Source organism: Pseudarthrobacter sp. BRE9, from assembly GCF_031844305.1.
GTDB lineage: Bacteria > Actinomycetota > Actinomycetes > Actinomycetales > Micrococcaceae > Arthrobacter.
Genome location: NZ_JAUZUY010000002.1, coordinates 1 through 115,343 on the forward strand (window position 1 = coordinate 1; position 115,343 = coordinate 115,343).

The following is a 115,343-nucleotide window of genomic DNA, read 5'->3' on the forward strand; positions in this document are numbered from 1 at the left end:
CGGCACCCCGGCCTACTGCACCGAGCTCGGCCTGGAAGACCTCGCCAAGGCTATTGCCGCGGCCGAGAAAGACAAGGCGACGATCACGCGTGACCGTCTCATCGAGTACTTCGGCTCTTTCGAGAAGATGCCGCCTCTGGACGAAACTGTCGCGATCAACCGCGCAGCACATAATTAGCGTCTGCCAAAAACAGGGCCAACATCAGGGGACGTCTATACACGAAGGCCGTAATCATCACAGGAGCGGCCGGCGGACAAGGCAAGTTTGAGGCTAACCTCTTCGCCTTTAGGGCGCGAAGGTCGTCGCCACAGACCTCACGCGCTGTTAGAGAGACGGTCGCAGAGATCAAATGAAGCGGCTGGATCCAAGGCAGTCGTCGGGCTCAAGCACAACATCGTCACGGAGAGCGACTGCGTCGACTGCGTTCCAAAGGCCGCTGAGGCGTCCGGCAAGGTGGACACCCTGATCAACACCGGCCAAACACGGGATGTGTGGGACATCGACCCCGACGAGACGATCCGCATCCTCAACGTCAACATCCTCGGCACACCGCTCGGAGGCTGCGATGCCGAGATGAAGAAGAACGGCACGGGTTGGATCGTCAAGATCTTGTCTGCAGCCGGTCTCGTGGGAAATGTCAGCGGTGGCCCAGCGGCATTTTCGTCTACCAAGGATGCTCGTCCAGCGCGATCACGAAGAAGATCGCGCTGGACGTTGCCAAGGCCGACGTCCGCCTGAATACGGTCCGATCGCGCCTCATACGCACCCCCATTATAGAAGCCATGTCGAGGGAAACCGCCGACGCGGTCCTCTCGAAGATCCCGATCTTCGGCGCCGATCCGATCGTCATCACCTACCGCGTGCTCTTCCTCGCCGAGCCGCGGGTTCGTGACCGGAACCGACACCGACATCATCATCGACGGCGGCCACGCCGCCCAGTAAAGGAGACACCATGATCCGACACATCGTTTTATTCCGCGTCATCGAAGGCACACCGGCCGCGCGCGTGCAGGAGGCCATCGATCGACTTGAAGCACTTGTCGGTGTCATCCCCGGCCTGCGCTCTCTAAAGGCAGGCATCGACATAGGTATCGAAGGAAACTTCGACTTCGGCCTCGTCGCCGAGCTCGATGACCGCGCCGCCCTGGAAGTGTTCTCGGACGACCCCACCCACATGGAGGTGGCCATGTTCATCCTCGAGTTCCGCAAAAACACCGACATCGCCATCCTCGACCTCGAGATTTAACAACGCGGGGCCCCCGAACTAGCGGTTCGGGGCCCCGCTTGTGGCGATGGCAGACAAGGCGGGTTTCGGATCCCAGCAGAACTGTGACAGAACTTCGCCCGCAACTGCCGAAAACTCGATCGTCGTCGTCAGCGAGGCCAACGCGACGGTGAGTCCCCACAGCGTCACGGAAGCAGCCGAAGCTGCCGCAGAAGCAGCCGAAGTGCTCGCCTGAAGTGCCGCTGGACGTAATTCGCAGAGCTGCGCAGCGGTCGAGGGGGATCTTTGTGCTCAACCCCGCGCGGGCCCGAGCGCTCGACACGGAACTCCTGGTGCTGGTGCGATGTGATGTTCGTTAACGAAGGCGCGTTCGAGGTCATCTTCGGCCAGCGCGTCCCAGAGAACCCGGCTCTGCTTGGGGGGCCATGGCCGGACGAAAGGCGCCGACCTTCCTCGTCGTAACTCTCGGAGGTCGAAGCGCCCTGATCTGGCTCAGCGGAGAGTCGACCCAGATCCCGGCGCCATCGGTGAATGTGGTGGACACCACTGGCGCCGGCGACACTTTCGTGGGAGTCCTCGGTAACGCCCTGACCAAGGGCGAGTCCCTCCTCATGCCGCGAACAGGGCGGTCTGCCAGGCGTCCCTCTCGACGCAGTCCCTCGGTGCAACCTCTGGCATGCCCACGACCGTCGTCGTCCGCGAACTCCAGGGAGAACCCGCCCCTGTCTACGACCAGTGAGAACCAGCGCTCAGGCTGTTACGCCGTTTCCGGGAAGGTACACCTTGCCAGCTAGCATCTGGGCTGGGGCAACTCGTCGATATCGTGGTCCTTGCTGCCCTCTCGGTGGACCTTTCTCTTCCCCCCATTTAGATTCCGTCAAGCCATGGCGACATCCGGATATGGGATAACGACGACCCCGGCACGGAAACGCTCATTCCAACCTTGCTTGCCGGGTGTACGAGGAGACGGTCTCTCTGCTAATCGTGTATCACGAGCAAGGAGGGCTTTCGGTACACCGAAGCGACGGCCCGCTACGGGGTGAGAGTCTTTTTCGCCGCCTTGTTCGCTCTTGTTCGCCTCTCGGGGATCCGGCACGGCACCACCGTCCCCGGCCCGGCCGCGGCATGGATCCCGGACATCCTGGGCCGGGACTTCACTGCTTCGGCCCCGAACCAGCGCTACATCGGGGACATGACCTACCTGCTGATCAAGGGCTCCAAGCCGTGGTACCTAGCCACCGTCATCGACCTGTACGCCTGAACGCCTGAACGCCTGAACGCCTCCAGCGCGTCCCGCCGTACCGGCCCACGCTCGCGGACCCGTATCGGAAGCACCTGCCCAGCCGCCGGGCGACCGAGCCCAGGGCCGGTTCAACAGCTCCTCCGCGAGACCCCTGAGCTGGGCTACCAGGGCAGCGGGAACCAGCTGACCCCGTACCTGAACCAGGGCCGCACCAGGATGAGCGTCCCGGACCTCTTACCCCGCCTTGCCTCCCCGCCTCCCTCTGAGCAGACCGGACAGGCTCACCGTCGGACAGCAAGAGCGTCTCGACCAGCTCGCCGCCTCCTGCCCGGCGATCACCGCAGGGCTCAGCCTGGTCCAGGCGTTCGCCGCTCTTTTGGAGCCCAACGAGGCCAATCCCACCACCGCATCCTCCTCGCCTGAACGACGTTGGGCTCCACCACCGAAAGCGTGCCAGGGTAGCAAACTTTACTGACCCTCGCGGTTGGCCAATACGTTCTCCGGTCCACTGGGGACGATCGGGAGAATGATTCGCGAGGGACGTTTGCGGTCGTGGTAGAGCCGCTGCTGTGCGACGCGGATGGAAGTGCCCTCAGTCACGGGTTCCCCGGTGTTGAGGTTGCGGTCCCAGCGGGGGAAATTGCTGGAAGTCACCTGCACGCGCAGGCAGTGGCCCGCCTTTATAACGATGGAGGTCGACCACAGGTCGACATCGACCTCGTCGACACGCTCCGATTCGGTATGCACACGTGTTATCCCGTCGGTGATATTGCGCGATATGCCAGCCGCGTCGACCTCGCACAGCCGTACTACCCAGTCGGTGGAGGGACCGTCCGTGGAGGCGAAGATGGTTGCGCGCACGCGTCCGGTGATCTCGAGGTCAGCCTCAAGCGGATCGGTGGTGAAAACCAGAACGTCGTCACGGGCCTCCACGACGCGCTGGTCGAATGGGCCTGCGGGGAAGTCGGAGGCCATTTGGATGCTTCCACCTCGGGTGATGACGGGGTCAGCCGGGTCGTAGTTGAAGCCCGACCCGGCCTCGTCAAGCTCGGGCACTAACCATGTCAGAGTCTTGTCCTCGTTGAGATACAGCGCCGTGTCTTTGGCCCGTGCGAGCGGCCAGTCCTCTTCGGACCTCCACTGGTTCGTACCCATAACGAAGATCAGGACACCGGGTTCGTGTGCGTGGGTGGCGGGCATGTCCTTTAGCCAGTGGTCGTACCACTCTCGCTCGATATCAGTGACCGTCTGTCCGCCCGGGGTCTGGGCGGAAAGGCCGAAGTTGATTTCACCGACCTGGCCTCCATTCCAAGGCGATGAGAGGCTGCCATGGTGCCAGGGCCCGATTACCAGGCGAGCGGTACGGCCGCGTGCCCGCAGGCCGACGTAGTTGTCGATGTCTCCTTGCAGAAAGAGGTCGTACCAGCCCGCGAACCCCAAGGTAGGAACGTCTATATCGTCGTACTTGCTTGAGACGCGTGTGTCCTCCATGGTTGCGGGATCCGCCAAGGCTCGGGTGACCCCGAGGTCCGGCTGACCTGTCGCCGCCAGCGCCGCAGGGGCACCTGCCGGTAGCTGCCAATACGTGCGGGTGGCGAGAGCGTCAAGGTCGGTGAACGTCGTCCCCAACTGCCTCATCATTGCGTCGGCCTCGAGCCCGGCCTTCGGGATCTGGCCCAAGGCGGTAAACAGTCCCCAGAAAAGGTTGTTTCCGAACTCGATAGCCCCGCCTCGGAACAGTAAGCCGTTGTCCGGGTCGGCGAAAGTTGTGGCAGGGACGATGGTCACCAGATGTGGGGGACGGGCAATCGCGGCGCTCCACTGGGTGCTGCCGAGATAGCTGGGGCCAAACATGCCCACCCTGCCGTTGCTGCCCGGTAGAGAAGCCGCCCATTCAACGGTGTCGTAGCCATCCTCGCGTTCGTGTTGCAAGGGATGCCACTCGCCGTCGGAAGTGAAGCGACCCCTGGAGTCCTGCGTGACCACGATGTAGCCAGCTCGCACCAGCGTCCTGACGTCGAGCTGGCCGGTCTCCATCAAATTCTTGTCGTAAGGGTGGCGGGCAAGAAGAACAGGGAAAGGACCTTCCCCCTCAGGGCGGAAAACGTTTGCTCGCAAAATGGTGCCGTCGCGCATCGTGGCGGGAACGTCAAGTTGAAGGGTGATTTCATGCATGTGCTTGTCCTTCTGAAGTCGACCGCATCCACTACGATCCCGTTTCGGGGTCGTGGGCGGCTAGTTTATGAATGGGCGAAGCGATACCGCGACATCTTCGTTGGCAATGACGGCCCGCTGTAGTACTAGGAGTGGGTTTCCTCAGCGAGAGATGAATCCGCCGTCGATGACTAGTTCTGCTCCGGTGATGAACTTTGCCTCGTCCGAGGCAAGGTAGAGCATGCCGTACGCGATGTCGGAGGCCTCCCCGGCGTGGGGCGGCAAAGGAACAGTTCCGGGGTTGGCCAGCGTTTCCCTGGTGAACCCGTAACCACGGGTTAGGCCGGTGTCGATCGGACCGGGATGCACCGAGTTTACCCGGATGCTGTCCTTTGCGAACCACTGGGCAGCGTGCTTTGTCAGGGACCGGACCGCACCCTTCGAGGCGGAATATGCCGCGCCGCCGCCGTCCCCGGCGCCACCACCGATAATCCCGGCGATCGACGAGACGTTCACGATGGAACCGTGGCCGGCGGCCTGCATGGTGGGGATTACACTCTTCATCCCGAGCCAGGGTCCGGTGGCGTTGATGGCCATGACCTTGTTCCAGTCCTCCAGCCCGGCGTCGAGAATACCCTTTGGCAGGGCAATGCCAGCATTGTTGATCAGGATGTCGATCGTGCCCCACTCCGCCAGGACGTCATCAACCACACGATTCCAGTCCTCAACGGAAGAGACGTCGTGAGTGCGGGCGATTGCCTCGCCACCATCAGCCGAAACTTCATCGACCGCCTGCTGCAGTGCCTCCGCGGAGATGTCCGTAGCCAGTACCCGGGCCCCTTCGGCCACGAAGAGCTTGAGGGCGGAGAGCCCCAGTCCGCTGGCTGCACCCGTGATGATGGCTACCTTGCCGGCCAATCGTGACATATTCATCTTCCTTCTCTGATAGGGGATTCTTCAGCAAAGCTGCCGTTGTCGCGGCAGGTCAGGCTTCTCCTGAGCGTTTCCGTGACCGGGTGTAGGCGTCGAGGGATACGGCGGCGAGTACGATCACGCCGAGGGCGACCTCTTGTGTTGCTTGCGGGAATGCGAGGATGTCGAAGACGTTGTTGATGGTTCCGAAGATCAGGATGCCGACGAGGGTTCGCCACATGGCGCCTTCTCCTCCGAGCAGTGAAGTTCCGCCGATGATAACGATCGCGATGGAGTTGAGTGTGACTCCGACGGCTACGCCTGGCTGTCCGACGCCGATGACCGACCCCAGGACGATTCCCGCGAGTGCGGCGAGCATGGCGGTCAGCACGTAGGTACTTGCCCGGAGTGAGGTTACGGGAAGTCCGGCCAGCCGTGCGGCTTCGTTGTTGCCGCCGATTGCGTAGATTCCCCGGCCGTAGACGGTTTTGGAAAGTGTGAACCATCCTGCTGCGACGAGGACCGCTAGAAGCCAGACGGAGAGCGGGGCTCCGAGGAAGTCTTCATCGGAAAGGAAGTCGTAGCCGCCCGTTGCCATGGAAACCGGTTTGGAGTTTGTGTACAGCAAGGTCAGGCCGCTGAACAAAGAGGCGGTGGCGAGAGTTGCGATAAACGCATTCACTTTCGCTTTGGTGATGAGGAGGGCGTTGATCAGGCCGAGGAGGAATCCGATCGCCAGCGTGATGAGTATGGCCGGTCCCGCAGGCATCATGTGGGACAGCGTTGCGTAAGATACTCCGCCGATAGCCAGGACGGCGGCCACCGAAAGGTCAAAGCCTCCTGCGATGATGATGAACGTCATCCCTACCGCGATAATGCCGACGGGCGCGTTCTGGGTCAGGATGTTGACCAGGTTTCCCGGGTTGAGGAACCGGGGATTGAGGATGACCGCTGTGATGACGAGGATGATGAGCACCCAGACCATCCCGAGGCTTGCTGCTCTCTCTCGCAGGTTGAGGCTTTTGCCTGCTGTCACAGCAGGAATAACGGTTCCTTCCGGGGTGGTGTCCCGGTCGATGGTGGCGCTCATGCGTGCTCCTTCAATCCAAACGCTGCTTGCAGTACGTCTTCCATGGCGATCTGCTGATCGCCGGTCCGCTCAAGGAGCCCCATGCTGTGGCCCTTGGCAATTACGAGCACCCGGTCGGACACCGCCAGCACTTCTTCAAGCTCGGACGAGACCATGATCACGGCAACGCCTTCGGCCGCCATCAGGCGTAACGTTTCCAGGAGTTCGCCCTTGGCGCCGACGTCGATGCCGCGTGTTGGCTCGTCGGCGAGGAGTACGCGGGGTCGGTCGTACAACCACCGTGCCATCAGCAACTTCTGCTGATTGCCGCCGGAGAACCTGTCGCTGCGTTCACCTAATCGGGCTACGGGGAAGTTCAGCCTGGAGGCTGCGTCTGCGACCATGGCACGGAGTTTTCTTCGCCCGATCACGCCGCCGGTTGATGCGGAACCAAGGTTGGAGAGGGCGATGTTGTCCGCGGCGCTGCGGAGCAGGACGAGCCCTTCTCCTTTGCGGTCCTCGGGGATCAAACCGATTCCGAGTTTGCGCGCGGCCCGCACAGTCCGCGGCCAAGCGGACCCGGCGCCCGCCAAGCGGATGGTTCCCCGCGCGGTGGGTTCCGCGCCAGCGATCGCCCGCAGCAATGTAGAGCGGCCAGAACCCACCAGACCGGCGATGCCAAGTATTTCCCCGGGCTTCACTTCCAGGTCGATATTTTCAATGGCTCCCGGAACGGTGAGCCCGACCACCTCAAGAATCGGGGCAACGGCCGGTTCGACGGGTCTCGAGTGTATTTCCACGGGCTTGTCCAGGAGCACGCGGCTAAGCGTCTGGTCACCCCGCTGGTCACCGAGCATTGCGCGCACGAGTTCGGCCCGGGTTTTCTCCCCGCTCCTGCTCGTGGTGATGGCCCGGCCGTTCCTGAAGACCGTTATCCAGTCGGCGAGCCGTTCGATCTCGTCGAAGTTGTGGCTAACGATCACGATGGTGACACCGCGCTTGCGTAACCCTTCGATCGCCTTGTAGAGCGCCTCCCGTTCTTCGACGGCGAGCGAGGCGCTCGGCTCATCAAAGAGGATGACGCGCGGATCGATGACCAGGGACCGCATGATCTCGAGCAGCTGCTGCTCTGCGACCGAGAGGGTGCCTACGGGAACGCCCGCAGGTATGACCCTGACGTCCAGCTCAGTACACAGCTGGACGTAGCGGCGACGCATTTCGCGGCTGGAGAGAACTCCTAACCGGGACAGGACGGACCCAAGAAATACATTCGCTGCTGCATCCAGATGCGGGATGATCGTCAGTTCCTGATAGATGGCTGAGACGCCGCTCCGGCGTGCAGCGCGAAGATTTCCCGGTTCAAGCGGTTCACCGAAGACTTCGACAACACCCCCGTCAAAGTCGACGCGACCGGCGATCGCACCCAGGGCCGTGGACTTTCCCGCTCCGTTCTCGCCGATCAGTGCATGTACTGTTCCTTCGTGGATCTCAACGTCCACGTCGATCAATGCGCGGGTGGCACCGTAGGTCTTCGATACCGCTTTAAGCGCGACGGCGACAGCCGGGTCCGATTGCGAAGGCTCCATTGCCGGTTCTACTTTCTGTACTGGGCCGGGGCGGCGTTCGAGGGAACGTCGCCCCGGCCCAAGGCGGGGTGAACAGCGGCTAGCGCAGCTCGGCGGGCAGTTCTGAGATCGTTTCCTTTGTCACCACAAAAGGATTCTTTGCAGTGCCAATGACCGAGTCATCCACAAAACGGGGGCCGGCATCCCCTCGCTGCGCGGCCGCGATGGACTCGAGGTTTGCCTTCATCTGGTTGTAAGGAAAGAGCATCGTGGAGAGCTGGACGTTGCCGGCTTCTAATTGTTCGATCTGGAACTTGCCGAAACCGACGTCCGCAACATGGATCTTTTCGGAAAGACCGGCGTCCTTTCCAGCCTGGATGACGCCTTGGGTGAGGTCGGGCGCGGACGCAGACAGGATGAGGGTAGTGTCAGGATGGCCCTGCAGGTACGTTTGGGTCTTGTTGTACGCGTCAGTCGTCGTCCAGTCGGTGTAGATCGTGTCAATCGAATAGTCGGTGTTGTCCTGCGCAAGCTTTGCCATTGCGGCTTCTGTAACGCGCGTCTGAGTGTTGACCGCCGGGCCAAGAACGGCCACCACCTTCTGCTTACCCGGGTTAGCCTTTGCTGCGGCCGCCAACCAGCCGTCCACGTAGTCGCGGGTGGTGTTGCTGCCCACGAAGTTCAAGGTGCCCGGGACCCAGACCTCGTCAACTGACTTACCGCTCTTATCTGTGCCGTCGTCGCAGAGGGGCGATCCTGAAATCGACGTGAGGATATTAGCCTTTGCGAAATCCTCGGTGAGGAGCTTGCAGGACATCACGCCGTCGAGGGCCATAACTACCGCGGCGTCGAAGGTTCCGGACGTCATCGCTGTCTGCATTTGGTTGAGCTGCTTGTTCGGGTCATATCCTGCGTCAAATAGGGTCAGGTCCATACCAAGTTCCTTCGCAGTTTCCTTCGCCGCCCGCTCCTGCTCCAACCCGAACTCATTGGCGACTCCCGGGATAAAAACAGCGACCTTGAGGCCCTGGCCGGTCTTCAGGTTCACTTTCGTGTCGTTGCCGACATCAATTGCGACCGTGCCGGCTGGACCCTGATTGCCCGGGTCGCCGCTGCTGTTTCCCGCGCAACCGGCCAAGGCGAGCAGTACCGCTGTGGATCCCGCGGCCAGCATGGCCCGCGACTTTGGTGTACGCATAATTCTCCTAATTGCTTGTTCCGGCGCCGTAGGCGGCCGGGATATATGTGATGTGCCGCGGGCTTCTTTGCTTCGCGATCGTGGCCTGGTCCGCGACTCTGCTTAGGGGAGTGGCAGCTATCCGGGGCTAGCGCAGTTCGGGGGGAAGTTCGGAGATTGTGTCCTTCGTGATGGTGAAAGGACTCTTCGCCGTGCCAATGACCGAGTCATCCACAAAGCGAGGGCCGGCATCCCCGCGTTGAGCCGCCGCGATGGTCTCGAGAGATACCTTTATCCCGTTGTATGGGAAGAACAGGGTTGAGAACTGGATGTTCCCCGCCTCGATCTGTTCGATCGAAAACCCGCCGAAACCCTGGTCTACGATGTGGATCTTGCCGAGAAGGCCTGCGTCGTCTACGGCTTCGACGATGCCTCGAGAGATGTCCGGCGTGTACATGGACAGGATGAGGGTGGTGTCCGGATGGCCCTGGAGGTAAGTCTGGGTCTCGTTGAACGTGCCTGTCGTGGTGTAGTCGGTGTAGAGCTTGTCGACCGTATAGTCAGGGTTGTCCTTCGCGAATTTTGCGAGGGCAACTTCAATGACTCGCGTTTGGGCGGCGACAGCGGGACCAAGGACAGCAACAACCTTCTGCTTGCCGGGGTTCGCCTCGGCCGCGGCGGCAAACCAGCCATCGATGTAGGCGCGGGTGTTGTTGCTGCCGACGAAGTTCATGGTGCCGGGCGCCCATACCTCTTCAACCGATGCTCCCGTCTGATTAATGCCGTACTCGCACAACGGCGTGACGTTGTTCACCACCAGGATGTTGGCCTTGGGGTAATCCTCGGTGATGGTCTTGCACACGACCGTGCCGTCGAGCGCCTGCACCACGGCGGCGTCGTAGTCCCCGGATGCCAGCGCGGTCTGCATCTGGTTGAGCTGTTGGCTCGGGTCGTAACTCCCGTCGAACAAGGTCATTTCCATGCCAAGCTCCTTCGCTGTCTCCTTCGCGGCGAGCTCCTGCGCCTGTCCGTAGGCATTAGCCACGCCCGGGATGAATACGGCGACCTTGAGGTTGGGGCTGGTCTTCAGATTGACCTTCATATTGTTGCCGACATCGATAGCGACCGTGCCAGCGGAGGTTTGACTGCTCGCGCTTTCAGCGCAACCAGCCAGAGCCAGCAGCACCGCCGTGGATCCAGCAGCCAACATAATTCGCGACTTCGTTGTTCGCATTTTTGCTCCTCGCGTTTCTTTCGCATGCTGTGAAGCCTGCGTCCCCTGGCCTCCCATGTATTCGGCCGGCGCCGCTGACGACCGGAATATGGGGTGGCTCGCCGCCAGCTTCTTTGCTTGGCGATCTTGATGGGTGCTATGCCGACGGTACTTGTGTCTCAGCTCACTCGTCAAGAGAAAACTTACGCAATTTGTGAGTGGCTATCGTGATGCGAACAAGTAGATCGATTCAATCCGGAAAACTACAACCCGACGAGGCACTGTCGCCGCTGATGCTCCCTACGGTGCACTCACGCGCGTTGTGTGACGGGGGAACTCACCTCCGGACTCCGGTGGTCTCCCATTTATAGGTCATCCAGACCTCGAAACCGTCTGCTCTGCTGATCAGCCGACGCTGGTTCACGCCGTCGGCTGCAAGCCAAAGGATCCCGTCGTCGCCCGTGACAGCGTCAACAATCCCTGTGCGGACAAATTGGCCATATTGTCTTATTTGCACTGTTTCCCCGACGAGGGGAAGCCAGTCATCTTGCTTGTGGTAGGTCATTTGGGTGTCCGTTAAACGTGTCTTTCGGCCGCGGCTGCCCCCGCCCAAGAGATAAGCGGATGCAGGCCGAGCCCTGAATGTCGATGGCCCACGCGGCCGCGAGGCCGGTGAGCAACGCGCGTTTTTGAAATGCGCGAACTGCTCACCGGCCCCCGGGCAACAGAGCTCGCCTCCCGGAGGAACGCCCCAGGGTCAGCTTTAGGTCCTTCTAGTGGCTGGCAACATGTACCTTCGTGGGATCAGTCTCCGTGTCGACTGCATGCAGATCGGTAATGCGCTTCGGCGCCAGCACCGCCCAGACGATCACGAAGACAGCGATAATCACGGCCGATGCGATGTAGATACCGGCAAAGGTTGCCTCCGGAATGAATCCGTCGGCACCGGGGACCAGCACGTTCAAGATAATTGCGACGGCGATCATCGCTCCGACGAACTGGATGATGTTTTGCATGCCAACGGTCACCGCCATGTTGTCCTGGCGGCCAGCGGCTGCAACGAGGGTGTATCCCGTAGTCAGGCAGCTGAGGATCGTGAGCGCGTACAGGAACACCCACAACCAGGACAGCCAGACGTGGCCGTGGGCCAGGGCGAGTCCGAGGAAGACGAGGACCGCAGCAGATCCGGAAACAACCAGGACGGTCTTCGGTCCCAGGCGCCGAAGGCCCCATCGGGTCCACAGGTATCCCAATGCCGCCCCGGGAATCATCGCGAGGAGTACGTATGAGGAGTCCAGGGCAGAGAGGCCGTGGCCGTACCCGGACGAAGCCGGGGTCTGCAGCCATGCCGGCAGCACGATGAAGATGCCCTGGCCAACCAGGCTGATCAGGAGGATTCCGGAGTAGCCAATGAGAGTCTGCCGGATATCCATGTTGCGGAATGACACCAGGGGTTCCTGGGTGCGTCGCTGCTGAACGATCCAAGCAGCCAGTGTCACGGCACTGACGAGGAATGCTCCGAGCACCAGCGGTGAGGTCCAGCCCTGGCCGGGCCCTTCAGCAATGCCAACGAGGAGCGCCGTGACCCACACGCCGAGCCCAAGCGCGCCAAACCAGTCCAACTGGACCACAGCACGGGCGGCGGCAGGTGTCTCAGGTGACTTCAGAGCCAGGATCAGCATCACGCCGTACAAAGCAAAGGTCACCCAGAAGACGGTCTCCCACGGCAAACCCAGTCCAACGATGAGTCCGCCGGCAATAAGTGCGAGCGGCACAAGGACTGCCATCACTGTCGATAGCACCAGCGAGACCAGCCGGATTTGTCGGGCGGTAGCACGTGGACGCAGAAGTCCCCAGCTCAGTGGAATCGTGACCGCGAGCCCCATGAGGAACCGGCCCGCGACCAGAGGCCAGAAACCGTTGGCGGTTGCACCGAGGGCGCATCCCACCAGTGCCAAGACGATCAGCGCGATGAGAACCTTGCGATGCCCGAAAATATCACCCATCCGGGCGGTCAGGCTGACGGAAATCACGCTGCCCATCATCAGCGCGTTAAGGACCCACCCGATTTCCGAGCCCGTCAGGCCTGATTCAGTCGCGATCACCCCGATGAGCGGGGCGAGGATTCCGTACTGGATGTCAAGCGTTATGCCGCTCAGCAGGAGTAGGGCAATGATCGGTGTGCTTCGGCCGGTGCGGGGCTCGACCGCTATTGTTTGTGTCATCTTTGACCACCTTTTGTTTATATCCAGCAGCTGCTGGGATCGTTCCTGACGCGAAGAGCAGCGCATAAGACTGGATCATTGGTTCGATCTGCCGACGACGTCGACGCCATGCGTTGTGCTCTGCGGAAGAATCCGGCTTCTTTGCCGGGCCAGTGCAGGCTTCAACGTTAAGTTGGAGGGACCCCGGCCCGGCATGGCAATGAACGCCGTCCGCATGGGAAAGTACGCCAAGGTACGCTTGCGTTTGTCAGGACAATGCGGGCAGGCTTAGGCCCCGGATGTGACGTTGGTTTTGTAGTGGGAAGCTTCCCGGTAGGCCGTGGGCGGCATGCCCTTCCACCGTTTAAAGGCGATGGTGAAGCTCGCAGGCTCTGTATAGCCAAGCCTGCGGGATATGCGCGCTACCGAAAGGTCCGTATTCGAGAGCAAATCGGCGGCAAGGTCGCTCAGGGTCTTGTCCCGGAGCTGGGCGAAGTCGTCCCCGGTGAGTTCAAGCTTGCGCTGCAGGGTGCGAGGAGAAACCCGAAGTGTTGCGGCCACGTTTGCCAGTTTGCGGTTAAGCTCAGGGGCCGCCTTTATGGTCTTTGCGACAGTGTCGGCCCAGTCTCCGGTCGCCCTGAGAGTGTCGACGATCTGGGTATCCGCCTTAATCCACGCCGCGTGCTGAAAGGCGTTACCGAAAGGAAGCTCCTGTACTGACGTTGCTGGGTCCCACCATAGCCGCAGCGTTTCCGCGCCACAGTCGATCACGCAGGAAACGTTAGCCGCAAGTTCGGGGGAGGCTTCCGCGAGAGGGAATTCAATCTGGGTGAAAGGGAAAGGGCTGCCATAGAGCCAGGTGAAATTCCGGGCAATGAAACAAAGGTCGCGGTAAACGCTGAACGGGATCAGCTCTTCCGGGGCATCGGGGTAGGTGAACTCCATCCCGGTTACTGCGCCATCCGGTGTCCTCAGTGATGCCAGTTCGAACAGCGCAGGGCCATAGTCAGTGGTACTCGCAACGTCTACCCATGCCTCGATGGTCGGCGCAGTAGCAAGGGCCAATCCTCTCACCCCGAAGGCGCCCAGTGAGTAAGCGCGCGCTGCGCGCACCCAGAGATCCACGCGATCTTCTGTTAGACCAACGAACTGAAGCTGGAAGGCCAATTCCTTCCTCGCAGGAATAGTCCCTCCCGGACGGTTCACCGCATCGGGGTCAATTTCCGCACGCGCGAGCGCGCTCTGCCAATCCAGGTCCGCATCCTCAAGCAGTCCACGCAGTATGTGCACGCTGAAATTTGGTACCCGAAGGTTCTGGTATGTTCCCCCTTTCACCGTCGCCACCTTCTGCCCCAGGCATAACGGGGCGACTTAGCAAGTCCAGGACGGGATGGGGGAAGCATCTCTCTCCTCTTCTTTGTGGAGGGACGGGCTCCTGCTCGAAAGCGCATCGGCAAATCCGAGTATCAGAAGGCTCGTGAAGTCACGTCAGTAGCTTTGCACCTTCGGGGGCTTACAACACGCCAAAGAGCGCGTTTGGCGCGGTTTCCCATCTACTTGGCGTCGCTGGTCCTGCCGGTCCAACGCTGCGGGCTCCTAACGTTGAAGCTAAGCAAGGCCTCGCAAGGGAGCCGAAACAAAGCAACGAAGGAGAGGAAACGAGATGACGCGCGAAGAAGCCTTCACACTCTGCCCTTCAGACTCCTATGTGGAGCTCTACGGAAACCAGTGGCTCATCGTTCCGTTTGCACCGGTCGCACAGCCTCAGTTCTTTGTCTGTACACCAGGCCAACGCAATGCCCAAGCACGGTAAGTAACCCTGCGTTCCTGCCCGGAGCCGCAGGGCCTATGGGGATCTTTCATCTTGTGGTTGAGTGAAGCATGGCTGCCCAGATTGAGGATTATGCACTGCTTTCGGATCTCCACACCGGACCCCTTGTTTCCCGGCAGGGCAGTGTGGACTGGCTCTGCTTCCCGCGTTTCGACTCGCCCTCTGTCTTTGCCTCCCTGCTCGGGCACGAAGACCATGGCCGGTGGCTGCTAGCCCCGAGTCCGCCGGAGGCCGCTGTCGTGGACCGTCACTATATGGACTCGACCTTCGTACTCCAAACAACGTGGCAGACCAATTCCGGAAAAGTCTTGGTGACGGACTTCATGCCTGTGGGTGACGCCCAGCCATCACTCGTCCGGCGGGTAACCGGACTCAGCGGGACAGTTCAAATGCGCCAAGAGATAAGGATTCGGCCCCAGTACGCCACCGTACTGCCTTGGGTGAGCAGGATCCGCGACAGCGCGGACCCCGGCGCGGAAATACTTCTCGCCATGTCCGGTCCGGACGCTCTGTCATTGCGGGGCACCCCCCTTCCGCAAGCAGAAGACCACCGGCATGCGGGGGAGTTCACGGTCCAGCAGGGACTGAACGTGGACTTCCACCTAACATGGTTCCCTTCCTACCGCGACGTGCCGCCGGCCATCAATATTGACGCAGCCCTGGACGACGCCATCCACTACTGGACCACGTGGGCGGGCAATTGCCGCTACGACGGGCCCTATCAGAGTGTGGTCAAGCGTTCACTTCTGGTTTTACGGGCTCTAACCCACTACGAGACGGGCGGCATTGTCGCCGCTCCTACCACTTCCTTGCCTGAGGAGTTTGGCGGACCGCGCAACTGGGACTATCGCTACTGTTGGCTGCGCGATGCATCCTTGACACTCGAAGCCATGTTAACGCACGGCTACGAATCCGAAGCCCTGAAGTGGCGCAACTGGCTCCTGCGGGCGCTCGCGGGCGATCCGGAGGAACTGCAAATAATGTACGGCGTAGGGGGCGAACGCGACCTGACGGAAAAGGAACTCCCGCACCTACCTGGCTATCAGGACGCCAGACCCGTTCGAATCGGCAACGCAGCCGTCTTCCAGCATCAGGCCGATGTTGTGGGGGAGGTGATGGTGGTACTGGAGAGGCTTCGCCTTGCCGGAGGCCAGGAGGACCATTTCTCCTGGGCCCTGCAGCGCGCCCTGCTTGGATCAGTGGACAAACACTTCGAAGAGAAAGACTTGGGGCTGTGGGAGATGCGGGGCGCTCCGCAGTACTTCACGCACTCCCGCGTCATGATGTGGGCAGCCTATGACAGCGGAGTACGGGCTGTCCGGGACCATGGACTGCCTGGACCGCTGGGGCACTGGGAGCGGCATCGGGATCGACTGGCGGCAGAAATAGCGGACCTCGGATTCAACCGCAACCTTAATTCCTTTACCCAGACATACGGGGGCGAGGAGACGGACGCGGCCCTGCTGGTCTTGCCGCAGGTCGGATTCCTCGGCTACGACGATGAGCGGATGCTGGGAACAGTCGCCCAGTTGGAGAAGGACCTACTTACCGCAGGGGGCCTGTTGATGCGCTACCGCACCGAGACCGGCGTCGACGGATTGGCGCCGGGGGAACATCCATTCCTTGCCTGCTCCTTCTGGCTTGTGGAACAGTACGCACGCTCGGGCCGACGGGCGGACGCCAAGCACCTGATGGGCGCCCTCGTGGGACTTTCCAATGACCTCGGCCTGCTCAGTGAAGAATACGCCATGAACGAAAAACGGATGGCGGGAAACTTTCCACAAGCCTTCTCCCACCTAGCCCTGATACGAGCCGCAGACGCCATGCGCAGCGCGGGCGTCTAAGCCTTGGACCTTGCGCTGTTCTTGTATCGGGACGCTTCCCTGTAGGCCGTCGGCGGCATCCCATTCCACCGTTTGAAGGCGATGGTGAAGCTCGTTGGGTCCGTGTAACCCAGAGTGCGTGATATCCGTGCGACAGAATGATCCGTTTTTGAGAGCAGATCGCCGGCGAGGTCACGCAGGGCTTTGTCCCGGAGCTGGGCGAAGTCGTCTCCAGTGAGTTCGAGCTTGCGTTGCAGGGTACGGGGCGAGACCCGCAGTGTTGCGGCCACATTTGCCAGTTTGCGGTTGAGCTCTGGCGCAGCTTTTATGGTCTTCATAACAGTGTCGGGCCAGTCGCCGGTTGCCCTTAGATTGTCAAGAATCTGGTGATCCGCTTTGAGCCATGCTTCGTGTTGAAAGGCGTTACCGAAGGGGAGCTCCTGTACCGACGTTTCCGGAGCCCACCAGAGCCGCAGTGCCTCCGATCCGCAGTCGATGACGCACGGGACGAAGGGAAAAATCTCAGGGGAGGCTTCTGGCAGAGGGAAATCGATCCGGGTGAAGGGGAAAGGGCCGCCGTACATCCATGTGAAAGTTCGGGCAACAACGCAGAAATCGCGGTAGACGCTGAACGGGATGAGCTCTGTAGGGGTATCGGGATAGGTGTACTCCATACCGGTCACAGTGCCATCCAACGTCCGGAGAGGCGTAATTTCCATCAGGCCGGGGGCATAGTCTGTTGAGCTGCCGGCTTCTACCCAGGCGCCAATGGTCGGCGCGGTAGCGAGGGCCAATCCGCGTATGCCGAAGGATCCTAGTGTGTAAGCCTGTGCGGCCTTCACCCAGAGGTCGACACGATCTTTTGTGAGAGCCACGAACTGCAGTTGGAAGGCCAACTCCTTCTTCGCAGGAATGGTGCCACCCGGGCGGTCGATCGCGTCGGGGTCGATTTCCGCGTTTGTGAGCGCTGTTTGCCAGTCGAGGTCCGCGTCCTTCAACACCGCGCATAGTCCGTGAACGCTGAAGTTGGGTAGTCGCAGATTCTGATAAGAGCTTAGTTTCACTGCTGCCTCCTTTCACCGTTGAGGAAGAGCCGCTTCAGCATTTCAGGGCCTCCGTGCGACGAGATCAGCGGCCCAGCATGTGAAGCACGTCACCAGCTTTGCATCCCACGCCATGTATTCACAAGTTGCTCGGGCATGACGCAGTTTCCCATCTGTTTGGCATGTCTTGCCATGCCGCTTACCTCACTTGCGCACCTAACGTTGAAGCCCTGAGCAAGGGCCGGCAGTGAAGCCGGCGCACTGATATCAAAGGAGATCCGGTGAGCTTATCCATCACCCAAAGCCTTGAACCGGCAATAACTGCCGACGAATTCAAGGCGGCATTCCGCAACCATCCCGGCGGTGTCGCTGTCATCACAGCTGATGCGGGCAACGGACCGGTCGGCCTGACTGCAACGTCTGTGATTTCGGCCAGTGCCGAACCTGCGATTCTCGCATTCTCAGTGTCTGAATTTTCATCCAGCACTCCGACTATCCTCGGCGCAGATACCGTCATCGTCCATTTACTGGGCGCTGACCAAGTGGACATCGCCAAACTCTGCGCCACCAGCGGGATTGACCGCTTTGCTGACACCTCTCTCTGGTCGCGACTGGAGACCGGCGAGCCCTACTTTGTGCGGGCCCAGGCCTGGATCCGGGGCAGGATCATCAACTCGATGGCCGCCGGCGGGTCGTCCATCGTGGCCGTCGAGGCGCTCCAGGCTTCACCGGCGCTGTCAGCAGACGCGGCGCCTGCAGACCCGCTGGTCTACCACAACCGGCGCTGGCACGCCCTTGGGAATGCATCCCAGATCTGAACCGTGACCCTGCCGGTCATAACAAATCCAAACCGTTTCACATCCAATTTTCATCTTCCCGAAAGGACGGCGATTATGAGCATCGCATCCAACGAAACTTCCACCGTCTCTCCCGTTGATCGCGACTTCGTTGCGGACTACACAGTCGAGCGTGATAACGGCCCAATGGTCGGAGGCGACAACGCTTTCAAGGTGGCGATCTTCGGCGCGAACGTGTCCACGGGGCAGGGCGGCCTGAACTTCGCCGACAACAGCATCAAGCTTGGCAACTGGGGCGAAGTGCAGCATCTCGCACAGAAAGCGGACCGGTACGGCGTGGACGGGTTCATCCCCATCGCGCGGTGGCAGGGGCTCGCCGGTCCCGACCGGCCTTGGGGCCGTCAGTTCGAGACGTTCACCTGGGCCGCGGGACTGGCCGCGGTGACCCAGAACATCCAGATCATCGCCACCTGCAACGTGCAGTTCATCAACCCCGTGATGGGCGCGAAAATGGTGACCACCATTGACCACATCAGCGGCGGCCGCATGGGGCTCAACGTCACAGCGGGCTACTTCAAGCCTGAATACGACATCTTCGGCGTGGAGCTCCCCGAGCACGACGTTCGCTACGAGCTCGCCGACGAGTGGATTGAGATCGCCGAGCGTCTGTGGGCCAACGAGGAGCAGGAGTTCGACTTCGACGGCAAGTTCTTCAATCTGAAGGGCGCGCAGGCGCACCCAAAGCCCGTGCAATCCCCCCGCCCGATGGTGATGAGCGCCGGTTCGAGCCCCGCAGGTCAGGAGTTCGCGTTCAAGCACGCAAACGTCTTGTTCGCATCGGTGGCAAGCGTCGAGCACAGCGGCGAGCTCACGCCGAAAATCCGGCAGAAAGCCGACGCAGCCGGTCGCGAGGACCTCGGCCTGTGGGCGGGCGCGCACATCATCGTCAAGGACACCGAGAAGGAAGCACGCGCCTACGCCGACTACGTGACAGAGAGCACCGACTGGGAGAGCGCGCTTCGCTACCGCGAAATCATCCGCAGCGGCACCCAGAGCTTCAACTGGGATGAGTACAAGCAGTCCGAGGACTACAAGCGTGACGAGTCCGTGAGGGCCTTTGGCCGCGCGGCGCTCATGCCGATCACGGGCACCCCCGAGATGGTGGTCGAGGAGCTGCAGAAGTTGCAGGCCTCGGGCATCACCGGCATCTGCACCGGCCTCGTCGACTATGACGAGGGCCTTGACCGGCTGAACGAACAGGTCTTCCCGCTGATGCGCGAGGCGGGCCTGCGCGCCTGACGACCAAAGCGTCCATCCAGAAAGGAGTGAACACAAATGACTTTTCCTGATCCCAAGAAGTTCCAACTCGTCGTCGCGGGACCAAACGAATCCGGCGAAGCCGACTTCCTCGAGGTCGGCCCGGCCGCCGAATTCGACTTCCCCGGGGTGGCAGCAGGTGCCTTTTACTGGGCCGTGGACGGAGGCCACAGCAAAACGAACTTCGGTGCCCCGCCAAGCAAGGTCGCCCTTGCGGGACCCAACGGATCCACCTTCGGTATCAGCAGCTTCCCCGCGCACTCTTCGGGGGAGGTGGACGCGGCGACGCTGGACGAAAGCATGAGCGCCACCGACGACGACGGCGACGCCGGGATGCATGCGAGCGACACCATCGACTACGAGGTGGTCATCTCCGGCAAGGTGGACCTCGTACTCCCCGGCGGGAAGAAGCGCACCCTCGTTCCGGGCGACCTGCTGGTCATGGCCGGGGTTCCCCATGCCTGGAAGAACCCGTACGACGAGGACTGCGTCTACGCCGTGGTCACGGTCGGTTTCAACACCCCCGAGGCCGCGTCATGAGCCTGACCTCACCCGGCAAGGCGCTGCGTGCAGTCTTCGACAGTCCCGAAACGGCACTGGTGCCGTTCGGCGCCTTGCCGCTCCATGCACAGATGGCCCAGCACGCGGGCTTCGACGCCTTCCAGCTCTCCGGCGGCATGTCTGCCTGGTGGCAGGGAGTCTCCGACACGGGATGGCTCACCCTGACCGAGGTGGTTGAGCACGCAAAGCGCACTGCCCGCGCCGCTGACATTCCCATTTATTGCGACGCCGACACCGGCTTTGGTGCGCCGATCAACGTTCAGCGAACGGTGTCCGAGTTCATTGACGCGGGCGTCGCCGGAATCCACATTGAGGATCAGCGGGAGCCCAAGAAATCAGGCGGTGTCGCCGGGATCGAACTGGTGTCGGACGCCGAGGCTATCGGACGACTGAACGCAGCCGTCGATGCCCGCGACAAATTGGACAGCGATTTCGTCATCGTTGCCCGTACCGACGGCTACGGAGCCGCCGGCGGTGGCGTGGATGAGGCGATCCGCCGCGCCCAGCTCTACAAAGCCGAGACCGGCGCGGACGTCATCTTCTACGAGGGATTCCATACCTGGGAGCAGGCCGAACTCGCGCTGAAGGAGACACCCGGGCCAGCCTACGCCGTCGGGGTTCCGCTGATCGGACGCAAGACCGTCGCCGAGATGACACAGATCGGCCAGGCGATACAGCCCGTGGCCTTCGTGCTTCCCGGGATCAAAGAGGTTTGGCACTTGCTGATGAAGGTCAAGAAATCAGGCGAGGCCACGCCCATCGGCGAGTACATCGACCACTTGAACGATGGCCCCGACAGTATCGGCTGGGGCGCCATGTTCGGCCGTCCCTTGACCGACTACGTGCGCGAAACCGAGGACAGGTTCCTCCCCCAGGAATCGCGCCGCAACTATGACAACAACGTCCACGTTGGAGAGAGCTACTAATGAATGAGGAGAAACTGATGATGAAAGACAAAGCCGGACTCGTCACCGGCGCGGGGTCGGGCATTGGCCGGGCTAGTGCCCTGGCATTCGCAAAGAACGGCGCGCGCGTAGTGGTGTCCGATATTGATGAGGCAGCCGGGCGCGAAACGGTGGAAATCATCGCAGCATCTGGTGGGAAGGCTGTCTTCTTCCAGTGTGATGTCAGCGACGAGGAGCAGGTGAAGGGCCTTGTCGATGCGACGGTGTCGAACTTTGGGCAGCTGGACTTCGCTTTCAACAATGCCGGGATGAACGGGGTCTTCGCACCTATTGGGGAGACCGACAGCGCGACCTGGGACCGGGTCATGAAGGTGAACCTGTACAGCACCTTCTACTGCCTTAAGCACGAAGTCAACGCGATGCTGAAGACCGGTGGCGGTGCGATTGTCAACACTGCTTCTGCTGCGGGCCTCGTAGGAATCGCCAACAACGCCCCGTACACCGCCTCGAAGTTCGGCGTTGTCGGGATCACGAGGAACGCGGCCATGGACTACGGCCCCCTGGGCATTCGTATCAACGCCCTCACACCCGGATCGACGACGAGTCCCATGATGAAGAACGCTTTCGAGCAGAACCCGCCCGAATTCCGGGAAAGGATTCTGTCGGCGATCCCGATGCGCGACCTGGCCGAACCCGAGGATCAGGCAGATGCCGTTGTGTGGCTCTGTTCTGACCAGGCCCGCATGGTTACCGGAATCTCCCTAGCGGTCGACGGCGGCTGGCTGGCCGGCAAGTAAGTGGCACTGCCATCCGGTTCAAAAGAAATGGAGCAACTGAAAATGACTAATCTTGATTTCAACGGCCGGGTGGCAATCGTCACGGGCGCAGGACAGGGAATGGGCCGCGAGCACGCAAAGATGCTCGCCTCCCGCGGGGCGCGGGTCGTCGTCAATGACGTCAACGCGGCGAACGCAGCCGAAGCTGTGGCCGAAATAACCAACGCAGGCGGCACCGCAGTGGTGGACAGTCATAACGTCGTCACCGAGGCGCCTGAGATCGTCCAGACCGCACTCGACTCCTTTGGGCAGCTCGACATCGTCGTGAACAACGCCGGGATTAATGCGTTCGGCCGCTTCTGGGAGATGGAAGCCGACACGTGGTGGCGCATCTTCGACGTGGCCGTCAAGGGCGTCGTCGGAGTCTCACGTGCTGCCATGCCGCACCTCATCGCCTCAGGCACTGGGCGGCTTATCAACATCTCGTCAAACGGGGTCATGGGCGTGCCCACGGACTCGGCTTACAACGCCGCCAAGGCCGCCATCTGGGGTCTCGGCATCACCCTCGCGGCCGAGGCCCGCGAGGTGGGAGTTCAAGTCACCACGCTGATGCCGGTTGCCTTGACGCCGATGACGGAGGACGCCTTCCCTAACCCCGTCATTAAGGACGCGATGCGCACGACCGTTCCGGCAAGTTCGGTGTCTGCCTTCGTAACGTGGTTGGCACACCAGGACACGGCAGTTTTCGGCGAAACGTTTGAGATCGCCGGAGTTGCTGCCGGTCGCGTCGCGATTGCCGGCATGCCGCGAATGAAGGTCGAAGCGCCCACGCCGGAGAGCTGGGCCGACAGCGGAGAGGTGCTCATGAAGGACGGCGAGCTGCGGGCATTCCGCAACGCGAGCGAGTCATTCCGCGACCAGATGGTGTACTTGGCGCCGGAACTGGACGAGGTCCTCCCCGCCAACGCGGCAGACGTCTCGAGGTGACCGCGTCGCTGCATAACCGTCCCTTACCGGCAAGATCACGGCCAACACTGGCTCCCAACTCAAAACAAGGATTCTCATGAAGATCGGCATTCTAGGAGCAGGTTCGATAGGCGCGACACTCGCCCGCAAACTGAGTGGAGCCGGCCATGATGTTAAGGTTGCGAATTCCCGCGGCCCCGAAACCATCAGTTCCGACATTGTGGCATCGGGTGCACGACCAGTAGAGGCAAGCAGCGCTGTCACCGACGTCGATGTCCTCATCACGTCCCTGCCGCTCAGCCGGATGCCCGAGGTTAGAACCCTTATCACCGACCTCCCGGCCAACGCCGTCATCATCGATACGTCCAACTACTACCCCGTCCGTGATGGGCGGGTGGAAGCCTTGGAAGACGGGCAGGTCGAAAGCGTCTGGATTACCGAGCAGCTCGGGCGCCCGGTTGCGAAGGCCTGGAACGCCATCACGGCCGAGTCATTCGAGGCCTATGGAAGAAAAGATGGGGATCCCGAACGGATTGCCATCCCTGTGGCCGCGGATCGCGATCGCGACAAGGCGGTAGCGATGGCCCTCGTCGAGGAGACCGGGTTTGACGCCGTCGACGCCGGATCCCTGGCGGACTCCTGGCGCCAGCAGCCCGGAGCGCCCAGCTACTGCACCGACTTCACGCGCGAGACGCTACCGGAGGCCCTTGCTGCCGCTGAGAAGGCCCGGCTGCCGCAGCGACGGGACATCGCGCTTGCAGCCATCATGGAACGGTTCCCGGACTATTCGAAAGTTACTGCGGCCTACCTTGTCCGACTGCATCGGGCCATCTACAGCTGAACTCGTGACAATTACCGTCGGCCGCAGGCCAAGGAGCAGAAGTGAACCTCAAAGAAGATGTAGTCATCGTCGGGGCTGCCCGGACTCCCCAGGGCCGGATGATGGGCCAGTTCGCCTCGGTCTCCGCCGTCGAGCTGGGCGGGGTTGCAATCGCTGCCGCCTTGGACAGGGCAGGCATTAGTGCTGATGCTGTTGACGCCGTTGTCATGGGCCATGTGATTCAGGCAGGGGCCGGCCAGAACCCTGCCCGGCAGGCAGCGGTAGCCGGGGGGATACCGCTGAGTGCCCACGCCGTCACCGTGAATAAGGTGTGCCTGTCCGGGCTGAGCGCGATCATCGAAGCCAGCCGGCTGCTCCAGCTTGGGGAAGCGGAAGTGGTCATCGCAGGGGGACAGGAATCGATGAGCAATGCCCCGCACCTGCTTTCCGGTTCCCGGGCCGGGCATCTCTACGGGAACGCAGTGCTGACAGACGCCCTTGCCCGCGACGGACTCACCGATGCCTTCGACCAAGAGTCAATGGGCCTCAATACTGATCGTGCCAATGACTTACTCGGCATCGGGCGGGCCGAGCAGGACAAGGCCGCTGCAGACTCCCACCGGCGGGCAGCAGCGGCCCAAGGTTCAGGGTCCTTCGATACGGAAATTGTTCCGGTCAAAGTGCCGCGTCGCCGGGGAGGGCCTGAACTGGCAGGCAGCGATGAGGGTGTCCGGCCGGACAGCAATGAGGAGTCCCTCAGCAAACTCCGCCCGGCGTTTTCCCCCGCGGGTACCGTCACGGCCGGCAACGCCTCACCGCTCACGGATGGCGCTGCCGCCGTCGTCCTGACCACGCGCGGCTATGCGGAAGCCCACGGTTTAGAGGTCGTGGCGGTACTAGGGGCCCACGGTCAGATCGCCGGCCCGGACACATCACTGCCGGACAAACCAGCCCAGGCCATTGCGAAGGCGCTTGGAGCCGCAGGTTGGACTGCGGGGGAGCTGGACTTCGTGGAGATCAACGAAGCGTTCGCTTCCGTGGCGATCCACTCGGCGGCGCAGCTCGGAATTGGGATGGACAGGGTCAACGTGAACGGCGGTGCCATTGCTCTCGGACACCCCATCGGCGCCTCGGGGGCACGCGTCGTCGTCTCGGCCGTGTACGAACTCCAGCGCCGCGGAAGGGGCAAGGCCGCGGTGGCCCTCTGTGGTGGAGGCGGGCAGGGCGAGGCACTGCTCCTGTCCCTGAGCTGATAGATGACTGAAGTATTTGAGCTCATGAAGGAGGCTGCGTCGAAAAACGGCAACACGGCGGACTGGGCCGCCGAACTGCAGCAACTTCGGGTCCTTATTGCCAAGCAGGAGTTGAACGAGAACATGATCCGCTATTGCCGGGGCATGGACCGCAAGGACCTTGACCTGGTGAAGTCCACCTACTGGCCTGAAGCGACTGAAGATCATGGCATGTTCGTGGGCCTGTCCCATGATTTCTGCGACTGGGTGTATTCCATGCGGCGGGAGTCCGCCCACAAGGCCAGTCACTACGTAACCAACATACTCATTGAATTGAACGGCAACCAGGCCAGGCGTGAAACGGCGTTTATCTACCTGGCCATACCGGCCGACGGCGGTCCTACCGACCTTCTTTTGGGCCGTTACCGGGATCTGTGCGAGCGGCGCCAGGGGGAGTGGAAGGTGCTCGCGAGGACTTGCGTGTGGGACGGGGCGCAAAGACTCGCTCCGGAAGCGGACGTCGCCGAGCTGTTCGGCATTCCGCCCACGTCCAACTTCGGCGACCGCTATCCGCACGACCCGACCTATGCCACGGATTGGGGAAAAGCATCCCCGGTCCAGACTACGAATGCAAAGGAGCATCTTAATGACTAGCGATCAAATCCTCGCTGGAAAGCACGTCCTCATTACCGGCGCCGGCCGCGGACTCGGCGAGGCGTATGCACGCGCAGCCGCAGCGGAAGGCGCCCGGGTGGTTGTCTCCGACATTAATGCTGAAAGCGCAGAGGGAGTGGCGGAATCAATTAACCGCGAGGGCGGCGAAGCATTAGCCGTCGCGGCGGACGTCACCGATTGGGACAGTTGCCAGCGGCTGATCGCTGCTGCGGTGGAGCGCTTCGGGAAGCTGGACGGCCTGGTCAACAACGCCGGCTACCTGGAGACCGTGACTGCCGGGCAGGAGACGCACGAGCACATTCGCCGCCACGTCGACATCAACGTCTGCGGTACTTACTTCATGTCGGTCCACGGTCTCGCAGCCATGGAGGGCAAGGGGTCGATTGTCAACGTGACCTCGGGCGCGGTTGTGGGTCTTCGGATGATGAGTGCCTATGCCGCAGCCAAGGCGGCGATCGCCTCCTTGACCTTCGCTTGGGCCACCGAGTTCGGCGCCGAAGGTGGAGACATCCGGGTCAACGCCATGGCACCCCACGCCGACACACCGATGATGACGGCAGGAACCGAGGCCTACACAAAATTCTTTGGCGGAAACCCTGTTGCGCCGCCGCCTTCCACGAACGCTCCAGTGGTTCTCTATCTCTTGTCCGACCTCAGCAAGGGAGTAAACGGCCAGGTAGTCCGCTTTGCGAACGGGCATGACCTGATGCTGCTGTCGCACCCCGCCATCGTCGACTCCGCCCTCACCCGCGAGACATGGACGCCCCTTGACGTCAGCGCAGCGTTCGATGATGTGCTGCGCGCCAGAATGCAGCCGTGCGGCCAACTGACGTACATGGACTCCCGCATCACAGAGCCCGAGCTGACGGAGTTTGCAGGAGTCAGCCAGTGAACCAGCGGAACGAACCCGCCAAGCGCACCGTCGACGTCCTGATCGTCGGAGCCGGTCCGGTCGGGCTTTCGGCGGCAATCCTCCTGGGACGGTTCGGCGTCGACACACTCGTGGTCGAGCGACGGATCGAGCGGTCGCGCCACCCCAGGTCCCGGGCGGTCAGTTGCCGCACCATGGAGGTGTTTCGCGAACTCGGCCTCACCGAGGAAGTTCGGGCAGCCGCGCTTCCCGGCGGACCACGCCGCCTGCTCGGAAGCGATGCCGTATCGCCGTGGCGTTCAGTCGTCACCAGCAACGCGCATGCGGATGGACCCGCCGACACCAGCCTCGGTCCGGAGACCCTGGACGTAGTGCTGTGCTCCCAGGACGCGCTCGAGCCCATACTGGTTGACGCGGCGCAGGCCGAGGACAGCGTCACCCTCCAGTTCGGCAAGACGGTGTCGACGGTGAACGACACAGGGGCGGAGGTCCTCGTGTCCGTCACCAGTGACAAGGGCCCCGAACTCGTCGCCGCAAAGTATGTGATCGCAGCCGACGGCGCAGCCAGCCAGGTGCGCACCGCCTTGGGGATCGGGACCACCGGGGATCAGGACCTGCAGACGGCGGTGAGTGTGCTGTTCCGTTCGCCTGTCATCCAGCGGCGCACGGGCGACCCGTCCAGCTTCATCTATCTCGATAATCCGGACACGATCGGGGCTGTGGTGATCGCTCCCGTGGACGCAACCGACCGCGTGGCGATGCTGGGCCGCCCACTGGTCATGGACAGGATGCCCTTCGAAGACATCGACTGGACGACGCAAATACGCGACGCAATCGGGGATCCCGATGAGACGGTGGAGTTGATGGACGCTCGGACCTGGACCGTGGGCGCTTGGGTGGCCGACCGCTACCAGTCCGGCCGGATCCTGCTCGCCGGAGACGCAGTGCACGTCATGCCTCCTTACGGCGGGTTCAACCAGAACACCGGCATCCAGGACGTCCACAACATCGCATGGAAGTTGGCAGCCGTCCTCAAGGGCTGGGCGGATCCTGCCCTCCTGGAGACCTACGAAATGGAGCGGCGGCCAGTCGCAGTGTTCAACATGGCCGAAGCTGTGCGCAACTTCCGATCCATTGTGGGCAACTCCGATGAAGGCCCGCGCTCCTTCCGGCCGGAGAACTTCGTACACCCCGGCCTGGACATCGGATTCCGCTATGACCGGGGAGCGGTTGCCGGAGCCACATCACTCGATGCCGGCTGGCCCGTGGGCACCTTCACCCCGACCGCTGCCGTGGGTGAACGCGCACCGCATGTCTGGCTTAACGCCGAGGCCACTGTCTCCACGCTTGACTTGTTCGGACGTGATCTGACCATCCTCGCTCGTTCCGGTTCGGAGCCTGCACAGGAAGCAGGGCGGCGTGCAGAGATCCACGGCATTCCCCACCGCTCGGTAACGTTCGGGCTCTCCGGGGACTTCATCGCTGCCGAGGCCGCGTGGGCGGCCGCTTACCGTGTCAAAGGGGACGAAGCCATCCTTGTACGGCCCGACGGCCACGTACTTGCCCGCCTGGACGGCAACGACCCCGGAGCCGTGGACCGCGCACTGCTTGCCTACGCCGGCCGGACAACAACTCCATGATTCCGGCGGAACTTGACCTGCCGCCGCCGGAAGGTAGGTGACAGGGCTCGACACATCACTATTCCCGGCGCCATTTTTTCAACGTCTACTATTGAGAACTTGCGCCATTTGTATATAAGGTTCATATTACGAGAGTATGGCCAGCGGTCGGACAATTCGCGAGTAGCCGTAACTCATCACTCAATTACAGAAATAAGGAGATTCACGATGGCGTGGATAACGTTTGATGACTACAAGGACAAGTACCAGCACATCAAACTGGAGCGTGATGAAGACGGCATTCTGCTGGTCACGTTCCACACGGATGGCAGTGACGTGGTCTGGGGTGTAGGAGTCCATGACAACGTTTCATCGCTCTGGGATGACATCAGCAGGGACCGGGGGAACCGCGTTGTCATCATTACCGGGGCGGGCGACACCTTCATCGACAAGGAAGCCCCGATTGAAAACAAGAACTGGGTCACACCCGAGATCTGGCTCGGCCTCCATCACGACGCCAAGCGCCTTGTGCTGGGCCACCTCGACATCGAAGTCCCGATGATCGCCGCAGTAAACGGTCCTGCAAGGTACCACAATGAGCAGGCCCTGCTCTGCGACATCGTCATCGCTTCCGAGGATGCCGTATTCGCCGATCATGCGCACTTCTCCCAGGGGAACATTCCCGGCGACGGGATGCAGATTATCTGGCCGCTGGTGATTGGTTTGAACCGCGGCCGGTACTTCCACCTTACCGGCCAGGAGATCACTGCGCAGCAGGCCTACGAATGGGGTGCAGTGAACGAAGTGGTGCCCAAGGATCAGGTAGTCACCCGGGCATACGAGCTCGCACGGATGCTGGCTGCGAAGCCTACGCTGACGCTGCGATCCACCCGGATGCTCATGGTGAACGAGCTCAAGAAGACCATGAATGACGCGGTCAGCCACGGAATGATGACCGAAGGTCTTGTTGCCATGGGCGAAGGCTGGAATCCGACTCCGCTCACCGGACCGGAACTCGCTGCAGGCGTCAAGACGCCCGCCTGACACAAACGGAAGCGCCGACGACTTGAGATGTCGTCGGCGCTTTCTGCTCTTGTTTAACTGCGCTAACCAAGGGCGTTGGATGTTCGCCACGCGAATCGCTGTAAACGACGAAACCGTTCCTGGCAGGAACCAAAGCCCGGCCAGGAACGGTTGCGTCTGGAAGATCTGTCAGGAATAACCGAAGTGGCGGGCCCGCCGGGCCCACTCTGCCGCATCGATTGCTTCCATGATGGGCAGGTAAGCGCCGCCTTCTGCTTCACCCTCGAGCAACTCACCACGCGCCAGGAGGGACAGATTCTCGCGGAAGCCTGCCACGGCCCCGTTCACGGTGTTTATGACCAGCAGCATCTTCACGCCGGCGTCTTCGAGTTCCTGGCGCTCCTCCAGGGTGGGATTCTTCACGGTCACCATGACGTACTTGCCAGGGACGACTGCCGAGAGCTTGGGCAAGTCGAGAAGGGGATAGCCGCACGGATAGAGCATGTCTGCGCCGGCGGCAGAATAAGCAGCCATGCGCTCAGCGAGATTGTCGAAGCCAAAGCGGCTGGCATCCGAGCGGGCAACGATCACCGTGTCCGGGGACGTCCGGGCTTCCACGCAGGCACGGATGATGTTGCTCATCTCCTCGACGCTGCGAAGTTTGAGTTGCGGCTTCCAGCGCTCTCCGCCGTCTTTGGGTGTCCAAAAGTGCTTCGTTGCGGGCACCATGTCTTCGACGAGCAGGGCTGCGACGCCGGCTTGCTCGGCAAGCTGGACGCCGCGGAAGGCTTGGAGAGGTGATCCTCCTGCATCATCGAAGTCGAGAATGAGTGGCAGATCGGTGATTGCCGTGATGCGCCTGCCGGCCTCGATGAGTTCGCCCTGGGAAATAAAGCCGTTATCCGGCACCCCGTAGTGGAAGTTGGAGTAGGTGCCGCCGGCGATGAGCACGACGTCGAAGCCGGCTTGCTCAATCATCTTCGCCGAGAGTGCATCGTAGGCTCCCGGCGCGATGATCATTTTGGAGTCCGCAAGCAGTTCCCGGAGTCTTTGTGCGGGTTTCATGGGCTTTTCCCTTCTTTTCGTCGGAGTTTATGGCTACGACGGGAAAGAGTTTTCGCGGAACGTAGCAGTGTTACTATCGTATCACGCTAACTACATTCACTATTTGAAATGCGCCGACAAGGGAGTCAGCACCGTGTTGCTCTCTCCTCATCAAACGATCCAAAGGAAGACCATGCAACAGACCAAGCCCCAAGAGGCAGTAAGCAACAACACCAATGAACCGAGCGTTCACGTCAGCAACTCCGGAGGAGTTCGCGTCATAACGATCACCCGTCCGCACAAGCGCAACGCGATTGACCGGCCCACCGCCCTCGCGCTTGCGGCCGCGTTCGATGAATTTGATGCCGATGATTCTGCCAGCATCGCCATCCTCACCGGTGCAGGCGGATATTTCTCGGCCGGCGCCGACCTCGTATCGGTTGCAGCAGGGGATGTCCCGGTCATCGACGGACGCGGCTTCGCCGGCATCACCCGCCGGCCGCCGGTGAAACCTGTCATTGCCGCCGTCGAGGGCTACGCCTACGCGGGAGGATTTGAGCTTGCCCTTGCATGCGACTTGATCGTCGCCAGCTCAACGGCGTCGTTTGCCCTGCCCGAGGTAAAACGGGGACTCATCGCAGCCGGCGGCGGGCTGCTCCGCCTGCCGGACCGTATGCCCTATCACATCGCAATGGAACTGGCGCTGCTGGGGGAGCCCATCACTGCGGCACGCCTCGCCGAGCTCGGCCTCATCAACAGGCTGACGGACCCGGGCAAAGCGCTCGACACCGCGCTCGAACTCGCCGGGAAAATCCAGCTCAACGGCCCCGTGGCAATGAAGACCGCCAAGCGCATCATTACGGAGTCGCGGTATGCGGCGGCGGAGGCGCGCTTCGCTGCCCAGGAAGAAATCGTTGCTCCCTTGCGAAGCGGACCGGAAGCACGTGAGGGCGCCCTGGCTTTCGTGGAACGGCGTGACCCGGCATGGGTTGCCGCTGCACAGGCAACGCGGGCCACTGAAGCACCGTAATCAGGATTCTGGCATGGCTTCCTACGTCATTGGCGTCCTATGCCGTGTCGCTCAAGGTCCGCCGGCTCTTAGCGTTATCTCAGAACAAACGTCGGATGATCACTGACCTCATCGGACAACCGGTGGGCCTCCCGAACTTCTACGGGGCGCCCGTGGCTCCCGGAAGGCCCGACCGCATCGCCGCGGACGACGCCTCGATAGCCGCGGGACCACCGTTCAGCACAAAAAATGAAAGGCCATGGCAACGATGCCCGAAAACCACCAGAAATTGCACTTCGGACCGGCGCGTACAGAACTGCACGTAGGCGTTGATCTCGACCGGATGCGCCGTGAACGCGCTGACCGTATGCGGGCACTGATGCGTTCGAAGGGCATACCGGCGCTGCTGCTCACCGGCGCGGACAATGTGCGTTATCTGACGGGTTTTTGGTGGGGGGAATTCTCGCTCCAGGTCGGCTACGCACTGTTCTTCGCAGACGACGAACCAATCGTGTTCGCGCCGGCGGGATCACTCCAGCAAATGCCCGACCAGGCTCCCTGGATCAAGCACTGGCGCCCAGCCATCTCCTGGCTTGGCGGTGTGGCGCCCAGTTCTGCCATTGCCGAACTGTCAGCTGTTTTCGCGGCACAGATTCGCGATGAGCTCGCCGCACGTTCCCTCGCGGGCGAGCGTCTCGCAGTCAGCGAAATCGATGAGCCAGGCATGAATGCGCTGGCCGATGCCGGAATCGAGACCATCCCCGGGCTCCCGCTGTTGCTCGAATGCTCAACGATCAAGACAGCTGACGAAATTTCCTGTATCTCGATGGCAGCGAGCTTGAGCACTGCAGGCTTCGAGGCGACACGGGCCGCGTTGCGGCCCGGAACCAAGCAGGCCCAGATTGCCTTGATGGCCCGCCGCGCCATCGAAGATGCCGGCGCGGAAGTGGGAGCTGCCCGTCTGCTCTCCGGTCCACTGTCATTCCCCCGGGGGATCAGCGGCGGAGACCGCATCGTTGAGCATGGCGATCTCGCGTACCTGCTCACCTGCGGAACTTCCTACATGGGGTACACGGCGTGCCTCTACCGCCAGTACGTCGTCGGCCGCGCTCCCACCTCAGCCGAGCGCTCCTCCTACACAAAGCTGACGGACCGCCTGGATCTGGCGATGTCGCTCATGAAACCAGGCGCCAGCACGGCTGACGTGGCCGCCGTACTGGCACCCGCGGAAGACCTCGGCTTTCCGTCCGAGGCGGAATGCTTCAGCATCGAACTCGGACACGGAATCGGCCTCGTCAACGCAGGATCGCGGGCAATCCACTACAACCCGCCGACTATCACGCGCTCGTGGTCCCTTGCCCATCCTGAGGAGATCAAAGAAGGCATGGTCATTGCCATCGAAGGGATCGAAGGGGAGCACCGGGTGGGAGGTGTACGTCTCGAGAACCTCGTTGTCGTCACGGCCAATGGTGCGGAACTGCTTGACCACTACCCGCGCCTCGACATGGTCCAAACTGCCGGGTGAGCATCCCAGCCGGTGCGGAAGCAACACAGCGAAGGTTGCCATGAAGCTCATAGTTGAAAAGCACGTTCCTATCGCAATGCGCGACGGCGTTACTCTCTCCGCAGATGTGTATCGGCCAAGTGAAGGGGAACCCCGCTCCACAGTGCTGATACGGACGCCTTATTGCAAAGATGACCCAGCACATGCCAACACGTGGATTAATGTCCTGCGCGCCGTGGAATGCGGATGGGTGGTGGTGGTTCAGGACGTGCGGGGCCGTTTCCGAAGCGAGGGCCACTTCGTCCCTTTTGTGAATGAAGCCGATGATGGTGTTGACACTATTGAGTGGGTGCGCGAACAGCCCTGGTCGGACGGCAACGTGGGTATGGCTGGGGGCTCGTACGTAGGGATCAGCCAGTGGTTGGCGGCAGCGAGGAATCCTGAAGGCCTCATTGGTATTGTTCCGGCCGTGACCGCCGACGATGTCCATTCCGGCTGGCTTTATGAGGACGACAACGTGGTGCTGGGATTCCTTGCATACTGGGTATCGATTCTCCTCGCAAGCAGCGGAATGGATGAAAAAAGCCGACCCCGGATCGCAGCCCTGGAGCGGAACGTCGCAGAGGGGCGCATCCGCACCTTCCACCAGCTGGTTGAGGAAGCAGGGGAATTCGCGCCCTACCTGCAGGACTGGCGGGATCGAAGCCATACCCTGGTGGATCCCGAGCTGGCGGGGCGGGTTGACGTGCCAGCCTTTGTCATTGGAGGCTGGTTCGACATCTTCCTTCGCGGAACGGTAGACAGTTTTGTCCGCCGGGAGGCCGCCGGGACACAGAATCCCCACGATCGCCTGTTGGTTGGGCCGTGGGCGCATGGGCTCATGGGGGGCTGGTTTCCGGCCCGCTCGTTCGGTCCGGCATCTTCGTTCGACAGCCTTGACCCGACGTCGCTCCAACTTGGTTGGCTGGAGGAAGTGCGTGATGGCCGCAACCACTCTAAGCATCCTGTGACTGTTTTCTCCATGGGAGCTGATGAATGGCGATGCTTCTCAAGCTGGCCGCCTGAGGGCGCCGAGCGGGTGCAACTTCGACTGCGCCCCAGCAACACAGAGGATCCCACGGCCATCATGGCTGCCCTGACGGCGTCGTCAGTGGATTCCCCCGTCCCGACGATCGGAGGGCGGACATTTTTCCCCGGCTACAAAGTGGGGGCCAACTCAGGTCCGCGCTCGTTGGAGGCATTGCATGCCCATAAGGACGTGCACGCCTTCATTTCGGAGCCACTGGATGACGATATCGAAATCATGGGCACTGTTACGTGCCGGCTGAAGGTGACCGCTGCTGGCCCGACGCCGGTCGTCGTCAAGCTGGCAACGCTCGACAGTACAGGTGCCCCTGAGTTGCTGTGCGAGGGATCGTCGTACAGCAGGACGGGCGATGGAAACGCGGAGTCAATCAACGTGGATCTTGGTTCCACTTCGGTCCGGGTGGCGAAAGGCATGCGTTTGTGCGCCTACCTTGCCACATCGGATTTCCCCCGCTTGGAGGATGGGCCCCGGACACTCTTGAACGTTTGTGCGGACGAGAGGCCGGTACTGGAACTTGACGTACTAGGGCTGGGGTGAGTCGCCTTCTTCGTCGTCCAGGCGGCGGGCTTCCATCAGGGCATCGAGGCACTGCTGGAAGTGCTCCTCGTTGGTAAAGCGATGAAGCGGGACCGTAACAGACAATGCGGTGCGGGGGCGCTGCGATCCTTCGAAGATTGGAACTGCCATGCCACAGACGCCCAGGACGTATTCCTGGTGGTCCAGTGCGTAACCACGTGACCTGGTCAACTCAAGATCGGCCAAAAATTCAGGAAGGGTGGTGATCGTGTGTTCGGTTCGTCTGTTGAGTTCACCATCGACGGAGCGGACCCGTTCCAGTTGTGATTCCGGACCGAAGGCGAGGAGTGCCTTCCCGGAGGCGCGTGCATGAATGTCGCCGGAAACACCGACCCGCAGGTCCGCCACCCTGACGGCGTGGCTGCCTTCCTCCACGGCAACCACGGTGACGGTGCCTCCCTGCCATGCGGACAAGTAGGCGCTTTCGCCAGTAGCCTCAACCACCATTTTCAGGAGACGGAGTGCCAGCGGAGAGGGACGCCAGTCCTCTTCCACCCGCGAACTTAGATCCAGAATTTTCCCGGCAGCGAGCTTGTAGGTGCGCTCGTTACGTTCCAGGTAACCGGCATGTACAAGTGTCGCCAGCAAATGCGACGTCGTCGCAATGTGCAGGTTGACTGCGCTCGCGATCGACTGAGCCCGCATCGGCTCCTTCGACGCCGCAACGACATCAACGATGTTGAGCGCACGGGCAACCGATTGGACCAGGTCCTTCGGAGCTTCCGTGTCGGTGGACGGTTTAACGGCTGTCTTAGTTGTACTTGCCATGCGGAAATCATACGCACATGGCGAAAGAAGGGCCACAGGGACACGAGAAGCGGCCCTTCCTGCAGGGGGAGAACTTCATCCGTTGACAGCAGCCAGAAGGGTAGCGTAGTTATTACATTATGAAAGCAACTATCACAAAGAGCGAGTTTGGGGATGGTGGCAACGGTGCCACTCCCCGCACGGCGCAGGAACCTGCAGGCCTTCCGGAGGTTCATTCCGCAGGTCCTGTTCCGATCGGAGACGTGGGGCAGGTGGGGATCCTTGTGTCGGACCTCGACGAGGCCATCGACTTGTACGGACGCGCCTTCGGCATCGAAGAGTGGAATTGTTACCACTACGACCAGGAGTTCATGCCCTGGTCGCGCTTTGGCGCCGAGGAAGGTGCTTTCGCGATGCGCCTCGCCATGGGCGGTTCCAATCCGCAGATCGAACTCATCCAGCCCTTGGCAGGCCCAAGCATCTACCACGAGTTCACCGAGCAGGGCCGCACCGGCCTCCACCACCTGGGTGTATTCGTGGACAACCTGGATGCGGCGATCGCGCTTATGGAGGGAGCCGGCTACCGGGTTACCCAAACAGCGCGCGGTTATGGCCAGGGCGGCGACGGCGGATTCGCCTACTTTGACACCGACCGTGATCTCGGCGTGGTGGTCGAGGCAATAGAAATTCCGGCTACCCGACGGCCGGCGACCGTGCGACGGACTGGAGGAATGTAAATGTTGGAGAGCAAGGCTGTTTTGAGCCCCGTGCGCATCGATAACCCGTTGAAGGCAGAGAGTGTAGCTGTGGTTGGTCCCTCCCGGGACCCCTGGAAGACCTCAGGGCGGACACTCGATTACCTATCCCGCCTCGGATTCGAGGGGCGGTACTACGCGGTCAGCAGCGTGCACAAGGAAGTGCTCGGTGTACCCACGGTGGAGACGCTCTCCGACCTCCCCGAGGTGCCCGACGTCGCCGTCCTCGTGGGGCCCGCCGACAGGGTCATCGAGGATCTGCGCGAATGCGTCGCGCTTGGCGTCCCCTTCGCGGTCGCGTTCGCCGCCGGCTTCGGTGAAACCGGCCGGCATGACCGCGACGAGCTGCTCCGTGCGGATTTGGCTAAGGGCACCACCCGACTCATCGGCCCTAACTGCATCGGCTTCATGCACGTTGGCCGGTCACTGACCGCAACCTTCTCATCTGTCCTGCAACGTGGCGCAATTCCGGCCGGTCACGTGGCGATGTTCAGCCAGAGCGGCGGACTGGGAAACGCGCTCATGCAGTCCCTCGCCGCACGCGGCGCCAGCGGATTGAGCGCCTGGGCCAGCTCCGGGAACGAGATTTCGACGGGCTTTACCGACTGGGCGCAGTGGCTGGGCGCTGATCCGGACACGCATGTCCTCACCTGCATCGTCGAGAGCTTCAGCGCAAACGATGATCTCGAGGCCGCTGCAACCGCTGCGGGGGATCGCGGTATCCCGGTCATCATCCTGAAGCTGGGCCGGTCCACCCGCGGCGCGATGAGCGCCCAGTCGCATACCGGCAAACTCGCAGGCAGCGGCCGCGTCGCTCTAAGCGTCCTCCGCCACCGTTTCGGAATGGTGTGCACCTCGCCGGAGCAGCTCCTTGACCTGACCGAGACCTTCGACGTCTTCCACGGGCGGCTCTCCGGCCGCGACCAGGAGTTGACCGTCGTCACCACCTCCGGCGCCCAGGTAGGGCTTTGGAACGACCTGGCCGACGACCGCGGCCTGACGTTCCGCGATCTTGAACCGGAAGCGCTCCACTCAATAGGCGAGGCGGTGGGCAGCAACCACCTCGGCAATCCCATCGACGTCGGAGTACAGTCCACAACTGCTGACTACCTGCGCATCGTTGAGCGGGTTCTCGCCACGACGTCCGGCGGATGGGTCATCGTGACGGCGACCCGGCTTGCGCACGACTTCGATGAGCTGGCGGCCGGTCTCGCCGCTATGACCATCCCGGCGGGAGTACGTGTCATGGTGGTCCCCCTGTCCGAGGACGACCGGGTCACTGCTGCCCAGGCAGGAGTCCTGCGCAAGGCGGGAGTCCTGTCCCTCCCCACAGCCGGGCGGGCATTGGATGCCGTCGCGGCCGCATCCTCCTGGGCGCAGGTCCAACGCACCCGTGCCAATCGCGGCGAGCTGGTAGGGGCGGCGCTCAAGGCGGTAACAACGGGCGGGACGTGCAACCTGACCTGGCGCGAGGTGGCCGAATCCCTGGCCAAGTCCGGCGTTCCTGTGCCGGCAAGCCGCGCCGTCCGTGATGTCGACGGCGTCGTCCGGGCTGCCGAGGAAATCGGCTTCCCGGTAGCGATCAAAATCGATGATGCCGAGATCCTTCACAAGGCCGACGCCGGAGGCGTCTTCATCGGCGTCAACGACTCCGGCAGCGCTCGCGCGGCAGCCTCCCAGCTCACATCCATCCAGGGGGAGGCCGCGACGATCTCCGTCCAGGCGATGGCCCCAGGGAAGACCGAAGTCCTCGTGGGGCTCCGGCGCGATCCCGAGTTCGGTCCAGTCCTCGTCATCGGGGCGGGGGGAGGCATGACTGAGGCGATTGACGATATCAGTATCCTTCCGCTGCCAGTGTCCCGGCCGGAGGTCCGCCAAGCTATCTCTGACGCGCGCGTGGTGGCCACCAGCCTTCGCGGGGAAGCCGGCGGGAAGACCCTCGACGCGCTCACCACTACTGTGATGGACATTCTTGCCTGGGCGGAACAGCAAGGAAACATCCACGAGTTCGAGTTCAATCCGATCCTTGCGGACCCGGCAACAGCAACCGTCACAGTCGTCGACGCCGTTGTGTCGGTCCACACCACTTCGGGAGGCCCAACACAATGACCACCTCCACCACCGGCGTGCCTGCAAAGCAGATCACCGATGAAGACGTGGCCTACATGAAGAGCTTCATCGGTGAGCCAGCCGTCATTGTGCAATGGAACGAGGAGGCCAGCACCGACTCAATCCGCCACTACGCATGGGGGATCGGTGACGAGAACCCGCTGTGGCTGTCGGATTCGTACGCGCAGACAACGCGTCACGGTACCCGGATCGCACCCCCCACATTCCTCTACTCCGTGTGCGACGCCGAAGTCGCGATGGGGATGTCGGAGGGCATCCAGGCTATCCACCTTGATGCCGACCTCGACTTCCGCCGGCCGATACGCCTGGGCGAGCGGGTCCGCGCCCGCGCCTTCGTCGAAGACGTCCGGGAACGCGTGGGCCGCCGCTCTGGTCGCCTGGTGGAGCAGGTGGGGCGCACCGATTACTTCGTCGGTGAGGAACTTGTCGGGATCGTCCGGAATACGATCGTGTGCGTGGCTCGAAGTTCCGAGGGCCAGCGCATGCACGAACCGCGCGACCCCCATGTCTACACGGACGAGGAAAAGGAACAGATCCGGGCCGCGATCCTGGCTGAGGAGATCCGCGGCCGGCGCACGCGCTTCGCGGAGACGGTGTCCGTCGGCGATGTCCTACCGCAGGTCGTCAAGGGTCCACTCGACCTCATCACCATGACCGCGTACTATGCCGGAGCGATCGGTACCGCCGGCTACCGCGGGGTCGAGACCCGCGTGCGCCAACAAGAGCGGGTGCGGAACGGGGACCCAAACGCGCCGACGAACCTCGGTCCCGAGCACTTCCTCTCCGAGCCCTTCCCGAGTTTGGGGCACCAGGACGCTGCTATGGCGCACGCGATTGGCATGCCCGGCGCATACGACAACGGCAATCAGCGCGTCTCGTGGATGGCACACTGCGTGACCAACTGGATGGGGGACGACGCGGACCTCGTGTCGCTTTCGGTGCGCATTAAGCAGCCCGGTGTCTTCGGCGACACCCAGTGGATCGGAGGCGAGGTCACCCGCGTGTTCCGGGACGAGTCCCACGGAGCATGTGCTGAAGTCACCGTGAAGGCCATCAATCAGCTGGGCGTGGAGACCACGAGTGCCGTAGCGGTCGTCTCGCTGGCCGAGACCCGGAGCAGCTGACCCACATCCGGGCGAAGCGTTAATAGCTGACGCTTTTTCCCGCCTTATTGGCGTCCATTGCTATGCCGGTCATGACCTGGCGGCTCTTAGCGTTATTTGTGAACGAAGATCGGCGAAGTTGCCGATGCACTGACATCAAAGGAGATCCGGTGGGCTTTTCAAAAGTACGAAACCAGGATGGCTTGCTCCATCCAACGAGTGGTGACGCCAGTGACCAGTGAAGACGCGCGTCCAGGGAGCGAAGCCATGACAAACAACCACATCCAGAACCCCGCGGGTGAGACTGAGGAATATTCGGTCGTTGTAATCGGCGCGGGCATGGGGGGCATTTACGCGCTCCACCGGTTCGCAGACCTGGGACACGACGTACACGGCTTCGAAGGAGCAGACGGCGTCGGGGGCGTCTGGTATCACAACGCCTACCCCGGTGCCCGCGTGGACTTGGAGAGCCACAGCTACGCCTTTATGTTTGATCCCGAGCTTTACGCGGGATGGGACTGGAGCGAGCGGTACGCCGCACAACCCGAAATCCTGCGGTACTTGAACTACGTGGCGGACCGCCTCGATGTCCGCCGCAACCTGTCACTAAGCACCTGGGTGACGTCCGCCGATTGGCAGCCCCAGGAGAACAAGTACCTCATCAAGACCAATACCGGCCGGACGGTTTGGGCTCGCTATCTGGTGATGGCGACAGGACAGCTCTCCAAGCCGCGGAAGCCGGACTTCCCGGGACTCGATGATTTCGAGGGGGAGTGGTATCAAACCGCACATTGGCCTCAAACCCCCGTTGAAATTGCCGGCAAGCGCGTGGCCCTCATTGGAACGGGATCTTCGGGTGTGCAGGCTGCCACGGAGATGGCCAAGACAGCCGCGCAGCTCTACGTCCTGCAGCGGACCCCGAACTACTCGATCCCTGCCCACAATGGGCCGGCGGACAGGAGGAAGAAGGCCCGCCTCAATAAGAAAGTTCTGCAACTCCGTGACGAGTCATACAATTCCCCGGTCGGCTACGTCATGCAGGGCTTCGCCGGTAAGGCTTCGGACTTCTCCGAAGAACAGCAGCAGCAGATTCTCGAGTCCAGATGGGCTTTCGGGGGCCAGACGCTGCTCGGAACTTTCTCGGACCAGGGGACGAATATCGATGTCAACAACGTCGTCGCCGAGTTCGTGCGCGGCAAGATCCGAGACATGATCGATGATCCCGAGACCGCCGAGAAGCTGATGCCCACCTCGTACCCGATCGGCATCCGTCGGCTCTGCATTGATACCGGGTACTACCCGATCTTCAATCAAAGCAATGTTAGTCTCGTGGACTTGAGAAGTGATCCGATCGAGCGCATGACCAAGACGGGGATTAAGACCCGGGACAATGAGTACGAGGTTGACCTGATCGTCTTTGCACTCGGCTTCGAGGCCTTTACGGGTGCCCTCGACCAGGCCAACGTCCGCAATGAGCACGGCCAGCAGCCGAGCGACCGGTGGAAGCATAAGCCGCAGACCCACTTGGGCGTGATGACGCACGGATTCCCGAACCTGTTTATGCTCACCGGCGCGCAGAGTCCGAGTGTCCTCGCAAACTTCTTCGTGGGGAACAACCAACACGTTGATTTGGTGGCCGACATCATCGCGCAGGCCGAAAAGAAGGGTGCAGTCCGCATCGAGGCCAGCCTTGAGGCAGAGCGGGAGTGGGGCGATCACTGCAATGAGATCGCGGCGCCGCTCTTGCGCCGTGCCGTGGACAACTACATGGTCCATGTCAACAAGTACGACGGCTCGCGCTATTTCATTCCGTATGCGGGTGGTTTCGACAAGTACGTCAAGAAGGTTCAAGAAGTTGTCGCCGACGACTACCGCGGCTTTGTGTTCACAAAGGCTTTCGCACCTGGTAATTCAGGACAAAGCACGAACGAAAACCGAAGCCTTAACGCGGTCCTCACGGCAAAGTAGATAGACAGACAACGGGCTCCCCGGAAGCCGGACTGGTCATCCAGTTCAGGCTTGCGGGGAGCCTTCTTATTTCCGTCCTCTGGTTGCCGACATGCGGCGCAAGGGCTTTTGCCGACCCCCGCGAGGGGACACACTTTTGGCGCGGTTTCATTCCTTGTTGGCGCCGATGGCCATCCCGGTACAGCCCCACCCGCACTTAGCGTTGATTGTGGGCGAAGTCAGCAAGAAGGCTACGCACTGAGATCAAAGGAGATCCCGTGAGCTTCCCCGGACGTGAAGGAATAACAATGAGCAACGTACTCGAAGGCAAGACCGCAATAATCACCGGTGCCGGCTCAGGCATGGGTTTGGCAACTGCCCGCCTGTTTCATCAGCAGGGCGCGAACATCATCTTGGCGGATTTCTCGGGGGCCCAGGAGAAAACGGCTGTGGAGCTCGGAGACCGCACCGTGCCCATCCAGGCTGACATCTCCAACACCGCAGACGCGAAGGCAATGGTAAGCCTGGCCATCGGCGAATTCGGCGGACTGGACATTCTGTGCAACATCGCCGGGGCAAATGCTCCAATGGTCCAGCACCATGAGGCGCTGGAGTCCGACTTTGACAAGATGATCAACGTGAATCTCCGGGGTGCTTTCCTCACGATGAAGTTTGCCATTCCGGCCATGCTGGAGCGTGGCGGGGGATCGATAGTTAATGTGGCTTCAGCTGCAGCCTTGATGGGAACGCCCCTATACGGCAGTTACAGCGCCGCCAAGACAGGCCTCCTCGGGCTGACCCGCACCATCGCTCTTGAGTACGCGGAGCAGAATATCCGCGCGAATTCCATCTGCCCTGGCCCCATCAGGACTCCGATGATGGAGGAAGCCTTGGCAGAAAACCCTGCCGCTGCGGACTATCTCATCAATATGGTTCCGGCTCGTCGTGTTGGAACAGCCGAAGAAGTAGCCCATGCCGTCCTGTTCCTCGCCAGTGATCAGTCTTCGTACATCACCGGCGTCGCGTTGCCTATCGACGGCGGCCAGACCGCTGCGTAACTGTCCAGACTTGTTCGGCCCGTGTGGTCAAAGAGCGATCACTCCGACACGGGCACCGAGAGGAAGAAGACCCATGTCCCAAAAATTTATGACCCGGCCGAAGGTCAGCGCATTCGGCAACGACCCTTTGCTGGTGAGAAGCACGTTCGCACAGTTTCCGTCAGGAGTGGCGGTGCTCGCGGTCGAATCCGGCGACGAGAAGCATGCTCTCGTCGCGTCTTCGTTCATGGTTGGCGTGTCGCTCGAACCGTGCCTCGTCGCGGTAGCGGTGCAGAAGTCATCGGAGACATGGGAGCAGATCAAGAATGCAGCCTCACTCGGGGTTTCCATCTTTGGCAAGGGGCAGGGACATCTGACCCGCAAGCTTGCAGGCAAGGACCGTGCTGCACGTTTTGAGCAGGTGGCTATCGACGTCGGTGAGGACGGGGCAGTGTTCATAGAAGATGCGGCGTTGTGGCTCGAGTGCTCGGTCCACGAAGTTTCAGAGGCCGGCGATCACTGGATGGTGCTGCTTGAGGTGAAGAAGCTCGGAGTGGGCGAAAACGAGCCGCTCATTTGGCACGGCGCCAAGTTCCGCGAGCTCGTCAACGCCCAGTCGATCGACGTCGTGTAGCAGACAGAGCGGTTGCTGTGCGTTGGAAGGACAATATGAGCGTCGTTGATGCGGCGTCCGGCGGGAGGTTTCCCTCGCGCGCTGCGCATGACATCCCAGCGGACCGCACCGTTATAGCGGCCGTCATCCAGTGGCGGGACAAGATTGCCCTGTTCAGAAGAAGCGGAAATCTTGGCCACGACAGTGGCCTTTGGCACTGCATTACCGGATTTATGGAAGCCGGGGCCACGCCTGAACAGCAGACCCTTGAAGAGTTGTTTGAAGAAGCAGGTCTGCAAACCAAAGACCTCCTGGGACTCCTGCCGGGACCGGACTTGGTGGTGGCTGACGGCTTGGGCAATCCGTGGCTCATCCATACCTTCACTGCCTTGACGTCCCGACGGCGGCTGAAGATCAATTGGGAAAACGACGCCTACCGGTGGACCGCTCCCCACAAGGCCAAGCGTTTCGCTAACCGCGTGGACTGGCTGGACAACGTACTCGATGCAACCGGTCATGTCCCGCGTACCGTTCCGGCACCTGAACCCGAGGCATTCCCGGGATGGATGCGTGCCGCTCCAAGTCAGGAGGCCTGACGATCCCCGTGGTTGAAGTAGGCAGTCTCCTGGAGGATCAGTTTCAGCAGGCCGGGGAAGCGGACTTCCAGGTCATCGCTGCGCAGCCGGCTCATGCGGCGGACACCTACGTCATGCTGATGGATCACGCCAGCCTCACGCAACACTCGAAAGTGGCGGGTCCCGGCAGACTTTGTCACTGGCAGGGCAAATTCGGTGCACGGGATGTCCTCGTTGCTGCCAGCCAGTTTGATGACAATCCCCAGCCGCACTGGGTCAGTCACGGCCGCCATCAGGCGGAACAGGTTTAACGCCAGGCCCACCCGCCAGTGCGTGCCATTAGCGGGCCGTAGCTCTCAGGTTCCCGCCCCATCCACAACTCTCGACTGAGGAAACAAAAAATGCCCACCCTTGGAATCATTGGCACCGGCAACATCGGTGCTGCCATCGCTCGTCTCGCCGTAAGTGCCGGCATCCCCGTAGTGCTGTCCAATTCCCGCGGCCCTGAGACTCTTGCCAGCCTTGTCTCAGAGTTGGGTCCCCTGGCTTCCGCAGGCACCATCGAGCAGTCGGCGGCGGCCGGAGAGGTTGTTGTGCTGTCCGTGCCGCTCACGGCGCATACCGCCATTCCCGCATCCCTCCTGGAAGGGAAGGCCGTACTCGACACCACCAATTACTACCCATTCCGGGATGGAAGGGTGTCTGAACTCGACGAGGAAAGGCTGACTACGAGCGAGCTCGTGCTGCGGCACTTTCAAGGAGCCGGCCTGACGAAGGCCTTTAACAACATCCTCGCGCACCACATCCCCCAGCTGGCGCGCCCCGCCGGCGCACCTGATCGCTCCGCCCTGCCCGTGGCGGGCGATGACGCTTCCGCCAAGACCAAGGTCATGAGCCTTATCGAGCAACTGGGTTTCGATGCAGTGGACGCCGGTTCGTTGGCTGAAAGCTGGCGTTTCGAGCCGGAAGCCGGTGCCTACACCAGGCTTTACCTGGCGGACGCCGCCACCCCGGACGACAGCATGCTCGAAGCTCCCGCCGCACCTGTGTCCGCTGAGCGGCTGAGCGACGCACTGAAGCGTGCCGAACCGGTGCGGGTTGCCGCGCGTACCTTCTAACGCGCGTACCTTCTAAGAACGGTTCCAGGCAGCTGGCCTTAGGGGCAGGCCTTCGACGGCGGCACTAAGGCCAGCGGGGCATACAGGCGTTTGCGGGTGCCTGCCGAGGCGGCCCGGTACCCGGCACCTGGCGTTGCTTCTTAAGTGCATGGCGCCCAAGATGCTACCCGTCCAGCAACTCCGGCTTTTAGCGTTGTTTCTAACGAGGGCAGCAAGGACGCTGCCTGGCGTTTGGAGTAGAAAGTCTGGATACATGTCCCTTACAGATGCTCAGCTGACTGAGTTGTATGACAAGCAAGCCCTCCATGACAACCTGATGCTGTACGCGAGGGGCGCCGACCGGCACGACCGCGAGCTGATGAAATCCACGTACTGGCCTGATTCATTCGATGACCACGGCGGCTATGTCGGAAACGGCCAGGAGTGGGCGGATGCTGCCATGACCTGGCACGACAAGATCCATAGCTGCAGCCACCACATTTCCAATGTCCTTTCCGAGATTGATGGGAACCGGGCCAAGCGCGAGAGTACATTCATCTGCGTGGTCCCGTTCAAGGACCCCGAAGTAACCATGTTCCAGGCAGGCCGCTACCGCGACTTGTGCGAGAAGCGCGACGGCGTGTGGAAAATCCTTCATCGCACCTGCATCTGGGATTGGATCGACGTCCGGCCCATCAACTCGGACTGGGGCATCGTGGGTGTCCCTCGAGTCTCGCACTGGGGAGCCTGGCATCCTGAGGACCCGATCTACAAGGACTGGGTGGACAGCCCGCCGACGGAATTCTCCCGGTAGCCCTGCACCTGCAACGGCGAGCGTTTTTGAACCAATAGTGAAGCGCCGGTCGGCCCCATATACGAGGGCCGGCCGGCGCTTTGGTGTTATGCGGGGCTAGTTCGCGTAGGGGTCCGCGATGCCGATGTATTGGGTGGTGGTGTATTCGGCGATGCCTTCTGATCCGCCTTCGCGGCCAAGGCCTGACTGCTTGACCCCGCCGAAGGGTGCTGCGGCGTTGGAGATGACACCGGCGTTGAAACCGACCATGCCGAATTCGATCTGTTCGGCCACGCGAAGGAGCCGGTTGAAGTCGCGGCTGTAGAGGTAGGACGCGAGCCCGTATTCGCTGGCATTAGCCAGCCGGATGGCGTCTTCTTCGGTGGCGAAGGTGGTGACGGGGGCGACGGGTCCGAAGATTTCCTGTCCCAGAATCGCTGCATCGTTCGGAACGTTGCCGAGGACAGTGGGCTGGTAGAAGTAGCCGGGCCCGTCCACCGGGGCACCTCCTGTGACGGCGGTGGCTCCGGCGTCGACGGCGGCAGCCACTAGGGCGTGGACTTCATCGCGGGCGCCGGCGTCAATGAGCGGGCCCACCTGGGTGGCGGGCTCGGTACCGCGGCCCGTGGACAGGGCGCCTATGGCCGCGGCAAACTTCTGTGTGAACTCGGCGGCGACGGATTCCTGGACGAGGAAGCGGTTGGCGGCGGTGCAGGCTTCGCCCATGTTTCGCATTTTGGCGGCCATGGCACCTTCGACGGCTTTGTCCAGGTCCGCGTCTTCGAACACGATGAAGGGTGCGTTGCCGCCGAGCTCCATGGAGGTGCGCAGGACGTTCTGGGCGGCGTCGGCGATCAGGCGTTTCCCGACCGGGGTGGAGCCGGTGAAGGAGACCTTCCGCAGTCGTGAGTCTTTGAGCAGGGGCCCGGAGATCCCTGATGCGGAGGAGGAGGAGACGACGTTGAGGACTCCGGCGGGCAGGCCGGCGTCGAGCATGGTCTGCGCGAAGTACTGCGCCGTCAGGGGTGTGAGTTTGGCGGGTTTGAGGACCGTGGTGCAGCCGGCGGCGACGGCGGGTGCGACTTTGCGGGTGGCCATGGCCAGCGGGAAGTTCCATGGCGTGATGAGCAGGCAGGGTCCGACGGGTTTGTGCTGGACCAGGATCTTGTTCTTGCCCTCGGGGGTGGTGAGGTAGCGGCCGTAATCGCGGACGGTTTCCTCGGAGAACCAGCGCAGGAACTCGGCCCCGTAGGAGACTTCGCCGCGGGCTTCGGCCAGCGGTTTGCCCATTTCCAGAGTCATCAACAGGGCAAAGTCCTCGGCCCGTTCGGTAACCAGGTCAAAGGCGCGGCGCAGGATCTCGGCCCGCACCCGGGGCGCGGTCCGCGCCCAGGACGCCTGCGCGGCGTCGGCTGCATCGAGGGCGGCGATCGCGTCGTCGCTCGTGGCCGAGGCGAGGGTGGCGAGCACCTCTCCCGTGGCGGGGTCGTGCACGTCAAAAGTGCCGCCGTCGGACGCCTCCCGCCACTGCCCGCCAATCAAAAGTCCAGTAGGAACAGTGGCGAGCAAGGCAGCTTCACGTTCGGGTGAGATGGCAGGAGAAAGCTCGGAGACAGTCATAAAGGGAAGTCCTTAAGAGTTATAGGGATTTGGGCAGGCACAACCACCGGTGCAGGCTCGGGGCGGTGGGGAGGGCTAGTAGGCTTTGACCCGCTGTTCAACCACCACATGGATGAGCGCGAATACGCGGTCCTCGTCGATGGCTCTCAGCGCCGCTGTGATAGCGGCAGGAATCTCGGCATCGCGTTCCACCTTGATGCCGAAACCCCCAAAGGCCTGTGCCATGAGCGCGAACTCGGGGTTTTTCAGTTGGGTGCCGGAAACACGTTCGGGGTAATGCCGTTCTTGATGCGTGCGGATGGTCCCGTACTCCTGGTTGTCCATTACGACCACAAGGGGAGTGGCGCCGTATTGGGCGGCGGTGGCAAGTTCCTGTCCGTTCATGAGGAATTCGCCGTCTCCGGCGATCGTCACCACGCGCCTGCCGGGGTATTCCAGTGAAGCGGCGATAGCGGACGGTACGGAATAGCCCATGGAACCGTTGCGGGCACTGATCATCGAGGCGTAGCGCTGGGTGGGAAAGTAGCGGTGAGCCCAGTTCGTGTGCTCACCTGCGCCCAGTGTGATCATGGCGTCATGTGGGAGGGTGGGGACGAGGTTGGCCATCAGGGTATCCATCCGGGCTGGACCATCGGACGGCGTCGCCGGGGGGAGGGCGGCGAAGGCAACCTGCTCCGCACGCATCTTTGCCGTCCAGCTCTTCCACTCATCTTTGACGGGAAGCTCGATCTTCGTGAGGTCGCGGACGAAAACGTCTGGCTTGGCGACAATTTGGTAGGAGACGGGTCCCGAGCGGCCACGAAGCGATGGGTCGATAGTGACCAGGAAGTTCTTTTTTGACCAGTCCTGGCGGCAAAGAAATCCGTCGGTAATCACGTCACCAGGGACTGTGCCAACAAAAACCAGCAGGTCAGTTTCTTCGAGCAGATCATAGGTGGGCCGCGGGCGGCCATAGCCTATGGGGCCAACGTAAGAGGGGGAATCAAACGGGATGGTGCCCTCGGTGCGCCACTCGGCCGCTGCAGGAATGTGGTGCTTCTCCAGCCAGCGTGTGAGCTGATCAGCCCCTTCTTGCGTCCAGTCGTTGCCGCCGGTGACGAACAACGGCTTGCTCGCCGCACCGAGGGCATCGGCCAGAGCAGCCGCGTCCACAGTAGTCATGCCACCTGTAGCGACAGGGATGGGGGGATGAATATCGGCCGGGATTTGCTGGCGGATGACGTCCTCGGGCAGGCCAACGACGACGGGACCGGGCCGCCCGCTCATCGCCGCGAAAAGGGCTTCGGCGACGATTTCGGAGGCACGCGCGGCGTGGTCCAGGACCATCACCCGCTTGGCGCCGGTGTCGAACCAGGCCTTGATATCGAACTCCTGGAAGGCCTCGCGGTCCCGGTGGGCGAAGGGAATCAACCCCACGAACAGCACCATGGGGGTGGAGTCCTGCCACGCGGTGTGAAGTCCTACGTGGGCATTGGCGGCGCCGGGCCCGCGGGTAACCATCGCAATGCCGGGCAGCTGGTTCATCTTTCCGTCAGCCTCGGCCATGTACGTCGCCCCACCCTCGTGGCGGCACACGATGGTTTCGATGGACGAGCCGTGAAGTCCGTCAAGGACGTCAAGGAAGCTCTCGCCCGGCACCACATGGGCCCGCTTGATGCCGTGGGCGGCCAGCGTATCGACGATGACGTGCCCGGCAGACTTACGGGATATCGGCAGCAGAGCCCCTGGCAACTCGTCTTGGTCGGCTGTTACTTGAGTCATGGATAAAATCTTTTCGCTGGATGCCGCGTCTTTGCGCAACACGATTCAGTGGGGGGACGCGGTTACAGGAGAATGCTGAGCGGGTTCTCGATGCGCGCTTTGAAAGCGGCCAGCAACTGTGCTGCTACTGCGCCGTCGATTACCCGGTGGTCTGCGGAGAGGGTGCAGCTCATGACCGTGGCAACTTCCAGCTGGCCGTCGCGCACCACCGGGCGCTGCTCGGCCGCCCCGACGGCCAGGATCCCTGCCTGGGGCGGGTTGAGGATGGCGGAGAACTCCCGTGTCCCATACATTCCCAGGTTCGTGAGGCTGAAGGACCCGCCGTCGAGTTCCTGTTGCCGGATTCGGCCAGCGGCCGCACGTTCTTTGTAGTCACCCATGGTCCTGCCCAGGGAGCTGAGCGAGAGGCTTTCCAGGCCGCGGACCACCGGTGTCAGCAGGCCGTCCGTGGTGGCGATGGCCACGGAGACATCCACCGTGGAATAGCGGCGGATGGCGTCTCCTTGCCATGACGCGTTCGCGGCAGGCACGTCCACAAGTGCTCCTCCCAGTGCTTTCAGGACAAGATCGTTGACGGTTGCCTTCTGGTCCGAAGGGAGCGCGCCCTGGTTGATTTGCTTCCTCAGAGCCAGGAGGGCGTCCATTTCGACATCGATGGAGACATAGAAATGGGGAACGGTTGTCTTTGACTCGGTGAGCCGCCGTGCGATGGCCTTGCGCATGCCCGAGAGCGGTTCGTCCTGGAAGTTTTGCGCGCCGCCCGTCTGGGATGTAGCAATTGGGTCAGCGGGGAGGAGATCTTCGGCCTGGGAGACGCGTTCCGGACTTGCCGCATGCTGCATGCGGGCGGCTTCGACGTCCCGGCGAAGGATCCTGCTGTTGGGTCCCGAGCCCGTCAAAGATGAAAGGTCGAGGCCAAGTTCTTTAGCGAGCTTCCGGGCCAAGGGCGACCCGAATACCCGCGAGTCCCGTCCCTGAGCATGGCTGGACGGCTCCTGGCTCGCGTCCGGAGCCGCAGGCCGCGTGTCCCGCCTGGTTGTTGGTGCTTCAGTGTCCTCGGGCACGGGATGCTCTGCAAGGCTGTGCGAAGCACCGCCGGCGGAGGCGATCTGCTTGTCGATGGACGCCTCGTCCTCTCCTGCTTCGACGAGCACAGCAATGGGCTCGCCGACACCCACAGAAGTTCCGGGCCGTATCAACAGTCTTCCGACAGTACCCGGAAACTCAGCCTGCAGTTCAACTGTCGCCTTTTCAGTCTCAATTTCGGCGATGGGCTGACCTGCGGCGATGGTGTCGCCTATTTGCACGAGCCAGTCCTGGAGAGCTGCCTCGGTGGCGTCTGCGACGACGGCCGGCATTGTAATGATGGTTGCCATGATGAATGTCCTTCGATGGATCCGGTTCAGGAAAGGCCGAGATTGCGGGCTATTTCGTCGAAGCCGGCAAGGACGTCGTTGAGATCGGCGTTGGCTGCAGCTTCAAGCACTTTCGAGATACTCGGCGCGGCTTCCTTGCCCGTAACGCGTTGGATGGGCTGGTCGAGGTAATCGAAGAATCTGCGCTGGATCTCGTCCGAGAGCCAGCCGCCATAGGAAGTACCGCGGGCACCCTGTTCGACGATCAGCACGTTGTTGGTTTTCTGGATTGAGGCGCCTATGGTTTCCCAGTCCAGGGATGCCCGGTCGAGCCACCGCAGATCGATGACCTCGGGATCGAGATCAAGACGGCGCTCGGCGGCCTGAAGCGAGACATCCACCATGTTCAGGTAGCTCAGGACAGTGACGCCCTCGCCCGCCCGCCGCACGGCAGCTTTGCCCACCGGCAACTGGTAGTCGAGATTCTCGGCGGGGATGTCTCCTTTGGTCCCGTAGAGGTCTACGTGCTCAAGAACGAGCACCGGGTCCTGAAGTTCCAAGGCTGTATTCATCAGCCCGATATAGTCTTGCGGTGTTGACGGCGCCACGATGCGCCAGCCCGGGTTATTGGCAAAGATGCCTGCCGGATCCATGGAATGCTGCGAGCCATAACCGGCTCCCATTGCCACCTTGGAGCGAAGCACAACGGGCATGGAGGACTGACCGCCGAACATGTGCCGGGCCTTGCCGATCTGGTTGAAAATCTGGTCAGCGGCGACCCATAGGAAGTCCGAGTACATGAACTCCACCACTGGCTTGTATCGTCCTGTCATAGACAGGCCGCCGGCCAGGCCCGCAAAGGCGTTTTCGCTGATCGGAGTGCCCAGGACCCGGTCTGGATAAGCATCTTTCAGACCGCGCGTAGCCCCGTTGGTGCCGCCTTTGAGCCGGTGCACGTCTTCGCCGAGGACCAGTACGCCCGGGTCCATGTCCATCCGGCGCCCGAGTACATCCGCAATGGCATCCACGAAGCGGCGCTCCACAGTGCCGGATCCGCTGTGTTCGTCAGGTGCTGTGCCGGTCAACGCCGGTTCGCTCCTGATGTCCGTATCCACAGCAGCGGGATCCGGCCAAAGAATGGGGCGGATCCGGCGGGCGCCTTTGGCGCTCTCCGGGTCCTTCTCGGTGATTTCGTCCACAATCCGGGTGATTTGCTCGGTGATGTGCGCGGTGAGATCGTTCAGTTGTTCGTCGGTGAGGAGTCCGCGCCGGGTCATCTCTGCCGCCAGTTTGGCCAAGGGGTCGCGTTCACGCCATTGCTTCTCCTCCTCCTTGGTCCGGTAGCCGAAGGCGCTGCCGGGGAAGGGGCCGTTCTGGTGGAAGTAGCGGTAGGTTTCCGCCTCGATGAGGGTCGCCCCTTTGCCGGCGCGCATGTGATCCACGGCTGCCTTTTGGGCAATGTAGACCGCGAGGGGATCCATGCCGTCCACGCGCCAGGACCTGATGCCGAAGCCGGGGCCACGAGCCGCCAGCCGGGGTTCACCGGTTACGTCGGCAACGTGGGTCGAGACAGCGTAGAGATTGTTTTCGATGTAAAAGCACAGCGGCAGGCGCCAGGCCGCAGCCAGATTGAGCGTCTCCAGCGTCGACCCTATATTTGAGGCGCCGTCACCGAAATAGGTCACCGTGACCCCCATCCCGCCTGCCTGCCCGCCGTCGTCGTCGTGTACTTCTGCGTCATGGCGCTGGGCCCAGGCATTCCCCGCGGCAAGCGGCACTCCGCCACCCACGATCGCATTCGTGCCCAAAGCTCCGGCCTCAAGCCACTGCAGGTGCATCGAGCCGCCCCGGCCACCGCTGAAACCGGCCTTGAGACCCAAAATCTCGGACATCGTCCGTCGGATGAACTCCGTGACCTGGTCGTTCTTTATCCCGTCGATGATCGACATACCGTTGGGGGACAGATAGGCAAGACCCTTCGCCAGGAATTGGTGATGGCCGCGGTGGGTGCCGTTGACGCCGTCAGCTCCCCGCAGCGCCAGAACGGACCCCACGGCTGCTCCCTCCTGGCCAATGCTGGAGTGGGCGGGGCCGTGGACCAGGCCCTCTGCCGCCAGCTGCAGGACAATTTCCTCAAAAATGCGGATGGTGTGCATCTGAACCAGCATGGATTCGAGCAACTCGGGAGCTGCTGCGTCCCAGTCTTTGCGGGTCGTGCGTAACTCTGTGCACTCTGTCGAGTAAGTCAAGGGCGTAGCGGTTGACATCTTTGGCTCCCATGGGCGTACTTGCATCGCTTTTGCGTTCGTCCCACCATAAGTGGACGATTGGATCCAATGCAAGGAGTCAAACCTATATTTCTGCGCCATATACCCGTGAATGGATCCATTGCACCCCAGTCCGTATGCTGTAGGTATGTCCACCCAAGCTGTTCTGTTGAAGAAATCGGGCGCTGCAAGCCAGCGCATCGCAGACGAACTAAGTCAAAGGATCCTCGACGGGGACCTCGCGCCCGGCACGAGGATCCGACAGGAGCAGATCGCAGAAGAGTTCGGCGTTAGCAGGCTACCGATCCGTGAAGCCTTGCGAATCCTTGAATCGCACGGACTCGTCACACTGGTCGCCTCATCTGGAGCCTGGGTAAGTTCCATGAACCTCGCTGAGTGCCAGGAGACGTATCTGATCAGAGAACGGCTTGAGCCACTCGCGCTGGGCCAGGCAATCGACAGCGTCAGCATTCAAACCTTGGATCGGCTCACTCAGCTGGCCAGCGAGATGGAGAACTGCCAGGTGGTGGAGGACTTCGTCGAACTGGACCGTGAATTCCACCTGTTGAGCTTTCAAGATGCGGGCATGCCGACCTTGCTGGAGATGGTCGAGAGGCTTTGGAACACCACCCAGCATTACCGGCGCGCGTACGTGCAGCTGATCGGTCCCGAGGGACTCGACGACACGCATTTGGAGCACAGACTCCTTGTCGCGGCCATCCGCCGTCGTGACACCCGCTCTGCGGAGGAATTGCTGGCCATGCATGTCCGGAAAACCCGCATGGCCCTGCTTGATCACCCTGAAATATTCGATCGCTAAAAACAGTTGCTGGAGAACCACATGAACCAGGACGCCGAACAGCAAGACATTGCACTCAAGGAACGGCGCGGACTGCCGGGTATCCGTGGAACGGACCACATCGGCTTCACAGTGCCCGACATGGAGCAGGCCCACGAATTCTTCGTCAACGTCATAGGGTGCCAGCATGTCTACTCGCTGGGGCCGTACCCGCAGGACCCCGAGTTGATGCGGACAAAGCTTAACGTCCACCCGGAGGCGACACTGGCGGAGATACGCTTCTACCGCTGCTTCAACGGGGCGAATTTTGAGATCTTCAACTACTCCTCCCCGGATCAACGGCGGGAACAGCCCCGCAACAGTGACATTGGCGGTCATCACCTCGCCTTCTATGTCGAGGACCTCGACGTAGCTGTCGACTATCTCAAAAACCACGGGATCCAGGTGCTTGGGGAACCGACCTCAAGTTCAGGAGCCAGCAAGGGCCAGCGTTGGGTCTACTTCCTGGCGCCGTGGGGAATGCAATTCGAACTCGTGTCCTTTCCACAAGGAAAAGCATACGAATCGCAAACCCCGTTGCGGCTCTGGATGGCCTGAAGAGCCTCTACCGCAATCTCGGGTCCAGCCCGTACCGCAGATCAGCTGGTCCTAACCCAAAACGGAGTTTCTGCAAGCGGGTGGCGGCGTCGTCCAGGCGCTTGGACGTAACGCGTGATCGAATCGCGGTTCTGGATGAGGCGATCAATCTTCTGTGGCATGCGCTCCCGCTCATGGAGCAGCAGCTCCCGAAGTCTCGGGTCGGGTCCGCGACCACAATCTCCTGCGCCTGGTCCAAGCACGGCAGGATGCTACTGATAATCCTCATCGGAATGCAGACATCAATCAGGCCGCGGATTTTCCGCACCCGGTCCAGGAGGTGGTCGTCATAGACACGGTAAGCCGTTGTCGAGCCGACGCGGCACCACCAGCCCCTGTTCGTCGTCATACCTGAGCATACGTTCGGGCACACCTCAATTCTCCGATACGCATGGCGCTCCTCTGTCGCCTTCCCGGCCTGACGTCAACGCTAGCGACAACGCCAAGAATATGCCACGTCCCGCGATACTCGTATTATGAAAGGCTAGGTAGTAGCGTGAAAGTTTTCCTTGACGCACGCCCGGAAGCGCAAGTACTGTCGGCATACCGAGCCTGAACTGAATTCGGCCGGTCATCCCATGCATCCCAGCGGCATTCTGGCGCTGGCCTAACGCGCTCAGGAGAACAATGCGGACAACGAAGTCGCAGGCCGTAAAGGCTGTTGAACCGACGCCCGGGCAACACACGGCCACCACCGTTTTACCCCCTGCAACTCCCACGGAGTTTGGGCCGCAGCAGAGGAAGTTGTTGCGCCGGACCATCGCCGGCAGCGCTGTAGGCAACATCATGGAGCAATACGATTTCGCCTTGTACGCGTCGGCCGCTGCGCTAATCTTCGGAAAGTTGTTTTTTCCAAGCTTCGACCCGACTGTCGCCCTGCTTGCGGCGTTCACAACCCAGGCCGTTGGATTTATTGCGCGCCCGCTCGGCAGCCTGGTAGCCGGGCACGTTGGTGACCTCCATGGACGAAAGCGCGTCCTGGTGGCCATGCTGCTCATCGCAGGCATTTCGACCACGGCCATCGGGCTTCTTCCGACCTACGCTGCCATCGGAATTTGGGCACCGATTTTCCTCGTCATACTGCGCTTCGTGCAGGGCTTTTCCTTCGGCGGAGAGTACGGAGGCGCCATTTTGATGGTGAGTGAGACGGCCCCCCGGGAAAAGCGGGGCTTCTACACAGGGTTCATCCCGGCATCATCAGCACTCGGCGGCCTGCTTTCGACAGTCGTACTTTTCGCCGTGAGTCTTCTGCCGCCGGAAACTTTCGAGGCATGGGGTTGGAGAATCCCGTTCCTGCTCTCGATTATCCTCGTCGTGACTGGCCTCATCATCCGGCTTCGGCTCAAAGAGACGCCGGTATACAAAGACGCAGAGGTAAAGGGAAAAACCACCCGTAAACCCATCCTCGAAGTGATTAAGACCAATCCCAAGCAACTTCTCCTGGCCGCGGGAATCAGTTTCGGATTTGGCACCCTCAACTACGTCGTGCTGGGGTGGTTGTTGAGCTACACCGCTGTGGACCTCAAGGTTGGCGCGGGCCTGGGGTTGATTGCCCTGGTGGTTGGCTATGTTTTCTACGGTATCAGTGACTGGGTGAGCTCTGCGATTTCCGACCGGGTCGGCCGACGCCCCGTCATCCTCACTGGTGGACTTGCTTACGGGGTCTGGGCATTTCCGATGTTCGCCATGGTCGACACCAAGAGTCCCGTACTCATCGTGGTGGCGATGGCCGTCTCCCTTACCCTAAGCGGCATGATTTACGGCCCGCTGGCCTCGTTGATCAGTGAGCTCTTCGCCACCAAGTTCCGTTACAGCGGCGCATCGATGGGCTATCAGCTCGGGCAGACCCTGGGTGGCGGATTCTCGCCTCTGATTGCAACCGGCCTGTATGCAGCAACTTTGGCTTCCTGGCCGGTCGCCATTTACCTCGTCGTCGCCGGGCTCATTACAGCAGCGAGCGTATTCTTCCTGACGGAGACAGCGGGGCGAGACCTTACGCACTGATCGTCTGTCACCTGTCGCCGGCTCCTCTGCCCGCTCCCACTGGGAGCGGGCAGAGCCTCGACCAGGAGCGAATCGTTGGCCACATAGTGGCGCATTTTCGGGTGTTGTTGGCGTGGATGGCTATGAGCGGACCGGGCGGGTCGCTTTTAGCCTTGTATGAGAACAAAGGCTTAGCGGAACAACTATCGCACTGCCACCATGGCCGGGCTCTGTTGTGGGATCGACCATGAGCCAGTGCTCCACTTTCGCCCGTTCTGCCATAACCCGCCATGCTCGGTTTGAAGGGCAACATCACTTTTGGAAGGTATTTCGACGGCAATGGATTACAGTTCCGAATATTCCATTACATTGACAATCCAGCGACGCTCCGAATTGGAGCGTCGGCTCGATAATGCCGTTGGCAAACTGCTAAAAAATGCGAAACTGCGGAAGCAGGGCATGCTGGTGACGCGCAGCAGTCCAGAGACCTTTACCGTCAGCCTGAGTGAAAAAGTACCGTACGGCACAACCATGGAGAAAATGAGCTGGTAGTGACGACAGCGACTGCCGACGGAGTCGGATTTCGGTCCCGGCGGGGCCCCATTCTTATTGCCCTGATGGTCTCGTCAGGCCTGGTGGCGGTTGATTCGACGATTGTTGCGACGGCTGTACCCTCGATCGTGCATGACGTTGGCGGTTTCTCTTCCTTTCCCTGGCTTTTCTCGGCCTATCTATTGGCACAGGCTGTCTCCGTGCCCGTGTATGCGAAGCTCTCGGACGTCGTAGGGCGTAAGCCGATCATCCTTAGCGGTATAGGTCTTTTCCTCCTCGGTTCGATCCTCTGCGGAGTGGCGTGGAGCATGCCAGCCCTCATTGCGTTCCGCGTGCTGCAAGGCCTGGGCGCGGGAGCAGTCCTGCCGATGGCGATGACCATCGTCGGCGACATCTACACGGCGACTGAACGGGCTAAGGTGCAAGGCTACCTTGCCAGCGTGTGGGCACTTTCCTCAGTCACTGGCCCAACATTAGGCGGCTTGTTCGCGTCGCTCGGCGTCTGGCGTGGGATTTTCCTTCTGAACATCCCACTCTGCCTCTTGGCCGGGTGGATGCTGATCCGAGCGTTTCACGAACGTATCGACCGCACAAAGCACCGGGTGGACTATTTGGGGGCGCTACTGCTGACTGTTTCCCTTAGCCTGCTGATCCTCGGGGCTCTCGAGGGCGGGCTGGCATGGGCCTGGAACTCCGTCACCAGCATCTCCGTGTTTGGAGCGGGCGCACTCCTGTTCGCGGTGTTCATTCTCGTCGAGAGGAGGGCAGCGGAGCCGGTGCTGCCGTCGTGGGTAGTGTCCCGGCGTCTGCTGGCCACGACGTCAACGATCTCTTTCGGCATTGGTGCAATCATGTTCGGCCTAACTTCCTACGTGCCTACGTTCCTTCTGGGGTCCCTCTCGACCTCCCCGGTTCTGGCCGGGCTCGCCCTGGCATCATTGACGATCGGCTGGCCGATCAGTGCTTCACAGGCTGGCCGGTTTTATTTCCGGATTGGCTATCGGAGGACGGCACTGATTGGTGTCATGGTTGCTGTCATCGGTACTTCGGTCCTTACGCTCACGGCCTCTTCCCCCAGCGTTCCGGTTGTGGCGGCGTGTTGTTTCGTCGTCGGATTGGGACTGGGGCTGGTAGCGACCCCGATCCTCATTGCCGCCCAGTCAAGCGTCGAATGGAATGAGCGCGGCGTAGTCACAGGCACTAATCTCTTCGCCCGTTCGATTGGAAGCTCCATCGGCGTCGCCGTTTTCGGGGCAGTAGCTAACTCGATATATGCTGGCGTCCCAGGCGGCGATTCTGACCCCCAGACGATTGTGTATGCGACTACTGCTGTCTTCGTGGCCGTGCTGGTCAGTGCCATACTCACCGTTGTCGCCGTTATCGCGATGCCCGCGGTCGGCGGCGCCAAGAGCACCGGCCTCGAGGCACCTACCGAGGCCGGTGCGGCCTCCGCACATGGTTAGAATCCTTGGCTCTATAAATCTGTGAACTCCCCGAATTGGACCGTCGCCAATGTTCCGGCCTCCTTCTCAATTCCGACAAACCCTGCCTTATGGGAGGTTGGAGGGCAGTGTTTTGTAGGCGGTGTCTTTGTTCATGTTCCAGCCGGCTACGAGGCCTGAGCCGATCATTTGGTCGCTGAGTCGGGCGAGTCGGTAGGCGGGGTCGGTGTCGAGGGCGAGTTGGAGGAATTGGTGTGCTTTGCTGCCTCGGCCTTCCCACCAATTGATGTAGCCAATTGTTGTGAGGACCGGGGCTGCGTGTTCGGCGCTGGTGCGGGTGTAGGCGTGGAGAAGCAGTTGTTGTGCCCATTCGATGCGTGACCATTTCGGGGCGGCTTCGGTTTGGGCGAACAGGATATGTTCCATGGGTTCGTCGACTCCTGGGATGTCTGCGATGAGCCGGTCGCGGATCGCCGGGAACTGCAGGTTCGCGATCAGGGCATGGCAGTCATCCTCGCTCGGGAAGGTCTTGGCTTCAAGCATGTCCGCCCAGAGTTTCCGCCCTTGCTGGAGCGCGGTGTTGGTTGGTTGGGTGGCGATGGCTTGTATGTGGTGTTCGACGGCGGCCGCTTTGGCTGCTTCCCGGCCGGTGGTGGGGAGGGTGATTTGGTCGGTGGGTTCGATGTAGCTGCCGCGGTAGATGAATTCGGCGTTGATGGCGCTGGTCTGGGTTGAGTTGACGGGCAGGGCGAGGCTGGTGCCGGGTTCGCCGTCGTAGGGGGAGAAGGTTTCGTCGCCGACGAAGAGTCCGTCCCTTATGGTGATGCCCTGTTCGGCGAGGACTCCGGTGAGCGCGGCGATGGTGCCGGCATGTGGTCTGGCCTGTCCGTGCTGGGGGGTTTCGCTGGTATAGATGGCGAAGAGGATGGATGTGGCGGTGGTGTCGGCCGTGAGGTAGTGGGCGACGGTGCGTGCGTAGGGGAGTTCGTGGCCGGGTTGGCGTGGGAGGTCGATGCGCAGGGTCGCGCCGATGCTGTTCTCGTTGAGGGTGATGCAGACCAGGCTTTCGTGGGGCCAGAAGCCCAGGGTGTGGCCGATGAAGCTGAGGACATCTGATGGTGTTGTGATCGTGAGCTTTTCCATGATCCTTTGGTTCCCTTCACCCTTTGTGGTGCTGTTTTTTTGCGGTTGTTGGTTGTGGGTGTCGTTCTGGTAGGGGACCACCCGCTGGGTTGAGGGGCCGGAGTGCAACTTGGGGGACCGGCGCCGGGACGAAAACTTCATCTCGAGCCAATGCTCCGGTCTTTCAATGGTGAAGTTTCGGTTCCGGGGTCGGCGCGGTAGCGCCCTGGTTGCGCGGAGGGCCCGCCCAGCGATCATGGGGGCATATCAGAATGACAAGCAGCGATAGAACTTCCACTTCTCTATCGGAGTGAAGGAACGAAGCGGCATGACTTCGGCATCAGCAACGATTCCGTTTTGCAGGGCGCCTCTTTCGTTATTCCCGCCCATGCCAGGTCGCTCCCTGCCGGCCGCAGAGTTCGGACGTGTTTCAGCCCGAGGGCTGTTTCATCCCTATTGGCTGGGGGGTGGCGGTGCCCGCGGTGACTGGGGCCGTTCCTTGAGAATGATATTTCTGCTGCGACAGCGACAGAATTCAGTGTTTTGGTTTGCGCGGCGGTTTCGATTGCGGTGATGACCGTTCACGGCTCAGCGCCACGACGGCAGGGCCCCTGCGTCGGAAAGTGCGTTGGTGTCGACGCTTTTAGCCTTGGTTTGGCTCCTGCTGGTCTCGTATCGGCTCGGATGACGCTTTCGCGGATTCCCAGTGTTTGTGAGGAATCGAGTGCAGTTCCCTGCTTCCGCTGCGTTGATGGAGAGTGATCCGAAGCCGGCCGCTACCTCTGGTTTTGGCGCCATAGGAGCGAACTCCCCCTGAGAGGCACTCCGAAGAGGTAGCGTGTGCCGTAGCCGACGAAGGGGTCAGGATGAGCTACAAATATCGAAGTGTTCGGGTTCGCGGTACCGAGCTGGTTGGAACGATTGCGAGGAAGCACGGGGGTGCGGCTGAAATCTATGAAACGTCCAAAGACCTGAGCACATCGGTAGTTCCTGTGTTCTTCGAGGCAACGGGCGAGATCCGCTTTTTCGACAGGTCAATGCTGGAGGACGTTGTAGCACCAGCCACTTAACCCGACTAGGCATACCGGCTTGGCCTGTGGGACCCATTTCAGGGGCAAATGAGGGTGTGGACATTGTCCACAGTCTTGGCTTCGGATCGGGTACTACTGCCCTCGGACTGCTTCCAATTCCGCACGTTTCCGGGAGTTCCTAGCGCTGGCAAGGCCCGGAAGTCAGTTCGAGTCCCACCTTGGGCACAGCATATCCCCTCGTCAGAGGGGTTTTTGCTTTAACGTGTTGACATGGCTTGTGGTGGCGTCCCTCTGACGCTAGATGTGCGGGCTGTGGCTTGGCTGCCGCGGAGCCTATTCAGGTGTGTGGGGTGGCGGGTCCAAGTCCCTGGCTAGTGGGCCTTCCGCCTGCTGCGGGCTGTGATCATACGGTTCCTCGTTCCGGTTATGTCGGGTTGGTCGGGTGTGGCCAACAACTATTCATGGTCCGGGGTGGCGGGCACAACATGACGTTTCAGAAGCTGGTGAGAGATGCTTCGTGGAGGCCTCCTTTTACACGTCGCGGAAGACGTAACTGCCGTGTTTGTCCTGCCAAAGGGAGTGTTGACACTGTCCACACTTACATCTGCTTTATGCAAGTCCTTCTTGTGACCGGGGATGAAAGGGAATCGCGCAGCCCGAGGCGGATGCGCGACCTTGTAGCGCAGGAGAGCCGCCCAGCGACTATGAGGTTCAGAATGACAATAGCCAGCTGCGTGGGCATCTGGTCGTTCCAAATTGTTGGGGAGGGGGCACCATGGCTACCGGGGGGGACCTGATCCCTGGCACCTTGAATACGGCTGGACGGCAGATGCCCGCGGGGCAGCCACCTAGTAACCAGACCCACTTCGCCGTGTACTTTCGATGGCGATTTGGCCCCGCCAGAGGTGTAAGGCGCTGATGCGGTGATAGAGCGTGGCAGAAAAGGGGGGAGCACATGGAGCTGTGCGCTCTACCTTGGGTCGTGGGCAAGGTTGCTTGGAGCCCGTTGGTTCGAACCGGTTGTGGTCGAAGGAGAGGAAACGGCTGTTGCATGAGAATTGGTGGCCGCCGAAGCATGATCATTGAACTCACTCGAAATTCGGTCGACGCTGATCATGGCCGGAAAGCCCCAACCGGATCTTTTGTGCGATGCGCCGGGGCGGGGGCAGCCCCGACGTGGACAAGGTGATGTAGCTGGCCGACAGCTTCACGGTCGGGCCGATCACTGACTCGGTGCTCGCCATCCACCTCGTCGCGGACGGCGGGAAGCACTATTGGATCGAGAAGGTCGATGAGCGCTACTGGCCGCAGCTGACGGACGATGACCTGCTGCGGACGCTGTATGACCCGGTCGCGGGTCGCGAGAACTTCGAGATCATCCGCGAACCCGACAACGCGATGTTCAATGCCGCTGTCGTCTCGGTTGGACGGTTCGGCATCATCTACTCAGTCGTGCTGCACGTGGTGCCGCAGTATGCGCGGTACGAGCGCCGGCGGCTGCATGTCTGGCAGGACTTCAAGCATCAGATCCTTGACCGCCGGAGCCCGCTATACCGCGACACCGCGGTCGTGAAGGGCGGGTACATTCCCTCGACCGAAGTCGCGGCGAGCAGCGCTTCCTGCAGATCGCAGTCTCCCTTACGCCGCACGCCAATTTTAAACAAAACCTCGCCGCCGGCGTCACGAAGCAGTGGGCGATGAAGCTGCAGGATGCTCCGCCCGGGCGCGCGGAGCGTGTCGGTGACATCCTCACGCTCTTCGACTCTCGTATCCAGGGCCCGCGGTTCTCGAACGCCGGCCGCGCGCACAGCTATCGGCACGACCCCGACAACCCACTGAAAGCCGAGGGCGACACCGACCCGATCGCACTAGCTTGCTCGAACGGCAGCTTCCTCGCGGGGGTCATCGAGGCCGCCATCACCGAGATCGAGGAGATCGTAGAGTCCAACGGCGCGGTCGTCGGCGCCGGCATCGCGGGTGTGGTCGCGCTCGGCGGTGCGGGTCTGCTGGCGCTCATCCCGGCGCTCCTGGTGGTCTTGCTGATCTTGAAGGGCCTGCTCGAGGCGTTCGACGCCGACGACCGCTTCGGCGAGCACATGGAGAAGATCAAGAACGAGCTGCTCGATCCGAACGAGCCGGATCCGCTGAAGCGCGCAGCGGGCCTGTTCGCGTGGCAGCTGATCGTCCTGCTCGGCTTCCGCGGCCAGCAGGGCGATCGCGACTACGAGGCGATCAACTACGCCGTGCTCGATCAGAAGGACTACTGCAACATTAGCTGCGAGGTGAACGTCGACTCCGTCGGTCGGTCGTCGTCGGGTCGTGTCGAGGTGTTCTTTAACGCCGTCGACCACCGCCTGCTCACGTTCGTCGACGCGCTGATCGCCTACGAGATCATGCAGGAGTTCCAAGGCAAGGCCTGCGTCGGCTACGCCTCGCTGCGGTTCATGGGGTCGACCGAGGCGAAGATCGGGATGCAGCGGCACGACCTGACGTGCGCGGTCGAGGTGGCGTGCCTGAAGGATGTTTCCGGCGGGCAGGAGATGGTCGACTACGCGGTCCGTCTTGCGCTCAATCCGAATATCGGCGGCATCCTGCACTGGGGGCAGCGCAACGATGCCACGGCCGCCGACGTCCAGCGTCTTTTCGGTGATGCCTCCGATCCATTGAACGGCGACCTCGGGACTTGGCGTCAGGCATTGGATGTCGTCACTGCGTCGGGGAACCACAACCGCTTCAGCAGCGACTTCACTCGAGGCACCGGTCTGGAGTTGTGATGGCCGAGACGTTCTACGGACCGTGGCGCATCGTGCTGCTGAACGCGAACTCGCACTTCGCGCAGCAGATGGTAATCGAGGGCTCCGACAACGCCGACGGCGGGTACGACATCGCCTACGGCGAAGCTTTGGATGTCTCGGTCGCCGGCGCCCAGTGGCGGCTGCGGACCGAGTTCTTCCCGTTCGACGGGCCGGCGTGGCTCGAAGGTGACACGCGCGCGATCAGCCGATTCGAGCCGGGAGCCGGACTGCTCGTGCAGATCGACGGGGCGTCGCGGCCGCCAGGACGCGGCGGACCACTCACGAACCTGCGGCTGCTGTGCAGCTGCCTTGACCCCGAGACGAACCCGATCCCGGCACCCAACCCGTTCGACTTCACAATTCTCGACTACGGCTGACGCTCAGCCCACCTACACCCTCAAGTGCGATGAACCCACTTGGTGCCTTCGAAGTAGGGCGCTGCCAGCCCTGCTTCAAATGCCCGTCGGCAAGGCACCCAATTCTTGTCAGGGTAGAGGTCGGATCCTCATGTGGCGGAAGGCGACACGCCCCCCGTGCGACTGCAGGCCAATGAAGCTTGGAACCGCCGCGCTACTCGCGACACCTCTACCCGCGATGTTGCTCGTAACCTGCGTGCTCTGAACCCCGTTAAGTCGAACGGTGTACGTGTGGTTCATGACGTCAATTTCCAGATCATTCCACTGACCGGGCGGCTGGCAGGCTACTTGGTTGTAGTTTGAATTGGCTATGCCGTAGAGGGATCCAGTCCGGTGGTTGTCGGCTCCATCGGGTCTGGCCAAGTCATCAATCTGAATCTCGTATCCGAAGTGGACGGGCACCCAGGCTGGATTGTTGTAGCCCTTGCTGTCTAGGTTTGGGAATCGCACGAAAACACCTACATTGTCGTCATGTCGGGACAGACGAAATTGAAGACGAAGGCGGTAGTTTGCTGGGGTTGGCGTTGTGCACCAAGACAATCCGAGGTCGTCGCCGGGTTCGCTCACTAAAGCCCCGTCCACCAGTGGGAAAGCTCCACTCCCCGCGAAGCGCCACTTGCTGTTATCCAATCCATCAAACAATGTTTGGTAGCCGGCTTCTGCCACATAGGGTAGTGCTTCTCCCTGCTGATTGTCTGGCTGGGGACCAGGCTTCGGTGCCAGGTGTTCTGCCAGACGTCTGGAAAGTGCTACCCCCGTGAGCATTGGGTTGGGGCTGCCCAGCCGCGGAAAGACAGCCGGACCTAAGACGTAGGTGTTGGAGATAGCATGCAAGCGCCCATCGCTGTTCACTGCGGAAGTGTTTGGATCTGCTCCCATGCGCAAAGTGGAGGCTTCATGGTGAGTGGTGCCCAGCCCATCATGGCGGGACGCATGCGGCTGCACTGTCGAGGGAGCAGCATTGGCCGAGACGGTTTGCCAGCGGCCAGCCGCTAGCACCTCATAATCGTTGCCACCTGCAAAAGCTAGTGCTACGTCATCACTGCATTCGTCCATGGCCGTCCACAGTTTTTGATCCCGAGCGGAGGCCATTATACCGACAAGGGCTCTAGGGGTCCCATAGTCAGGATCTCCCATATCTTGCCCGACGAAGCTGGCGGCGTTGTCGGTGTCCATCTCTCCAATGCCTCTGATGGTAATGACGACGTGAGAGTCGCTGGCTGTTTTGAAGCGGTCTAGGGTGTCGATGTCCGGGATCTTCTGCCAGAGTTCAGCCTCACTAGAGTTGCCCTGCGGGCCCAGGCCAGCGGCTGTAATTTGCAGGTGGAAGTAACGGTCCGTCTGGTTGGTGTGAAGGCCTTTCAGGAACAACGCAGCTTCAGAGAGTTCGGCGACGGGTGGATTGGTGGGCAAGGACGTGCGCGGGATGCGGATCGTTAAGTTTGATCGCAGGTGCGCGGTCAGCCCGGTTCCTATCGCACCGGTCTGGGGTAGTCCTTGGAAGGAATTCCTGGCAAGCCTAGTGCTCTCAATGGTTCCTGCGGCAATAACAACAACGGCGCCCTGTTTCACAGGAACATTGCCTAGGTTCGTACGTACCTCCGTTACTTGTGATCCGTCATGAACCAGCTGCTGGACATGGCAGTTCGGAATAAGCATCAGACGGCGTCGCAGGTTATCTTCACGCTGCCACTCGCCCCAGGCTGTACGGGAAGCTTTGACAATTAGAGGCCCGGAGCTGAACTTATTACCGGGAAAGAAGCCAGCACGAGCCGTTGCCTGAACAGCAAGTGGAGCCTCTAGTTTCGCCTCATTTTGAAGCTGCTTAGCAGTGCGTCCGCCTGCGTTTTCCAGGCCGAGTACTCGAGCAATGTCATCAGCAGAAGGGGCCTGCCCGAGTGCGGCAACAGCAGGATGATCCGGCAACGTAGCAGGCGGAATGGCATGAGTGATGCCGCCGTTGGCGTCGGTGAGGACCCGCCGCAGGGCGTTCTGTAACGGACCATAGATGAAGTCGTTGGTGGAGTCACTGCCTAACTGCCGCGCCGCGGCATCAAATCCATCGGGTGATGAAAGGTTTGTTACGACGGCCTGCGGCCAGCCCGTTAGTTCCTCCGGCAGCGGCCGCGGGGACCACCCACCCCAATACAATGACCTGCCTCCAACGCAGTATGCCAATCCGGGGAAAGCAACGTTGGACCGCCAAGACAGACCCCACACTTCGAATCGAGGTTTGTCAGCCTTTCCGGCCGCCTGTAAAGCGTCGAGCGTGGTGGCCCCACCGGGTCCGGGATCCCCGAGGCCGATCATGGGCAGGTTCTGAACGTGTTCACCTATAAGCATCGGTCCCGCTTCCAGAACCAGGACACGGTGCCGACGACCAGTGTCTACTGTCAAAAGGTGCTGAGCGAAGGTGCCAGCAAAGCTGCCGCCTCCAACGACAATAACGTCAAATGGTCGAGCATCCGCGTTCAAAGCCTCATCTTGGGCTGCCTTCGCTTCGTCAAAGGTGTTGCAGACATATCGGCCGAGAACATCGCGGCTAAATAAGGTGTCGGGCGTAGGAATCGGCGATGTAGGCACAGCGGTTCTCCTCACACGAGTTATAGGACGTCGCTAGAACAGCATGAACAAGAGCGCGTTACTGGTGCGTTACCCCGTCAGACAAACCTGGTTGCGACCTGTCCGCCGTTGTCGGAACCGGGGCTCATCTCAAGAAGTCCAAGCAGTTGCCCCGTCTAGATCGAATATTCGATGGCTCCGTTCCGAAATTGGGTGGCGGTTGGAAGCGCTATCAAAGCTTCGGCCCACCTTTGATGCCAAATGGACCGGAGCCAGTTTGAGCCACATTGGCCATCGTGAATTACTCGGTTCCTTGCGGCCAATAGGTAGGTCGTCGGCAGGATTAGACCCCCGCTAGTGCACACCAGCGACTTTTCTCCTGCATGGGCGGGCTGAGTCGGGAAGGATTGACACCCTATACCTGGAAGGGATACCAGTCCCCGTGTCCACAATATGCATCCGGTCTGACCAAACGCAGGTCCAGATTTAGATCATGTAATTCCATCCAGAGTTGTTGTCCCAAGAAATACCGTCAGGACTTGCTGCAGCCAGGGCATAGTGCAGAGTGATCGGGGGCGTCGTGAAGTAGCTTATGCTGCCGGTCCAGACGTCAGAGTCATTTTGGATATCGCTCAGACTGCACACCGTGCGCTGAACTGATTGCCATCGATCCGGTGTCCACACGACTACGACTCGGTAGGCCCGAAGGTTCGGTAGGGTCTGTACTGTAACGTCGAATCCACGTTGAACGGCGCTCGAACCTGGAGTTCCAGTCGCTTGCTTCTTCACGGCGCTTAACAGGCGGACAACAATCATTTGAGATCCTTCAAATATGATGAGCAGCGGCTGATCGATTTCGTGTGTGGAAAGCGTGTGTCAGAGCCTCGTGCGGTGACTCTGAATTCGGCTCTTTCCCGCTCGGGAATTGGGACACTTCTTCCAGGGAAAAATTATGGGTCTCGAACCCGGTGGGAACCCTATTGTCTGGTCCTCTCCTTAGCTGCTCAGGGCCGAATACGTAGCGAGTTCGAGCGTAAGCCCGCGACGAATTCGGCGCGGTCTACCACGGCGACAACGTCGATTGCCCGGCCGTCCAGCTCGGGGTTGCGGTCGATTACCGCGCGCAGATCGAATTTTGTATCAAATGCCCCAGACGGCCCCGTCACGGTCTCGTCCACTACTACATCGCCCTCGGGTCCTCCCGTGATGACGATGAGCACGGGAGTTCCGGAGCCTCCGGGGCTGACGTCCCCGCCCACGGCAACTGAACCTTCACCGGATTCCGCCCAGATGCGCACGCTGCCGGTGAACTTGGCCTTGCATCGGGCGGTAAGCCCGCCTATGGGTGAGAGGAATTCGCCTGGCTCGATCCCATCTGCGGTCTCGGTGTAGCGTCGTTCGAGGAATCCGTCGATTTGCACATCAATCGCGGGCTGCTCGACGTACCGCCCGACGTCGTTGGGTGCCGCGACAATGACTTCGATGACTCGCTCGTCGTGTCCGTCGACCCAGACCCACTGGTGTGGGATCTGCGCCAGGTAACCCTTGGAACGCCCCGTGACCCGGGTGCGCAAGTGGATGCGCTGGCGATTGGCGGACGGGTTGCGAACCGCGACCGGAAAGGTAAGCGGATGCACCGGGCTCCCGGCCGACAGGTCGAACTCCGAGATGTTCTCCTGTGCTTGGTTATTGCCGCCAGTTATCTCTCCCAGCTGATGTGTTGCCGCGACTTTGAGGCAGGTGTGCTCACCGATCTGGGGCACCCACACCGTCGTTGCGTCAAAGAAGGAGCCGCTCGCGATGGAGTTCACGGTGGCTGTTTTGATTGGCGTCCAGCTGCCGTTGTCGCCCACACCTGGGGGTGTTACTGAGTAAAAAGTGACTAGGACGTTGGCTGCTGCATCTGTCCCGTCGTTGTGGATTCGGCAATAGAAGTCGTTCTTGGCCTTGACGAGCGGTTTGTCCCCGCTTCCCTGCGGTCGGCCCTCAGCGTCTAAGGGCTGGTCGTACACGCCGTCCTGTTTACGGTCGATCCAGACGTCCGGTGTCTGATAGCTGTCGTCCCACGGCTGGATGCGTAAGTCGAACTTGCCGTTGGGATCGTTCGGGATGTTTTGTGCCCACTCGATCTTCACCCTGCAGATCAGGGGCCATGCCTGGACGTTGTCGTTCACAACGGTGATCTTGAGGTCACGCAGCGGATCAACGCCGACGCCGCCGGTGCGCAATACGTTCGGGGCATGGGCAAGGGTGATGAAGCGGGTCTGCTGATTGTTATTGACCGAATCGAGCAGCACGCGTGTAACGATAACTCCGCCCTGGTTCGGGTTCGCCCCGCTGCCGAGAGGCAGATTCGGGTCGAAGACCAGACCGGTTGTGCCCGGGCGCTGCCGTACCTCGACGTAGTAGGCCAAGGAAGGTGTGACGATGATCTTCAGTACGTGATACCGACCCTGAACCGTGTTTTCGGTCGTGCCGTGTGCTTGCAACTCGACCTCCAGGACACGGGGATTACGGTCCCACTTGACCCGCCCGATGTTTGTCTGCCCTCCCAGGTTCTCGTCGTTGGGTTTTGCCGCGTGCGCGTCGGTGAACCAGCCCAGGTTCTCCATATTGGAGCCGCTGAACAGTGGGTGAAATGCGTCATGGGAGCCCATGATGTCGAAAGCCGCAGCGGTCGCCTCTGCCGGGTCGATAAGGTCGGACCCGTAGATGTCCTCGCCGAGGTGTGCTCCCGCCACGAACTTCGGGTCGATGATGTTGTGCCCGGTCTCGTGCGCGAGACGACCCCAGTCGGCGTCCTCGTTAATCGTCATATACGGGGTGTCCTTGCTGAGCGTCTCGTTGATGCTTAGCCCCGCCGCGGAGAAGGCGAATGTCTTGGCGCTCATGTTTCCCCACCCACGCGTGAACTTTCCGCCGGTGTAGCACGTCACGGCGATCATGTCAGGCTGCGCCGCGGCGATCTCGGTCTTATAGAGCTGGACTGCCTCAGCGACCAGCCGCGGGTTGTTCCAAAAATTGTTGTACATCTTGACGGTGCCGTCGGGGTTGGTTTGGGTCACAGGATTTCCAGAGGCGTCCGTCTCGAACTCTGCGTGGCCGTTCGTGTCGTAGATCGGGTTGCCGTTGGCATCGACCTTTTGCTTCAGCTCTGACGTCCAGTGGTAGTCCAGCAGATTGCCGCTGAGCGTCTTCCATCCCGCGGTCACCGCACCGCTGACCGCGCTCTTCGAGTAGCTCGCCTGCTCGTAGTACGTGGAGACCGAACCTCCGGGACCGTTCCAACGGTCGTCGATCGTTGTGCGCGTGCCCGTCGGCGGCGACGACAGATCGGCCGGGGTCACCAGCGCGACGAAGACCGCGCCGCCTGACTTCGGCAGACCCTGCTCGCCAAGCGCGGGGGCGGGGGCAATGTCTGCCAGCACGAGCGGCGGCCCGTCGTCGAAGTACCCCGGGCTCTCGTTCAAGGTGAACTTACCCGCATCGACCACATCGGGCCCGACCTCAACGATGACAGAGCCGTCCCGCGTATCGGGGTGCGTAAGCACACGCAGCCGGTGGTCCGAGTGCTCCAGGACCGTCGCTGGCGTACCCCCCACCGCAACGTTAACCGGCATCGCCCAGTCCCCGAACCCACTGCCCGAAAGTACCAACACGTCGCCACCGTGGCCGAGCAGAGGCGAGAAGTCTGTGACAACCGGTCCTGGCGGCACGGGGGAGAGATCGTAGACGATGACCTCCCGCAGGCCGCTGATTACCACCTGATCCCGCACCATTCCAATGCTTGCCGGCTGCACATCCCCTGCGTCGAACAGCACCGTCGTCACACCGGCCGAGTCGATCTGCTCCACTCTGCCACCTGTTCCGGGTTCCGCGTGCAGCAGCGTCATTTCGCTGTCGTCCGTCCAGGTGAGGCGGCCCGGGCTCTCGAACGAGCCTGTAAACGACGAGATCGATCCGCCCGAAACATCGACCGCGAGGATCTCGTTGGGACACGTGACGAAGGCAAGCGAGCCGTCAGCACGCGCGGCAAGGCCCACTCCGTTATGGAGCGCACCCGAAAGACGCGAGACATCGCCGGTCGCGGGTGCGATTTCGATGAGGCTTCCCTCCGGTCCCGTCTGCACTGCCCATACGGCAGTCCGCGCCTGAATCCAGGCGATCTGTGCGACCCCACCGAGATCTTTAGAGACGAGCTGGGGCGCCGAATTTGGCGATGACAGATTGAGCAGGTAAAGGCGGCCGTCCCGGATGGCGACGAACGCGGTGAGACCATCGCTGGTGATAGCAAGATCGACGGCGCCCCGCAGGTCGCGGGTCAGTGCCTGCACTGAGCGGTCCAAACCGAGGCTCGAGACTCGGCCCGAGATTTCCGCGACATAGAACCTGTCATCGATCGGGTTATAGCGGCATCCGCTAGTCGGGGTCAAACCGTCTGCAATCGTCAAACCCACAACCATTGCTGCCTCCTCATCCATCCGCGAATACTTCCAGGCCTGAACACATGTCCGGTCCGCCTAGCTCAAGGAGCGGGTCATTTGGCTCGCTCGTCCTGCAAGTGTCCAGCTGGTGTCGTTACTGTCGCGTTATTGAGTTTCAGCCGTCTGGTCGACGCTGTCCCTTGCGTTCTTGCAATGGACAAAGAGCCGTTCAGAATAGTGTGAACTTCCGTTTTGTTGACTTGGCTATTGATGTTCGCAGAAGATCCCACCCTGGCAGTCGGAGGGGAATGAAACTCGCGTGGGTAGCCCGAAAATAGTCCAAAGATCTGGACTATCCGCCCACAGGCCAAGTCCGCCCTCGTCACGTACCTCACGTCAGGTTGGGTGTGCTCTACCCTTACCCAGATGATCCTTGAATGAGGATTTCACGTGCTCTCATTAGTGGGCGGAGTTGCAGGGAATGTTAGGGATGCCGGTGGGCCGGTGTATTTGGGAGACCAACCAAAGTCGGTAAGGGCTGCTGAGCGGCGCCCGGCTCCGCATGCTCGATATCAGCTCGATCGAGCTTGCAGAAGCTTCCCTGCTGCGACCTCAGCAGGGATTTTCGGTACTCATGATAAGAAAATTCGCCCAAGGGAAATGCGCCATGCACCCCTGCAATAAGGATTAGTCGACACCCACAATCTTGAACGCCGAGCCGTTCAGGCGAACGGGCCTAGCCAGGATACTACCGTCCACGTCCAGCATTGTGACTGCCTGGCCGTCGGTTAGTAGGGGTGTCCCCCCTGTTGTGAAAACTGCAATCTCGTCAAAATAGACGATGCCAAAACGCGCCAGAGGATTTAGCGAAGGGTTGCCGCCGATATCGCGACTTATACCGACACTAACGCTCGTGGCGGGCGGAAATCCGGAATCGAAACGAAAATTTATTGTCTGCGTACTAGTCTCGTTCGCGAGAATGTAGCTGGCATCACCCGGCGGCTTTGGAGCTAGGCACATTACGGCGCTGATGACATCGCCGGGTTGAACTGGGAGCCCGACCGCCTCGACGCCGTTGGCACCGACCCTCGTTACATTTGCCGTGACGTTATGCGCCGTATCAATAGTCATTTCTACATGTACGTCGAGGAACCCAAGGCTAACGAAGGTGCGGAACCTGTTGGTCGCAAGCGGGGACGGTGTATACCGCAGGTTTGGTACGGTCCACGTGACTGCCAAGGACGTGCAATTTTCACCGGTGTCCAGTGAGTAGCCACAGGTTAATAGCGGCTGCAGGCGAAACACCTCGGGTTCCAATCTAGGTCTGTTGTGAGGAGTCGGGCTGAACTCCGCCTGCAGGTGCTGGAAGGTTCGATAGCGGCGTGCCCGCTGCTCCCAAAGCGCTGAAAGTCCCGCTTCCTTTTGGGGGTCGGGCCGCTGCGGGAGGCCGTACCGGAACAGGTCTTTGGGATGTGCGGCCAGCGGGTCGAAATCCTCGGGAGGTGGGGCGAGGTCGTGCTTCTTCTGGCTGGAGTTTTCCTCGCTGGTCACGCCGAGACCCTTTCCGGTAAGTGACTGTCCCGCCTCGGAGACGGAGTACCGGCGACGTCAGCGCGGCTCGTGCCCCTGAGTTTCGCGTAAGGGAAGGGGCTACGGCCGCTTCCAAATACCGGCGTAATGCCAGCTGTGCTTTTGTTCACGTTCGTCCTCCTCAACCTCTGTGCCCTTTCTACGAACTAGGACCTGGATGGGAAACCCTGCGGGATGCAGACGCCTCAAAAGTTAGGTCGATCGAAAGGGTTGTCCTCCGTGTGCAGCCCGCGCAGGGGTTGCCGCCGTTGCACGGGCACTGCATTTGCCTCCTATTAGAGCGGTTGTCCTTTCCTGAGAGTCATGGTCACAGTCGAGCCGACCTGTACACGTGTTCCAGGGAAAGGGTGTTGTCGAAACACAAAGTCTCCCGTCTCGTTGGTGAATTTAGGCACCAGGTCCTCCGCCCTTATACGCTCTGCCGCTCGGCCGGGAGGTAGATCCCGTACGAAGGGAACGACTCGAGTATTTGGGGTGACATAGTCAAGAGCCACATGGCACGCAGATCCCTGTTCCATCCGATCAATTTCTTGCAGCCATGTGCCGCCGGCGAAAAACTCTTGATCGGTAGTGAGATTTAAGGGGGTGGGAGGACGAAGACTGTCTGGGATGCTGCTAGGAAGGTCTGTAGCCAGTTCCGGGGGGAGGTATTTCCCTAGGAACATTGCCAATATAGCTAGGGCAGCAGCGGGGTATTCGGGACACGAGGATTTGGTTCCACAGTTCTGGGGGGAGCGGGGGAGGTAGTCCCAGTGATCGGCTTCCCTGAAATTTGCCTTGTGCTTAGGGGAAGGGATTGAGTTCCAGAAGGGCTCACTAATCATTGAAAAGACGTCATTGTCGCCCATGATGAAGAGCTTCGGTATAGTGAGCCCTCCAAGGAGCGGTGCTGCATTTCCTGCATCGTGCTGCCAGCCGGTGTGGAGCGAGGCGAGTGCTGCGACGCCGCCAAATGTGGTGGCGAACCGCGCGCCCAGCGCCCCTCCGTAAGAATGTCCGACGAATGCCGTGGACGGCGCCGGGAGGAGTACGTCCTTGTGCTCCCACGCGCTTCGAAGCCAAGTCACAAGCTGGTTCAACATGCCGGATGGCAGCAGGTCGGCGGTGGGAGCGGATGCTATGTCGAGAATTTGAGGAGCTGCAACAATATAGCCGCACCTTGCGAGGACCGCACCAAGCAACTCCCAGCTCTTATAGTGTTCGCTGCCGCCGCCTTGGCAGTGGCCGTGCAAGAAGACGACAAGGGGGTAGCGGCCGCACCCTTTTAGTAGTACCGGGCCATCCACAGCACCGTCAAGTGTCGGATAAAACAGCCGCAGAGGAGCAGGTGCCCCTTCGTTCGGACCGTACTCCTTGAATCCCCAAAATACGGGGCGCAAGGCGCAAGGCTGCCATCCAATAGGACATGTGAATCGTGGTTGTCGGGGGCCAGTGACCTCCGCGGCAGCTACTGGATCCTGATCAGGAAAAACTTCTTTCATTGTTCTTGTCACTCAAACTCGTAAGCATTCCGGCGCATAGCTAATACCCCTTAGCCCTCCACGACCTCATCGGCAAGCCGGGGGAGGGCGTTAATGTGCAACATATGTGCTGCTGCGTCACTGGCGCGTTACAGAAAAGGTGTCGCCGGACCCAGGGCCAGTTAAAGAGGCCTGTGGAATGGTTTCCGAGCCGCGCGGCGCGTACGCTGATGCCGCTAAACCGGAACTGTTCTACAAAAATTTGGTCAGCTTCGTGCAGGAACATCTCGCACCGTCCTACGGACGCAGCCTCAGCGGAACCGACCGAACCTGGTGCCCGTCGTGGTGGAAACACGAAGAAGCCATCAGTCGACTGGAAACATTATGGCGGTCCTGGGAATTCCTCCGCCTCGACGGCTCCACAGGCATGAGCATTTGGTGGCGCGACCACGCAGTCCACCACATGGGAGTCCTGCTATCCGCTGACGGCCCATTCAAAGGCTGCAAACCCGTCACCGGAGGCCACGCGACCAACAGCTCAAAGCTCTCCCGTGTGAGCGGCCCCCGAAGGACTCTTCTGAAGATCGCAGGCTTCCCGTACCAGACAGTGGGCCCTTAGCCGAGGTGATGGACCAGTAACGGAGCAGTAACGCTGAACGGAAACGATTGCTAGGAGGAGCCATGACGCTCGGAGCTATATCGGCCTTCAAGCCCATGGTGGGCGCGTCTCGTTTAGAAACGTGCAAATTAGGGAGGTCTAGGTGGTCACGGCCTACTTTAGCTCTGAAGCTTTCGCGTTATCGAGGTTTAGTGCTTGGGCGCAAATAGGTCAGACGCGGTGCTTCGAACTAAGGAGCAACAGTCGCAAGCTCTTGAAGAGGTGAGGCAGATGTCGCAGTCGAAAAGGAAGCTAGGCCTTTGGATGCCAGTGATAGCGGGGGCAATGGCGGTCAACCTGTTAGCCGCTTCATGCTCATCTCAAACAGACAACACTGGATCCTCTTCAGCGCCGACGCCGGAAACGTCAGGCAGCAATACTGGAGTCCAAACCCCTGCCCCATCGGGCACAGACACTCCGGACGCAGCGCTGAGGGTTCCAACAGAACTGATCAATAAGACCGTTGAGGATGCCAGCGCACAACTTTTGGCCGCCGGAATCCTCTTCACCACTCTCTTAGAGGAAGCTGAAGAATCTCAGGTCGGCAGGGTGGTCAGGGTGGATCCGGCTCCCGGAACAGTGCTCAGCGAAAATGACAGGATTCACCTGATAGTTGGAAAGACCAAAGACGAAACTCCCTCCACGCCAATCCGGCCTGGGGACCTTACTATTACAGGTGTCGAATTCATCAGGATACCGCCGAGTGCTAATTGCCAGATAATCGTCATTGTCTTCAACAATTTATTAAAGAGAGCAGATGGGATCAACGTCGTGGGTCATGTGCAGATGCGCGATCAAGATAGCTCCAGATTCACACTCGATTTCAGTCGCCATAATGGACTGCAGAATCTTGAACCGCAAACACAGCATCCAATCTACGGTGAAGTTACATTCGAACGTGGAGTCACTGCAAGTTATCAGTTCCAAGTTGTGCAAGGCGCCGAGGTAATTGACGAAGTGGCTGAACAACTGGCAACGTGTGAATGATTCAGATATGCCTACCCATTCGAGAAACTCAACCGTCGTACGTTAATGGGATCAGGGAGTGATGGCTTATGGAGCGGCGCCTTCCCGTCTCAGGGGGCGGACTGCCCAACCCCAGAGCGGGCTGGCAAGAAGACCCTTTAATGTTTTTTCTTGCATTCGCAGCGGCAACTACTTCAATTGCTGCCCTTCTACTCCATCTGGCTGGTTTCACTCGCATGCCTTACACCTTGTCCTTCGTCACACTCCCTGGGATGGTCATCTTGTTGGGCATTCGAATCCGGGCAGGCCATGCGGGACGTGACACAATAGTACAGCGGTTGAGTGCTGGATTCGTTGGTGGAATTCTTGGTCTTGGTGCCTACAACCTTGTCCGTTGGATTATTGGATTGATACTTGCAGCCGACTTGTCACCATTCTATTCCATTTATATTTTCGGATCTCTAATTACGGGACAAACGCCCGATTCAAGCCTTTCGATTCTTTTTGGCTGGGCGTATCACATAAGCAATGGAATAACTTTCGCGATCATCTATGCCCTATTTGCAGGAGCTGCGCGGTGGCACTACGGGCTTCTTTGGGGTCTGGCATTGGAGGTGGCAATGCTGGCAATTTATCCTTCCAGCACGCTCTTGCGGCCGCCTGCCCTGATGCCGTTTGTCACCATTAGTCTTGTTGCCCACGCGTCGTACGGCGTGGCTATTGGGCTTTATGTTCAGCGGCGATGCTCATTGCCAGCTAAAGCGGTACTGAGATGATTCAGAACCTGCGGCGCCTTTGGGGCTTCATTGCCTACGTCATACTTTTCGCATGGCTAGATTGGATGACCCATCGAAACGTGCCTTTTATTGTGTTCGTTGGAGGTGTGGTTATCCTTGGAGCACTATTTCGAGCACGAATCGGTCGTGCGATACAGGCGATTTCCCTAAGGGATACCTCAGGGTGGACAAATAGATTCGTGAACGGCTGGTTGGCGCTTCCTTGGAAGATACGAAGGACACTGGTGGCGCTGACGCCGCTTCTCTACTTTTTGCTCCGTGGCCAAGGCACTTCGGGAGCAGGAGGTGCCGTACTTTTAGGCGCCGCTGTTGTCGCCGTGCCAGTCATACTCATGGGTGAGCAGATAGACCGATCACTTCAGCACTACTACCTGCGACGAGACACCTTGGTCCCCCGGTGGCTTCGCTTGGTTCTAGCTCCGGCGGTGGCTATCGTTCTAGCCTTCACTATTGTGCACGGTTCAATTCTTGACTTACCTGCACTATTCGGTGGCGCTACATTGACGCCTCGGTCGCCAGTGGGGTTGGACGGACGCTTCTTCCTCGCCACTTTGATCGCTAGCGCGTGCTCGGTGCTGCTCATTCGCGAACGGGAGACCTCTTGATCAACACCTTCGGTGGCGCAACAGTCTCGCATCTCGTCAAGATGGCTGTCAGTGGTGTTCTGACTGCATTGTTCATCTTGTTAGTTGCGGATCCTGCTGCTGCCGACAACTGCGATATTTTCGTCTCCCCGCAGGATTGTCAAAACACTGGATGGACCATCGGCATCATCGCTACAGCAGGGGGCGCCGCGGCCGCGGCCATTGCCGCCGCCTCCAAGGGCAGCCCTAAGCCGAAGGTAAAAAAGAAAAAGTTTAAAAACTGCGGGGCGGCTAGTGACTGGCTCAATTCGGGCGTCGAGACTGGCAGTGCTGCGACGGGATTCACTCCCGTGCTTGGGAAGCCCCAGCTAGTAGGAAACAACGGTAACGGATACGAAGTGTCGGTAGACGTTACTTGGAAGTTGAACCCCAGTAAGACGGCCACGGTTATGGAAGTTCCTGAGTGGCCAAATATGTCCGAAGCAGACAAGGCAGCCGTACAGGACTACTCCGATGCGCTTCGAGCTCATGAAGAGGGCCACCATGAGCGAGCCATTGACTTCATGTCAAAAAACGGAAAAACGATCACAGGGGAGGGCAGCACCCGGAAGGAAGCCCAAGCGGACTTGCAGCGGAAAATTGATGAATACATGGCCGAGTCCAAAGACCAATTGGATGAAGTTTCAAAGTCTTACGATGAAACCACTGATCATGGCCGCAATCAATCTGCTGTAGGCGGTCATGACGTACGGCTGAACTGCCCCCCTGGCATTTCCTAGCAGTGCCATAAGAATTTGTGATGCAAATGGCCCTGCTTACCGCCCGCGCAACTACATGCTCATGAATTAGACGAACTCACCCAGCAGGTCCTAGGGCCGGCGAGAACGCACCCTCGACCCCCGTCTGGCCAAGCGGTTACTGCGACACACGCTTGGAAGTGTTCTGTTCGTCAGCGCCAAAATTTGAGCCCAACTCAAAGTCAGTTCCACCCCACCAGGCAGCTTCGAGTTTCCCCGCAGAACTTGAGCCGTCGTCCCGCCGCCCCGGTCGGGCGCACCCCTATGTTTGCGCTTCAAAGCTTGTCGGTTTTGAGGCTGGCTCACGCCCCCACGACTGCCTCTTTTGTGTGCCATCCACCGGTTAGACGACGGCATCAGTTGCTGCTGGATACGGGCTGCAACAACTCCGGTTCAACCCAATCTATGTTCCGGCTGGCACCAGCCACAAGCGTCAAACCCGGAGTTTCTCGCCTCCGCGGGTGTGTCGAAAAGAACAACTCGAAGTATTTCGTTGATTTGACAGTTGGCACTCCTTCGCGCCAGGTCATGAAATTCGTGAGTTGAATCATTTCCAATGATCCCGGCGCCACACCCTACCGCTGTAACGTTTCTTACCGGCGTTCCGAGGATCTGTCCGACCCTATCGAAAAGCCCTTCATCCCAAAGAGCTTCTGCATGATTGAACGGAAGCGTCTCGTGGGAGGCGCCAGCAAGTTGTGAGCTCCTCACGGTAACGCAAGAGTCACCCCTTCCCTCCACCTGTTCCTCAAAAAGTAGACCGTCCGGAACCGAGTCCAGTAACGGCGAAATGATCGGCAGCTCGCTGGCTTCCTCTGTCCAATCAAAGCGCACGTCTGGAAAGCCACCGGGAAGATAGCTCGAAAGGGTATACCTCCAGAAGAACAGGCCAGAGAACCTTACAGATGAACCGCCGAAAGTGTGGAAGTCAATCGAGGGTGTGTCCACGGGCATTGACAGACTGTTGAAAATCGGGTCGTTTGGCAGGAGTTGGCGGGCACCGGGCGTCACGTCGTACCAGTCAAAAATTCGATCAAGTGCATATCTGATCAGAAATTTTGGACTTAGAAAGTCGATCTCCGGAATGGGCAAGAAATTCCCCAGGAGAGCGTCTACCATGTCCCCAATTCTCCCTTTCGCCAAGGGGGCGTTGGTGGCGCCGTGCGGAGTTCCTACCGTAATCACCTTACTGATCCAGTCCGGTCCATCTTGTAAATGATCAGCGAGGTATCGACGAACGAGAATGCCCCCGCGACTGTGCGCCAGCACCACGACCCTCTTGTTCGCGAGAGGCCCCTGCAGGACCTGCTGCCTGATAAAGGGAATGATGTGAGACTCAAGCTGACGGAGCGGGACGTCGACGGTTTCCTGGTTACCGTCCTGGCTGTAGTTGATGACGGTATGACCCATGCCGCGGAGGACTCCGGCCCAACATCGGATATCCGAGCGCATGTCGGCTAGGGACGGAGGAAGGAGGAATCCGGTCGGAGGTGGAATGAAGTTGTCATTGTCGTGACGGTCTCGCGGCGTTCGATGCTGCCAATGGAGCCCTCGCCATTGCGGGTGTCTCCAATCATTGATACTTCCGCCAAGGCCGTGAAGCAGGAGCACTACTTCTCGATCACTGCGTCTAGCCTCAGGCGTAGAAGGATGTACTTGCAAATAACCGAATTCCCGCCCCAAGCTGGTCAATGGGGACCTCCTCCGGTTCGCAGGGACATAGCCTTCTTGAGGATAAGTGCGTGGCCGTTACTGGGCCGTTACTTGGCGACCAGTTCCTACCTTTCGACTGGTGGCTTCCCCCGGAGCTGTTAGGCCTCATGGTCCGGAACCTTGAAAAAAGCATCGGACGCGAATTGCAAATGGCACCCTGGAATCCGCAGTAACGCTGTAGTAACGCCACGTGAGATATGTGTCCTCCATAAGAATCCGCAACGGGGTTCTCAGCCGAGCCAGGAGGTTCGGGACTGCCCCCGGTTTTGTTGACTCCTTGACCTAGCGAGCTTGTGCTCGTGGAAGGATGTTGACCATGCCCACGGCTTATGGGGCGGAGTTCCGCCAGGATGTTATTGATGTGGCCCGCAAGGGCGAGGCGCCTTTGACGCAGATTGCGAAGGATTTCGGGCTGTCGGTCACGACGCTCAAGCGCTGGATTGCCATCGCCGAACGTAAGGAATCCGGGACCAGTCCGGCGACGGAGTCGGCCGAGATGCGCGAGCTGAAGAAGCGAAACCGCCTGTTGGAGCAGGAGAACGAGATTCTGCGCCGGGCAGCTGCCTATCTGGCCAGGGACATCAACCCAAAATGACCTACCCGCTGGTCGCGGATCTTGCCGCCGACGGTGTTCCCGTGGCGGTGACCTGCAGGGTGTTGGGATTCAGCAAGCAAGGCTACTACCGGTGGAAGGCGAACCCGGTGACGGAACGGGACTGGATCGATGCGCACCTGGTCAACGCCGCACTGGACATCCACGCCGACGATCCGGCGTTCGGGTACCGGTTCATCGCCGACGAGCTCCCGGAGAAGGGCATCACTGCGGGCGAGAACAGGGTCCAGCGCTTATGCAGGGACCACGGCATCTGGTCAGTGTTCTCGAAGAAACGGGGTCTGAACCGGAAACCGGGGCCACCGGTCCACGATGATCTGGTGGAGCGGGACTTCACCGCCGCGGCGCCGAACGAACTGTGGCTGACAGACATCACCGAGCACCCCACCGAAGAAGGGAAGCTCTACCTCTGCGCGGTGAAGGACGTCTACTCCGGCAGGATCGTCGGCTACTCGATGGACGCCCGGATGAAGTCCTCGCTGGCCGTCGCCGCACTGGAGAACGCAGCCCGGGCACGCCGCCCGGCAGGGACCGTGGTGCACTCCGACCGCGGGTCACAATTCCGGTCACGCCGGTTCGTCGAATCCCTCCGGCACCACGGGCTCACCGGCTCGATGGGCAGGGTCGGCGCGTGCGCCGACAACGCCGCCATGGAATCGTTCTTCTCACTGCTGCAGAAGAACGTCCTGGACCGTCAGCGGTGGCTCACCAGACAGGACCTCCGGCTGGCCATCACAACCTGGATCGAAAGAACCTACCACCGCCGGCGACGGCAAAGACGGCTGGGAAAACTCACGCCCATCGAATATGAAACAATCAACCGGACCGCGCTCACAGCGGCCTAAGACCCCGAGTCAACAAAAGCCGGGGCAGTCCCGTTTGCTTCTGCATAGGCCGAGTCACGATACTCGCTTGTCGACTTTCGTTCCACGGTAATCGCGCTCAGGGTTTCAAAACCCGCTGGCGCCTGGTGACTCCAGACGTCTGGCATTCTGAAGTCTCGTTGCGTACGGTGACGGCGGTTTCGACTTGGACGCCGGCGTTCTGGAACTTTTGTTCTGCTGGTCAAAGGCGTTTTTCTGTCGTCCAGCGCGACCGCCGCGGAGCCACGCACCATCGCTGCCGGTGTCGATCGACTCGGCGAAAACCCCCGAATGCCGCGCTACAAAAGCCCGTCAGACACGCGGCATAGAACCGCGGGGCGGGGCCGGATTGATTCATCTGATGCAATACGCAGAGTACTACTTGACATAAGGTCCAATATCAGCGCTTTAGGAGCCGTGTGACCCGAGAGCGCTTTCCTCCTTCCGCGACGGAGTTGGTGAACATTGCTTCACGTGTACGCTGACGTAAGCAGAGGGTCGTTGTCCACACCTCCGGCGTTGGATCGGGCTTTACAGGCCTTGGAGTGTTCAGGTTTCCGCATGTTTCCGGAGCTTGCAGTGTTTGCTAGGCCGGGAAAGCAGTTCGGGTCCCGCCTCGCGTAACTGTTCCTCTGCACAGGGGCGTGTTATCTTCTGGCGGTGCACAGAAGTTTATATGTGGGCCCTTTTTGCGCCTTTTTGGTGGTGACTTTTCAGGGTGCCGCGTTTCTCCTTCTGTTGAGTTGGTAGGGGTGGTGCCGCACTCTTCAGCTCCAACAAACGGTTCCGCTTCTTCAGGTCCCGCATTTCGACCGACTCTGCCGCCCCGATCCGAGCCGTGCGAACGGTTTCTAAGGAGGCCTGGCGTCTGCAGGCGTCTGAGAGAAGGCTCTCCCTAAAACAAGTAGGGGGATTGCTGCATTGACTTCCCTTTTGAATCTGAGGATCCTCGAACTTACATATTTGATGGAGTAAACCCTGCTGAGATCGGGTAGCCATGGGCATCGATGACTGTGGAATGTTTGAACTGGACCTCATGCGTGCCTGGCGGATTCGCCGGCAGGGAGAAGCAGTCCGTGTTGCTGCACGTCAGCAGCGTCTCATAGCAGCGCTGGCCGTCCGCGGCGCCAGTTTTAGAAATTACTTAGCGGGCGTACTGTGGCCGGAGTGCCCGGAAGCCAACGCGCTGGAAAGTCTGCGGATGGCGGTCCATTTGACGACAAGGCAATTACCGGGGCTGCTGGTCAAGGACGGAGCGCTTCTGTCCTTGGACAGGCGGGTTGATGTGGACCTGTATAGGGTGCGTGGGGCGCTGAAAAAAGCCCAAACAGGCAGTGGTGGCGCGTCAGACCTCCTGCAAGAGATCCGGGATGTGGACTTTCTCCCTGGGTGGTATGAGGACTGGGTGGTGTTTGAGCAGAGCCGGCTGCAACACGACCGACTTCGGGCGCTTATTGCGCTATCACAGCGGTTGGCTGCCTGTGAGAATTTCGAGGCTGCATCCGAAGCGGCGACCGCAGCTCTGGAAATCGAACCCTTGTACGAGGGCGCCGTCCGACTACTTGTTATGGCAGAGATGGCCCAAGGAAACGTTGCCTCTGCCTTTCTCGCTTACGAAAGGTATGAGGCACAACTGCACACGGACATTGGCGTCTCTCCATCTGAAGGTCTTCGACAGTTGATCCCTGATGGCGTTGGCCGCCATTCCCGCGTGCCAGCCAAGCAGCTAATTGCCCCCAGAGGCAGCAGTCTGAGCCAGGAGCCACTGCTTCACAACGCCTAGGACCTGGTCCGGATCAGCGGCATACACCGTCGTGTGCTCAGTGCCGGATGCAGACCCGTAAGTGATTCTGGCACGAAATCCAGACAGTTGAACAGGGTGTTCGTGCCACGTTCGTATCACGAGGGTGCCGCCGTCGGGAACGTCCGAATTCCCTTCTCGCCCGGCATCGGGTCCAGCTCCAACGTCGTCCATTCGCATGGTTCTCCAACTCTCCGCCAGCAAGCTACGTTTGCGGTGACGGCTAAATTCCAGCCAATCCGTCCTGTCAGCTGAGTCGTTTCCCTTGAATAGCAGTGAAACGAAGTGCCGAACGCCTCTCATCCTGCCGCACTGCAATCGGTAGCGGCCTGTCCTTTAGTAAAGATTCACGCAACCTTGAGCTTCGCTGCGCCCCGGGTTTCGGCAGGGCGACCGCTTGCATTCTGAAGGAGTAAGTCCCGTTTGCTTCGCGAGCAATTTCGAATTGTTCAGGTTGGTGCCGGTCGGCTCGCCGAGGACGGGCATTCCCTTGTCAAACCACATACTTCTGTGATCCTTCTTGGCCTCGGCGACGTACTTTCGTGGCAGCCGTCCTTATGGCGCGGAAGAGAAGGCGTTGACAGTGTCAACACCTTCGGCATTGGATCGGCTCGTACACCGGCCGGGACGGCCCGTATTCCGCATGTTTCCGCGGGTTCCAGTGTTTGCAGGGTCGGGAATGCAGTTCGAGTCCCACCTCGGGCACAGCATATCCCCTCGTCAGAGGCGCTTTTGCTTTGACGTGTTGACATAGCTTGTGGTCGCGTCGTCTGACGAGTTGGGCCGCGGGCTGTGGCCTGGCCGCCGCGATCGCCTATTCGGGTGTGTGTTGGGTGGCGGGTTCAGGACCCTGGCTGGTGAGTCCTCCGCCCGCTCTGGACTGGGGCTATGCGGTTCCTCGTTCCGGTTCTTTCGGGTAGGCCCGGGGTGGCCTACACCTATTCATGTGCCGGGGGAGCGGGGACGACATGACTTCGGAGATCCCGCTAAAGAGCGCCCCTGGCAGTCGGTCTTACGGCATGCCCCGCGAAGGTCGCGCCCCGAGGTTTGTCCTGCCAAAGAGGGTGTGGACAGTGTCCACACTTACGTCTGCTTTATTGGATGGCCGAGAGAACTCGAGACCGATGTCAGGCCGGGCCCCCAACATGTCGCCTTCGCATGCCCCTCCGCAGGTGCAAGAGGCAGTCAGGCCAACTCTCGCCTGCCGCCCGGTTGTCTCGAAATGCTAGGGAGGCGAGTTCAGATGGTGAGCGCAACACCCTGAATTCTGTGGGGTGTCGTCGATGGGCAGGCCGTGGTCGCCGTTGAGTGTTCGTTTAGCGTTCTGGGAAGGGCTGGATGCCGGGCTGGCGGTAGCCGTAGCGGCGCGGGCCGCCGGGGTGTCGCGTCCGACCGCGTACCGGTGGTTGAGCGACCATCAGAAGGTGTTGCCATCGCCGCTTCCGGATTTCAGTGTGCCCGTGCAGGGCTCTTGTCGTTGCGTGAGCGGGAAGAGATCGGCCTTCAGCTTGCCCAGGGCCATGGCGTACGGCGTATCGCCGCCTCCCTGGGCCGGGCTCCGTCGACAATTAGCCGGGAGATCGCGAGGAACCGCGTCAGTGACCGGTATTCGCCATCGCTCGCGCAGGAACAGACGTGGGCTCGTGCCCGCAGGCCGAAGCCACGGAAACTGGACGGGTTAGCGTTACGGGAACAGGTCACCACGATGCTCACCGACCGTTTCAGCCCGGAACAAGTTGCTGGCCGACTTAAGGTGGAGCATCCGGAGAATCCGGAGATGCAGGTGTCACACGAAACGATCTATCAGGCCCTCTACGTCCAGGGCCGCGGATCCTTGCGCCTGGAAGTTGCGACGGCGCTACGGTCCGGGCGGGTGCGCCGGCGCCCGCAAAGGCCTGCGGGTCCTCGCCCGCAACGATTCAAGGAGATGGTGATGATCTCTGACCGGCCGGCCGAGGTCGAGGACCGCGCCGTTCCCGGCCATTGGGAAGGGGACTTAATCGGCACTTCACGGTTCGTGGGGAAATGGATCCCTGAAATGAGTGTCATGCCGCCGTCCTGACGGCACTTCTCAAGAGAATAACCGATTTGTAATTGGCTGGGTTGCGGTACCCGCGGGCAGTTCGCTTGATGTTCTTGATCGCCGTGTTGTTGGCCTCGACCTTGCCGGTCGTCGCGCCGGTAATGATCAGCACCTCGATCTCTTTCCACCACCGGCAGACGGTGCGGTAGAGCCTGTTCGTCTCCGGCCTCGCGGCCGCGGTGACAAGTTCCTCAAGCCTGGCTTTCGCTATTTCGGCGTCCTTCAGGGAGCCCGTGCGCAGCAGGACCCTGAGTTGTTCCTTGACCTTCCAGACCGCTTGGAGGGTGCCGGTCGGATCGTCGACGGCGAACACTTCCTCGAGCCGGAGGGCGGCACGGCAGCTCAACGTGTCGCCGCCGCGCAGCAGGAGCATGCGGTGAGCCCAGGCCTTGTCGATGGCCCGGCCGCGGCGGCCCTTGACCTGCTGGGAGAGGTTCTGCCGGGTCTCGGTCATGGCCTGGTTCGCCAGCGAGATCAGGTGAAAGTGATCAACAGCGACTGCTGTGCGCGGAAGCCACATCCGCAACGCCTTCCGGAACGCGCCGACGGGTCGATCGCGACGACCTGCACCGCCAGCCGCCACTCCAGGGGCCGGGCGAACAGCCAGTCCCCGACACCCTTGTGATCTCGGCCGTCGACCACACCAAGGACCTGACCGGTGTCCAGGTCCACGATAGTTGTCATCCACGGCTCGAAGCGTGTCCACGCCTTTGTTGCCGGGTCCTGGAAGTAGCGCACTGACCGGAAACGGTGCTCATCCATGCCCAGCATCCGCGGGCTGAGCTTGTCCACGTCGGGCAGCCGGAGCAGGCAGGCCTCGGTCACCGCGGCCCGGACCATCCACCAGGACACCGCGAAGCCCGCGGCGGTCTCCGACACAGCCCTGCCCGAACGGATGACAGCGTCCACGAGCTGGTCCCGAAGCCTGCTCGTGGAACGGGCACGGCGTGGCACCTGCGGCGTTGATTCAAAAAACGACAACCGGTCGCACGCCCTCTCTTCGCAGTACCAGCGGTACTTGGACCAGAGCACCTCAACTGGCCCGGCAACAGGAATATCCCGGAGCCGCTGCACGCGGCGTTCCTTCCGGCGGGACGAGATGACTCCGCAGCTCGGGCAGCCCGGTGGCTGGTCGGTTTCGATGATGACCTGCCGGCGGCCGGCATTGATGGAGGTGGAGATGACACGGTAGTCGGGCAGGTTGAAGAGGATGGTGGCAGCGTCGGCTGCGACCCCGGTAGGCTCGTTCAAGGGCTCGTGGTCCTGTTCCAGGTTGAATGCTAGACACACTCATCCCAACAGGGCCACGGGCCCCCTTGTCTTCAACGACACGAACTCAATTCCCCACCAACCGCGAAGAGCCACTTAATCATCGGTTCAACAGCATCGAAATCCGCGATCGGAACCCTCGTCGAACGGACCAGCGGTTACGTGATGCTCCTGCATCTGCCCGAGGACCATACCGCCAGCACCGTCGCCGACGCCATGATCACCGCGATGAACAGCCTTCCCGAGCAGTTGCGCCGTTCGACGACCTGGGATCAAGGATCAGAGATGTCCCGGCATCAGAAGATCACAATGGCAACCGGGATGCCGATCTACTTTTGCGACCCACACTCGCCCTGGCAGCGCGGAAGCAACGAAAACACCAACGGGCTCCTCCGCGAGTACTTCCCGAAAAGCACCGACCTGTCCTTCCACGGGCCCGGGATCCTTCAAAACGTCGCCGCGGAACTCAACCGCCGGCCACGGAAACGACACGGCTACCGAACGCCGCTGAAGTCCTCGCCGAGCTAGTCTCGAACCCAGTCAACTAAGTCTGGTGTTGCAGGCACCACTGGAATTCGCCTGATATCGAAGCACCTAGTTGCGAGAAGTAATTGCAAGAATCGCCTGGGTCTAGGCTCGGACTCCGCTCAGGGGAGTGTATGCACATCGGCGAGACGTCTCGTATTCCAACTGTTGTAAGACGGCCCTTGGATAAGTGTTTACAGGGTCGCGAGAAGCAGCGGGATTTGCTCTGGCTGAAAGGCGCCCTGATTTAGTTCTCCCCGGCCGATGGAATCTCGAACCAGAGGGAGCATGGTTAGAGAGACTTTTCCTGTGTAAAGGAGCGGTAGGTCGTCCGGGTGTTCGTTCAAGTGGTCCGAAACGAGGTCCAGGCCTTCGAAATAGACCTTGTCTTTCACATGAGCGCCGGGTTGCGAGGTGTCGGCGATGCCCCGCTTTGAGCGAGCCGCCGTCTCGAATGCTTGATTGTGATCCGCATATTTCCTCAGCTCGCTATAGACGTCGAAGAACCCGTGGTCGAGGGCGCGAGACGCGGCCACATATCGCAGAGCAAATCTCCGGGAGTCGACCGCATCGTAGAGGCCACTGCCATCTTCCATGTAGGCAGCTAGCCCCTCCTCTGTGGACAAGTAGTCACCTAGCCCGAATCCGGCGAGTCGCATCGGCTGGCGCTGGCCCGACGCCGACCGAAATACATGACAGCCAACTTCATGCACGAGGAGACGGGCGGCCATGGTGCGGCTGAACGAGGACCCCGTTTTTATGCGGACCTCACGACGCTCGCTGCTTGCATCCAACATGGCGTTCATGCGGGGCTCGACGCAAATCGACCAGTCTGTCAGCGATACGGCCGATAGTGCTTGACGAAAGACCTCCGCGAGGCCTTCCGCGTCCAAGTTCGATTCCTCAGTTGACGGCTTGTACGGCGTTTCCAGTTGTCCGTTTGCCTCGACCAAGGTGGTCACCGACACGTCGCCGAACATCGCGAGGGTTCGCGTAGTGATTGCCGCGGGGTTGTGCGCGCGGCAGTCGACAAGTGTCTGGATCATGTAGTCCACTGTGGTGGCCAGCAGTAGAACCCAAGGGCTGTCGAAAGCAGTCAGAGTGGTGCGGAATTGTAGGAGTTCATCGATCGCTTCCTCCGGAACCGGCGTGAACTGAAATAGAGGATCATGGCGTGCCCCAGATTGGTATGCCTTCTCAATTAGTGTGGCCTCGTCGGCGAGGTTCAAAGGCACCTCATACTGGTCAACCTTCAGCCTCGACGCTAGCTCACTGTAGGTTTGAGCAAGCTGGTTGATTGAGTTATTCACGGTGCTCCTTTGTACTTGTTGACGAGGCCGCATGTGGCGTGGTGGGGGCAGCCGAGGCATTTCTTGTTGCCATTTGGGAGTTTTGTTGTGTCATAAAACCTGTTGAAGTTTTCCCAGTTTTTGGGCCCGTCGGGATCATCCTGTACCGGGATGGGATAGCCGCAAATAATGTCATCGTAGCGGTATTCGTGGAATGCGTGTACGGTGCCCGCACTGGTCCCGCCAGCGATGTCGATGGTAACGATTGCTTCGTTTTTTCTTTGTTGCGTTTCGAACCCCTTGAGGTGTTCCGGATCGAGGAAGACTTCTTTGATATCCTCCGGAAATTCCGCCCGCCTACGTTTGATAAAGCGGTTTGGGCTGGGGTCTGTGTAGACGATGAATGCAATTCCTGGGCGTATGTTGCCGAATCGGCGGTTGGACTCGATAGAGGATCGCACCTGAACCGGGAGGTTGTTCCAATCCTGACTTTTCGGAGCTAGAACCCGCGCCCATACGGTGAGGTGGGTATTGAAAATCAACAAGCGCGAAAAACTAGCGTACCGGATGGCGAATTGGCCGCTATCCGGATTGAAGGCCATCTTATCGGCAAAATACAGACTCCGCGTGTCCGGGTTGGTCAAGCGGATAAGAATGATTGCAGGAAGGAAGGCGGCCCACGAAACTCCAATCAATATCTGAGCCGCAACTAATGAACGCCCAAATACCCCGGTCGTCGTAATGTCCAGGAATCCACCGCTCGCTTGGATTATCAGGCTGAAAAAGAGGGCTTGACCGTAGTTTTGGATGGGGCTTCCGTTGTCGCGCAGAAGGTCTTGCCATTCGTAGAGGACCGCGAAAGAAAAAATTGGCAGCGCGTAGAGGGCGGCGATCCAAGCAACTAGACGACCTCGACTTCGCGTGGTTAAAAACTTTAAGAGCTGGTCTGGCTTTTTCTTCCAGTTCGGCTCCCACCTTGGCTTAGAGGCCAGCATCACAACTCGGCTCTGACCAACGGCGTGGAGCGCGCACGTCTATGATTCGCATGCCCGCGTAGGGGCTTTTCTCAACCCGCACGGCTGACATGCGTTGATGGTACGCGTTCCATCCGGTTTGTGCACCACCAAAGCGTGGTTCAATGCGGACGCAAGCAGCCCGGTATTAGCGACCGAGCTTGGTCACCGATGGGGCGATCGTCGGTTTGCCAAGCGGAATCCTCGCCTGGCTGGAAGAATTTCCACCACAACCAACGCGTTATCACCCACCTAGGTGTACTGAGTCAGGACGTTGGTTACATCGTGAAAGGGTGAAGACCTCTCAGGTTGGTGGTTACCACAACTGCCAACTGAATCTAAGAGGTCTTCATGCTCCACCGTAATGCCCGCCTGACCCCTACCGGTAGACGGATCATCATCGAGCGCGTCTTGAGCGGCCGTCCGATTGCTTATGTGGCCAAGGAAATGGGTATCTCGCGGACCTGCGCCCACCGCTGGATAAACCGATACCGCGCCCACGGCTGGTAAGGGCTGGAGGACCGCAGCTCCCGGCCAAAGTCATGCCAGGGTCAGAAAGTGTCAGAGCCGTGAAGTCAGCCAGCTCATCCAGCATTTCCTTCACGTCATCGGTCTTTAGGACCAGGTCCTGCAGGTGATCAACGACAAGCTCAGACGGCAATGGACGTGATTCGTGGGCCATGACGGCCTCACTCCTCTCTTTATGCCCAAACAACAACCCCTTTGCAAGGAGGGCGACCCAGGACAGCGAACCCGCATACGCGGCCTACTCTCCAGTATGCTCCCCATACCGCGCCTAGTACGGCTCATGCTTGCCGGCGGGGCCAGGCCGGTAGCTGGAATGTAACCGTCGAAAGTTATGGATTTCGGAGCTGAAGCGTGAAGGATCCCGCCCCGCGAAGACAACGAAGCCAATAGTGCCGGCAGCGTCCCCCCGATTAGCAGTGGCGGCGGTTTCACCACGCTCGATGTCGCTTTTTGGGGCTGGTTGCCCACGACGTCCCGTGGAAGGCAGAGTGCCCTGCGATGCTGACATCCTCATAGGTGCGTATTGACGTGACCGTGGTTGGAGCTCAAGCGTGGTGACGGTAAATATAAGATGATCATCATGATGGGGGTTCAGACAGGGGTTAAATGCACGGTTCCGAATCCTGAATGGGTGAAGATGTACCGCCAAGATCTCCACGTCTTGAAGGTCGCAGAACTGGCAGGTGTTGGGGTGCGCACAGTCCGATCCCATCTCCACGTAGGGGCCCGCGCCGAACCGCTCCTCCGGGAGGAGCATAGGCTAGCAGCAAAGCCGGCCAAGAGGATTCCCGGCTCCGGGCTGAGGAACATGAACGAGATCATTGCCCTGTGCAAGGCTGAAGGCAGATTTCCCTCGACTCATGCGGCCTCACCCCGCGAACGGGCGCTGGCTGTCTGGCTTCATCGCCGGCGCCAGGAAGCACAAAAAGGCACGCTACCCGCCGTCTACAGCGAAGGCCCTACAGCCATTCCGGGCTGGGACCGGCGTCCCCCTCTTAAGGCCCGCAAGAAGCACGCTGGAGTCAACGCTTGTCCGACCTCGCCGGGTACCGAGCTGGCGGAAGCGATTGGCCCCGGCATAAGGGCAGTGACGGCGAACAGGAACGGATGCTGGGGGTGTGGTTGCACGTGCAGCGCATTTACCACCGTCAGGGCAAATTGAGCGCGGACAGGGAAGCGCAACTGAACAGCGTCCTTCCCAGCTGGAGACAGGGCCGGACAGGCAACGGTAGCCGATCGCGCCAGAAATAACCGGGCTACTGTCCGCTTCGCCGGCCTGGTAAACAGCTGCAGAAGTCGAAGGGGCACGGCCTGTGCTTTCAGGTTCCGCGGCGGCTCTGGCGTACACCGGTGATCGGAAGGCGGCAAGGTCATCATGTGCATCAGCAAAGCCCCTTGGGGCTGGCCTGGGTGGTGACCGACATGCCACGTCCGCGCACCCATTTCACCGTCGTGAACCGTCAGAGGACATCGATGATTCTTGCTGTCCGCAACCGAGCTTGAAGATTGCGAGCCGCGGATTGATCTACTCGAACTCTGGCGCCCATCGGCTTCACAGGCCTGAAGCTCCTGCGGGTGAGCAGACAGTAAAACTAGGAATGGCTTCCGCCGCGGGGCAAATTGCTCGGTGACGGCTGTGTCGTTCTCGATTTCTTCCATCGGGACGGGCAGTCCGACGCCCGGGACACCCTACCCGCACGGCCGTCCAACTGCCGACCAGCACCGAAAACCTAACCCCGACTGGACCACCTAGCAGCTCCGAGGTGCGGACTGGCCAGGGCACTCGAGCGGTCCGCCAACATCCGTTGACAACATCATTGAGATTCCTGCGGATTGTGCGCCCCCGCTCCAAACCGTCAATCGCTGACGCGACGTGGTCGGCGATAAACCTCCACGACGCTCCTTCGTCGCCTATTTCCTGGAAGTTTCCGGCAGGCCGCGCCCTCCGGGTTGACACACGACGCTGATCCCCACCGCGGCTCTACCGCGCTAGCCACGTTCGAGCAACCGTTTCGAGCGCCTTCCGAGCCAGCGGATGAACCAGAGCACCACCGCACCCATCAACGTCAAGGCCAAGCATGCTCCAACACCGGAAAAGACTAACTGGGGCTTGCCACCGAACCAGGCGGAGATAAGGTCGACCTCAGGCGGAGGGGCATTCATGCTCGAATTCACTTCGAGAAGCCACCATCCACCGTCCGCCCGTTGGTAGATGATCTGCCTGCGGCCGCTCTCGCCGAGCACCGGCGGGCGTGAGAATTCGAGTTGCACGGTGCCATCGACGTCAACGACGGCGCGCGAAAAGCGATCGTTGCCGATGCGATAGCAGAGCGTAGTTCCCGGCCAGGCACCACGCAGGTCAAGTGACGGGTCGTCGCTCTCGAGTGACTCTTTGCCGTTGACCGCCGGTGTGCAGTCGTTGGGCGGAAGTCCGTACCTGGACCAAGGCGATCCGGTTTCGTCGGGAGGTACACCGGTGGCAGTGGGCGGAATCGGGGGCACTTCACCGGGGGTTGGCCGGAAGGTGTCGAGGTGGGCCAGGATGCGCTCTGCCATTAGTCGATGGCCATAAGCAGTTGGGTGGAAGCTTCCCCGCACCACGTCGACCGGATCAAGCGTCATCACGGCTGGCTTTTGTGGATGCCAGCCGTTGATCGCCGGCGTCGTCGAGTCCGAGCACAGCCCGAAGCCGTCAAACGCTCCGGTCAGATCGATGGATTCGGCGCCGGCCTCGATGGCGGCTTGGTCGATATGGCGCTTGAGCGTGTCGACGAAGCGGGCGACAAAGCCGATCTCACTTTCGGAAAGCCCTATTGACGCACATTCCATCTGCTGGGCGGCGAGTGGTGACGGATAGGTCATAACCAGAATGCGAGCACGGGGGGCCGTTGCCCGGATCTCATGAAGTAGCAGTTCGAGCCGCGGCATGATCACTTGGCGAAGGTTCTCCAGCCACATGCCTCCAGCATCACTGCACTGGTGGTTAATCCCCATGCACATCGAGATGATCTCGGCGAACCTCGCATCGTTGCCACCCACGCTGAGCAGGACGAGCTCGGCATCGGGGTGCTCCTTCAGAGCTTCAATTTGTTGTCGCCCATCCGATCGGGGATGGGGCGCCGGCGTCAGGATACCGGGCTCCGCAGCCGAAGCGATGTTCTCCACTACCGCCCCGGAACAGGGGACAAAGACTAGCTCGGCGCGCAACTCTTGTGCGACCCGAAACGGATAGGCATGCGCTGCCTGCCGACACTTGTTATCAGGTCCGTCAGTTCCAACCAGGAACGCCTCCGCACCCTCGCCTGACATATAGGAGTCGCCCATCGCTACGATCGTCAACTCTTTGTCGGGCGTCCACTCGGAAACTGAAGACTGGTGAGCAGCGGGGACGAAGCCGACGTAAACCACGGAAACAATCGCTACGCCGATAAGCAAGCCAACCCCGATCGCCGCTATAAACCCCAGAAGCCAACGTCTGAAACCCTGCATTTGCCCACGCCCAATCGACTTGGGTCAAGTTTCGACGCTAACAATGCAGCAGTCAACGACAGTTGTACCGAAGGCCCTAAATGTGTGGGCCCGCGAGACCCTCTGGGTGTTTTCTGTAGGCGAAACGGGGATCAACCCGATGGGCGGGCGAGCCCACCTTTGCCTGCATGAGCACGGCGACCGGGAAGATCACGCAGCGATGACTGGCAATTGGGCATCGGCTGTGTCCGCAGGGCTTCACGTGCGCCCGCAGCGCAGCTACTGTACAGACGAGGCTCCCACGACGGGAGGCCCTATAGATTTCCTTTGTCACCAGGGTAAACCGGAGACGGGACTATGTGATGTGGTTCCGTCTCCGCCCATTTAGGGCGGCGACCAGTAGCGCAGCGTTTGGTGGCTGGAACGCTTAGCAAAAGGCGAGAGAACAGCAGACACATGTACTAGTTGCTCACTCAACCATCTAGAAGAGCGCCTCAGGGGGACGGATCGCATATTTCGTTTGGAGGCTGCTGCTCCCACCGATGAGCCAGAAGGACGAACGCTGACACTAGACACCGCTGGCGAGGTCATGCACACCAAGTAAACTGGCATCGACGTATACGACCGTCTGATCTATGTCAGTGAACCTCTTGCGGAGCATCTGGCAACACGAGCAGCCCATCGGTAGACGGAACAGAGGTCCCCGGCGGTGCTGGAGCTTTCCAGATTAACTAAACTGCTGGGGGGAGCGCATAAAAAAGGAAACCGCAGCGCAAAAACTACTTCCGCTCCCGCGTTAGTCGCGAGAAACTAATGTCAGAATATTGACTCTCTGTTGAAGCCGGAGAGGTTCAACGTGCGGCAAGGATGCGGCTCCATGACCACTCAGGACCAGCCAGCAGATTCTAACCAAGTCCCTATTCTCATCTTTGTCCCGGGTTTGGGCGTGGCTGACGCCAACAGTGCGGACCGCTTGGCCGAAGTAGTCGCGGTGGTTGCCGATACATTAGACGGTGGTTCCAGCTTTGGAACAAAGACCACCATGCGCCTTACAGCACCGCGTGGACTGAGTTTAGGCAAAACGGTCGTCGACGGATCGGACAACCCCAAGCTACAGCTATTTCAGTTCGATTATGCCTCGGCACTGGAAGTTCCCCAGAGTGCCGCCCTTCCGACCGTCGCGCCCGGGATGATCCGCTCCGCGGTCATCGCATGTAAGGGTGTCGCGAAGTGGGTCGTAGCCTGCCGCCAGAAAGCCAAGACTGCTAAAACGAAGGCGCAGCTGTTACTCGGCCTCGCCGCTGCCATTGCTTTGATCTTTACGGCACTGATGGCCTTGGATGCGCTTTTGGTTGCTTTGAGCGTGGAACTTCCTTGGCTCGCGGATTTTCTGGGCCACGTACCCTGGCACGTGGGTATTTTGGGCCCGGAGGGGGCACCCATTACTTTTGGCATCGCCTCTCTGGGCCTAACAGTTACTTGGGTCGCACTACGCAAAAAGGTCCTCGCCCTAGCCGATACCGCTGATCGATTGATCCGCTTCACCAACAATGGCAAGCAAATCGCGGATACGATTACAGGCCGTCTCGATTCCGCAATTGACGAATTGAGGAAGACCGGTTGGAACGGTCCGCTGCACCTCTTGGGGTACAGCTTCGGCAGCCTAGTCCTGTTCGAAGCCCTTTATCCGCGCGTCAACGCCCTCTTATCGGCGAAGCCGGTCGAGAGGGTCTCTTCGCTGGTCACGATCGGTTGCCCACTCGACCTCGTGCGGCTCTTCGAACCGTCCTACGACAAGAGCAGACTGGAACGCAAAGAGAACCTGGCGTGGACAAACATCTTCAATGAAGCCGACATCTTCGCCTCCAACCTATGGGACGGCAGTGACAAAAATGAGAGAATCACGGACCAAGACGATGGCCGGGCGGATCAAAAAAACGGTGTCGCACCACTCTCGATCGGAACCACGAAACCAATTTCAATCCGCTACACCGATGAGACGATCAAACTCAACCAAATCTTCATAAACGGGAGAACACATTCCAGCTATTGGGGGAAACCTGACGAGGCCAACTGTTTCGGAAAGTTGGTACCCCAATGGCTGGTCATGTCGCAAGCCGTGGTGGGCGGCGAAGACCCGGTCAGCCCACCCTGAGCACCTTGAGAGCGCGCAGCCTGAAGCCGGGACATCTGGCTTGTGGCCTAAAGCCAGCAAAAAGTGGGGTTAGCAGCAAGAGGCTGCAGGTTGAAGCCCCGGCCAAGCCTCGTGGCTCCTACTGATTCTTGATCTCCGTAACGCACCCGGATCAACGGGATCGGAACCTAAGGTGCATCTGGAGGGAGGACTTGATGGATGAAGGCGTGTGGGAGGCAGCCCGGTGCGTACGGCCGTACCTCCAGGAGTATGTCGGGGATACGTTAGCAGCAAAATTGGACGCGCAACTGGCGGCGTTTCTCATCAGTGGAGCCGGGGATGAGAAGACTGAGGAGCAGTTGCGCCAGCTTCTGACCGCTCATCATGCTACTTGCGTGTTTTTGGACAGAGTACTCCGTGATGCTCCCTTCTATAGGCCACCAGATGTGAGGGGTCAACTTGAAAGGGGAGGAGACTACAACCCTCTTCCTGGCGCCACGTCACCAGTGGGGGCTGACAGGTTCGTTTGCCCCGAGGGCGATGACTATGTCTGGTACCGGACTGAGGTCGGCGAAGAAGTACCCAAATGTGATACACACCGCTGCATCCTTCAACGGGACTAGGAGCATCGACCATGGTTGCAGGCCTTTGGGACGCGGCGCTTGGGAAGGTCCCGGATCAGTGGAAGATCATGGCCGCGCCTGCACTTGTGTTTTGGGCCGGGGCGTTCCTAGCTTGGGCATCGTCCGGCAGGTCCCGCCTTAGCGAGGTGACGGCTTGGCTTAACGGGCAGAGCACTATCGTGCACATTGCCACAGGCCTGGCAGCCGTGACCTTATTAGCGGTCTCGTTCTTGGTGACGCGGCGACTAACCGCTCCAGTCCTACGGATATTAGAGGGCTACTGGCCTGCATGGTTAGCAAGTGTCGCCGCCCGCCGCCGCCGGAAGTTTCTGGAGCTCAAGATGGCCGACAATGACGCTTGGTTAAAGCTGATGCGGGAGTGGGAGTCCCGGGCTCACGGCCAGCAGGCAAACCTTGACACCGAGCAACGTGCGGAGCAAGCTGAAATTGCTGCCCAGATACGGGCGGAGCTAGCCAAACTGGAACAACGCCGGCGTCACCGGCCCGTTCTCGATGGTGAACTGCTACCCACACGGCTGGGAAATATTCTGCGAGCCGCCGAGACCCGCCCCAATCATCGCTATGGGCTTGATGCAGTCGTCATCTGGCCTCGACTATGGCTGGTGCTACCCGACCTGGTTCGGTCTGAACTCACCGGTTCCCGGGCCGCCCTTGACGCGTCCGTGTCTGTGGTCGTTTGGGGAGCAGGATTCTTGGCGTTTACACCATGGGCCTGGTGGGCAACTCCTGTCGGCCTCTCCGTGTCGATGGCCGCAATTCTTTGGTGGGCGCCGACAAAGGCCGAAGTGTTCGCCGAACTTGTCGAATCAGCCTACGACCTGTATAGGTGGGAGGTATACAGATACCTGTGTTGGCCCTTGCCTATTGCTCCCGCCGACGAACCCAGCAGCGGTAGAGCCCTCACCCAGTACCTAACGCGCGGCTCCGATCAACCCAAACCTAAGTTCACACATGACACCGTTTCCGAAGAGGACTAACTGGTGACAAACAATCACCCCTTGGACGGGGATAGCGCGGAACAGTTCAGCGAACTCGGCAGAGAGGCCTTACAAAGGGCATATGCTAGCGGGGCACGGGAAAGCTTCGATTCGGCCGTGAATTTCTTAAAGTCCGCCGTTGACGCACTTGCCCCCGGTAGTCCTGACCGGTACGCGGGACTAAGCAACCTCGGTGCCGCTCTGCTTGCCCGTTTTCAGTACGTTGGCAATCTTGAGGATTTGGACAAGGGGTTAGACCTTGCTCGTGTGGTGGTTGAATCCACCCCTCAGCGGCACCCACTCCGCCACATCTATCTGCTTACTCTAGGGCTCGGCCTGAAGCTCCGATTTGAGCGGACCGACTCGAGTGCCGATCTAGACGAGACGGTGACGCTGCTTCGCCAGGCGGTTGGTTGCTCACCGGAGGATGACGCCTATTACCCTCGATGCCTGTCCAATCTCGGGCTGGCCCTCTTTATGCGGTCCGAGCGCACCGGCTCGGGCAACGACTTAGATGAATCCATCGAGATCCACCGTAAGCTTCTTTTCGGGACGGCACATGACAGCCCCGACCGGCTGAACCGTTTGTCCAACCTTGCCAGCGCCCTCAAGTTGCGTTCCAGCCGTTCCGGTAGTGGGAGGGACATAGACGAAGCTATCTTCGTTTTCCGTCAGCTGGTTGACACGACACCGGAGAGCCTTCCAGTCCGGTTAAGGTACTTGAACGACCTCGCAGTAGCTTTACAAGAACGGTTCGAGCGCGGAGGACAATTGGGGGATTTGGACGCGGCAATTGAATATTTCCGCCGACTAGTTGATGTAGTCTCGGCGGATCATCCTGACGGCCCAAGGTACATGAACAACCTCGCAGGCGCATCGCGGACGCGGTTCTTGAGCACTGGGGAGTTCACGGATTTGACCGAGGCGATTAATGTCTGGCGCGAGCTGGTTGATGCAATCCCTGACAGTCACCCTGCTCGGTCAGTGTTCCTGTCCAACTTGGGAGCTACCCTGCGGGTCCGGTTTGACCGAGTCGGCCGACGGGAAGATCTTAACGAGTCGATTATTATCCTGCGACGCGCTGTTGATGCCTCTCCGGAGGGACATTTCAGTCGAACGTCTTCGTTGACCAACCTAGGGAATGCGTTGGCGGATTGGTATGGCCGCACTGGTCAAATCGAAAAACTGGACGAAGCAATCGACATCGCCCGCCAAGCTGTCCTTGACCCCCAACAAGGAACCCCCAGTTGGTGTCGCGCGCTGGCAGCACTCGCATCTCACCTCGCTGATCGGTTCGACCGAACAGGTCAACTTAAGGACCTTGACGAAGCCATCTACTTGATGCGCCAAGTAATTGAGCAGATTCCCGAAGGGGACCTTGCACTGCCCAAATTCTTGTATCTGTCCAATCTTGGAAGTTTTCTTCATCACCGGTTCCAGTCTTCCGGTCGAATGGAGGACTTGGGCGAATCGCTTGAGGTAGGACGTCTAGCAGTTTCGGCGTGCCCACCAGGCCATATCCACCGTTCCGCCTTGCTGATCCTCTTCGGGGAGGCCCTTCGGTCTCAATGCGAGCATTCCGGCCAGCGCGAGGATTTAGAGGCAGCGGCCAATGTATTCCGGCAAGCTACGGAGGACATATCGGCCCCGCCTTACCAACGTCTTAGGGCAGCCAGACAATGGGGTGCGCTGGCCGTGGTGGCTCAAAGTTGGGCAGATGCAGTGAGGATCTACGGCACTGCCATTGACTTAGCTGGACGGGTGTCCTCAAGGGAATTGGGACGAGCAGATCAAGAGTTTCGACTTGGACTTATGCGTAATTTGGGAACAGAGGCAGCCGCGGCGTGTTTAATGGCGGGCCAGCCGGATCGGGCAGTAGAAATGTTCGAGTATGGACGGGCAGTGTTGTTCACTCAGACCCTTGATAGGCGTTCTTCTCTAGCAGAATTACATGAAGCTCACCCTGATTTGGCCAAGCATTTCCTTCAACTCAGTAATGCCCTCGAAGGTGATCAAGGACCGTCCGACCAGGTCCTAACAGCAGACTCAGACGTCACCACAAACAAGGACGAAACAGTTTTACGAAGGGATGCGGTCGCCGAGCTCATGCGAGTTGTAGACGAAATCCGAACTAAACCTGACTTCGAGTTCTTTTTAAAACCTTCCTCGTCGGAAAGCCTGATTTTGGCCGCCAATGAGGGCCCCATAGTGCTGCTCAACATCAATGATGTGCGGTCCGACGCACTCATACTTACTAGTGGCGGGGTTGACGTCGTTCCCCTGTCTGGCGTCAACCCGCTGGCGGTGGGCAACCAGCTGACAACTTTTTTGGATGCCCTCACCCTGTCGACCCACCCCCTGAAATCAAACAGGGTCACGGCGGAAACAATTCTCGCTGAGGTCCTAGCGTGGTTAGGAGATCGCATCACTGGACCGGTTCTTGACCACCTGGGATACACGGCTGTTGCCGGCGAAGGTCGTTCATTGCCGCGCGTGTGGTGGTGCCCCTCAGGTGCACTAGCGCTCCTTCCTCTGCATGCAGCTGGTCATCACTCGGCCGCCAACGTTACGTCCGACGCCGTAATCGACCGTGCAATTTCCTCCACTATTCCAACTGTGGGAGTGCTGCAAGCGGTTCGTCGAAGAACCACCTCTAGTGAACAGCGACGGATGCTTGTCGTAGCGATGCCGCGGACCCCTAATCAGACAGATCTGCCTAGCGTTATCCATGAGGTTGAAACCTTGAGAACCATATACGCCGACAAGGTGACAGTGCTCGGCCTTCCAGGCACGGGTGCCGCCACGAGGGATGCAGTGCTCGCGGTCCTGCCTGATTACTCCTTGGTGCACTTCGCCTGTCACGGCGAAAACAATTTGGCAAACCCCTCTGCAAGTCGCTTGCTGCTCGACGACTACCGGGCCCAACCACTCACGGTGCTGGATCTCATGGCAGCCCACCTCCATGCCGCCGAGCTTGCGTTTTTGTCCGCCTGCACGACGGCCCGCCCGAGCGTCGACATGCCTGATGAGCCGATCCACCTATCAGCCGCTTCTCAGTTGGCGGGATATCGTCACGTCATTGCAGCCCTGTGGCCCATTAATGACAATGACACTGCATGGCTCACCGCCAGGTTCTACAGCTCCTACTCCAGTCAGAAAAATACCGAAGCAGCCGCCGCTTTGCATGCTGCAACGCAGGATCTTCGTGCGCTCTACCGTCTTCGGCCCAGCCGTTGGGCTCCGTACACACATACTGGCCCATGATCACGTGCTGCCATCTAAGTGGAGTAAGACGAAAAGTAAGGATGCATGGGTGAACTCCCGAGGCAAACCTTCGCCGGGAGTGTTCGTTAGGTTGTTACAAAGCATCCTGGCGGCTGTATAGCTCTGCGGCACTTCAGAAGAGCCCTTCGGGGGGAGGATCACACGGAAGAGCTTTGAGCTTGTTTCCTGCGTGTCCCCCAGTAACAGGTTTGCAGCCTTTGAAAGGGCCGTCGGCGGAGAGCAGGACTCCCATGTGGTGGTCTGCATGGTCGCGCCACCAGACGCTCATCCCGGTTGAGCCGTCGAGGCGGAGGAATTCCCAGGACCGCCATAATGCTTCGAGTCAGCTAATAGCTTCTTCGTGTTTCCACCAGGATGGGCACCATGTCCGGTCGGTTCCGCTAAGGCTACGCCGGTATGACGGGGAAAAGGTGCTTCTGGACGAAGCTGACCAGACCTTTGTTGAGGCGAGGGCAGGGCCGGGGTCCTTCGCGTTAGAAGATCGGCCTGGAGGTGTCATGGCCTCCAGTTTTGGATGACTCGATCCTGTCATGTGTTTCGATGGGGTGGATCAGCCACGAGGACGGAGGGCCGTATGCCTTTGGGCGCTACATTAGCCGGAGAGCGTGTCGTTTCAATCGATCTGAACGACTACGAGTGGACCCTCGCTTGGCTAAAGGCCTTTGGCATTACAGCCGCAAGGGTCGACGCCATCCTGCGGCTTAGCGGCCAGCACTCCACGACGATGCCGAACGCGCTGGTCATGAACATTCTGGCGCTCTCGATGCGCGGCTCCAGGCATGGAGCTCCCTGGCGGATGTCTACGGCAGGGCCGTTACCCCGGCCGGCCGCGAAGCGGTCAGACTCCAGCTGATGCTTGAAGCCGGCCACGCGCTCATCATGGCAGAAGGTGCGGGATACCCCGGAGAAGAGACGTTGCTGAGGATGTACTGGCTGGAGGCCGAGCTGCTGGACCTTTCCCAGATTCACAAAGGCACAGCGGGTTTCAAAGATGTCGGCAGTGACCTCGAGTACATCAAGCGGCAGAGAAAATAGCTTCAACAGCGGCCAACTCCTGTGCAGCTCCCACGGCAGCAACAACCTACTATGCCGACTTCAGTGCACAGGAAGACGCCAAACGGTTCGGCAAACCCGCGCCCTGGCGCCTTCACGCCTGCCCAGGACCCGGATCGGCTCCCGCCCCTGCCGACCAGCGGCCGCCATTGGCGTTAGCCCTCTGCAGATCTGAACGATGGACTGTACGGAAACTGGCGCGACCATAAGGACAACACGTTGCCCGACCGGTAAAGCATGCGACTCCAACACCCGTGTCCGCTGACGCTGAGGACGTCTGGTGGCGTGCATTGGACGGCAGGCCGCGGGCTTACTGGCCAGAGGCCACGCGGGGTTTAGGGGCCGGAGTGCAATTTGGGGGACCGGCGCGGGGCTGAAGACTTCCTTGCGGAGCGCATGTGCCTTATTTTGGAAAGTTTTCGGTTCCTGGGCCGGCGCGGCAGCGCCTTGGTGGCGCGGAGGACCCGCCCAGCGATCATGGGACTATCAGAATGACAGGGAGTTCGTACTTCTGCTTGTCCACCGGTGATCAAGAACTGAGCGGCATGACTAGGGAGCCTAAGGCCGAATAGCAGCAGTGGATCTTTTAGGACGCAAAGGAACCGGATCCGTTCCCTGCAGGGTGCGGTTGGGGGTGTCGAGTCTGTGACGAGGTCAAAATTGCACGCGTACATTGTCCACACTTTTTGGTTTCTATCGGGTGGTACTGGCTCCGGAATGCTCCGGATTCCGCATGTTTTAGCGGTTTCCCAGTGTTTGCAAGGGCTGGAAGGCAGTTCGAGTCCCACCTCGGGCACAGCATATCCCCTCGTCAGGGGCGATTTTGCTTTGACGTGTGTACAAAGCTTGATTTTCGTCGCTCTGACGGGTTGGTTCGCGGGCTGTGGCCTGGCCCCCGCGGGACCTGTTCAGGTGTGTGGGGTGGCGGGTTCAGTGTCCTGGCTGGTGGGCGCTCCGCCTGCTGACATGAGGTTATGCTGTTCCTCCTTCCGGTTCTGTCGGGTAGGCCCGGGCTGGCCTACACCTATTCATGTGCCGGGAGATCGAAGACGACATGACCGCGCCGATTTTCTGTGCAGGCAATTCTTCGATGCGATCGCGGGGGCGCCTGGGAGTCCCATCCCGGCCGTTGTCCTGTCAAAGATGGTGTTGACAGTGTCAACATTTACATCTGCTGTCTTCGGCGCTTTTTGCGCTGTGCGTCGCAGCAATAAATGGCCGTCTTTTCGCAGCGCTAAATGCCACCCTCGATCGCTAGGCCGATCCTTTAGATGCTGTAGCAAGCACCACTCGAGGCACACACGCACGGCATGCGCCGGTCGACTGTCTTGAAAGGCTAGGGATTCGAGGCACGGAGTTTTCGAGACACGTTGCGACGGGCTACGCCAGCTTCGGGTGCCCGTAAGGGGATCCCTATCCGGGCACTGGTCACGAGATCGTTGGCAACCGTCCCGTAGAAGGTTCCTTCACCGATCGCAGTCGGCTTCTACATGGCAGGCCGACGCGAGGACGTCCAGTGCGGACTCCTCTGAGTTTGAGTGTGCTGATCCCGTGGATGGATGGATGGATGGATGGGTGGATGGGTGGCGAAGCGGGCAGCGGCGCCGGGTGCCCGGCAGGCGCCGGGCACCCGCGGGCGAACGGTAGAACTCGCCGTAATAGGTCCCGAGCCGGTCTCGATAGGCGGGATCGTCAGCGGTGGCATCATCGAGTTCTGGCGAATCCTTGATCTGGGCCTTCGTGAGATCGACCTAGACCTTCTCGTCCGCGTCGTCGACACGCTGAATCGTGCCCGCCGGAAGAATTACATTCCGGCCGAAGATCCATGGGCCGGTGTCGACCACGATGCTGCTTTCATCGACCGCGTTGCTGGCCTCGTCGACCTTGCCGATGTCGCCATCGGAGGCGTGAACGCGATAGCCCACGATGGTGCCGGACTCAGCTGCGCGAGCCGACGAATCACGGTAATTCCAGGCGTCCCACCGATCGAAGTCATCGGAGACATCCTGTTGCGATGACCGCCAGAATCCACCGATCCCTCAGCGGGCGAATTTCGGTCGTCGCGACCGAATGCGCCCTTTGACCGGACGATCAATGGAGATTCGCCGCGCCCGTGCTTTCGACAGAGTTTCCAGCGGGATCAGCGGATCGGACCACTAGACAGGCTTGTCGAATACGCCCTGGATGAACACCGTGCGCCCGGCGTCGGTGTTGCGCCCGGAGTTACTCGTCTTGACGGCTGCCTGTTCTCCCAGCACGAGATGCATTCCAAGCGGAGGAGGGGCGCTGGAGCCGCTCGCACCCGACGCTTGCGCCTTCGCCTGCTGTGCCTTGCGCGCCGCCACGATGTCGGCGGTAATGTCGCGCCAGGTGCGCTCCAGGAGACCTGCACCGCGGATCAACCCGCGGAGGGATTCCGCATCGGCCAGATGGCTCTGGTTGGGGCGGCTCGCCCATGGGACCGGAAGCTCGATCGGCTCGCCGTTCCCCGCGCAAATTTCCTGGCAGACGAACAGCCCGCCCGGCCTGAGTACCCGGGCGATTCCGGAATACAGGCGGCGCTTGTCCCGGATGTTCATCTGCATTTGTATCGTCCACACCACGTCGAAGCTGGACGCGGCGAACGGAAGCTCCAGGGCATCACCCGCCTGAAAGCGGGTGCGATCGGACAACCGCGTCATCCGAGAAAGGGCGTTGGCCACCCCGCAGAATTCAGGCGAGAGATCGATGCCTGTCACGTCGCAACCCAAAGTTGCGGCGAGGTAACGCGCCGGGCCGCCCAACCCGCTGCCCACGTCGAGCACTCGCGATCCTGGCGGAATCTTTGCAAGCTCCACCAATGCGCGCGTAGCCGAACGTCCCGCGGAGTGAAACTCGTCGGCCGGCGCGAGATCTTCGTGCGTGACCGAGTCCAGGTCCTTGCCGAGAGCTTGCAACCCCGCCACGATTCGCGGCAGAAGTCCGCCCGGCTCGTAGTGACGAAGCATTTCCTCGTGCGAGTCGCCCATGGGCGCAAATTTTGCGCGGATTTCGGGGAGCCGTCAAGTATGCGCTTGCTCCCACCACCCCGTCACCTGCCCTCCTCCGGCAGGAGGGAGGGTCTGGCCTGTGCCCTCGCGAGGTCTCCACTCGACGCAGAAAGGCATCGCAGACCCCCTGACCAGCAAACGATCTCTGTCCTCCTAGACGACATCGGAAGGGTCGCGGTCGTGCAATTCTCCCTTCGTCCCAAGGGTCCGTGGGTGGCTGACAACCTGGATCAGTGGATAGCTCGCCTCCCCGCAATCGCTTACGGCTTCGTTGTCCGCTGGACCGTTCCCGAGATGCGATCCATGGCGCAATTCCTACTGGTGCTGTCAGGCGTCTTGCTCGGCACCGCAGCAACGCTTCTTATGGAATTTCTCCTGCCCCGCCGTGCGGCAGAGAAGGCAGAGGCGGCGACGGATGCGTCGCGAGAAATTAAAGAGACGTCGCTAGAACTTCTTCGCGAGACTCAACTCCTGCTTGCCCGCGCGCAGGCCGAGTTGCGTCAACGAGCCTGGTGGCGACGGCGGCCGAAAGGTTCAAGGCGATACAAATAGGAACCTTATCTACCTCGCCCTGTCGTCTCGCGGAGGCCAACATCGCCGCTCAGCGATCACAGCGAGCCACCAGCGTTCGTAAGCCGGTCGATTTTCGTACTACAAGAACCCGCTAGTACTGCCCGCAAGATTACTGACCAGCGCCATGTACGTAAGACCCGCACGGTCAGATGCACGGTGATGAGGGGATTACTGTAACTATGTCCTCATGACAGGAATGAAGATCGGCTATGCCCGATCTCGACGAACGACCAGGACCTCACCGCCCAACGCAACGCTCTCCTTGCTCTCGGTGTAGAGGCGCCCCAGATCTTCGTCGATCACGGACTTACGGGAGCGAATCGGGTGTGCCCCGGGCTCCGTGAAGCAATGGCGGCCTGCCGAGGCGGCGACACTCTCGTGGTGAGCAAGCTCGACCGGTTGGCGCGCTCCCTTTCCGACGCCAGGGACATCGCCGACGAACTGACGGCCAAGGGGGTAGTACTTAGTCTTGGCGGCAGCACCTACGACCCGACTGATCCGGTCGGCCGGCTGCTGTTCAACGTCCTAGGAATGGTGGCCGAGTTCGAGGCGGACCTGATCCGCATGCGAACCCGTGAGGGAATGGCGGTCGCCAAAGCGAAGGGGCGCCTGAAACGCAGGCAGCCTAAATTATCCAAGACCCAACGGAAGCATCTTCTGACTCTGCACGATGCCGGCGAGCACACGCAGGCTGAACTGGCGGAGCTGTTCCGGGTGTCTCGGACGACGGTCTACCGCGAGCTCCAACGACGGACGCTGGCGCCAACTACCAGGAACGACACCTGAGCGCTGGCGGACAGGACGGACCCTAGGGTACCGACTACCGCGCGCAAAGACCGCAGTTGCAGCACAAACGACTTCCAAAAACGACACCAAGGCTGCGCCCAATCATCAGCAACCAGGCAGCGCACCGGAAACATCTCGAGTGCGTCACGATTTCCCATTCCTATCCTTCGGGGACCCGGCCGTCGGAGATGCGTCCTGGAAACTTTCCTCATCGCAGGCACCCCGCAAATATACGGACCGAATGGGAGGGACTAAAGATATCGACCGTTTTGCATACAAGCTGCCGCACCGTTTGTGGCACCATCACCAGGCAATATTTCGGGCGGTCTAGTGGGAATCCGGAACCTTCGGAACCGCGCGGTCGGTCACACCAGTCGCGGGAAACGGTGCGATGACCGGTCTGATCTTCGGAGATTTTTGGCGCTCTTCTGTTCAGGGCGTTTGCGCTGGCGGCCCGTCTCTCCGGGCCCGCCTCATTCTGCCTCCGACGATGCGGGGTAGAGGAAGACGTCTACGGAGTCGCCGCGGTAGTGGAACCGGACGACGCTCCCCTTTGGGAGGCCCATTACGGCATCATCACCCGAATGGGTTTGCCCGCCGACGTCTGCAAAAAGATCGACCCCGGGCGGCACGCAATTGGCGCCGTCTACAAAAGGACCGGAACGATCGATGAGCATGAAGCACCGGTAGCCCCGTCCGTCCACGAAGAACCAGGGTTCGAATCCCCGATACTGTTGATAGCCGCGGAAGCTGGATTGGCCGGCAGCTTCCCCCCAAGGGAATTCCAGCGTTGAGAGGAATTCCAGCATTGTGAGAACGTCGCTGTCAGCCTCGTCTGCGATCGGATGCAATGTGGCATCGGGATGCGGCCTGAGGATCGATGCCACGGTGAACACAGCGGCAAGCAAGACTGCCAGCACGCCGGCTATAAATGAGTAACGGCGTACTCGTGTCGCCGTGAAATGACGCCAAGTCGACCACATCGATCCAATCCTGGACTCCGCCACGGGCGCAATACTGTTTGCCGGGTCCGGCACTTCGTCAATGAACCTGGTCCTGGTGGGGTGAGCAACTGAACCGGAATCCGGGGCTGCAGCGGGTGTTCTGACGTCGGTGTCGGTGGGGGCGCGGGGACTCGCGCTGCGTGCCGCCTCCAGTTCCGCCAGTCTTAACTGTGCTGCGGGGTCGGACTGGATATCCGGATGCGGACCGTATGCCCTCCTGCGGAGCTCGTCCAGCTCCCGCTGAGCGTCGGACCGGGGTGAGGATGGGTCCATCAGCGCGCCTCCGGGATGAGGTAGACGTAAGCATCCACCGTGTCGTCACGAAGTACGAATCGGATGATGCCGTCGCCGGCGCGTCCTTCGAATCCTTCAAACCCATCCCGGGATGAGGCGACGTCCATCATGAGATCTGCTGGAGCCGGAGCACAGCGAACGTCTGAGAGATTACCGCTCGCCCTGTGCAGTGCCACGAGACACGGCGAGTCGAACGCGTTCACCCCGGAATAGATCTCGAGACCGAGATACGACCCGTATCCGCGGAGGGTTGAAGCCTCGATCTTCAACAGGGGTGCTCCCCTAAGCAGCAGTTCGGGGAGCCGGTTATCGACCGCGGCCCCGCTCGGATGAAGAGTGGCATCAGGACGCGGCGCGGTTAACAGCAGGGTCGTCGTAACGATCCCTCCCGCGAGGACCAGTGCGGCACCGGCCCAGTACAAGCGACTCCACCTTGGCAGCGGATGTTCCATCGAGGCAGCGTCCGCGGGGGCCTCCGAATCTGGCGCACTCTCGCTCGCCGGGGCAACCGGCAGAGAATTGACGTCAGCGCGGTCCGCCGCCTCAAGTTCGCGCAACCTCGCTAGGCCCGGAGGGTCGACACTTATGTCTGGATCCGGACCGTATGCCCGCCTGCGGAGCTCATAAAACTCACGGTCGGCGTCCGAAGAGTGCCTGAAGCCTTCCACAGCTCAAAGTACACCCGTCTCGCGGAGCGGGTCTATACGCTCAAACATGGCTCAGCCTGGCCTTGAGTCGTCTTGTATCGCATGCGTTTCGTGACACTGAGGCTATGAGACACCCCAGGTGGGTTCAGAGAAGGGGTCGGCGCCCGCGGGCGGGATCGCCTTTCGCATCAGCCGGTCACTTGTCGGACTTGAACACGATCGAGTCGAAGACGGCGCGTGCTTCTCTCGTCAGCTCCGGATTGATGGGTGGGTGGAAGGCCACCCAAGCCTCTCTCGTCAGCTCCGGACTGATGAGTGGGTGGTATTGGGCCACCCAGATCACAGCGCGCTGGTCGTTCAGGTCGACCACCCGGTAGGTTTCGCGTTCATTGTGAGTCGAGTACCAGCGTGAGCATTCGTATGAGGATTCTGAGTGGATGCAGAACCTGTCGCGGTCGCAGGCTGTGATGTCCACGTCGCCCTCGACGGAGTGGTCAAACTCGAAGCCGGAGTAATCGCCCACCACGACCTTGACGGGAGGGGTGCTGGCCGTTGAGGTCTGCGCCGTCATCGCCTCGACGAAGGCCTCAGCCGACGGATCAAGCTTAACGAGCGCGTCCTGCCACGCGCATGCGTCCGTCGGCACGTAGTCGGCGGGCCACCAACCCACGAAGACCGCCCCTTCATCCAGGTGATCCAGGTCGTACTTGCCCACGCCCCTGCCGCCGCCAGACCAGCCGTCCGGGACGGTGATCTCGAACGGCTCCGTGAAGCTGGTGACGAGGTACGTGCCGGCGTCGAAGTCGCAGCCGGGGCCGACGTCGCCGCTGCACGGCAGCGGTGCGACCGAGCCCGGCAGCGGTGGGACCGAGCGAGCCTCCGTACTTGGTGCGGGGGACGGCGCCTCCATAGTTAGTGCGGGGGAGGGCTCCTCGTAGGTGCACGCCGCTAGGCCGACGGGCCCGAGTAGTCCGACTGACACGATCGATGCCGAGGCTATAGCGCGACGTAGCAGCACGGACATGGAGGCCTCCAAGGGCGAACTTTGTGCTGGGCACGTTACGCCCAGCCGTCAATGGCCACAAGGGCTAGGCACGGACTGCAGGCCGCACGCGAACAAGGACGGGTCGGCGGACGCAAACGCATCATGACGGATGCCAAGATCCGTTCAGCCCGAAAGCTCCTAAACCAGGGAACAACTCCCCGGGAGGTCACCGACACCCTTGGAGTCTCCGTGCCCACCCTTAACCGATGGGTCCCGGCAACAGGCGCGACCGAGGCACCAAAGAAGTAGTTCCTGCTGGTTTTGTGCAGGCGACTTCTGAAAAACGGCCTCCATATCCGTGATGTCGGGTTGTTGGCCTCAGCATTGGCCAGGCCGGCTACGACTGTCATGGGCGAGGAAGCCTATCCGGAACTGGCGGTGAAGGCGGCAGCCTTGTTGGAGTCGGTCGCCCGGTTCCATCCAGTCATTGTTGGCAACAAACGGACGGCGTGGACGCTCATGGTGCTGCTGCTGTGGATCAACGGTTACCGGCATGGCTTCACCACGGATGAAGGCTTCGACCTCGTCGTCGGAGTCGCCGCGGGCACTATCGACTTGCTGGACTCTGCCACCGAGATTTCCAGGCATCTGGTGCCCCGGTAGTCCTCCAGCGCCCCCCCCGAAAGCGGGTGTGGACAATGTCCACACCATTCGTTTCGGACTGGGCCAAACAGCCTTCGAACCCGCCAGGATTCCGCATGTTTCCGCGGGTTCCCAGTGTTTTCAAGGCCTAGAGGACAGTTCGAGTCCCACCTCGGGCACGACATATTCCCTCGTCAGAGGCGATTTTGCTTTGATGTGTTGACAAAGCTTGTGGTCGCGTCGTTCTGACGGCTGGTTCGCGGGCTGTGGGCTGGCCGCCGCGGTGGCCTATTCAGGTGTGTGGGGTGGCGGGGTCAGGACCCTGGCTGATGGCCTTCCGCCTGCGTTTTTTGGGGTTTCGTGGGTCCTCGTTTCGGTGCTGTCTGGTTGGGCGTGGTTGTCCAACACCTATTCATGGCCCGGGGTTGCGGGCACAACATGACGTCGCCGATTTTGGTCCGAAATTCTTCTTGAAGGGCAGCTGGTTCTTGCTCTCACCGCAGGAAGCCGCCCTTGGGTGGTGCAGCCCGCTTGAGCTCGGCGATCCGCAACCGGAGGAAGATGACGGCCAGCACCAGGGCGTACACCGCGAGGCCGGCCACCACGACCGTGAAGACTGCGTACAGGATCCCGAGGATGCCAAAGGCCGGACTGAGACTAAACATTGCTACCCCCAAATAGTCGTTGGACCCTAGGCTACGCGAACTGGAGGATCTGCTTTCCAGACGGAAGGACTTCCGCGCGACACTCGCAGGCGGGGCATCTGCCTAGGAAGTGCTTGGTCCAGCTTGCTGCGCCGCACCTTCCGGAGACGCCCGGGTCCCTTGAGGTAAAGGACGTACTGCTTCACAGCGATTTGGGTGGCCAGGCAGACCGGGGATCGGCTTGTGCGACCCGGTTCGCTTCAAGTCATGACACCAGCAATCCCCCTCGCCTTCTGTGCAGTGCTCGGCTTCCCCGCCGTGTTCCAGTTGCTGCTCATCATTGGCCTTCCCTTGGAAGGTTCGCGCGGGGAGGTCAAAGCACGGTGCTTCCGACGAGGGAGCGTGTGGGAAGTGTAGTTTCGATCGTGATTTACGCGGCTTTTGCGGTCGTTGCGCTGGAGCGGTCCGGGTTAATTTGGATCCTCGCTTCCCGCGTTGTTGCCGTGGTCGCGATGTGGGTGATTGCGGCCTACCTGTTGCTTAGCGCGCTTCCGAACCTTGCGTCCAAGAGCAAGTACGAACGGCGGGCTAGTGTCGCTTGTGCTGGCCGGCCTCGGAGTCCTTGTCGCCCTGAGTTGAGCTGAGTGGGCAGGCGGGTGCCCGTCCAGGCAATCGCGCCCAGGAACACCAGGCCGATCGCCGCCAAGGGGTGCATGTCGACAGCCTAGGACGGTAGGGCCGGGATTCGCGGGGCGCTACCCCGCACCCGGACATGGGAAAGGGTGCGCCCCCGTTCATCGCTGAGCGCACCCTTCCTGAAAAAGCGGTTAGTCCTTGCTACTTGGCGGCGGGGCCGACAGTAGGAGCTGTCAGGCCGGATCCCGGCTGATCGACAGTTCCATTCGCTGCGCTGCCTGGGACCGTTGTTGCGGCGGCCTGGCTTGGCGCCGTCGACGGTTGCGACGTGGCCTTACCCGCAGGGGTAGTCTGCTTCGGGCTTGCCTTGCTCGTGGGAGTGGGTGAGGCCGTGCTTTCCTCCGTGGGGCTGGTGGCCTCCTCCGTCGGCGAGGTGCTGGGGACCACCGCCTTGGCGCTGGGCCGCGGATCCGTCGCGGGTGTGCCCGAAGTGTTCGCCGCATTGGAGGCCATCTGGGTAATACCTGACTGGAGCGTGGCAGTGCCGTTCGACAAGGACTTTCCGGTGGCGGCCTGGACACCAACAACGGACCCCAGCCCGATCACGAAGATGGCAGCTGCACCCAAGGCCATGCGGGCCCGGCCCGGCAGTGACCTGTGCGGCTTAGCGATCAAAGGTGTATCCACTTGCTCCAGCGGCAAAGGAGCTGCGGACACCTTGCCGGAGGTGGCGCGGATGCTGGCCGTGCCCGTGGGCTCCTGCGGGACGGCCCTCGTTGCGACGGCACCGCGGCGGGGCACGACGCGCTTGAGCTGCTCGTGGCTCCTTTCCAGGGATGCCCGGAACAGAGGCACGGCAACTGCGGAAATAACACTGAGGATAAAGGCCCCGATGACGGTCCCGCCAAGTCCGAGGTTTCCGCCTACGACGGAGGCCACGGCCGCCGCGCCTCCGCCAGCGATGACCTGAGTCGGACTCAGATCAAGGCCCTTCTTCACGGGTTCGGGGGCGTTCTTGGATGTTCCTTCGGAGTTGTTATCGTCGGTGTTGATCATGGTTCCCAAGTTTGTATTTGTGCAGAAGATTCGCGCCGACGATTCGGGTCGGCATTCTGAATGAACGCGTTGAGCTGTTGACGCTTCACCTTCAAGGTTTCCACGCGCACCTGAGAGTTTCAGCGACCACGCCGAGAACGTAATTAATCACACAGTCGGCCCGCCGGAGGTCCCCAACCGGTGGCAAGCGCTTGAGCAGCAGTAATGTTCCACTGGCCCTTCCAGGGCACGAAAAAGGCGCACCCAGCTGAGCGCGCGCATTCCGCGGTTCGGGTCAGCGCTTCTTGAAGGCGTCCTTAACCTTTTCGCCGGCCTGCTTCAAATCACCCTTGGTTTGGTCGGCCTGGCCTTCGGCCCGCAGTCCCTCGTTTCCAGTCGCTGCGCCGGCAGCTTCTTTGACCTTGCCGCCCGCCTTCTCGGCGGTATTGCGAATCTTGTCTCCCGCTCCCACGGTTCCACCTCCTACGGTGTTGCAGCCGGTATGTGCGGCTACACCTCCAGTAAGCATGCCGCGGATGGGGTTTTCAAGCCCCTCAGTTCGCCACCCGCGGGGCAGCGCCACTGGCCGCCCGCCAGATGTCAGGACCAGAAGTCGGCGGCCTTGGACGTGTCCTCCGCCATTTCAATGCCCTCCGTCACCTTCCCGTCGGAGACGCTGAAAACAATGACCTGCCGCTCATCCAGGGTCTTGCCGTTGCGCTCGGCACGCGTGAGTTGAATGCCGACGGTGTACGTCTCGCCCACGATGACGTCCTCCACGGTGACGTTCATCGATCCGTTGGATCGGGATCCAAGCTCGCCGAAATAGGTGAGGATCTCGTCCCGGCCCTGCTTGACCCCGGATATAGGCCCGTTTCCAGCGGCGTGCCACGTGGCGTCCTCGCTGAAAATGTCCCGGAGCGTATCCATGTCGCCAGCGCTGAATGCTTCATAGCCCCGCCGAACCAGTTCCGCGTTTTCCTGCGATCCCATTTCGAGCCTTCTGTCATTGTTGTCGGGTTCCTGCGGGGACAGGTTAGTCCTGGGCAGCAGCACCGTCGAGGGGGACTAGCCCCCTCGATACCCCCTGCTTTTGAAGATGTCACGTGTGGGGGATTCTGGGTTGTTGTCGCGATCGAAGGCTTTCCAGCGGTCTCCGACGGCTCCCGTAAAGTAAGTAGGGTGACTAACAACATCAGCCCGGCCCAGGCATGGCAGCGCCTGCTTGATGGCAACGCCCGTTTCGTCTCCGGAGAGGCCCGGCATCCGAACCAGGGCGCTTCGAGGCGAAGCGAGCTGGTGAACAGCCAGAACCCGTTCGCGGTCATTTTTGGCTGCTCGGACTCACGCCTGGCCGCCGAGATCATCTTCGACCTAGGGCTTGGTGACGCGTTCGTGGTCCGCACGGCCGGGCATGTTCTCGACGATGCCGTTCTCGGGTCGCTGGAGTACAGCGTCTCGGTTCTGAACGTCCCGCTGATCGTTGTCCTCGGCCACGACAACTGCGGCGCCGTCACGGCCACCAAAGAAGCACTTGACACTGGGGAGATGCCACAGCGCTTCATCCGCGACCTGGTGGAACGGATTACTCCGTCGGTGCTGACCTCGCTGCGGGACGGAAGGACGGAGATCAACGACATGATCGTCGACCACGCCAGGCTGACCGCCGAGCGGCTCCTCGAAAGCTCCCCGGTAATCGCCGCCGCCGTGCACAATTCCTCCACCGCGGTGGTCGGCGTTGCCTACCGGCTCGCAGAAGGCCGGGCCCAGCTGGTAACAGAGTCTGCACTGTTCTAGCCCGTCATTCCGGGTCGAGGACGAGACCGGCGGCAACATGGACTGCCCCTAGGCTGCCTGTAGCGGACCCCGTCATTGAGCTGCAGGCGCCGTTCACCCAGTGCCCGACGACGCGGACTCACTCCGCGGCAGCGACCCCGAGGTCCGCGGCGTGGCCGCTGATGATGCGGGCCAGGTCGATGTCACGGCTGGTGATCCCGCTGACATCGTGGCTCGAGAGCGTGACGCCGACCTCGGGGTAGGTGAGTGTGAGGTCGGGGTGGTGGTTGGCCTCCTCGGCGGAGGCGCCGATGCGGTTCACGAGCTCCAGGCCGGTGGAGAACTTCCGGGTCCTGAAGGTCGCGGCGAGGGCCTCGCCGGTCACGCGCCAGCCGGTAAGCCCGGCCTCGGCGAGCTCGGCGGCGGACAGCTTCCGTTGGGGATCAATCATGGTGCCATCATGGCTCCGGATGGCCGCCCCGGGCTACCCCTGAGGCACCACTCCGCCAAGGGTGATGGCAGGCGCCGGCGACTGAGGGTAAAAAGTCGGCACTGCGCGGGGACGACGCGGACACCCGCTGGTAAATGAGAGAAAAGCGCAGGCGAGTTCTTCTCCGAGACTTTCCCCGGCCAAATTCGAAGGGCGATAGGTCGAGTTGGAGGAATTGGTGTGCTTTGCTGCCTCTGCCTTCCCACCAGTTAATGTAGCCGATGGCCGTGAGGACCGGTGCTGCATGTTCTGTGCTGGTGCCGGTGTAGGCGTGCAGAAGAAGTTGTTGTGCCCACTCGATGCGTGACCACTTCGGGGCTTCCTCGGTCTGGGCGAACAGGTTCTGCTACATGGGTTCGTCAATACCGGGGACGTCGGCGATGAGCTGGTCGCGGATCGCTGGGAACCGCAGGTTGGCGACCAGGGCGTGACAGTCGTCGTCCCGGCTGGGGCTGGGAGGGTGACGTGGTCGGTGGGTTCGATGAAGCCGCCGCGGTAGATGAATTGGCGTTGATTGCGCTGGTCTGGGTGGAGCTGACAGGCAAGGCGAGGCAGGTGCCGGGTTCGCCGTCATGGGGGGAGAAGGCCTCGTCTCCGACGAAGAGTCCATGCCGGATGTTGATGCCCCGTTGGGCTAGGACCCTGGTGAGCGCAGCGATGGTGCGGCTCCAATCAGGAAATGAGTGCATCTTGAAGCAGCCAAACCGATAGCGGCATGTGCGGAGGTCCCAGACGAGTCCGCACTGAAGAACTTGGTCGATGTGCGCGGTGAATCTGAACAGGGGCTCGCTCAGGCTCACCCACTATCTGCCGCGCGTTTCTTCGAGGGATGTCCTGGAGTGACGATCCTTGCCCTCCGTCGTGAGGTCTTCGAGCTGCGGCGTGCGAACCAAATCCTCAAAAGCGCGACTGCTTATCTCGGAGCGGAAGCTGTCAAAGCCGCCGCGGAGAGTCGCTACCCGCCCACAGGCTGTTTCGCCTGAATAATTCCACCCAGAGGACAAACGCATTGAACTCTTAGCTGAACAGAAGGAACGCCTTGCGTAAGACCAGACCACTTTCACTTGCCTTGGCCGTCTTATCCGTCGCGGCCAGCGCCTTCCTGGGCGTAAACAGCGCTGGGGCATCACCGCAGGTCGGTAACCCATGCCAGCGCCTCTCGGCCGGACAGACCAAATACTCCAGCTTTGGAGCCAACAGAGTCACTTTCGCAACGGCCAGCACAAGGGACTCCAACGTTGTCACGATTACCGGGTGTGTCCGTTCCGGTAATAGCTACGTCCAGGAGTGGCAGGACTGGGGCTACGCGGGGCTGAAGGGCTTCGCCGCTCCCGGGCTGACCTGGGAGGACACTTTCAAGTCCCCGACCGGGTCCTACAGCGTCACCGAAGCCCTCGGCCGGTCCAACCCGGGAACGGCACTTGCATACCACACGGTCAATCCGAACTCGCGGTGGGGCGGAGAGTACGGTGCCACGTATAACCAGTACTTCGAAGGCGCCGGCCGCCCCTCGGACGAGAACCTGTACGACTACATGAACCAGGGCTACTACGAGCAGGCCGCGGTCATCAACTACAACCGGCGTCCCGACATGGAAACGGTCCAGGGAGCGTCGTACGCGATCTTCCTGCACGCCGGGCGCACCACGTCCGCCGGCTGCATCTCCACCAGCCTCGATGCCGTCAACCGCTTCCTGCGGTCCAGCCAGCCTGGGGACCGGATCATAATGGGCGCCGTGGACGACATCTTCACCCCGTACTCGGCCAACGCCTTCGGCGCGATTACCGAAAAATACGCCCAGGCGGGCGGCCCGGCAGGCGGCCTGGGCAGCCCTGTGTCCAACGAGATCGGCGGCATCAAGAATGGGGGGGCCTTCCAGAACTTCGACGGGGGAGCGATCCTATGGTCCCCGGCAACGGGCGCCCGGATCTCCCGCGGAGCCATCCGTGGGCTTTGGGCCGCGACCGGCTTCGAAAACGGGGTCCTGGGCTACCCCACGACCGATGAGGTCGGCGGACTCAGGGGCGGCGGCGTCTACCAGAACTACGAGGGCGGCGCGATCCTGTGGTCGCCGGCCAGCGGAGCGCACCTCTCGGTGGGCCCGATCCGGGACAAATGGGCCACCACCGGCTTTGAGGGCGGCCGCCTGGGCTACCCGGTGTCCGATGTCGTCCACGGCCTGAAAGAGGGTGGAGCCTTCCAGAACTATCAGGGCGGAGCCATCCTCTGGACCCCGGCCTACGGTTCGGTGATCTCGCTCGGATCCATCCGCGGCGTCTGGGCAGCCCAGGGTTTCGAACACGGGACGCTGGGCTACCCGACCACCGATGAGTATGGGATCAGCGGCGGTGTCGCCCAGAACTACCAGGGCGGCGTCATCACTGCAACGGCCGCTGGCGGCGTCCACTCCGTCACCGGGGAAATCTTCAAGAAGCACGAGTCGATGGACCGCTCCCTCGGGTACGCGGCCAGCGACCAGGTGGCGATCAAGGACGGCGGCTACTACCAGAACTTCCAGTACGGCTCCATCCTCTGGTCCCCGGCGAGCGGCGCCCACGTCTCCTTCGGCGGAACCCGCGCTGCCTGGGCAGAATCCGGCTTCGAGAACGGCCCCTTGGGCTACCCGACCTCCGACGAGATCGGCGTCCCCGGCGGCGTTTACCAGACCTACCAGGGAGGCAGCATTTACTGGTCCCCGGCCACCGGCGGGCGGGCACTCCTGACTGACTACAACGCCAAGTTCACTGGCTCAGGCGGCCTGGACACCCTGGGCTTCCCCAGGACGAACAAAGTCACCGGCCTCAAGGACGGCGGCGACTACCAGAACTTCCTGAAGGGCGCCCTGATCTCGGCACCCTCCGTTGGAGTTCGGCTGTCCATCGGCAAGA

At 60.8% G+C, this 115,343-nt stretch carries 90 protein-coding genes and 6 pseudogenes (1 of these 96 running past the window's edge); 59 read left to right on the top strand and 37 right to left on the bottom strand.

The genetic code is table 11. The annotated features are described in order from the left end of the window. Positions 1 to 265 precede the first annotated feature (265 nt). The 5 genes and pseudogenes from Q9R31_RS04945 to Q9R31_RS04960 form a co-directional block, all read left to right on the top strand. Complete coding sequence (locus tag Q9R31_RS04945; RefSeq protein ID WP_311261648.1) at positions 266 to 739, top strand: SDR family NAD(P)-dependent oxidoreductase; 474 nt, start codon at positions 266 to 268, stop codon at positions 737 to 739. Between the two features lie 214 nt (positions 740 to 953). Beyond that, on the top strand, positions 954 to 1,247 hold the full coding sequence (locus Q9R31_RS04950; RefSeq protein WP_311261649.1) for a Dabb family protein: 294 nt from the start codon (positions 954 to 956) through the stop codon (positions 1,245 to 1,247). A gap of 46 nt (positions 1,248 to 1,293) precedes the next feature. After that, a complete protein-coding gene (locus tag Q9R31_RS04955; protein ID WP_157238396.1) occupies positions 1,294 to 1,461 on the top strand; it encodes a hypothetical protein in 168 nt (55 codons plus the stop codon). Positions 1,462 to 1,651: 190 nt separating this feature from the next. Beyond that, positions 1,652 to 2,020, top strand: coding sequence for a PfkB family carbohydrate kinase (locus Q9R31_RS20120; protein ID WP_157238395.1), 369 nt, complete (start codon positions 1,652 to 1,654; stop codon positions 2,018 to 2,020). Between the two features lie 305 nt (positions 2,021 to 2,325). After that, positions 2,326 to 2,478, top strand: a pseudogene (locus Q9R31_RS04960) (IS3 family transposase); the annotation flags it as partial. Positions 2,479 to 2,937: 459 nt separating this feature from the next. On the opposite strand, the gene Q9R31_RS04965 reads toward Q9R31_RS04960, so the two are convergent. The 8 genes from Q9R31_RS04965 to Q9R31_RS05000 form a co-directional block, all read right to left on the bottom strand. Continuing rightward, entirely contained in the window at positions 2,938 to 4,644 is a 1,707-nt protein-coding gene (locus Q9R31_RS04965; RefSeq protein WP_311261650.1) for a CocE/NonD family hydrolase, read from the bottom strand. Positions 4,645 to 4,785: 141 nt separating this feature from the next. Beyond that, positions 4,786 to 5,550, bottom strand: coding sequence for a glucose 1-dehydrogenase (locus tag Q9R31_RS04970; protein WP_311261651.1), 765 nt, complete (start codon positions 5,548 to 5,550; stop codon positions 4,786 to 4,788). 58 nt (positions 5,551 to 5,608) lie between these two features. Further along, positions 5,609 to 6,625, bottom strand: a complete 1,017-nt coding sequence (locus tag Q9R31_RS04975; protein ID WP_157238392.1) for an ABC transporter permease — start codon at positions 6,623 to 6,625, stop codon at positions 5,609 to 5,611. Next, positions 6,622 to 8,190: a sugar ABC transporter ATP-binding protein gene (locus tag Q9R31_RS04980; protein WP_311261652.1), complete on the bottom strand. Its 1,569-nt coding sequence runs from the start codon at positions 8,188 to 8,190 to the stop codon at positions 6,622 to 6,624. The genes Q9R31_RS04975 and Q9R31_RS04980 overlap by 4 nt, the downstream gene beginning before the upstream one ends. A gap of 79 nt (positions 8,191 to 8,269) precedes the next feature. Continuing rightward, positions 8,270 to 9,367 carry a sugar ABC transporter substrate-binding protein gene (locus tag Q9R31_RS04985; RefSeq protein WP_311261653.1) on the bottom strand — a complete coding sequence of 366 codons (1,098 nt, stop codon included), beginning with the start codon at positions 9,365 to 9,367 and terminating at the stop codon, positions 8,270 to 8,272. 127 nt (positions 9,368 to 9,494) lie between these two features. Next, positions 9,495 to 10,580 (bottom strand): sugar ABC transporter substrate-binding protein, encoded by a 1,086-nt coding sequence (locus Q9R31_RS04990; protein WP_311261654.1) that lies wholly within the window; start codon positions 10,578 to 10,580, stop codon positions 9,495 to 9,497. Between the two features lie 752 nt (positions 10,581 to 11,332). Then, complete coding sequence (locus Q9R31_RS04995) at positions 11,333 to 12,784, bottom strand: MFS transporter (protein WP_311261655.1); 1,452 nt, start codon at positions 12,782 to 12,784, stop codon at positions 11,333 to 11,335. A 267-nt stretch (positions 12,785 to 13,051) separates the two neighbouring features. Beyond that, a complete protein-coding gene (locus tag Q9R31_RS05000) occupies positions 13,052 to 14,098 on the bottom strand; it encodes a helix-turn-helix domain-containing protein (RefSeq protein WP_311261656.1) in 1,047 nt (348 codons plus the stop codon). A gap of 546 nt (positions 14,099 to 14,644) precedes the next feature. On the opposite strand from Q9R31_RS05000, the pseudogene Q9R31_RS05005 reads away from it, so the two are divergent. Together Q9R31_RS05005 and Q9R31_RS05010 are read left to right on the top strand one after the other, a co-directional pair. Next, positions 14,645 to 14,965 (top strand): annotated as a pseudogene (locus Q9R31_RS05005) (trehalase-like domain-containing protein); the annotation flags it as partial. A 69-nt stretch (positions 14,966 to 15,034) separates the two neighbouring features. Next, positions 15,035 to 16,438 carry a glycoside hydrolase family 15 protein gene (locus Q9R31_RS05010; RefSeq protein ID WP_311262187.1) on the top strand — a complete coding sequence of 468 codons (1,404 nt, stop codon included), beginning with the start codon at positions 15,035 to 15,037 and terminating at the stop codon, positions 16,436 to 16,438. Here the strand turns inward: Q9R31_RS05010 and Q9R31_RS05015 are convergent. Continuing rightward, the gene (locus tag Q9R31_RS05015; RefSeq protein WP_311261657.1) at positions 16,435 to 17,481 is read right to left on the bottom strand and encodes a helix-turn-helix domain-containing protein; all 1,047 of its coding nucleotides are present in this window, start codon (positions 17,479 to 17,481) and stop codon (positions 16,435 to 16,437) included. The two genes, Q9R31_RS05010 and Q9R31_RS05015, sit on opposite strands and share 4 nt — an antisense overlap. 260 nt (positions 17,482 to 17,741) lie before the next feature. Between Q9R31_RS05015 and Q9R31_RS05020 the strand changes: the two genes are divergently transcribed. The 12 genes from Q9R31_RS05020 to Q9R31_RS05075 all read left to right on the top strand — a co-directional run bounded on the left by Q9R31_RS05020 (position 17,742) and on the right by Q9R31_RS05075 (position 29,043). Further along, positions 17,742 to 18,278, top strand: coding sequence for a flavin reductase family protein (locus Q9R31_RS05020; RefSeq protein ID WP_311261658.1), 537 nt, complete (start codon positions 17,742 to 17,744; stop codon positions 18,276 to 18,278). 75 nt (positions 18,279 to 18,353) lie between these two features. After that, on the top strand, positions 18,354 to 19,556 hold the full coding sequence (locus Q9R31_RS05025; protein ID WP_311261659.1) for an LLM class flavin-dependent oxidoreductase: 1,203 nt from the start codon (positions 18,354 to 18,356) through the stop codon (positions 19,554 to 19,556). A gap of 36 nt (positions 19,557 to 19,592) precedes the next feature. Beyond that, complete coding sequence (locus tag Q9R31_RS05030) at positions 19,593 to 20,114, top strand: cupin domain-containing protein (protein ID WP_311261660.1); 522 nt, start codon at positions 19,593 to 19,595, stop codon at positions 20,112 to 20,114. Beyond that, positions 20,111 to 21,061 carry an isocitrate lyase/PEP mutase family protein gene (locus Q9R31_RS05035; RefSeq protein ID WP_311261661.1) on the top strand — a complete coding sequence of 317 codons (951 nt, stop codon included), beginning with the start codon at positions 20,111 to 20,113 and terminating at the stop codon, positions 21,059 to 21,061. The genes Q9R31_RS05030 and Q9R31_RS05035 overlap by 4 nt, the downstream gene beginning before the upstream one ends. Beyond that, positions 21,061 to 21,837, top strand: coding sequence for a glucose 1-dehydrogenase (locus Q9R31_RS05040; protein WP_311261662.1), 777 nt, complete (start codon positions 21,061 to 21,063; stop codon positions 21,835 to 21,837). The genes Q9R31_RS05035 and Q9R31_RS05040 overlap by 1 nt, the downstream gene beginning before the upstream one ends. Positions 21,838 to 21,879: 42 nt before the next feature. Continuing rightward, a complete protein-coding gene (locus Q9R31_RS05045; protein ID WP_158677217.1) occupies positions 21,880 to 22,803 on the top strand; it encodes an SDR family NAD(P)-dependent oxidoreductase in 924 nt (307 codons plus the stop codon). 76 nt (positions 22,804 to 22,879) lie between these two features. Continuing rightward, positions 22,880 to 23,623, top strand: a complete 744-nt coding sequence (locus Q9R31_RS05050; RefSeq protein ID WP_311261663.1) for an NAD(P)-binding domain-containing protein — start codon at positions 22,880 to 22,882, stop codon at positions 23,621 to 23,623. Between the two features lie 41 nt (positions 23,624 to 23,664). Continuing rightward, positions 23,665 to 24,855: an acetyl-CoA C-acetyltransferase gene (locus Q9R31_RS05055; protein ID WP_311261664.1), complete on the top strand. Its 1,191-nt coding sequence runs from the start codon at positions 23,665 to 23,667 to the stop codon at positions 24,853 to 24,855. Between the two features lie 3 nt (positions 24,856 to 24,858). Beyond that, positions 24,859 to 25,488, top strand: coding sequence for a nuclear transport factor 2 family protein (locus Q9R31_RS05060; protein WP_311261665.1), 630 nt, complete (start codon positions 24,859 to 24,861; stop codon positions 25,486 to 25,488). After that, positions 25,481 to 26,401, top strand: a complete 921-nt coding sequence (locus tag Q9R31_RS05065; protein WP_311261666.1) for an SDR family oxidoreductase — start codon at positions 25,481 to 25,483, stop codon at positions 26,399 to 26,401. Before Q9R31_RS05060 ends, Q9R31_RS05065 begins: the two co-directional genes overlap by 8 nt. Next, complete coding sequence (locus Q9R31_RS05070; RefSeq protein ID WP_311261667.1) at positions 26,398 to 28,020, top strand: FAD-dependent monooxygenase; 1,623 nt, start codon at positions 26,398 to 26,400, stop codon at positions 28,018 to 28,020. The genes Q9R31_RS05065 and Q9R31_RS05070 overlap by 4 nt, the downstream gene beginning before the upstream one ends. Positions 28,021 to 28,227: 207 nt before the next feature. Next, a complete protein-coding gene (locus Q9R31_RS05075) occupies positions 28,228 to 29,043 on the top strand; it encodes an enoyl-CoA hydratase/isomerase family protein (protein WP_104187857.1) in 816 nt (271 codons plus the stop codon). A 168-nt stretch (positions 29,044 to 29,211) separates the two neighbouring features. On the opposite strand, the gene Q9R31_RS05080 is transcribed toward Q9R31_RS05075, so the two are convergent. Beyond that, positions 29,212 to 30,087, bottom strand: coding sequence for an oxaloacetate decarboxylase (locus Q9R31_RS05080; protein ID WP_104187860.1), 876 nt, complete (start codon positions 30,085 to 30,087; stop codon positions 29,212 to 29,214). Between the two features lie 172 nt (positions 30,088 to 30,259). Here Q9R31_RS05080 and Q9R31_RS05085 point away from each other — a divergent pair, with 172 nt between their 5' ends. The 3 genes from Q9R31_RS05085 (at position 30,260) to Q9R31_RS05095 (ending at position 34,203) form a co-directional block, all read left to right on the top strand. After that, positions 30,260 to 31,096 carry a crotonase/enoyl-CoA hydratase family protein gene (locus Q9R31_RS05085; protein WP_104997695.1) on the top strand — a complete coding sequence of 279 codons (837 nt, stop codon included), beginning with the start codon at positions 30,260 to 30,262 and terminating at the stop codon, positions 31,094 to 31,096. 238 nt (positions 31,097 to 31,334) lie between these two features. After that, complete coding sequence (locus tag Q9R31_RS05090; RefSeq protein ID WP_311261668.1) at positions 31,335 to 32,600, top strand: M24 family metallopeptidase; 1,266 nt, start codon at positions 31,335 to 31,337, stop codon at positions 32,598 to 32,600. 40 nt (positions 32,601 to 32,640) lie between these two features. Next, positions 32,641 to 34,203 carry a CocE/NonD family hydrolase gene (locus Q9R31_RS05095; RefSeq protein WP_311261669.1) on the top strand — a complete coding sequence of 521 codons (1,563 nt, stop codon included), beginning with the start codon at positions 32,641 to 32,643 and terminating at the stop codon, positions 34,201 to 34,203. Here Q9R31_RS05095 and Q9R31_RS05100 read toward each other — a convergent pair. Next, positions 34,189 to 35,010, bottom strand: coding sequence for an IclR family transcriptional regulator (locus tag Q9R31_RS05100; RefSeq protein ID WP_311261670.1), 822 nt, complete (start codon positions 35,008 to 35,010; stop codon positions 34,189 to 34,191). The genes Q9R31_RS05095 and Q9R31_RS05100 overlap by 15 nt on opposite strands. 119 nt (positions 35,011 to 35,129) lie before the next feature. Here Q9R31_RS05100 and Q9R31_RS05105 point away from each other — a divergent pair, with 119 nt between their 5' ends. The 7 genes from Q9R31_RS05105 (at position 35,130) to Q9R31_RS05135 (ending at position 43,170) form a co-directional block, all read left to right on the top strand. Further along, positions 35,130 to 35,726: a VOC family protein gene (locus Q9R31_RS05105; RefSeq protein WP_311261671.1), complete on the top strand. Its 597-nt coding sequence runs from the start codon at positions 35,130 to 35,132 to the stop codon at positions 35,724 to 35,726. Then, positions 35,727 to 37,853, top strand: a complete 2,127-nt coding sequence (locus tag Q9R31_RS05110) for an acetate--CoA ligase family protein (protein ID WP_311261672.1) — start codon at positions 35,727 to 35,729, stop codon at positions 37,851 to 37,853. Beyond that, on the top strand, positions 37,850 to 38,998 hold the full coding sequence (locus Q9R31_RS05115) for a MaoC family dehydratase N-terminal domain-containing protein (protein WP_311261673.1): 1,149 nt from the start codon (positions 37,850 to 37,852) through the stop codon (positions 38,996 to 38,998). The genes Q9R31_RS05110 and Q9R31_RS05115 overlap by 4 nt, the downstream gene beginning before the upstream one ends. Before the next feature lie 246 nt (positions 38,999 to 39,244). Next, entirely contained in the window at positions 39,245 to 40,945 is a 1,701-nt protein-coding gene (locus Q9R31_RS05120) for an NAD(P)/FAD-dependent oxidoreductase (protein WP_311261674.1), read from the top strand. A gap of 287 nt (positions 40,946 to 41,232) precedes the next feature. Continuing rightward, positions 41,233 to 41,982 (top strand): SDR family NAD(P)-dependent oxidoreductase, encoded by a 750-nt coding sequence (locus Q9R31_RS05125; protein WP_311261675.1) that lies wholly within the window; start codon positions 41,233 to 41,235, stop codon positions 41,980 to 41,982. A 73-nt stretch (positions 41,983 to 42,055) separates the two neighbouring features. Continuing rightward, a complete protein-coding gene (locus Q9R31_RS05130) occupies positions 42,056 to 42,595 on the top strand; it encodes a flavin reductase family protein (RefSeq protein WP_311261676.1) in 540 nt (179 codons plus the stop codon). Between the two features lie 35 nt (positions 42,596 to 42,630). Next, on the top strand, positions 42,631 to 43,170 hold the full coding sequence (locus Q9R31_RS05135; RefSeq protein ID WP_311261677.1) for an NUDIX domain-containing protein: 540 nt from the start codon (positions 42,631 to 42,633) through the stop codon (positions 43,168 to 43,170). Here Q9R31_RS05135 and Q9R31_RS05140 read toward each other — a convergent pair. Next, a complete protein-coding gene (locus Q9R31_RS05140; RefSeq protein WP_311261678.1) occupies positions 43,158 to 43,472 on the bottom strand; it encodes a transcriptional regulator in 315 nt (104 codons plus the stop codon). The genes Q9R31_RS05135 and Q9R31_RS05140 overlap by 13 nt on opposite strands. Positions 43,473 to 43,550: 78 nt before the next feature. Between Q9R31_RS05140 and Q9R31_RS05145 the strand changes: the two genes are divergently transcribed. Next, a complete protein-coding gene (locus Q9R31_RS05145) occupies positions 43,551 to 44,267 on the top strand; it encodes an NADPH-dependent F420 reductase (protein WP_311261679.1) in 717 nt (238 codons plus the stop codon). Positions 44,268 to 44,520: 253 nt separating this feature from the next. Beyond that, positions 44,521 to 45,060, top strand: a complete 540-nt coding sequence (locus Q9R31_RS05150) for a nuclear transport factor 2 family protein (protein WP_311261680.1) — start codon at positions 44,521 to 44,523, stop codon at positions 45,058 to 45,060. A gap of 96 nt (positions 45,061 to 45,156) precedes the next feature. Here Q9R31_RS05150 and Q9R31_RS05155 read toward each other — a convergent pair whose 3' ends face one another. The 4 genes from Q9R31_RS05155 to Q9R31_RS05170 form a co-directional block, all read right to left on the bottom strand. Further along, a complete protein-coding gene (locus tag Q9R31_RS05155; protein WP_311261681.1) occupies positions 45,157 to 46,659 on the bottom strand; it encodes an NAD-dependent succinate-semialdehyde dehydrogenase in 1,503 nt (500 codons plus the stop codon). Between the two features lie 75 nt (positions 46,660 to 46,734). Then, positions 46,735 to 48,420: a thiamine pyrophosphate-dependent enzyme gene (locus tag Q9R31_RS05160; protein ID WP_311261682.1), complete on the bottom strand. Its 1,686-nt coding sequence runs from the start codon at positions 48,418 to 48,420 to the stop codon at positions 46,735 to 46,737. A gap of 62 nt (positions 48,421 to 48,482) precedes the next feature. After that, positions 48,483 to 49,796 carry a dihydrolipoamide acetyltransferase family protein gene (locus Q9R31_RS05165; RefSeq protein ID WP_311261683.1) on the bottom strand — a complete coding sequence of 438 codons (1,314 nt, stop codon included), beginning with the start codon at positions 49,794 to 49,796 and terminating at the stop codon, positions 48,483 to 48,485. Between the two features lie 26 nt (positions 49,797 to 49,822). After that, positions 49,823 to 51,931, bottom strand: coding sequence for a thiamine pyrophosphate-dependent enzyme (locus Q9R31_RS05170; RefSeq protein WP_311261684.1), 2,109 nt, complete (start codon positions 51,929 to 51,931; stop codon positions 49,823 to 49,825). Positions 51,932 to 52,190: 259 nt separating this feature from the next. Between Q9R31_RS05170 and Q9R31_RS05175 the strand changes: the two genes are divergently transcribed. The 5 genes from Q9R31_RS05175 (at position 52,191) to Q9R31_RS05195 (ending at position 57,475) form a co-directional block, all read left to right on the top strand. Continuing rightward, positions 52,191 to 52,862, top strand: a complete 672-nt coding sequence (locus Q9R31_RS05175) for a GntR family transcriptional regulator (protein WP_311261685.1) — start codon at positions 52,191 to 52,193, stop codon at positions 52,860 to 52,862. A 21-nt stretch (positions 52,863 to 52,883) separates the two neighbouring features. Further along, positions 52,884 to 53,438 (top strand): VOC family protein, encoded by a 555-nt coding sequence (locus Q9R31_RS05180; protein WP_311261686.1) that lies wholly within the window; start codon positions 52,884 to 52,886, stop codon positions 53,436 to 53,438. 666 nt (positions 53,439 to 54,104) lie between these two features. Continuing rightward, positions 54,105 to 55,481, top strand: coding sequence for an MFS transporter (locus Q9R31_RS05185; protein WP_311261687.1), 1,377 nt, complete (start codon positions 54,105 to 54,107; stop codon positions 55,479 to 55,481). Positions 55,482 to 55,799: 318 nt separating this feature from the next. Further along, positions 55,800 to 56,012 (top strand): hypothetical protein, encoded by a 213-nt coding sequence (locus tag Q9R31_RS05190; RefSeq protein ID WP_311261688.1) that lies wholly within the window; start codon positions 55,800 to 55,802, stop codon positions 56,010 to 56,012. Then, complete coding sequence (locus tag Q9R31_RS05195; protein ID WP_311261689.1) at positions 56,012 to 57,475, top strand: MFS transporter; 1,464 nt, start codon at positions 56,012 to 56,014, stop codon at positions 57,473 to 57,475. Before Q9R31_RS05190 ends, Q9R31_RS05195 begins: the two co-directional genes overlap by 1 nt. 87 nt (positions 57,476 to 57,562) lie before the next feature. Here Q9R31_RS05195 and Q9R31_RS05200 read toward each other — a convergent pair whose 3' ends face one another. Beyond that, the gene (locus Q9R31_RS05200; protein ID WP_311261690.1) at positions 57,563 to 58,597 is read right to left on the bottom strand and encodes a DUF4192 domain-containing protein; all 1,035 of its coding nucleotides are present in this window, start codon (positions 58,595 to 58,597) and stop codon (positions 57,563 to 57,565) included. 2,243 nt (positions 58,598 to 60,840) lie between these two features. Between Q9R31_RS05200 and Q9R31_RS05205 the strand changes: the two genes are divergently transcribed. The 3 genes from Q9R31_RS05205 to Q9R31_RS05215 are packed head-to-tail and all read left to right on the top strand — an operon-like array spanning position 60,841 to position 62,779. After that, the gene (locus Q9R31_RS05205) at positions 60,841 to 61,308 is read left to right on the top strand and encodes a hypothetical protein (protein WP_311261691.1); all 468 of its coding nucleotides are present in this window, start codon (positions 60,841 to 60,843) and stop codon (positions 61,306 to 61,308) included. Continuing rightward, on the top strand, positions 61,305 to 62,381 hold the full coding sequence (locus Q9R31_RS05210; RefSeq protein WP_311261692.1) for a hypothetical protein: 1,077 nt from the start codon (positions 61,305 to 61,307) through the stop codon (positions 62,379 to 62,381). The genes Q9R31_RS05205 and Q9R31_RS05210 overlap by 4 nt, the downstream gene beginning before the upstream one ends. Beyond that, positions 62,381 to 62,779: a hypothetical protein gene (locus Q9R31_RS05215; RefSeq protein WP_311261693.1), complete on the top strand. Its 399-nt coding sequence runs from the start codon at positions 62,381 to 62,383 to the stop codon at positions 62,777 to 62,779. Before Q9R31_RS05210 ends, Q9R31_RS05215 begins: the two co-directional genes overlap by 1 nt. 108 nt (positions 62,780 to 62,887) lie before the next feature. Here Q9R31_RS05215 and Q9R31_RS05220 read toward each other — a convergent pair whose 3' ends face one another. The 4 genes from Q9R31_RS05220 to Q9R31_RS20125 form a co-directional block, all read right to left on the bottom strand. Then, complete coding sequence (locus Q9R31_RS05220) at positions 62,888 to 65,401, bottom strand: family 16 glycoside hydrolase (protein ID WP_311261694.1); 2,514 nt, start codon at positions 65,399 to 65,401, stop codon at positions 62,888 to 62,890. 983 nt (positions 65,402 to 66,384) lie between these two features. After that, positions 66,385 to 69,861, bottom strand: coding sequence for an IPT/TIG domain-containing protein (locus Q9R31_RS05225; protein WP_311261695.1), 3,477 nt, complete (start codon positions 69,859 to 69,861; stop codon positions 66,385 to 66,387). 630 nt (positions 69,862 to 70,491) lie between these two features. Then, positions 70,492 to 71,355 (bottom strand): G1 family glutamic endopeptidase, encoded by an 864-nt coding sequence (locus Q9R31_RS05230; protein ID WP_311261696.1) that lies wholly within the window; start codon positions 71,353 to 71,355, stop codon positions 70,492 to 70,494. A gap of 314 nt (positions 71,356 to 71,669) precedes the next feature. Beyond that, positions 71,670 to 72,875, bottom strand: coding sequence for a PASTA domain-containing protein (locus Q9R31_RS20125; RefSeq protein ID WP_397428205.1), 1,206 nt, complete (start codon positions 72,873 to 72,875; stop codon positions 71,670 to 71,672). Between the two features lie 178 nt (positions 72,876 to 73,053). Here Q9R31_RS20125 and Q9R31_RS05235 point away from each other — a divergent pair, with 178 nt between their 5' ends. The 4 genes from Q9R31_RS05235 to Q9R31_RS05250 all read left to right on the top strand — a co-directional run bounded on the left by Q9R31_RS05235 (position 73,054) and on the right by Q9R31_RS05250 (position 76,638). Further along, positions 73,054 to 73,473, top strand: coding sequence for a DUF4913 domain-containing protein (locus Q9R31_RS05235; protein WP_311261697.1), 420 nt, complete (start codon positions 73,054 to 73,056; stop codon positions 73,471 to 73,473). 324 nt (positions 73,474 to 73,797) lie between these two features. Next, positions 73,798 to 74,499: a PASTA domain-containing protein gene (locus Q9R31_RS05240; RefSeq protein WP_311261698.1), complete on the top strand. Its 702-nt coding sequence runs from the start codon at positions 73,798 to 73,800 to the stop codon at positions 74,497 to 74,499. A gap of 140 nt (positions 74,500 to 74,639) precedes the next feature. Next, entirely contained in the window at positions 74,640 to 75,254 is a 615-nt protein-coding gene (locus Q9R31_RS05245) for a DUF6789 family protein (protein WP_311261699.1), read from the top strand. A gap of 622 nt (positions 75,255 to 75,876) precedes the next feature. Continuing rightward, positions 75,877 to 76,638, top strand: a complete 762-nt coding sequence (locus Q9R31_RS05250) for a DUF922 domain-containing protein (protein WP_311261700.1) — start codon at positions 75,877 to 75,879, stop codon at positions 76,636 to 76,638. Positions 76,639 to 77,049: 411 nt separating this feature from the next. Here the strand turns inward: Q9R31_RS05250 and Q9R31_RS05255 are convergent, their stop codons facing one another. Next, a complete protein-coding gene (locus tag Q9R31_RS05255; protein ID WP_311261701.1) occupies positions 77,050 to 78,267 on the bottom strand; it encodes a hypothetical protein in 1,218 nt (405 codons plus the stop codon). 418 nt (positions 78,268 to 78,685) lie between these two features. Between Q9R31_RS05255 and Q9R31_RS05260 the strand changes: the two genes are divergently transcribed. From Q9R31_RS05260 to Q9R31_RS05270, 3 genes are all read left to right on the top strand, one after another. After that, positions 78,686 to 79,827, top strand: a protein-coding gene (locus tag Q9R31_RS05260; RefSeq protein ID WP_311261702.1) for an IS3 family transposase whose coding sequence is annotated in 2 segments (ribosomal slippage) — positions 78,686 to 78,959 and positions 78,959 to 79,827 — 1,143 coding nt in all. Because the reading frame shifts where the segments join, the coding sequence is not laid out codon by codon here. Between the two features lie 1,015 nt (positions 79,828 to 80,842). Beyond that, complete coding sequence (locus Q9R31_RS05265; protein WP_311261703.1) at positions 80,843 to 81,628, top strand: BTAD domain-containing putative transcriptional regulator; 786 nt, start codon at positions 80,843 to 80,845, stop codon at positions 81,626 to 81,628. Positions 81,629 to 83,123: 1,495 nt separating this feature from the next. Continuing rightward, the gene (locus Q9R31_RS05270; RefSeq protein WP_311261704.1) at positions 83,124 to 83,708 is read left to right on the top strand and encodes an IS30 family transposase; all 585 of its coding nucleotides are present in this window, start codon (positions 83,124 to 83,126) and stop codon (positions 83,706 to 83,708) included. On the opposite strand, the gene Q9R31_RS05275 is transcribed toward Q9R31_RS05270, so the two are convergent. Both Q9R31_RS05275 and Q9R31_RS05280 read right to left on the bottom strand, forming a co-directional pair. Further along, complete coding sequence (locus Q9R31_RS05275; RefSeq protein ID WP_311261705.1) at positions 83,692 to 84,249, bottom strand: transposase; 558 nt, start codon at positions 84,247 to 84,249, stop codon at positions 83,692 to 83,694. The two genes, Q9R31_RS05270 and Q9R31_RS05275, sit on opposite strands and share 17 nt — an antisense overlap. After that, complete coding sequence (locus Q9R31_RS05280; protein ID WP_311261706.1) at positions 84,204 to 84,980, bottom strand: transposase family protein; 777 nt, start codon at positions 84,978 to 84,980, stop codon at positions 84,204 to 84,206. Before Q9R31_RS05280 ends, Q9R31_RS05275 begins: the two co-directional genes overlap by 46 nt. A 114-nt stretch (positions 84,981 to 85,094) precedes the next feature. Between Q9R31_RS05280 and Q9R31_RS05285 the strand changes: the two are divergent. Beyond that, positions 85,095 to 85,526, top strand: a pseudogene (locus tag Q9R31_RS05285) (IS30 family transposase); the annotation flags it as partial. 191 nt (positions 85,527 to 85,717) lie between these two features. Here the strand turns inward: Q9R31_RS05285 and Q9R31_RS05290 are convergent. Both Q9R31_RS05290 and Q9R31_RS05295 read right to left on the bottom strand, forming a co-directional pair. Then, a complete protein-coding gene (locus Q9R31_RS05290; RefSeq protein WP_311261707.1) occupies positions 85,718 to 86,833 on the bottom strand; it encodes a tyrosine/phenylalanine carboxypeptidase domain-containing protein in 1,116 nt (371 codons plus the stop codon). Continuing rightward, entirely contained in the window at positions 86,830 to 87,810 is a 981-nt protein-coding gene (locus Q9R31_RS05295) for a hypothetical protein (protein WP_311261708.1), read from the bottom strand. The genes Q9R31_RS05290 and Q9R31_RS05295 overlap by 4 nt, the downstream gene beginning before the upstream one ends. Before the next feature lie 366 nt (positions 87,811 to 88,176). Between Q9R31_RS05295 and Q9R31_RS05300 the strand changes: the two are divergent. Both Q9R31_RS05300 and Q9R31_RS20130 read left to right on the top strand, forming a co-directional pair. Beyond that, positions 88,177 to 88,332: pseudogene (locus tag Q9R31_RS05300) on the top strand (helix-turn-helix domain-containing protein); the annotation flags it as partial. Between the two features lie 1,050 nt (positions 88,333 to 89,382). Beyond that, on the top strand, positions 89,383 to 89,604 hold the full coding sequence (locus Q9R31_RS20130; RefSeq protein WP_397428206.1) for a helicase associated domain-containing protein: 222 nt from the start codon (positions 89,383 to 89,385) through the stop codon (positions 89,602 to 89,604). A gap of 738 nt (positions 89,605 to 90,342) precedes the next feature. Here Q9R31_RS20130 and Q9R31_RS05305 read toward each other — a convergent pair. Beyond that, positions 90,343 to 91,788 carry an SGNH/GDSL hydrolase family protein gene (locus Q9R31_RS05305; protein WP_311261709.1) on the bottom strand — a complete coding sequence of 482 codons (1,446 nt, stop codon included), beginning with the start codon at positions 91,786 to 91,788 and terminating at the stop codon, positions 90,343 to 90,345. A gap of 910 nt (positions 91,789 to 92,698) precedes the next feature. Between Q9R31_RS05305 and Q9R31_RS05310 the strand changes: the two genes are divergently transcribed. The 3 genes from Q9R31_RS05310 to Q9R31_RS05320 all read left to right on the top strand — a co-directional run bounded on the left by Q9R31_RS05310 (position 92,699) and on the right by Q9R31_RS05320 (position 98,840). Further along, positions 92,699 to 93,976 (top strand): hypothetical protein, encoded by a 1,278-nt coding sequence (locus Q9R31_RS05310; protein ID WP_311261710.1) that lies wholly within the window; start codon positions 92,699 to 92,701, stop codon positions 93,974 to 93,976. A gap of 613 nt (positions 93,977 to 94,589) precedes the next feature. Further along, a complete protein-coding gene (locus tag Q9R31_RS05315; RefSeq protein ID WP_311261711.1) occupies positions 94,590 to 95,576 on the top strand; it encodes a hypothetical protein in 987 nt (328 codons plus the stop codon). 3 nt (positions 95,577 to 95,579) lie between these two features. Further along, positions 95,580 to 98,840: a CHAT domain-containing tetratricopeptide repeat protein gene (locus tag Q9R31_RS05320; protein ID WP_311261712.1), complete on the top strand. Its 3,261-nt coding sequence runs from the start codon at positions 95,580 to 95,582 to the stop codon at positions 98,838 to 98,840. Between the two features lie 133 nt (positions 98,841 to 98,973). On the opposite strand, the pseudogene Q9R31_RS05325 reads toward Q9R31_RS05320, so the two are convergent. Then, positions 98,974 to 99,393: pseudogene (locus Q9R31_RS05325) on the bottom strand (DUF4913 domain-containing protein). A 320-nt stretch (positions 99,394 to 99,713) separates the two neighbouring features. On the opposite strand from Q9R31_RS05325, the gene Q9R31_RS05330 reads away from it, so the two are divergent. Further along, positions 99,714 to 99,896, top strand: coding sequence for a hypothetical protein (locus Q9R31_RS05330; protein WP_311261713.1), 183 nt, complete (start codon positions 99,714 to 99,716; stop codon positions 99,894 to 99,896). Positions 99,897 to 101,485: 1,589 nt separating this feature from the next. Further along, complete coding sequence (locus tag Q9R31_RS05335; RefSeq protein ID WP_311261714.1) at positions 101,486 to 101,932, top strand: hypothetical protein; 447 nt, start codon at positions 101,486 to 101,488, stop codon at positions 101,930 to 101,932. A 138-nt stretch (positions 101,933 to 102,070) separates the two neighbouring features. On the opposite strand, the gene Q9R31_RS05340 is transcribed toward Q9R31_RS05335, so the two are convergent. Next, a complete protein-coding gene (locus Q9R31_RS05340; RefSeq protein ID WP_311261715.1) occupies positions 102,071 to 102,922 on the bottom strand; it encodes a methyltransferase domain-containing protein in 852 nt (283 codons plus the stop codon). Positions 102,923 to 103,156: 234 nt separating this feature from the next. Here Q9R31_RS05340 and Q9R31_RS05345 point away from each other — a divergent pair, with 234 nt between their 5' ends. Together Q9R31_RS05345 and Q9R31_RS05350 are read left to right on the top strand one after the other, a co-directional pair. Beyond that, positions 103,157 to 103,495: a hypothetical protein gene (locus Q9R31_RS05345; protein ID WP_311261716.1), complete on the top strand. Its 339-nt coding sequence runs from the start codon at positions 103,157 to 103,159 to the stop codon at positions 103,493 to 103,495. 217 nt (positions 103,496 to 103,712) lie between these two features. Beyond that, a pseudogene (locus tag Q9R31_RS05350) lies at positions 103,713 to 104,302 on the top strand (recombinase family protein). A gap of 473 nt (positions 104,303 to 104,775) precedes the next feature. Here the strand turns inward: Q9R31_RS05350 and Q9R31_RS05355 are convergent. From Q9R31_RS05355 to Q9R31_RS05365, 3 genes are all read right to left on the bottom strand, one after another. After that, a complete protein-coding gene (locus Q9R31_RS05355; RefSeq protein ID WP_311261717.1) occupies positions 104,776 to 105,222 on the bottom strand; it encodes a hypothetical protein in 447 nt (148 codons plus the stop codon). A gap of 356 nt (positions 105,223 to 105,578) precedes the next feature. Further along, a complete protein-coding gene (locus Q9R31_RS05360; protein WP_311261718.1) occupies positions 105,579 to 106,052 on the bottom strand; it encodes a hypothetical protein in 474 nt (157 codons plus the stop codon). A gap of 391 nt (positions 106,053 to 106,443) precedes the next feature. Further along, positions 106,444 to 107,271 (bottom strand): hypothetical protein, encoded by an 828-nt coding sequence (locus Q9R31_RS05365; protein WP_397428218.1) that lies wholly within the window; start codon positions 107,269 to 107,271, stop codon positions 106,444 to 106,446. A gap of 282 nt (positions 107,272 to 107,553) precedes the next feature. Between Q9R31_RS05365 and Q9R31_RS05370 the strand changes: the two genes are divergently transcribed. Next, a complete protein-coding gene (locus Q9R31_RS05370; protein WP_311261719.1) occupies positions 107,554 to 107,895 on the top strand; it encodes a Fic family protein in 342 nt (113 codons plus the stop codon). Positions 107,896 to 108,368: 473 nt separating this feature from the next. Here the strand turns inward: Q9R31_RS05370 and Q9R31_RS05375 are convergent, their stop codons facing one another. The 4 genes from Q9R31_RS05375 to Q9R31_RS05390 all read right to left on the bottom strand — a co-directional run bounded on the left by Q9R31_RS05375 (position 108,369) and on the right by Q9R31_RS05390 (position 111,182). Then, positions 108,369 to 108,539 carry a hypothetical protein gene (locus Q9R31_RS05375; RefSeq protein ID WP_311261720.1) on the bottom strand — a complete coding sequence of 57 codons (171 nt, stop codon included), beginning with the start codon at positions 108,537 to 108,539 and terminating at the stop codon, positions 108,369 to 108,371. 816 nt (positions 108,540 to 109,355) lie between these two features. Then, positions 109,356 to 110,210, bottom strand: coding sequence for a hypothetical protein (locus tag Q9R31_RS05380; protein ID WP_311261721.1), 855 nt, complete (start codon positions 110,208 to 110,210; stop codon positions 109,356 to 109,358). Positions 110,211 to 110,484: 274 nt separating this feature from the next. After that, the gene (locus Q9R31_RS05385; RefSeq protein ID WP_311261722.1) at positions 110,485 to 110,661 is read right to left on the bottom strand and encodes a CsbD family protein; all 177 of its coding nucleotides are present in this window, start codon (positions 110,659 to 110,661) and stop codon (positions 110,485 to 110,487) included. A 128-nt stretch (positions 110,662 to 110,789) separates the two neighbouring features. Next, entirely contained in the window at positions 110,790 to 111,182 is a 393-nt protein-coding gene (locus Q9R31_RS05390) for a nuclear transport factor 2 family protein (RefSeq protein ID WP_311261723.1), read from the bottom strand. 189 nt (positions 111,183 to 111,371) lie between these two features. Between Q9R31_RS05390 and Q9R31_RS05395 the strand changes: the two genes are divergently transcribed. Continuing rightward, entirely contained in the window at positions 111,372 to 111,986 is a 615-nt protein-coding gene (locus Q9R31_RS05395; RefSeq protein ID WP_311261724.1) for a carbonic anhydrase, read from the top strand. A gap of 118 nt (positions 111,987 to 112,104) precedes the next feature. Here the strand turns inward: Q9R31_RS05395 and Q9R31_RS05400 are convergent, their stop codons facing one another. Then, the gene (locus Q9R31_RS05400; protein ID WP_311261725.1) at positions 112,105 to 112,416 is read right to left on the bottom strand and encodes a 4a-hydroxytetrahydrobiopterin dehydratase; all 312 of its coding nucleotides are present in this window, start codon (positions 112,414 to 112,416) and stop codon (positions 112,105 to 112,107) included. A gap of 1,078 nt (positions 112,417 to 113,494) precedes the next feature. Here Q9R31_RS05400 and Q9R31_RS05405 point away from each other — a divergent pair. Continuing rightward, positions 113,495 to 115,343, top strand: the 5' portion of a protein-coding gene (locus Q9R31_RS05405) for a hypothetical protein (RefSeq protein ID WP_311261726.1). It continues 179 nt past the right edge of the window; only the first 1,849 of its 2,028 coding nucleotides appear in the window; the start codon lies at positions 113,495 to 113,497; its stop codon lies beyond the right edge, outside the window.

Excerpts from the sequence above, each read along its gene's own strand:
- Q9R31_RS04950 (WP_311261649.1), top strand. The coding sequence starts at position 954 with ATGATCCGACACATCGTTTTATTCCGCGTCATCGAAGGCACACCGGCC.
- Q9R31_RS04955 (WP_157238396.1), top strand. The coding sequence starts at position 1,294 with ATGGCAGACAAGGCGGGTTTCGGATCCCAGCAGAACTGTGACAGAACT.
- Q9R31_RS20120 (WP_157238395.1), top strand. The coding sequence starts at position 1,652 with ATGGCCGGACGAAAGGCGCCGACCTTCCTCGTCGTAACTCTCGGAGGT.
- Q9R31_RS04965 (WP_311261650.1), bottom strand. The coding sequence starts at position 4,644 with ATGCATGAAATCACCCTTCAACTTGACGTTCCCGCCACGATGCGCGAC.
- Q9R31_RS04970 (WP_311261651.1), bottom strand. The coding sequence starts at position 5,550 with ATGTCACGATTGGCCGGCAAGGTAGCCATCATCACGGGTGCAGCCAGC.
- Q9R31_RS04975 (WP_157238392.1), bottom strand. The coding sequence starts at position 6,625 with ATGAGCGCCACCATCGACCGGGACACCACCCCGGAAGGAACCGTTATT.
- Q9R31_RS04980 (WP_311261652.1), bottom strand. The coding sequence starts at position 8,190 with ATGGAGCCTTCGCAATCGGACCCGGCTGTCGCCGTCGCGCTTAAAGCG.
- Q9R31_RS04985 (WP_311261653.1), bottom strand. The coding sequence starts at position 9,367 with ATGCGTACACCAAAGTCGCGGGCCATGCTGGCCGCGGGATCCACAGCG.
- Q9R31_RS04990 (WP_311261654.1), bottom strand. The coding sequence starts at position 10,580 with ATGCGAACAACGAAGTCGCGAATTATGTTGGCTGCTGGATCCACGGCG.
- Q9R31_RS04995 (WP_311261655.1), bottom strand. The coding sequence starts at position 12,784 with ATGACACAAACAATAGCGGTCGAGCCCCGCACCGGCCGAAGCACACCG.
- Q9R31_RS05025 (WP_311261659.1), top strand. The coding sequence starts at position 18,354 with ATGAGCATCGCATCCAACGAAACTTCCACCGTCTCTCCCGTTGATCGC.
- Q9R31_RS05030 (WP_311261660.1), top strand. The coding sequence starts at position 19,593 with ATGACTTTTCCTGATCCCAAGAAGTTCCAACTCGTCGTCGCGGGACCA.
- Q9R31_RS05035 (WP_311261661.1), top strand. The coding sequence starts at position 20,111 with ATGAGCCTGACCTCACCCGGCAAGGCGCTGCGTGCAGTCTTCGACAGT.
- Q9R31_RS05040 (WP_311261662.1), top strand. The coding sequence starts at position 21,061 with ATGAATGAGGAGAAACTGATGATGAAAGACAAAGCCGGACTCGTCACC.
- Q9R31_RS05045 (WP_158677217.1), top strand. The coding sequence starts at position 21,880 with ATGACTAATCTTGATTTCAACGGCCGGGTGGCAATCGTCACGGGCGCA.
- Q9R31_RS05050 (WP_311261663.1), top strand. The coding sequence starts at position 22,880 with ATGAAGATCGGCATTCTAGGAGCAGGTTCGATAGGCGCGACACTCGCC.
- Q9R31_RS05060 (WP_311261665.1), top strand. The coding sequence starts at position 24,859 with ATGACTGAAGTATTTGAGCTCATGAAGGAGGCTGCGTCGAAAAACGGC.
- Q9R31_RS05065 (WP_311261666.1), top strand. The coding sequence starts at position 25,481 with ATGACTAGCGATCAAATCCTCGCTGGAAAGCACGTCCTCATTACCGGC.
- Q9R31_RS05075 (WP_104187857.1), top strand. The coding sequence starts at position 28,228 with ATGGCGTGGATAACGTTTGATGACTACAAGGACAAGTACCAGCACATC.
- Q9R31_RS05080 (WP_104187860.1), bottom strand. The coding sequence starts at position 30,087 with ATGAAACCCGCACAAAGACTCCGGGAACTGCTTGCGGACTCCAAAATG.
- Q9R31_RS05085 (WP_104997695.1), top strand. The coding sequence starts at position 30,260 with ATGCAACAGACCAAGCCCCAAGAGGCAGTAAGCAACAACACCAATGAA.
- Q9R31_RS05090 (WP_311261668.1), top strand. The coding sequence starts at position 31,335 with ATGGCAACGATGCCCGAAAACCACCAGAAATTGCACTTCGGACCGGCG.
- Q9R31_RS05095 (WP_311261669.1), top strand. The coding sequence starts at position 32,641 with ATGAAGCTCATAGTTGAAAAGCACGTTCCTATCGCAATGCGCGACGGC.
- Q9R31_RS05100 (WP_311261670.1), bottom strand. The coding sequence starts at position 35,010 with ATGGCAAGTACAACTAAGACAGCCGTTAAACCGTCCACCGACACGGAA.
- Q9R31_RS05105 (WP_311261671.1), top strand. The coding sequence starts at position 35,130 with ATGAAAGCAACTATCACAAAGAGCGAGTTTGGGGATGGTGGCAACGGT.
- Q9R31_RS05110 (WP_311261672.1), top strand. The coding sequence starts at position 35,727 with ATGTTGGAGAGCAAGGCTGTTTTGAGCCCCGTGCGCATCGATAACCCG.
- Q9R31_RS05115 (WP_311261673.1), top strand. The coding sequence starts at position 37,850 with ATGACCACCTCCACCACCGGCGTGCCTGCAAAGCAGATCACCGATGAA.
- Q9R31_RS05120 (WP_311261674.1), top strand. The coding sequence starts at position 39,245 with ATGACAAACAACCACATCCAGAACCCCGCGGGTGAGACTGAGGAATAT.
- Q9R31_RS05125 (WP_311261675.1), top strand. The coding sequence starts at position 41,233 with ATGAGCAACGTACTCGAAGGCAAGACCGCAATAATCACCGGTGCCGGC.
- Q9R31_RS05130 (WP_311261676.1), top strand. The coding sequence starts at position 42,056 with ATGTCCCAAAAATTTATGACCCGGCCGAAGGTCAGCGCATTCGGCAAC.
- Q9R31_RS05135 (WP_311261677.1), top strand. The coding sequence starts at position 42,631 with ATGAGCGTCGTTGATGCGGCGTCCGGCGGGAGGTTTCCCTCGCGCGCT.
- Q9R31_RS05145 (WP_311261679.1), top strand. The coding sequence starts at position 43,551 with ATGCCCACCCTTGGAATCATTGGCACCGGCAACATCGGTGCTGCCATC.
- Q9R31_RS05150 (WP_311261680.1), top strand. The coding sequence starts at position 44,521 with ATGTCCCTTACAGATGCTCAGCTGACTGAGTTGTATGACAAGCAAGCC.
- Q9R31_RS05155 (WP_311261681.1), bottom strand. The coding sequence starts at position 46,659 with ATGACTGTCTCCGAGCTTTCTCCTGCCATCTCACCCGAACGTGAAGCT.
- Q9R31_RS05160 (WP_311261682.1), bottom strand. The coding sequence starts at position 48,420 with ATGACTCAAGTAACAGCCGACCAAGACGAGTTGCCAGGGGCTCTGCTG.
- Q9R31_RS05165 (WP_311261683.1), bottom strand. The coding sequence starts at position 49,796 with ATGGCAACCATCATTACAATGCCGGCCGTCGTCGCAGACGCCACCGAG.
- Q9R31_RS05170 (WP_311261684.1), bottom strand. The coding sequence starts at position 51,931 with ATGCACACCATCCGCATTTTTGAGGAAATTGTCCTGCAGCTGGCGGCA.
- Q9R31_RS05175 (WP_311261685.1), top strand. The coding sequence starts at position 52,191 with ATGTCCACCCAAGCTGTTCTGTTGAAGAAATCGGGCGCTGCAAGCCAG.
- Q9R31_RS05180 (WP_311261686.1), top strand. The coding sequence starts at position 52,884 with ATGAACCAGGACGCCGAACAGCAAGACATTGCACTCAAGGAACGGCGC.
- Q9R31_RS05185 (WP_311261687.1), top strand. The coding sequence starts at position 54,105 with ATGCGGACAACGAAGTCGCAGGCCGTAAAGGCTGTTGAACCGACGCCC.
- Q9R31_RS05190 (WP_311261688.1), top strand. The coding sequence starts at position 55,800 with ATGGATTACAGTTCCGAATATTCCATTACATTGACAATCCAGCGACGC.
- Q9R31_RS05200 (WP_311261690.1), bottom strand. The coding sequence starts at position 58,597 with ATGGAAAAGCTCACGATCACAACACCATCAGATGTCCTCAGCTTCATC.
- Q9R31_RS05210 (WP_311261692.1), top strand. The coding sequence starts at position 61,305 with ATGAAGCTGCAGGATGCTCCGCCCGGGCGCGCGGAGCGTGTCGGTGAC.
- Q9R31_RS05215 (WP_311261693.1), top strand. The coding sequence starts at position 62,381 with ATGGCCGAGACGTTCTACGGACCGTGGCGCATCGTGCTGCTGAACGCG.
- Q9R31_RS05225 (WP_311261695.1), bottom strand. The coding sequence starts at position 69,861 with ATGGATGAGGAGGCAGCAATGGTTGTGGGTTTGACGATTGCAGACGGT.
- Q9R31_RS20125 (WP_397428205.1), bottom strand. The coding sequence starts at position 72,875 with ATGAAAGAAGTTTTTCCTGATCAGGATCCAGTAGCTGCCGCGGAGGTC.
- Q9R31_RS05235 (WP_311261697.1), top strand. The coding sequence starts at position 73,054 with ATGGTTTCCGAGCCGCGCGGCGCGTACGCTGATGCCGCTAAACCGGAA.
- Q9R31_RS05240 (WP_311261698.1), top strand. The coding sequence starts at position 73,798 with ATGGCGGTCAACCTGTTAGCCGCTTCATGCTCATCTCAAACAGACAAC.
- Q9R31_RS05245 (WP_311261699.1), top strand. The coding sequence starts at position 74,640 with ATGTTTTTTCTTGCATTCGCAGCGGCAACTACTTCAATTGCTGCCCTT.
- Q9R31_RS05265 (WP_311261703.1), top strand. The coding sequence starts at position 80,843 with ATGGGCATCGATGACTGTGGAATGTTTGAACTGGACCTCATGCGTGCC.
- Q9R31_RS05275 (WP_311261705.1), bottom strand. The coding sequence starts at position 84,249 with ATGTGGCTTCCGCGCACAGCAGTCGCTGTTGATCACTTTCACCTGATC.
- Q9R31_RS05310 (WP_311261710.1), top strand. The coding sequence starts at position 92,699 with ATGACCACTCAGGACCAGCCAGCAGATTCTAACCAAGTCCCTATTCTC.
- Q9R31_RS05315 (WP_311261711.1), top strand. The coding sequence starts at position 94,590 with ATGGTTGCAGGCCTTTGGGACGCGGCGCTTGGGAAGGTCCCGGATCAG.
- Q9R31_RS05330 (WP_311261713.1), top strand. The coding sequence starts at position 99,714 with ATGCTTGAAGCCGGCCACGCGCTCATCATGGCAGAAGGTGCGGGATAC.
- Q9R31_RS05335 (WP_311261714.1), top strand. The coding sequence starts at position 101,486 with ATGGGTGGATGGGTGGCGAAGCGGGCAGCGGCGCCGGGTGCCCGGCAG.
- Q9R31_RS05340 (WP_311261715.1), bottom strand. The coding sequence starts at position 102,922 with ATGGGCGACTCGCACGAGGAAATGCTTCGTCACTACGAGCCGGGCGGA.
- Q9R31_RS05360 (WP_311261718.1), bottom strand. The coding sequence starts at position 106,052 with ATGGAACATCCGCTGCCAAGGTGGAGTCGCTTGTACTGGGCCGGTGCC.
- Q9R31_RS05365 (WP_397428218.1), bottom strand. The coding sequence starts at position 107,271 with ATGTCCGTGCTGCTACGTCGCGCTATAGCCTCGGCATCGATCGTGTCA.
- Q9R31_RS05375 (WP_311261720.1), bottom strand. The coding sequence starts at position 108,539 with ATGTTTAGTCTCAGTCCGGCCTTTGGCATCCTCGGGATCCTGTACGCA.
- Q9R31_RS05380 (WP_311261721.1), bottom strand. The coding sequence starts at position 110,210 with ATGATCAACACCGACGATAACAACTCCGAAGGAACATCCAAGAACGCC.
- Q9R31_RS05390 (WP_311261723.1), bottom strand. The coding sequence starts at position 111,182 with ATGGGATCGCAGGAAAACGCGGAACTGGTTCGGCGGGGCTATGAAGCA.
- Q9R31_RS05400 (WP_311261725.1), bottom strand. The coding sequence starts at position 112,416 with ATGATTGATCCCCAACGGAAGCTGTCCGCCGCCGAGCTCGCCGAGGCC.